The sequence below is a fragment of the Streptomyces achromogenes subsp. achromogenes genome (assembly GCF_000720835.1).
Taxonomy (GTDB): Bacteria; Actinomycetota; Actinomycetes; order Streptomycetales; family Streptomycetaceae; genus Streptomyces; species Streptomyces achromogenes.
Genome location: NZ_JODT01000001.1, coordinates 281,421 through 388,890 on the forward strand (window position 1 = coordinate 281,421; position 107,470 = coordinate 388,890).

General features: G+C 72.3%; 101 protein-coding genes, 1 pseudogene and 1 riboswitch (1 of these 103 running past the window's edge). Of the genes and pseudogenes, 31 read left to right on the forward strand and 71 right to left on the reverse strand.

Annotated elements, in window-relative coordinates; all coding sequences use genetic code 11:
- The 8 genes in view from IH25_RS0101390 to IH25_RS0101425 are tightly spaced (each overlapping or abutting the next) and all read right to left on the reverse strand, a layout consistent with a single transcriptional unit that may run on beyond the window.
- On the reverse strand, positions 1–1,505 hold the 5' portion of the coding sequence (locus tag IH25_RS0101390) for an NADH-quinone oxidoreductase subunit 5 family protein (RefSeq protein WP_030601404.1). It extends 490 nt beyond the left edge of the window; only the first 1,505 of its 1,995 coding nucleotides appear in the window; its start codon is at positions 1,503–1,505; the stop codon falls past the left edge of the window.
- Positions 1,502–1,882, reverse strand: a complete 381-nt coding sequence (gene nuoK / locus IH25_RS0101395) for an NADH-quinone oxidoreductase subunit NuoK (protein WP_030601406.1) — start codon at positions 1,880–1,882, stop codon at positions 1,502–1,504. The genes IH25_RS0101390 and nuoK (IH25_RS0101395) overlap by 4 nt, the downstream gene beginning before the upstream one ends.
- Positions 1,882–2,514 carry an NADH-quinone oxidoreductase subunit J family protein gene (locus IH25_RS0101400; RefSeq protein WP_030601409.1) on the reverse strand — a complete coding sequence of 211 codons (633 nt, stop codon included), beginning with the start codon at positions 2,512–2,514 and terminating at the stop codon, positions 1,882–1,884. The genes nuoK (IH25_RS0101395) and IH25_RS0101400 overlap by 1 nt, the downstream gene beginning before the upstream one ends.
- Positions 2,511–3,068, reverse strand: coding sequence for a NuoI/complex I 23 kDa subunit family protein (locus IH25_RS0101405; RefSeq protein ID WP_030601410.1), 558 nt, complete (start codon positions 3,066–3,068; stop codon positions 2,511–2,513). The genes IH25_RS0101400 and IH25_RS0101405 overlap by 4 nt, the downstream gene beginning before the upstream one ends.
- Positions 3,069–4,037, reverse strand: a complete 969-nt coding sequence (locus tag IH25_RS0101410) for a complex I subunit 1/NuoH family protein (RefSeq protein ID WP_030601412.1) — start codon at positions 4,035–4,037, stop codon at positions 3,069–3,071. It abuts the gene before it with no gap.
- Positions 4,034–5,548 (reverse strand): NADH-quinone oxidoreductase subunit C, encoded by a 1,515-nt coding sequence (locus IH25_RS0101415; RefSeq protein WP_030601414.1) that lies wholly within the window; start codon positions 5,546–5,548, stop codon positions 4,034–4,036. Before IH25_RS0101415 ends, IH25_RS0101410 begins: the two co-directional genes overlap by 4 nt.
- Positions 5,545–6,150, reverse strand: coding sequence for an NADH-quinone oxidoreductase subunit B (locus tag IH25_RS0101420; RefSeq protein ID WP_030601416.1), 606 nt, complete (start codon positions 6,148–6,150; stop codon positions 5,545–5,547). Before IH25_RS0101420 ends, IH25_RS0101415 begins: the two co-directional genes overlap by 4 nt.
- A complete protein-coding gene (locus IH25_RS0101425) occupies positions 6,141–6,560 on the reverse strand; it encodes an NADH-quinone oxidoreductase subunit A (RefSeq protein ID WP_030601418.1) in 420 nt (139 codons plus the stop codon). The genes IH25_RS0101420 and IH25_RS0101425 overlap by 10 nt, the downstream gene beginning before the upstream one ends.
- A 284-nt stretch (positions 6,561–6,844) precedes the next feature.
- On the opposite strand from IH25_RS0101425, the gene IH25_RS0101430 reads away from it, so the two are divergent.
- From IH25_RS0101430 to IH25_RS0101450, 5 genes are all read left to right on the forward strand, one after another.
- Entirely contained in the window at positions 6,845–8,050 is a 1,206-nt protein-coding gene (locus IH25_RS0101430) for a sensor histidine kinase (RefSeq protein WP_030601421.1), read from the forward strand.
- A gap of 183 nt (positions 8,051–8,233) precedes the next feature.
- Positions 8,234–9,559, forward strand: coding sequence for a sensor histidine kinase (locus IH25_RS0101435; RefSeq protein ID WP_030601422.1), 1,326 nt, complete (start codon positions 8,234–8,236; stop codon positions 9,557–9,559).
- A 354-nt stretch (positions 9,560–9,913) separates the two neighbouring features.
- On the forward strand, positions 9,914–10,573 hold the full coding sequence (locus tag IH25_RS0101440) for a response regulator transcription factor (protein WP_280842467.1): 660 nt from the start codon (positions 9,914–9,916) through the stop codon (positions 10,571–10,573).
- 217 nt (positions 10,574–10,790) lie between these two features.
- Positions 10,791–12,719, forward strand: a complete 1,929-nt coding sequence (locus IH25_RS0101445; protein ID WP_030601426.1) for a 2-oxoacid:acceptor oxidoreductase subunit alpha — start codon at positions 10,791–10,793, stop codon at positions 12,717–12,719.
- Entirely contained in the window at positions 12,712–13,773 is a 1,062-nt protein-coding gene (locus tag IH25_RS0101450) for a 2-oxoacid:ferredoxin oxidoreductase subunit beta (RefSeq protein ID WP_030601429.1), read from the forward strand. The genes IH25_RS0101445 and IH25_RS0101450 overlap by 8 nt, the downstream gene beginning before the upstream one ends.
- A 13-nt stretch (positions 13,774–13,786) precedes the next feature.
- Here the strand turns inward: IH25_RS0101450 and IH25_RS0101455 are convergent, their stop codons facing one another.
- Positions 13,787–14,251 carry a winged helix-turn-helix transcriptional regulator gene (locus tag IH25_RS0101455; protein ID WP_030601432.1) on the reverse strand — a complete coding sequence of 155 codons (465 nt, stop codon included), beginning with the start codon at positions 14,249–14,251 and terminating at the stop codon, positions 13,787–13,789.
- A gap of 95 nt (positions 14,252–14,346) precedes the next feature.
- On the opposite strand from IH25_RS0101455, the gene IH25_RS0101460 reads away from it, so the two are divergent.
- Together IH25_RS0101460 and rarD are read left to right on the forward strand one after the other, a co-directional pair.
- Positions 14,347–15,201: an SDR family oxidoreductase gene (locus tag IH25_RS0101460; protein WP_030601434.1), complete on the forward strand. Its 855-nt coding sequence runs from the start codon at positions 14,347–14,349 to the stop codon at positions 15,199–15,201.
- A 145-nt stretch (positions 15,202–15,346) separates the two neighbouring features.
- The gene (gene rarD, locus IH25_RS0101465; RefSeq protein ID WP_030601436.1) at positions 15,347–16,303 is read left to right on the forward strand and encodes an EamA family transporter RarD; all 957 of its coding nucleotides are present in this window, start codon (positions 15,347–15,349) and stop codon (positions 16,301–16,303) included.
- Between the two features lie 90 nt (positions 16,304–16,393).
- Here rarD and IH25_RS0101470 read toward each other — a convergent pair whose 3' ends face one another.
- Positions 16,394–17,452 (reverse strand): hypothetical protein, encoded by a 1,059-nt coding sequence (locus tag IH25_RS0101470; protein WP_030601438.1) that lies wholly within the window; start codon positions 17,450–17,452, stop codon positions 16,394–16,396.
- Between the two features lie 196 nt (positions 17,453–17,648).
- Here IH25_RS0101470 and IH25_RS0101475 point away from each other — a divergent pair, with 196 nt between their 5' ends.
- A complete protein-coding gene (locus IH25_RS0101475) occupies positions 17,649–18,245 on the forward strand; it encodes a flavodoxin family protein (RefSeq protein ID WP_030601440.1) in 597 nt (198 codons plus the stop codon).
- A 47-nt stretch (positions 18,246–18,292) separates the two neighbouring features.
- Here IH25_RS0101475 and IH25_RS0101480 read toward each other — a convergent pair whose 3' ends face one another.
- From IH25_RS0101480 to IH25_RS0101495, 4 genes are all read right to left on the reverse strand, one after another.
- Positions 18,293–19,228 (reverse strand): ABC transporter permease, encoded by a 936-nt coding sequence (locus IH25_RS0101480; protein WP_030601442.1) that lies wholly within the window; start codon positions 19,226–19,228, stop codon positions 18,293–18,295.
- Positions 19,215–20,186, reverse strand: a complete 972-nt coding sequence (locus tag IH25_RS0101485; RefSeq protein WP_030601445.1) for an ABC transporter ATP-binding protein — start codon at positions 20,184–20,186, stop codon at positions 19,215–19,217. Before IH25_RS0101485 ends, IH25_RS0101480 begins: the two co-directional genes overlap by 14 nt.
- A gap of 32 nt (positions 20,187–20,218) precedes the next feature.
- The gene (locus IH25_RS0101490) at positions 20,219–21,433 is read right to left on the reverse strand and encodes a LolA family protein (protein ID WP_030601448.1); all 1,215 of its coding nucleotides are present in this window, start codon (positions 21,431–21,433) and stop codon (positions 20,219–20,221) included.
- Between the two features lie 506 nt (positions 21,434–21,939).
- Positions 21,940–22,950 carry a polyprenyl synthetase family protein gene (locus tag IH25_RS0101495; RefSeq protein WP_030601451.1) on the reverse strand — a complete coding sequence of 337 codons (1,011 nt, stop codon included), beginning with the start codon at positions 22,948–22,950 and terminating at the stop codon, positions 21,940–21,942.
- 589 nt (positions 22,951–23,539) lie between these two features.
- A riboswitch (cyclic di-AMP (ydaO/yuaA leader) is annotated at positions 23,540–23,720 on the forward strand.
- Between the two features lie 2 nt (positions 23,721–23,722).
- Here IH25_RS0101495 and IH25_RS0101500 point away from each other — a divergent pair.
- Complete coding sequence (locus IH25_RS0101500) at positions 23,723–24,211, forward strand: transglycosylase SLT domain-containing protein (RefSeq protein WP_030601454.1); 489 nt, start codon at positions 23,723–23,725, stop codon at positions 24,209–24,211.
- Here IH25_RS0101500 and IH25_RS0101505 read toward each other — a convergent pair.
- Complete coding sequence (locus IH25_RS0101505; RefSeq protein ID WP_030601457.1) at positions 24,205–25,053, reverse strand: Cof-type HAD-IIB family hydrolase; 849 nt, start codon at positions 25,051–25,053, stop codon at positions 24,205–24,207. The genes IH25_RS0101500 and IH25_RS0101505 overlap by 7 nt on opposite strands.
- Positions 25,054–25,315: 262 nt before the next feature.
- Here IH25_RS0101505 and fahA point away from each other — a divergent pair, with 262 nt between their 5' ends.
- Both fahA and IH25_RS0101520 read left to right on the forward strand, forming a co-directional pair.
- Positions 25,316–26,533 carry a fumarylacetoacetase gene (fahA, locus tag IH25_RS0101510; RefSeq protein WP_030601460.1) on the forward strand — a complete coding sequence of 406 codons (1,218 nt, stop codon included), beginning with the start codon at positions 25,316–25,318 and terminating at the stop codon, positions 26,531–26,533.
- Positions 26,534–26,848: 315 nt separating this feature from the next.
- A complete protein-coding gene (locus tag IH25_RS0101520) occupies positions 26,849–27,787 on the forward strand; it encodes a M56 family metallopeptidase (protein ID WP_030601462.1) in 939 nt (312 codons plus the stop codon).
- A gap of 26 nt (positions 27,788–27,813) precedes the next feature.
- Here IH25_RS0101520 and recQ read toward each other — a convergent pair whose 3' ends face one another.
- On the reverse strand, positions 27,814–29,832 hold the full coding sequence (gene recQ, locus IH25_RS0101525) for a DNA helicase RecQ (protein WP_030601464.1): 2,019 nt from the start codon (positions 29,830–29,832) through the stop codon (positions 27,814–27,816).
- 211 nt (positions 29,833–30,043) lie between these two features.
- Between recQ and IH25_RS0101530 the strand changes: the two genes are divergently transcribed.
- Positions 30,044–30,646, forward strand: coding sequence for a Uma2 family endonuclease (locus IH25_RS0101530; protein WP_030601466.1), 603 nt, complete (start codon positions 30,044–30,046; stop codon positions 30,644–30,646).
- A gap of 76 nt (positions 30,647–30,722) precedes the next feature.
- On the opposite strand, the gene nuoN is transcribed toward IH25_RS0101530, so the two are convergent.
- From nuoN to IH25_RS0101600, 14 genes are read right to left on the reverse strand one after another with little or no spacing between them, the layout of a single operon-like run.
- The gene (gene nuoN / locus IH25_RS0101535; RefSeq protein ID WP_030601470.1) at positions 30,723–32,372 is read right to left on the reverse strand and encodes an NADH-quinone oxidoreductase subunit NuoN; all 1,650 of its coding nucleotides are present in this window, start codon (positions 32,370–32,372) and stop codon (positions 30,723–30,725) included.
- The gene (locus IH25_RS0101540; RefSeq protein WP_030601473.1) at positions 32,369–33,940 is read right to left on the reverse strand and encodes an NADH-quinone oxidoreductase subunit M; all 1,572 of its coding nucleotides are present in this window, start codon (positions 33,938–33,940) and stop codon (positions 32,369–32,371) included. Before IH25_RS0101540 ends, nuoN begins: the two co-directional genes overlap by 4 nt.
- Positions 33,941–33,945: 5 nt before the next feature.
- Positions 33,946–35,910 carry an NADH-quinone oxidoreductase subunit L gene (gene nuoL / locus IH25_RS0101545; RefSeq protein ID WP_030601475.1) on the reverse strand — a complete coding sequence of 655 codons (1,965 nt, stop codon included), beginning with the start codon at positions 35,908–35,910 and terminating at the stop codon, positions 33,946–33,948.
- A gap of 15 nt (positions 35,911–35,925) precedes the next feature.
- The gene (nuoK, locus tag IH25_RS0101550; protein ID WP_030601478.1) at positions 35,926–36,225 is read right to left on the reverse strand and encodes an NADH-quinone oxidoreductase subunit NuoK; all 300 of its coding nucleotides are present in this window, start codon (positions 36,223–36,225) and stop codon (positions 35,926–35,928) included.
- Positions 36,222–37,067 (reverse strand): NADH-quinone oxidoreductase subunit J, encoded by an 846-nt coding sequence (locus tag IH25_RS0101555; RefSeq protein ID WP_030601480.1) that lies wholly within the window; start codon positions 37,065–37,067, stop codon positions 36,222–36,224. Before IH25_RS0101555 ends, nuoK (IH25_RS0101550) begins: the two co-directional genes overlap by 4 nt.
- Complete coding sequence (gene nuoI, locus IH25_RS0101560) at positions 37,064–37,714, reverse strand: NADH-quinone oxidoreductase subunit NuoI (protein WP_030601481.1); 651 nt, start codon at positions 37,712–37,714, stop codon at positions 37,064–37,066. The genes IH25_RS0101555 and nuoI overlap by 4 nt, the downstream gene beginning before the upstream one ends.
- A complete protein-coding gene (gene nuoH / locus IH25_RS0101565) occupies positions 37,707–39,071 on the reverse strand; it encodes an NADH-quinone oxidoreductase subunit NuoH (protein ID WP_030601484.1) in 1,365 nt (454 codons plus the stop codon). The genes nuoI and nuoH overlap by 8 nt, the downstream gene beginning before the upstream one ends.
- Entirely contained in the window at positions 39,068–41,572 is a 2,505-nt protein-coding gene (locus IH25_RS0101570) for an NADH-quinone oxidoreductase subunit G (protein WP_030601486.1), read from the reverse strand. The genes nuoH and IH25_RS0101570 overlap by 4 nt, the downstream gene beginning before the upstream one ends.
- Entirely contained in the window at positions 41,569–42,915 is a 1,347-nt protein-coding gene (gene nuoF / locus IH25_RS0101575; protein WP_030601488.1) for an NADH-quinone oxidoreductase subunit NuoF, read from the reverse strand. Before nuoF ends, IH25_RS0101570 begins: the two co-directional genes overlap by 4 nt.
- Positions 42,915–43,697: an NADH-quinone oxidoreductase subunit NuoE gene (gene nuoE / locus IH25_RS0101580; RefSeq protein ID WP_030601491.1), complete on the reverse strand. Its 783-nt coding sequence runs from the start codon at positions 43,695–43,697 to the stop codon at positions 42,915–42,917. Before nuoE ends, nuoF begins: the two co-directional genes overlap by 1 nt.
- On the reverse strand, positions 43,694–45,019 hold the full coding sequence (locus IH25_RS0101585; protein ID WP_030601495.1) for an NADH-quinone oxidoreductase subunit D: 1,326 nt from the start codon (positions 45,017–45,019) through the stop codon (positions 43,694–43,696). The genes nuoE and IH25_RS0101585 overlap by 4 nt, the downstream gene beginning before the upstream one ends.
- Positions 45,016–45,813, reverse strand: a complete 798-nt coding sequence (locus tag IH25_RS0101590) for an NADH-quinone oxidoreductase subunit C (RefSeq protein WP_030601498.1) — start codon at positions 45,811–45,813, stop codon at positions 45,016–45,018. The genes IH25_RS0101585 and IH25_RS0101590 overlap by 4 nt, the downstream gene beginning before the upstream one ends.
- Positions 45,810–46,364, reverse strand: coding sequence for a NuoB/complex I 20 kDa subunit family protein (locus IH25_RS0101595; protein ID WP_007383964.1), 555 nt, complete (start codon positions 46,362–46,364; stop codon positions 45,810–45,812). The genes IH25_RS0101590 and IH25_RS0101595 overlap by 4 nt, the downstream gene beginning before the upstream one ends.
- 10 nt (positions 46,365–46,374) lie before the next feature.
- Positions 46,375–46,734: an NADH-quinone oxidoreductase subunit A gene (locus IH25_RS0101600; protein ID WP_003992243.1), complete on the reverse strand. Its 360-nt coding sequence runs from the start codon at positions 46,732–46,734 to the stop codon at positions 46,375–46,377.
- Positions 46,735–47,476: 742 nt separating this feature from the next.
- Here IH25_RS0101600 and IH25_RS0101605 point away from each other — a divergent pair.
- Both IH25_RS0101605 and def read left to right on the forward strand, forming a co-directional pair.
- Positions 47,477–48,334, forward strand: a complete 858-nt coding sequence (locus tag IH25_RS0101605; protein ID WP_030601501.1) for a C40 family peptidase — start codon at positions 47,477–47,479, stop codon at positions 48,332–48,334.
- A gap of 128 nt (positions 48,335–48,462) precedes the next feature.
- Complete coding sequence (def, locus tag IH25_RS0101610; RefSeq protein WP_030601503.1) at positions 48,463–49,086, forward strand: peptide deformylase; 624 nt, start codon at positions 48,463–48,465, stop codon at positions 49,084–49,086.
- A gap of 104 nt (positions 49,087–49,190) precedes the next feature.
- Here the strand turns inward: def and IH25_RS0101615 are convergent, their stop codons facing one another.
- Complete coding sequence (locus tag IH25_RS0101615) at positions 49,191–50,483, reverse strand: geranylgeranyl reductase family protein (protein WP_030601505.1); 1,293 nt, start codon at positions 50,481–50,483, stop codon at positions 49,191–49,193.
- Positions 50,484–50,712: 229 nt separating this feature from the next.
- Between IH25_RS0101615 and IH25_RS0101620 the strand changes: the two genes are divergently transcribed.
- On the forward strand, positions 50,713–51,030 hold the full coding sequence (locus tag IH25_RS0101620) for a PASTA domain-containing protein (protein WP_280842465.1): 318 nt from the start codon (positions 50,713–50,715) through the stop codon (positions 51,028–51,030).
- Here IH25_RS0101620 and IH25_RS0101625 read toward each other — a convergent pair.
- The 5 genes from IH25_RS0101625 to IH25_RS0101645 all read right to left on the reverse strand — a co-directional run bounded on the left by IH25_RS0101625 (position 51,017) and on the right by IH25_RS0101645 (position 55,335).
- Entirely contained in the window at positions 51,017–51,730 is a 714-nt protein-coding gene (locus IH25_RS0101625; RefSeq protein WP_030601511.1) for a demethylmenaquinone methyltransferase, read from the reverse strand. The genes IH25_RS0101620 and IH25_RS0101625 overlap by 14 nt on opposite strands.
- A gap of 77 nt (positions 51,731–51,807) precedes the next feature.
- Positions 51,808–52,407 (reverse strand): imidazolonepropionase-like domain-containing protein, encoded by a 600-nt coding sequence (locus IH25_RS0101630; protein ID WP_030601515.1) that lies wholly within the window; start codon positions 52,405–52,407, stop codon positions 51,808–51,810.
- A 25-nt stretch (positions 52,408–52,432) separates the two neighbouring features.
- Entirely contained in the window at positions 52,433–53,632 is a 1,200-nt protein-coding gene (gene mqnC / locus IH25_RS0101635) for a cyclic dehypoxanthinyl futalosine synthase (RefSeq protein WP_030601518.1), read from the reverse strand.
- Positions 53,633–53,713: 81 nt separating this feature from the next.
- The gene (locus IH25_RS0101640) at positions 53,714–54,463 is read right to left on the reverse strand and encodes a prepilin peptidase (RefSeq protein ID WP_030601522.1); all 750 of its coding nucleotides are present in this window, start codon (positions 54,461–54,463) and stop codon (positions 53,714–53,716) included.
- Between the two features lie 23 nt (positions 54,464–54,486).
- Positions 54,487–55,335: a menaquinone biosynthetic enzyme MqnA/MqnD family protein gene (locus IH25_RS0101645; protein ID WP_030601525.1), complete on the reverse strand. Its 849-nt coding sequence runs from the start codon at positions 55,333–55,335 to the stop codon at positions 54,487–54,489.
- A 285-nt stretch (positions 55,336–55,620) separates the two neighbouring features.
- Between IH25_RS0101645 and IH25_RS0101650 the strand changes: the two genes are divergently transcribed.
- Positions 55,621–55,824 carry a cold-shock protein gene (locus IH25_RS0101650; RefSeq protein WP_016645643.1) on the forward strand — a complete coding sequence of 68 codons (204 nt, stop codon included), beginning with the start codon at positions 55,621–55,623 and terminating at the stop codon, positions 55,822–55,824.
- Between the two features lie 129 nt (positions 55,825–55,953).
- On the opposite strand, the gene IH25_RS0101655 is transcribed toward IH25_RS0101650, so the two are convergent.
- A complete protein-coding gene (locus IH25_RS0101655) occupies positions 55,954–56,520 on the reverse strand; it encodes a helix-turn-helix domain-containing protein (RefSeq protein WP_030601527.1) in 567 nt (188 codons plus the stop codon).
- Positions 56,521–56,587: 67 nt separating this feature from the next.
- Here IH25_RS0101655 and IH25_RS0101660 point away from each other — a divergent pair, with 67 nt between their 5' ends.
- Entirely contained in the window at positions 56,588–57,304 is a 717-nt protein-coding gene (locus IH25_RS0101660; protein WP_030601531.1) for an AzlC family ABC transporter permease, read from the forward strand.
- Positions 57,301–57,615, forward strand: coding sequence for an AzlD domain-containing protein (locus tag IH25_RS0101665; protein WP_030601535.1), 315 nt, complete (start codon positions 57,301–57,303; stop codon positions 57,613–57,615). The genes IH25_RS0101660 and IH25_RS0101665 overlap by 4 nt, the downstream gene beginning before the upstream one ends.
- On the opposite strand, the gene IH25_RS0101670 is transcribed toward IH25_RS0101665, so the two are convergent.
- Positions 57,612–59,255 (reverse strand): protein kinase domain-containing protein, encoded by a 1,644-nt coding sequence (locus IH25_RS0101670; protein ID WP_030601538.1) that lies wholly within the window; start codon positions 59,253–59,255, stop codon positions 57,612–57,614. The two genes, IH25_RS0101665 and IH25_RS0101670, sit on opposite strands and share 4 nt — an antisense overlap.
- Positions 59,256–59,354: 99 nt before the next feature.
- Here IH25_RS0101670 and IH25_RS37205 point away from each other — a divergent pair.
- A pseudogene (locus IH25_RS37205) lies at positions 59,355–59,761 on the forward strand (class I SAM-dependent methyltransferase); the annotation flags it as partial.
- 202 nt (positions 59,762–59,963) lie between these two features.
- Here IH25_RS37205 and IH25_RS0101685 read toward each other — a convergent pair.
- From IH25_RS0101685 to IH25_RS0101700, 4 genes are all read right to left on the reverse strand, one after another.
- Positions 59,964–60,845: a LysR family transcriptional regulator gene (locus tag IH25_RS0101685; protein WP_030601540.1), complete on the reverse strand. Its 882-nt coding sequence runs from the start codon at positions 60,843–60,845 to the stop codon at positions 59,964–59,966.
- Positions 60,846–61,015: 170 nt separating this feature from the next.
- A complete protein-coding gene (locus IH25_RS0101690; protein ID WP_030601543.1) occupies positions 61,016–61,363 on the reverse strand; it encodes a hypothetical protein in 348 nt (115 codons plus the stop codon).
- On the reverse strand, positions 61,360–61,845 hold the full coding sequence (locus IH25_RS0101695) for a DUF6232 family protein (RefSeq protein ID WP_280842466.1): 486 nt from the start codon (positions 61,843–61,845) through the stop codon (positions 61,360–61,362). The genes IH25_RS0101690 and IH25_RS0101695 overlap by 4 nt, the downstream gene beginning before the upstream one ends.
- Positions 61,846–62,042: 197 nt before the next feature.
- Positions 62,043–63,989 carry an AMP-dependent synthetase/ligase gene (locus IH25_RS0101700; RefSeq protein WP_030601547.1) on the reverse strand — a complete coding sequence of 649 codons (1,947 nt, stop codon included), beginning with the start codon at positions 63,987–63,989 and terminating at the stop codon, positions 62,043–62,045.
- A gap of 228 nt (positions 63,990–64,217) precedes the next feature.
- Here IH25_RS0101700 and IH25_RS0101705 point away from each other — a divergent pair, with 228 nt between their 5' ends.
- Positions 64,218–65,057: a MaoC family dehydratase gene (locus IH25_RS0101705; RefSeq protein WP_030601550.1), complete on the forward strand. Its 840-nt coding sequence runs from the start codon at positions 64,218–64,220 to the stop codon at positions 65,055–65,057.
- Between the two features lie 23 nt (positions 65,058–65,080).
- Here IH25_RS0101705 and IH25_RS0101710 read toward each other — a convergent pair whose 3' ends face one another.
- The 12 genes from IH25_RS0101710 to IH25_RS0101770 all read right to left on the reverse strand — a co-directional run bounded on the left by IH25_RS0101710 (position 65,081) and on the right by IH25_RS0101770 (position 76,303).
- Positions 65,081–65,731, reverse strand: coding sequence for a TetR/AcrR family transcriptional regulator (locus IH25_RS0101710; RefSeq protein ID WP_030601553.1), 651 nt, complete (start codon positions 65,729–65,731; stop codon positions 65,081–65,083).
- 80 nt (positions 65,732–65,811) lie between these two features.
- Positions 65,812–66,120 carry a DUF4229 domain-containing protein gene (locus tag IH25_RS0101715; protein ID WP_030601556.1) on the reverse strand — a complete coding sequence of 103 codons (309 nt, stop codon included), beginning with the start codon at positions 66,118–66,120 and terminating at the stop codon, positions 65,812–65,814.
- 104 nt (positions 66,121–66,224) lie between these two features.
- On the reverse strand, positions 66,225–66,749 hold the full coding sequence (locus tag IH25_RS0101720) for a GNAT family N-acetyltransferase (RefSeq protein ID WP_030601561.1): 525 nt from the start codon (positions 66,747–66,749) through the stop codon (positions 66,225–66,227).
- Positions 66,750–66,786: 37 nt separating this feature from the next.
- A complete protein-coding gene (locus IH25_RS0101725) occupies positions 66,787–67,443 on the reverse strand; it encodes a UdgX family uracil-DNA binding protein (protein ID WP_030601565.1) in 657 nt (218 codons plus the stop codon).
- A 172-nt stretch (positions 67,444–67,615) separates the two neighbouring features.
- A complete protein-coding gene (gene mqnE, locus IH25_RS0101730) occupies positions 67,616–68,779 on the reverse strand; it encodes an aminofutalosine synthase MqnE (protein WP_030601567.1) in 1,164 nt (387 codons plus the stop codon).
- Positions 68,780–68,817: 38 nt separating this feature from the next.
- Positions 68,818–69,273 carry an Lrp/AsnC family transcriptional regulator gene (locus IH25_RS0101735; RefSeq protein ID WP_030601569.1) on the reverse strand — a complete coding sequence of 152 codons (456 nt, stop codon included), beginning with the start codon at positions 69,271–69,273 and terminating at the stop codon, positions 68,818–68,820.
- Between the two features lie 52 nt (positions 69,274–69,325).
- Positions 69,326–69,988, reverse strand: a complete 663-nt coding sequence (locus IH25_RS0101740; protein ID WP_030601572.1) for a UbiX family flavin prenyltransferase — start codon at positions 69,986–69,988, stop codon at positions 69,326–69,328.
- Between the two features lie 116 nt (positions 69,989–70,104).
- Complete coding sequence (gene mqnP / locus IH25_RS0101745) at positions 70,105–71,007, reverse strand: menaquinone biosynthesis prenyltransferase MqnP (RefSeq protein WP_030601575.1); 903 nt, start codon at positions 71,005–71,007, stop codon at positions 70,105–70,107.
- Positions 71,008–71,086: 79 nt separating this feature from the next.
- Positions 71,087–72,538: a menaquinone biosynthesis decarboxylase gene (locus IH25_RS0101755; RefSeq protein ID WP_030601578.1), complete on the reverse strand. Its 1,452-nt coding sequence runs from the start codon at positions 72,536–72,538 to the stop codon at positions 71,087–71,089.
- A 69-nt stretch (positions 72,539–72,607) separates the two neighbouring features.
- On the reverse strand, positions 72,608–73,375 hold the full coding sequence (locus IH25_RS0101760) for a hypothetical protein (protein ID WP_157846920.1): 768 nt from the start codon (positions 73,373–73,375) through the stop codon (positions 72,608–72,610).
- Positions 73,362–75,005, reverse strand: a complete 1,644-nt coding sequence (locus IH25_RS0101765) for a vWA domain-containing protein (RefSeq protein WP_030601584.1) — start codon at positions 75,003–75,005, stop codon at positions 73,362–73,364. Before IH25_RS0101765 ends, IH25_RS0101760 begins: the two co-directional genes overlap by 14 nt.
- A complete protein-coding gene (locus tag IH25_RS0101770) occupies positions 75,002–76,303 on the reverse strand; it encodes a hypothetical protein (RefSeq protein ID WP_245172653.1) in 1,302 nt (433 codons plus the stop codon). The genes IH25_RS0101765 and IH25_RS0101770 overlap by 4 nt, the downstream gene beginning before the upstream one ends.
- Positions 76,304–76,504: 201 nt before the next feature.
- Here IH25_RS0101770 and IH25_RS0101775 point away from each other — a divergent pair, with 201 nt between their 5' ends.
- Both IH25_RS0101775 and IH25_RS0101780 read left to right on the forward strand, forming a co-directional pair.
- Positions 76,505–79,330 (forward strand): AfsR/SARP family transcriptional regulator, encoded by a 2,826-nt coding sequence (locus IH25_RS0101775; RefSeq protein ID WP_030601588.1) that lies wholly within the window; start codon positions 76,505–76,507, stop codon positions 79,328–79,330.
- Positions 79,331–79,646: 316 nt separating this feature from the next.
- The gene (locus tag IH25_RS0101780; protein WP_030601590.1) at positions 79,647–81,053 is read left to right on the forward strand and encodes a condensation domain-containing protein; all 1,407 of its coding nucleotides are present in this window, start codon (positions 79,647–79,649) and stop codon (positions 81,051–81,053) included.
- 1 nt (position 81,054) lies between these two features.
- Here the strand turns inward: IH25_RS0101780 and IH25_RS0101785 are convergent, their stop codons facing one another.
- From IH25_RS0101785 to hemL, 8 genes are all read right to left on the reverse strand, one after another.
- Positions 81,055–81,483: an SRPBCC domain-containing protein gene (locus IH25_RS0101785; RefSeq protein WP_030601593.1), complete on the reverse strand. Its 429-nt coding sequence runs from the start codon at positions 81,481–81,483 to the stop codon at positions 81,055–81,057.
- Between the two features lie 108 nt (positions 81,484–81,591).
- The gene (gene ccsB / locus IH25_RS0101790) at positions 81,592–82,674 is read right to left on the reverse strand and encodes a c-type cytochrome biogenesis protein CcsB (protein ID WP_030601596.1); all 1,083 of its coding nucleotides are present in this window, start codon (positions 82,672–82,674) and stop codon (positions 81,592–81,594) included.
- The gene (gene resB, locus IH25_RS0101795; RefSeq protein WP_030601598.1) at positions 82,671–84,383 is read right to left on the reverse strand and encodes a cytochrome c biogenesis protein ResB; all 1,713 of its coding nucleotides are present in this window, start codon (positions 84,381–84,383) and stop codon (positions 82,671–82,673) included. The genes ccsB and resB overlap by 4 nt, the downstream gene beginning before the upstream one ends.
- Before the next feature lie 3 nt (positions 84,384–84,386).
- Positions 84,387–85,160 carry a cytochrome c biogenesis CcdA family protein gene (locus tag IH25_RS0101800; RefSeq protein WP_030601601.1) on the reverse strand — a complete coding sequence of 258 codons (774 nt, stop codon included), beginning with the start codon at positions 85,158–85,160 and terminating at the stop codon, positions 84,387–84,389.
- 1 nt (position 85,161) lies between these two features.
- The gene (locus IH25_RS0101805) at positions 85,162–85,752 is read right to left on the reverse strand and encodes a TlpA family protein disulfide reductase (RefSeq protein WP_030601604.1); all 591 of its coding nucleotides are present in this window, start codon (positions 85,750–85,752) and stop codon (positions 85,162–85,164) included.
- Positions 85,753–85,850: 98 nt separating this feature from the next.
- Positions 85,851–87,131 carry a polysaccharide deacetylase family protein gene (locus tag IH25_RS0101810; RefSeq protein WP_030601607.1) on the reverse strand — a complete coding sequence of 427 codons (1,281 nt, stop codon included), beginning with the start codon at positions 87,129–87,131 and terminating at the stop codon, positions 85,851–85,853.
- A gap of 165 nt (positions 87,132–87,296) precedes the next feature.
- Positions 87,297–88,028, reverse strand: a complete 732-nt coding sequence (locus tag IH25_RS0101815; protein WP_209445253.1) for a histidine phosphatase family protein — start codon at positions 88,026–88,028, stop codon at positions 87,297–87,299.
- Positions 88,025–89,353 carry a glutamate-1-semialdehyde 2,1-aminomutase gene (gene hemL / locus IH25_RS0101820; RefSeq protein ID WP_030601613.1) on the reverse strand — a complete coding sequence of 443 codons (1,329 nt, stop codon included), beginning with the start codon at positions 89,351–89,353 and terminating at the stop codon, positions 88,025–88,027. Before hemL ends, IH25_RS0101815 begins: the two co-directional genes overlap by 4 nt.
- A gap of 296 nt (positions 89,354–89,649) precedes the next feature.
- Between hemL and IH25_RS0101825 the strand changes: the two genes are divergently transcribed.
- Positions 89,650–90,270 carry a hypothetical protein gene (locus tag IH25_RS0101825; RefSeq protein WP_189756794.1) on the forward strand — a complete coding sequence of 207 codons (621 nt, stop codon included), beginning with the start codon at positions 89,650–89,652 and terminating at the stop codon, positions 90,268–90,270.
- Between the two features lie 108 nt (positions 90,271–90,378).
- On the opposite strand, the gene IH25_RS0101830 is transcribed toward IH25_RS0101825, so the two are convergent.
- On the reverse strand, positions 90,379–90,933 hold the full coding sequence (locus IH25_RS0101830) for a flavoprotein (protein ID WP_030601617.1): 555 nt from the start codon (positions 90,931–90,933) through the stop codon (positions 90,379–90,381).
- A 138-nt stretch (positions 90,934–91,071) separates the two neighbouring features.
- On the opposite strand from IH25_RS0101830, the gene IH25_RS0101835 reads away from it, so the two are divergent.
- From IH25_RS0101835 to IH25_RS0101855, 5 genes are all read left to right on the forward strand, one after another.
- Positions 91,072–91,815: an NUDIX hydrolase gene (locus IH25_RS0101835; protein ID WP_030601620.1), complete on the forward strand. Its 744-nt coding sequence runs from the start codon at positions 91,072–91,074 to the stop codon at positions 91,813–91,815.
- Entirely contained in the window at positions 91,816–92,979 is a 1,164-nt protein-coding gene (locus IH25_RS0101840; protein ID WP_030601623.1) for a 5'-methylthioadenosine/S-adenosylhomocysteine nucleosidase family protein, read from the forward strand.
- Positions 92,976–94,958, forward strand: a complete 1,983-nt coding sequence (locus IH25_RS0101845) for a hypothetical protein (protein WP_030601626.1) — start codon at positions 92,976–92,978, stop codon at positions 94,956–94,958. The genes IH25_RS0101840 and IH25_RS0101845 overlap by 4 nt, the downstream gene beginning before the upstream one ends.
- 88 nt (positions 94,959–95,046) lie before the next feature.
- Positions 95,047–95,580: a hypothetical protein gene (locus IH25_RS0101850; RefSeq protein WP_030601629.1), complete on the forward strand. Its 534-nt coding sequence runs from the start codon at positions 95,047–95,049 to the stop codon at positions 95,578–95,580.
- A gap of 31 nt (positions 95,581–95,611) precedes the next feature.
- Complete coding sequence (locus tag IH25_RS0101855) at positions 95,612–96,505, forward strand: phosphorothioated DNA-binding restriction endonuclease (protein WP_030601631.1); 894 nt, start codon at positions 95,612–95,614, stop codon at positions 96,503–96,505.
- Between the two features lie 45 nt (positions 96,506–96,550).
- On the opposite strand, the gene IH25_RS0101860 is transcribed toward IH25_RS0101855, so the two are convergent.
- Positions 96,551–97,201, reverse strand: a complete 651-nt coding sequence (locus IH25_RS0101860) for an NAD(P)-dependent oxidoreductase (protein ID WP_030601641.1) — start codon at positions 97,199–97,201, stop codon at positions 96,551–96,553.
- Positions 97,198–98,139, reverse strand: coding sequence for an EamA family transporter (locus IH25_RS0101865; protein WP_051753602.1), 942 nt, complete (start codon positions 98,137–98,139; stop codon positions 97,198–97,200). Before IH25_RS0101865 ends, IH25_RS0101860 begins: the two co-directional genes overlap by 4 nt.
- A 79-nt stretch (positions 98,140–98,218) precedes the next feature.
- Here IH25_RS0101865 and IH25_RS0101870 point away from each other — a divergent pair, with 79 nt between their 5' ends.
- Positions 98,219–99,109, forward strand: coding sequence for a LysR family transcriptional regulator (locus IH25_RS0101870; protein WP_030601646.1), 891 nt, complete (start codon positions 98,219–98,221; stop codon positions 99,107–99,109).
- A gap of 33 nt (positions 99,110–99,142) precedes the next feature.
- On the opposite strand, the gene IH25_RS0101875 is transcribed toward IH25_RS0101870, so the two are convergent.
- Positions 99,143–100,030, reverse strand: coding sequence for a helix-turn-helix transcriptional regulator (locus IH25_RS0101875; RefSeq protein WP_030601649.1), 888 nt, complete (start codon positions 100,028–100,030; stop codon positions 99,143–99,145).
- A 296-nt stretch (positions 100,031–100,326) separates the two neighbouring features.
- On the opposite strand from IH25_RS0101875, the gene IH25_RS0101880 reads away from it, so the two are divergent.
- Positions 100,327–101,745, forward strand: coding sequence for an MFS transporter (locus tag IH25_RS0101880; protein ID WP_030601653.1), 1,419 nt, complete (start codon positions 100,327–100,329; stop codon positions 101,743–101,745).
- Positions 101,746–101,875: 130 nt separating this feature from the next.
- Here IH25_RS0101880 and IH25_RS0101885 read toward each other — a convergent pair whose 3' ends face one another.
- Positions 101,876–102,706 (reverse strand): M55 family metallopeptidase, encoded by an 831-nt coding sequence (locus tag IH25_RS0101885; RefSeq protein WP_030601656.1) that lies wholly within the window; start codon positions 102,704–102,706, stop codon positions 101,876–101,878.
- An 89-nt stretch (positions 102,707–102,795) separates the two neighbouring features.
- Between IH25_RS0101885 and IH25_RS0101890 the strand changes: the two genes are divergently transcribed.
- Positions 102,796–103,083: a hypothetical protein gene (locus IH25_RS0101890; RefSeq protein WP_030601659.1), complete on the forward strand. Its 288-nt coding sequence runs from the start codon at positions 102,796–102,798 to the stop codon at positions 103,081–103,083.
- A gap of 3 nt (positions 103,084–103,086) precedes the next feature.
- Here IH25_RS0101890 and IH25_RS40420 read toward each other — a convergent pair whose 3' ends face one another.
- From IH25_RS40420 to IH25_RS0101910, 4 genes are all read right to left on the reverse strand, one after another.
- Entirely contained in the window at positions 103,087–103,806 is a 720-nt protein-coding gene (locus tag IH25_RS40420) for a hypothetical protein (RefSeq protein WP_030601662.1), read from the reverse strand.
- 129 nt (positions 103,807–103,935) lie between these two features.
- Positions 103,936–105,375 carry a sensor histidine kinase gene (locus IH25_RS0101900; RefSeq protein ID WP_030601665.1) on the reverse strand — a complete coding sequence of 480 codons (1,440 nt, stop codon included), beginning with the start codon at positions 105,373–105,375 and terminating at the stop codon, positions 103,936–103,938.
- On the reverse strand, positions 105,376–106,110 hold the full coding sequence (locus IH25_RS0101905; protein ID WP_078844080.1) for a response regulator transcription factor: 735 nt from the start codon (positions 106,108–106,110) through the stop codon (positions 105,376–105,378).
- Positions 106,111–106,789: 679 nt separating this feature from the next.
- Positions 106,790–107,368: an FMN reductase gene (locus IH25_RS0101910; RefSeq protein ID WP_030601672.1), complete on the reverse strand. Its 579-nt coding sequence runs from the start codon at positions 107,366–107,368 to the stop codon at positions 106,790–106,792.
- Positions 107,369–107,470 lie beyond the last annotated feature (102 nt).

Consider the following 107,470-nt stretch of genomic DNA (forward strand, 5'->3'; position numbering starts at 1 on the left):
AGGATGGAGGTGAGCAGGGTCGGGGTCAGATCGCGGCCGTCGAACCAGTCGGGCAGGAGGCGGTAGGCGAGCCCGCCGAGGGCGAGGGAGGGGATCGCGAGGACCCAGAGCACCACGGTCATCGTCAGTGGCTGACGGCCGTGGTCAGGTGCCTCGGTGCCCCGGCCCCGGAAGGCGAGCAGCCACAGCCGGGCGGCGTACGCGGCGGTCAGCAGGGCGGTGAGCAGGCCGGCGACCAGGACGATCCAGCCGGCCGCGCCGGGGGCGTGCCCGGTGTGGCCCTGGGTGACGTGTTCGGCGGCGCCGAGGACGGACTCCTTGGAGAAGAAGCCGCTGAACGGCGGGATCGCGGCGAGCGCGAGCAGCGCCACGGTCATCGTCCAGTAGGCGTCCGGGACGCGGTCGCGCAGGCCCCGCATGCGGGACATGGCGGCCAGCGAGTTGGTGCCGGCGGCGTGGATGACCACGCCGGCCGCGAGGAACAGCAGCGCCTTGAAGGCGCCGTGCGTAAGGAGGTGGAAGACGGCGGCACCGCGGTCGCCGACGGCGAGGGCGCCGGTCATGTAGCCGAGCTGGCCCACGGTCGAGTAGGCGAGGACGCGCTTGATGTCGTCCTGGGCGAGCGCGGCGAGGGCGGAGCCGGCCATCGTGACGGCGGCCATGACGGCGAGGACCACCATCGCGGCCCGGGAGGCCTCGAACAGCGGGAGGAGACGGGCGATGAAGTAGACACCGGCGGCGACCATCGTCGCCGCGTGGATCAGCGCGGAGACGGGCGTCGGGCCCGCCATCGCGTCCGGGAGCCAGGTGTGCAGCGGGAACTGCGCCGACTTGCCCGCGACGCCCGCGAGCAGCAGCAGCGCCACCGGCGTCGGGTGGTCGATGCCGCCGCTGGTGACGGCGCCGAGGATCCGGGTGAGCCGGAACGACCCGGCGTCGCCGGCCAGCGCGAACAGGCCGATCAGGAACGGCACGTCGCCGAGCTTGGTGACCAGGAAGGCCTTCAGGGAGGCGGCGCGGGCCTCGGGGGTCTCCCAGTAGTGGCCGACCAGGAAGTAGGAGCAGATGCCCATCACTTCCCAGCCGACCAGCAGCACGATCAGGTCGCCGGAGTAGACGACCAGGAGCATCGCGGAGGTGAACAGGGAGACGAGCGCGGCGTACGACGGGTAGCGCGGGTCGTCGCGCAGATAGCCGGTGGAGTAGATCTGCACGCAGGCCGCGACGCAGGCGACCAGCACGGCGACGAGCGCGGCGAAACCGTCGATGTGCAGGGCCAGCTCGATGGGCACGGACCCGGTGGGCGTCAGCTCGGTGTGGGCGTCCACGGCCGTGCCGCCGCCCTGGCGCGCGGCGACCAGCACGGCCAGGACCAGCGAGGCCAGCGGCGGGAGCACGGCGAGCGGACGGACGAACCCGGGGGCGGTGCGGCCGAGCAGCAGGCCGGCCGCGGCGCCCAGGAACGGCAGGAGGGGGACGAGGACGGCGAGGGTGGTCGTGGTCACGCGGTGGCCTCAGCCTTCTCGGCCGCGGGGTGGTCGCCGTCGGGGCCTTCCGCGTCGGGACCCTCGGCGGTGTCGCGGAGCTTGTCGATGTCGGAGGTGCCGCGGTTGCGGTACACCGCGAGCACGATGGCCAGGCCGATGCCGATCTCGGCGGCGGCGATGGCGATGGTGAACAGGGTCAGTGCCTGGCCGGAGTGCAGGGTCTCCCGCGCGGTCCGGCTCAGCCACACGTCGAAGGCGACCAGGTTGAGGTTGACGGCGTTGAGCATCAGCTCGACCGACATCAGGACCAGGATCGCGTTGCGGCGGGCGAGGACGCCGTACAGGCCGGTGCAGAACAGGAGGGCGGAGAGTACGGCGGGATAGGCGAGGTGCATCAGCGGGCGCCTTCCTTCCCGGGGGCCGCGGGCAGGGCGTCCGCCTTGGCCTTGCCGTCAGCCCCGGCCTTGCCGTCTCCCTCGCCCTCGGCGTCCGCCTTGGCCTTGCGGGACAGCACGATCGCGCCGACCAGTGCCGCGAGGAGGAGCACGGACAGGGCCTCGAACGGCAGCACCCAGTGCCGGAACAGGCTCGCGCCGGTGACCTCGGTGGTGCCGGCGGCCGGGCCGTCCAGGTCGATCCAGGTGGTGCGGAAGGCGTCCACGACCACCCAGACCAGGGCGACGGCGGAGGCCACCGCGACGGTCAGGGCGGCCCAGCGGTTGCCGGAGTCGGCGTCCGGGGAGCGGCCGATGGGGGCCTTGGTGAGCATCAGACCGAACAGCAGGAGGACGACGACGGAGCCGACGTAGATCAGCACCTGCACCCAGGCGATGAACTCGGCCGTGAGCAGCAGGTACTCCACGGCGAGGCCGCCGAGCGCGACCACCAGCCACAGGGCGGCGTGCACCAGCTGCCGGGTGGTCACGGTGACCAGCGCGGCGCCGAGGGTGAGCAGGCCGACGAGCAGGAAGGCGATCTCGACGCCGGCCGGGGACAGGAAGCCGTGCGGCGCCTGGGCGAGCGTCATGACGTGCCCTCCCCCGGCTGCGCCTGCGCCTGCGCGGCGGCCAGCTTCTCGGCGGTCTTGCGGGCCGCGGCGATCTCCTTGGGTTCCTCGGCACCGGGGTCCAGGGCGGGCGGGGCCGGCACGGTCCACATCCACTCGCGGAGCTTGTCCCGCTCGTGGGTGAGGTCGCGGATGTCGGTCTCGGCGTACTCGAACTCCGGGGACCAGAACAGCGCGTCGAAAGGACACACCTCGATGCAGATACCGCAGTACATGCACAGGGAGAAGTCGATCGCGAACCGGTCGAGGACGTTGCGGCTGCGCTCCCGGCCGCCGGGGGCGGCGGGCGGGACGGTCTCCTTGTGGGAGTCGATGTAGATGCACCAGTCCGGGCACTCGCGGGCGCACAGCATGCAGACCGTGCAGTTCTCCTCGAACAGCCCGATCACCCCGCGGGTGCGGGGCGGCAGCTCGGGCAGGGCGTCCGGGTACTGCTCGGTGACGTGCTTCCTCGTCATCGTGCGCAGGGTGACGGCCAGGCCCTTGGCGAGGCCGGAGCCGGGGATGGGGGCCATTTAGGAGATCACCACCTTGACGATGCCGGTGAGGGCGATCTGGGCGAGGGAGAGGGGGACGAGCAGGGTCCAGGACAGCTTCTGGAGCTGGTCCTCGCGCAGCCGCGGGTAGGTCACGCGGAGCCAGATCACGAGGAAGGCGAGGATCGCGGTCTTCAGCAGGGTCCACACCCAGCCGAGGCCGTCGGCGCCCCACGGGCCGTGCCAGCCGCCCAGGAAGAGGACGGTGGTCAGGCCGCACAGGACGACGATGCCGGCGTACTCGGCGAGCAGGAACAGGGCGAAGCGCAGACCGGTGTACTCGGTGTACGCGCCGAAGATGATCTCGGAGTCGGCGACCGGCATGTCGAACGGCGGGCGTTGCAGTTCGGCGAGTCCGGCGACGAAGAAGACGATCGCGCCGACGATCTGCCACGGCAGCCACCACCAGTGGAAGGCGTGCAGGATGCCGGGCAGGGAGACGGTGCCGGCCGCCATCGCGACGGAGGCCGCCGCCAGCAGCATCGGCAGTTCGTAGGAGAGCAGCTGGGCGGCCGTGCGCAGGCCGCCGAGCAGGGAGAACTTGTTGGCGCTGGCCCAGCCGGCCATCAGCGAGCCGAGCACGCCGACGCCCATCACCGCGAGGACGAAGAACACGCCGGCGTCGAGGACCTGGCCGACGGCGCCCTCGCCGGGGCCGATCGGGATGGCGAGCAGGACGAGGAGGTACGGCAGCAGGGCCACGGCGGGGGCGAGCTGGAAGACACGGCGGTCGGCGCCCGCCGGGACCACGTCCTCCTTCTGCGCGAACTTCACGCCGTCGGCGATCAGCTGGGCCCAGCCGTGGAATCCGCCGGCGTACATCGGGCCGAGCCGGCCCTGCATGTGGGCCATCACCTTGTGCTCGGTCTGGCCGACGATCAGCGGGAAGGTGAGGAAGACGGCGAACACGACGAGGAGCCGCAGCGCGACGTCCAGCACGTCGTTCACTGCGGGCCTCCTGTGGGGTCGGTGCCGGGGTGGGTGTCCGGGGTGTTGTCGTCGGGGGTGGCCGGGGTTCGGGGAGCGTGGGGGTGGCCGGGGTCGGCGGCAGGGCCGGGGTCGGCCGACTGGGCGTCGTCCGGTGCCGGCGGGTCGCCCTTCGGCTCCGGCTCCGGCTCCGAAACCCGCTCCGGCTCCCCGGTGCTCTCCGGCTGCCTGGTGCTCTTCGGTTCGGTCGCCTTCCGTGGCTCCGGTTCCGGGGCCGGTTCCGGCTCGTCGAAGGCCGGGCGGGCGTGGTGCCAGGGGGCGTCCGAGCTGCGCGGGGCGCGGGCGCGCTGGGAGGCCGAGCCCTCCGAGGCGCTGCGGGCGCGGCGCGCCGGGGCGGGCGCGGGGCCGGGCTCGTAGGCCACGGAGGCCTCGGCGGCCGGCCCTTCCGCCGGCCCCTGTGCCGCCGCGTCCGTGGCGTCGCCCTCGGCCGCGGCCTCCTTGCGCGGCGCCGCGTCCTCGGCCCGGGCCGCCTGCCGGCTCGCCGAACCCTCGCTGGCGCTCCGCGTCCGGCGCGGCCGTGCGGGAGCGTCCGCACCCGGTTCCGTACCCGGCCCCGGCGCAGCGGCATCCGGCTGGGCCACCTGGCTCGCCGAACCCTCGCTCGCACTCCGCGTCCGCCGCGCGGGAGCACCAGCCCCCGGCGCAGTACCCGGCGCAGCGGCATCCGGCTGGGTCGCCTGGCTCGCCGAACCCTCGCTCGCACTCCGCATCCGGCGCGGTCGCGCGGGAGCACCGGCCCCCGGCGCCGTACCCGGAGCGGCGGCGGCCTCGGCAGGGGTCGCCGTCGGCTGGGGTGCCTGGCCGGCCGGGCCTTCTGATGCCGAGCGGGTGCGGCGTACCGGGCGGTCGCCCGCCGCGCGGGTCGCCGCCGCCCTGGCCGGGCGGGCCGGGGCCGGGGGGAGCTGGCCCTTCAGGGGGCCCCATTCGTTGGGGTCGGGGACGCCCGGCGGCAGCATCTGGCGGCGCTTGGGGCCGCCGTGCTCGGACTCGCCCGGCTCCTTGGCGCCCGGCCACGCCTTGGCGACGCGGGCGGCGAGGACGAAGTCCTTGCGGAGGGGATGGCCCTCGAAGTTCTCGGGGAGGAGCAGGTGTTCCAGACCCGGGTGGCCCTCGAAGACGACGCCGAACATCTCGTGGGTCTCGCGCTCGTGCCAGCCCGCACCCGCGTAGACGCCGGTGGCGGAGGGCAGGGCGGGGGCCTCGTGCGGGACCGTCGTACGGACGAGCAGACGGCGGACCGGGTGCAGGGCGACGACGTGCGCGGCGACCCGGAAGCCCGTGCCCGGTTCGTCGACCGCGCTCAGCCAGTCGAAGTAGGTGCAGCCCAGGGTCGTACGGGCCGTCTCCAGGGCGGTGAGCCAGGCGGACGGCGGTACGTCCACGGTCAGGAGGTCGTACGACTCCTCCGCCGTGGCGTCCGGGCCGAAGAGTTCCTCGGCGGGGGCGGGCAGCCAGCCGGCGGCGGTGCTCATCGCGGGCCCTCCTCACCGGCCGGCGCCGGGGGCCGCACCAGGCCGCTCTGCAGGGCCGCGGCGGACGGCCGGCCGGCGGGCCCGTCGCCGTAGCGCTCCCCGAGCGACTCGCGGGCGATCTTCTCCTGGAGCTTGAGGATGCCCTGGAGCAGCGCCTCGGGGCGGGGCGGGCAGCCGGGGACGTAGACGTCCACCGGGATGATCTGGTCGACGCCCTTGGTGACGGAGTAGGAGTCCCAGTAGGGGCCGCCGCAGTTGGAGCACGCGCCGAAGGAGATGACGTACTTCGGCTCGGGCATCTGCTCGTACAGGCGCTTGACGGCCGGGGCCATCTTGTCCGTCACGGTGCCGGAGACCACCATCAGGTCGGCCTGGCGGGGGCCCGGCGCGAACGGGATGACGCCGAGCCGGATGAAGTCGTGCCGGGCCATCGACGCGGCGATGAACTCGATCGCGCAGCAGGCGAGGCCGAAGTTGAACACCCAGAGCGAGTAGCGGCGGCCCCAGTTCAGGACCACCTTCATCGGCTCGGGCGCCAGCCGCGCCAGCGCTCCCAGCCGCTTGGGCTCGGGCAGGAGGACGGGGTCCGGGTTCACGTCCATGCCAGGACGCCCTTCTTGTATGCGTACAGCAGGCCCACGGCGAGGAAGCCGAGGAAGACGAACATCTCCACCAGGGTCGCCGCGCCGTAGCCGGGGGCGGCGAAGACCGTCGCCCAGGGGAACAGGAAGATCGAGTCGACCGCGAAGATCACGTAGAGGAAGGCGTAGACGTAGTAGCGGACCTGGGTGTGGGCCCAGCCCTCGCCGACGGGGTCGACGCCGCACTCGTAGGTCAGCAGTTTCTCCGGGGTCGGCACGACCGGGCGCAGCAGCCGGCCGGCGCCGAAGGCGACCGCGACGAACAGCACGCCGACGAGGGCGAGCAGCCCGACCACCGAGTAGGACCGGAAGTAGCCGGCCGCGACGACGTGCCCCGCGGCGACCGCCGAGTCCCCCAACGTCTCCCGCACCGTCCGTCCCTCGCTCCCTGACCTCGTGACCGTGGTGAATTAGTGCACTGGGTGATGCCTCGTGGTTCGAGGATCTGTACGCACGCGAGTCTAGGCCCTGATAAAGACCGGGTAAGCGGCCTGTCACGCCGTGAGACGGTCCGGGCGGCCCCGGGACGGCCCGGGGACGGTCCGGGAACGGCCCGGGGACGGTACGGGCCGCCCGGGGGTGGGGTTTTCCCCCGGCGGCGCAGGGCGGCCTACCGCATGGCGGGAACGGTGCCCGGCACGGCAGGCTGACCAGCATGACCGCTCCCCGCCCCGCCGCCGCGAACGGCGGCACCGACGCAGACGACGGAAGCGCCGGCCCGCACCGGCTGCCTCCGCCCCGGCCGGCCTACGACGCGCACACCTGGAAGGAGATCGCGCACCTGCTGCTGAACCTGCCGGTGGCGGTGATCGGTTTCACGTACGCGTTCACCGTGCTGGTGGCCGGCGGCGTCCTCACCCTCACCGTGATCGGGCTTCCGCTGCTCGCGGTGAGCCTGCTGGTCTCCCGGCAGCTGGGCAAGATGGAGCGGGCCCGGGCCCGCAAGCTGCTCGGGGTGCGGGTGGAGGAGCCGTCGCCGCTGCCGCTCGGCAGGAGCGGGGGGCCGGTGCAGTGGGTGTGGATGGCGCTGAAGGACCCGGTGGGCTGGCGCACCCTGCTGTACGACGTGATCCGGCTGCCGTGGGGCATCCTCACCTTCGTCACCACGCTGACCTCGCTGTTCGTGCTGTGGCCGGTGCTGCCGTATCTGGCGCGGCTGATGGCGAACCTGGACCGGGCGATGGTGCGCGGGCTGCTGTCGCCCTCGGACGAGCTGGAGCGCCGGATCGCCGAGCTGGAGTCAGACCGCGGGATCGTGGTGGACACGGCGGCGGCGGACCTGCGCCGGATCGAGCGGGATCTGCACGACGGCGCCCAGGCGCGGCTGGTCAACCTGGCCATGGGGCTGGGCCTGGCCAAGGAGAAGCTGCTGGAGGACCCGGACGCGGCGGCGGCGATGGTGGACGAGGCGCACGGCGAGGTGAAGCTGGCCCTCCAGGAGCTGCGCGACCTGGCCCGGGGCATCCACCCGGCGGTCCTCACCGACCGCGGTCTGGACGCGGCGCTGTCGGCGGTCGCCTCGCGCTGCACGGTGCCGGTGAAGGTGAGCGTGGACCTGCCGGCCCGGCCGGCGGCGGCCATCGAGGGCATCGCCTACTTCACCGTCTCCGAGCTGCTGCAGAACATCAGCAAGCACAGCGGGGCCCGGACCGCCTCCGTCGACGCCTGGCGGGCGGACGACCGGCTGCTGCTCCAGGTACGGGACGACGGCCGGGGCGGTGCCCGGCTCGACGGGGGCAGCGGCATGCGGGGCCTGGCGGAGCGGCTGGGCGCGGTGGACGGCCTGTTCGTGGTCGACTCCCCGCCCGGCGGCCCGACGGTGATCACGGCGGAGCTGCCCTGGCGCGACCGGCAGGAGTAGCCGCGCGCGGGGCCGGGTTCGTGGCAGCGGCATCCGCTTCGGGCCGGCCGCGGGCGCGGGGCAGGGGTGGGGAAAACCCCCGGCTGAAGAGGCCGACGGTCTCCATGTCCCGCAAGCACGCGGCGGACCACCCTGGACGTACGGCTGAACCGCCGTGTGGACGAGGAGAACGGGACGACACCGATGGCGACGGAGTACGGACACGGGTACGCCTACCGGAGTGAACGGCCGCACCGGCTGCCGGCCGGGCTGCGGGCGCCGTTCGAGGCCCGCGGCTGGCGGCGGTTCGGGTATGTGCTGCTGAGCCTGCCGGTGGCGATCGTGCTGTTCTGCTGGACGGTGACGATGGTCTCCCTCGGCGCGGGCCTGCTGGTGACCTTCCTCGGCATCCCGGTGCTGGCGGCGGCGCTGGCCGGCTGCCGGGGCTTCGGGGCGCTGGAGCGGGCGCGGGCGCGCGCGCTGCTGGGGCTGCGGGTGGCCGACCCGGAGCCGCTGCGTCCGGCCAAGCCGGGCCCGGTGGCCTGGACGGGGGCGGTGCTGAAGAGCGGCTCCTCCTGGCGGCAGGCGCTGTACACGCTGCTGCTGTTCCCGTGGGCGGTGTTCTCGTTCTCGGTGGTGGTGACCTTCTGGAGCATCGGCTGGTCGCTGCTGACCTACCCGCTGTGGTTCTGGGTGTTCCCGGTGTACGCCGGCCAGGGCGGTCTCCAGCTGTACGGGGACAGCCACCACAGCGTCTACCTGGACAACCCCTTCGAGATCGGGCTGGCCGCGCTGGTGGGGCTGGTGCTCACGCTGGCCGGGCCGTGGCTGGTGCGGGCCCTGACGAGCGTGGACGGGCTGCTGGTGCGCGGGCTGCTCGGGCCGTCGCCGCTGTCGGCGCGGGTGGTGGAGCTGGAGTCGGACCGGGGGGTCGTGGTCGACACGGCCGCCGCCGATCTGCGCCGCATCGAGCGCGCCCTGCACGACGGCGCCCAGGCGCGGCTGGCCGGGCTGGCCATGGACCTCGGGCTGGCGAAGGAGAAGCTGCGGGACGACCCGCGGGCGGCGGCGCGGCTGGTGGAGGAGGCGCACGGCGAGGTGAAGACGGCCCTCCAGGAACTGCGCGACCTGGCCCGGGGCATCCACCCGGCGGTGCTCACCGACCGCGGTCTGGACGCGGCCCTGTCGGCGGTCGCCTCCCGCTGCGCGGTGCCGGTACGGGTGGAGGTGGACCTGCCCGCCCGGCCGGCCCCGGCCATCGAGGGCATCGCCTACTTCACCGTCTCCGAGCTGCTGCGCAACGTCGGCGAGCACAGCGGGGCCCGGACCGCCTCGGTCGACGTGTGGCGGTCGGAGGACCGGCTGCTGCTCCAGGTGAGTGACGACGGCCGGGGCGGTGCCGATCCCGCCCGGGGCTCCGGGCTGGCCGGTCTCGCGGCCCGGCTGGACGCGGTGGACGGCGTCCTCGTGGTGGACTCTCCGCCCGGCGGCCCCACCCGGGTGACGGCGGAACTGCCCTGGCGCGGCTGAGACGGACCGCCCGGCCCGCGCCTTCCTCCGGCCCCGCACCTTCCACGGCCCCGCGCGAAGACCGGGCCGTGCGCCCCGGCCCTTCCTTCCCCGGCCACCGCGCCTTCCCCGGCCCCGCGCCTTCCCCCGGCCCCGCGCCTTCCCCCGGCGCAGTGGCCGGGAACGCGCCCGTCCCCGGATCTTTCCCCGAGCGACACCGGCGATCGGCGGGCCCGATCCCCGATCTTTCCCCTGGTACGGCGGCGCGGCGGCCCGATCCCTGGAATGCTGGTCTTCCGTAGGACGGCGGGCGGCCGGGGCGGGCGCCGCCGTGACGGATCACGCTGGGGGGACCGGAAGATCGTGGAGGACAGGGTGCGGGTGGTCATCGCCGAGGACTCGGTGCTGCTGAGAGAGGGCCTGACCCGGCTGCTGACCGACCGCGGGCACGACGTCGTGGCCGGCGTCGGCGACGCGGACGCACTGGTGAAGACCATCGCCGACCTGGACGGCCGGGGCGAGCTGCCCGACGTGGTCGTGGCGGACGTACGGATGCCGCCGACGCACACCGACGAGGGCGTCCGGGCGGCCGTGACGCTGCGCCGGGTCCATCCGGGGCTCGGGGTGCTGGTGCTGTCGCAGTACGTGGAGGAGCGGTACGCCACCGAGCTGCTGGCCGGTTCCAGCCGGGGCGTGGGCTATCTGCTCAAGGACCGGGTCGCGGACGTGCGGGAGTTCGTCGACGCGGTGGTGCGGGTGGCCGAGGGCGGCACGGCGCTGGACCCGGAGGTGGTCGCGCAGTTGCTGGGCCGCAGCCGCAAGCAGGACGTACTGGCCGGGCTGACCCCCCGGGAGCGGGAGGTGCTCGGGCTGATGGCGGAGGGCCGGACCAACTCGGCGATCGCCCGGCAGCTGGTGGTCAGCGACGGCGCGGTGGAGAAGCACGTCAGCAACATCTTCCTGAAGCTCGGCCTGGCCCCGAGCGACGGCGACCACCGGCGGGTGCTGGCCGTGCTCACCTATCTGAACTCCTGAGCGGCCGCGGGAGAACCTCCGAGACGCGCGGAAGCGCTTTGAGCGGCGCTTCAGCGATGCGGGTCATGATGTGAAGCCAGCGCGACAGGCCCTCTCGAAATGTCATCCAATCCGCGGATGGCCTCGGGAAGGCGACCCTGACCGACGTAGGGTTGATCCTGGGATGGTCCGTGGGACGACCGGCCCCGGACAGCCGCCTCGAAGGAGGTCCAGTTCAGTGACCAGCCAGGTCAGCAGCCCAGCGGAGCAGGCCGACGGAACCGTCGTGGGAGAGCAGCGCAAACCGGGCGACGCGAAGGACGTACGGCGCCTGGACCGGGTGATCATCCGGTTCGCGGGGGACTCGGGTGACGGCATGCAGCTCACCGGTGACCGGTTCACCTCGGAGACCGCTTCCTTCGGCAACGACCTCTCCACGCTCCCCAACTTCCCCGCGGAGATCCGTGCCCCCGCCGGCACGCTGCCCGGGGTCTCGTCCTTCCAGCTGCACTTCGCCGACCACGACATCCTCACCCCCGGGGACGCGCCGAACGTCCTGGTGGCGATGAACCCGGCCGCCCTGAAGGCCAACGTCGGCGATCTGCCGCGCGGCGCCGAGATCATCGTCAACACCGACGAGTTCACCAAGCGCGCCCTGCAGAAGGTCGGCTACGACAGCGATCCGCTGCACGACGGCTCGCTCGACGGCTACAGCCTCCACCCGGTGCCGCTGACCACGCTGACCGTGGAGGCGCTGAAGGAGTTCGACCTCTCCCGCAAGGAGGCCGAGCGCAGCAAGAACATGTTCGCGCTGGGTCTGCTGTCGTGGATGTACCACCGGCCGACCGAGGGCACCGAGAGGTTCCTGAAGTCGAAGTTCGCGAAGAAGCCCGAGATCATGGCGGCGAACATCGCGGCGTTCCGGGCGGGCTGGAACTTCGGTGAGACCACGGAGGACTTCGCGGTCTCCTACGAGGTCGCGCCGGCCGCCAAGGCCTTCCCGGTGGGCACCTACCGCAACATCTCCGGCAACCTCGCCCTGGCCTACGGCCTGATCGCCGCCTCCCGCCAGGCGGACCTGCCGCTGTTCCTGGGCTCGTACCCGATCACCCCGGCCTCGGACATCCTGCACGAGCTGTCGAAGCACAAGAACTTCGGGGTGCGCACCTTCCAGGCCGAGGACGAGATCGCGGGCATCGGCGCGGCGCTGGGCGCGGCCTTCGGCGGTTCCCTGGCGGTGACGACGACCTCCGGCCCCGGTGTCGCCCTCAAGAGCGAGACGATCGGCCTGGCGGTCTCCCTGGAGCTGCCGCTGCTCGTGGTGGACATCCAGCGCGGCGGCCCCTCCACGGGTCTGCCGACCAAGACGGAGCAGGCCGACCTGCTCCAGGCGATGTACGGGCGCAACGGCGAGGCGCCGGTGCCGGTGGTCGCCCCGCGCACGCCGGCGGACTGTTTCGACGCGGCCCTGGAGGCGGCGCGGATCGCGCTGACGTACCGCACGCCGGTGATGCTGCTGTCGGACGGCTACCTGGCCAACGGATCCGAGCCGTGGCGCATCCCGGAGCTGGAGGAGCTGCCCGACCTCAAGGTCCCGTTCGCGCAGGACCCGAACCACACGCTGGCCGACGGCACCGAGGTGTTCTGGCCGTACAAGCGGGACCCGCAGACCCTGGCCCGGCCGTGGGCGGTCCCGGGCACCCCGGGTCTGGAGCACCGCATCGGCGGCATCGAGAAGCAGGACGGCACGGGCAACATCTCCTACGACCCGGCCAACCACGACTTCATGGTCCGCACCCGGCAGGCCAAGATCGACGGCATCGACGTCCCGGACGTCGAGGTCGACGACCCGCACGGCGCGAAGACCCTCGTCCTGGGCTGGGGCTCCACCTACGGCCCGATCACGGCGGCGGTACGGCGGCTGCGGGCGGCCGGCGAGTCGATCGCCCAGGCCCACCTGCGCCACCTCAACCCCTTCCCGCGCAACCTCGGCACGGTCCTCAAGGGCTACGACAAGGTGGTGATCCCCGAGATGAACCTCGGACAGCTCGCGACCCTGGTCCGGGCCAGGTACCTGGTCGACGCCCACTCCTACAACCAGGTCAACGGCATGCCGTTCAAGGCGGAACAGCTCGCCGCGGCACTGAAGGAGGCCATCGATGACTGACGTCACCAACGGGCTGCTCCAGCTGGTCCCCAAGGCCGAGGCCAAGCAGTCGATGAAGGACTTCAAGTCGGACCAGGAGGTGCGCTGGTGCCCCGGCTGCGGTGACTACGCCATCCTCGCGGCCGTGCAGGGCTTCATGCCGGAACTGGGGCTGGCGAGGGAGAACATCGTCTTCGTCTCCGGCATCGGCTGCTCCTCCCGCTTCCCGTACTACATGAACACCTACGGGATGCACTCGATCCACGGCCGCGCCCCCGCCATCGCCACCGGCCTGGCCACCTCGCGCCGCGACCTGAGCGTCTGGGTCGTCACCGGTGACGGCGACGCCCTGTCCATCGGCGGCAACCACCTCATCCACGCCCTGCGCCGCAACGTCAACCTGAAGATCCTGCTGTTCAACAACCGGATCTATGGCCTGACCAAGGGCCAGTACTCCCCCACCTCCGAGATCGGCAAGATCACCAAGTCGACGCCGATGGGTTCGCTCGACGCCCCGTTCAACCCGGTGTCGCTCGCGCTCGGCGCGGAGGCGTCCTTCGTCGCCCGCACCATCGACTCCGACCGCAAGCACCTGACGGAGGTGCTGCGCGCCGCCGCCGCCCACCCGGGCACGGCGCTCATCGAGATCTACCAGAACTGCAACATCTTCAACGACGGCGCCTTCGACGCCCTGAAGGACAAGCAGCGGTCCGAGGAGGCGCTGATCCGGCTGGAGCACGGGCAGCCGATCCGGTTCGGCACCGACGGCGCCCGAGGCGTCGTACGGGACCGGGCCACCGGCGACTTGAAGGTGGTCACCGTGACGGCGGAGAACGAGGCGGACATCCTGGTCCACGACGCCCACGCCGCGTCCCCGACCACCGCGTTCGCCCTGTCCCGCCTCGCCGACCCGGACACCCTGCACCACACCCCCATCGGGGTGTTCCGCTCGGTCGACCGGCCGGTCTACGACACCCTGATGACCGAGCAGCTCGACACCGCCGTGGAGCAGCGCGGCAAGGGCGATCTGGCCGCCCTGCTGGCGGGCGGGGACACCTGGACGGTCGTCGGCTGACCTTCCCGTCGACTCACGAGGCCCGGGACCGGACGACGTCCCGGGTCTCGTCGTATGTCCGGCCGGCCTCGCGGGCCTCGTCCGCCCGGCGGGCGTCCCGGGCCTCGTCGTACGCCCGGCGGGCCGCCTCGACCCGGTCCATGCGGTCGTGGGTCCACGCCGCGAGGGCCCGCACCTGCTCCGCCGCCTCGCGGCCGAGGCCGGTGAGCGAGTAGTCGACGCGGGGCGGGATGACCGGCTTGGCGTCCCGGTGCACCAGCCCGTCGCGCTCCAGGGTCTGCAGGGTCTGGGTGAGCATCTTCTCGCTGACGGTCCGGCCGCCCGAGGCGCCGACCGCCCGGCGCAGCTCGCTGAACCGGTACGACCGCTCCAGCAGCTCGATCAGGACGAGGACGCCCCAGCGGCTGGTGACGTGCTCCAGGACCAGGCGGTGGGGGCACAGCGCCTCCGCGTCCGCCCCGCTCTTGCTTACCGTCATGCCAGTACCTTACTTCAAAGTGGGTACTTTCTCATCCACAGCGCCACCTCTAGGGTGGGTGACATCAGGACATCGCACCCAAGGAGTCGAGAACCATGAGCATCGTCGTCACCGGAGCCACCGGGCACCTCGGCCGTCATGTCGTGGCGCAGTTGCTGGAGAAGGTCCCGGCGGAGCGGATCACCGCCGTCGTCCGGGACGCCGCGAAGGGCGCCGACCTCGCCGCGCGGGGCGTGCGGCTGGCCGTCGCCGACTACAACGCGCCCGAGACCCTGGACGGCCTGTTCGCGGCCGGCGACAAGGTCCTGCTGATCTCCGGCAGCGAGGTCGACAAGGACCGGGTGGCGCAGCACACGGCCGTCATCGACGCGGCGAAGGCGGCCGGCGTCGCGCTGCTCGCCTACACCAGCGCCCCGGGCACCCTGACGGCCGCGCTGGCGGACGACCACCGGGCGACCGAGCAGGTGCTGCGCGCCTCCGGCCTGCCCTACACCCTGCTGCGCAACGGCTGGTACCACGAGAACTACACCGAGCACCTGGCGCCGGCGCTGGAGCACGGTGCGGTCGTGCAGGCCGCCGGCGACGGCCGGGTCTCCTCGGCGGCCCGCGCCGACTACGCCGCCGCGGCGGTCGCGGTGCTGACCGGCGAGGGCCACGAGAACGCCACGTACGAGCTGGGCGGCGACGAGGCGTGGAGCTTCGCCGAGTACGCGGCCGAGCTGAGCCGGCAGACCGGCCGGGAGATCGCCTACCGGCAGGTCTCGGTGGCGGACCTCACCGGCATCCTGACCGGCGCCGGGCTGCCCGCGCCGCTGGCCGGGATCCTCGCCGGGGTGGACGCCTCGATCGCCGAGGGCGAGCTGGTCGTCCCCTCCGGCGACCTGTCCCGGCTGATCGGCCGCCCCACCACCCCGCTGGCCGAGGCCGTCACGGCCGCGCTGAAGAACTGACCCGGCCTAAGGAGTAGCCCTTCCGCCCCGCCCTCCCCTGTCATGACCGTATGACGAAACGAACATGACACCGGAGGGCGTCCGGCGCTACCTTCGTGCTCGCGCGTCCGCGCCGGGCGCGCGAGGGAGAGGGAGGGAGGGGCCGGTGGCCGGGAAATCCGAGGGTGAGCACCGCATAGGCCTGCTGAACGGTTTCGCCGCCTACGGGATGTGGGGCCTGGTGCCCCTGTTCTGGCCCCTGCTGAAACCGGCCGGGGCCGTGGAGATCCTCGCCCACCGCATGGTGTGGTCCCTGGCGTTCGTCGCCGTCGCGCTGCTCTTCGTGCGCCGCTGGGCCTGGGCCGGACAACTGCTGCGCCAGCCCCGGCGGCTCGGCCTGGTCGCCGTGGCCGCCGCCGTGATCACCGTCAACTGGGGCGTGTACATCTGGGCGGTCAACGCGGGCCACGTCGTGGAGGCCTCGCTGGGCTACTTCATCAACCCGCTGGTCACCATCGCGATGGGCGTGCTGATCCTCAAGGAGCGGCTGCGGCCCGCGCAGTGGGCGGCGGTCGCGGTCGGCCTCGCCGCCGTCGTCGTGCTCACCGTCGGCTACGGCCGCCCGCCGTGGATCTCCCTCTGCCTCGCCTTCTCCTTCGCCACCTACGGGCTGGTGAAGAAGAAGGTCGACCTCGGCGGGGTGGAGTCGCTGGCCGCCGAGACCGCGATCCAGTTCCTGCCGGCGCTGGGCTATCTGATCTGGCTGGCCGCGCGGGGCGACGCCACGTTCGCGGCCCAGGGCGCCGGACACTCCCTGCTGCTCGCCTCCACCGGACTGGTCACCGCCGTGCCGCTGGTCTGCTTCGGCGCGGCGGCGATCCGCGTGCCCCTGTCCACGCTGGGCCTGTTGCAGTACCTGGCCCCGGTCTTCCAGTTCGTGCTCGGCATCGTCTACTTCCACGAGGCCATGCCGGCCGAGCGGTGGGCCGGGTTCGCGCTGGTCTGGCTGGCGCTGGTGCTGCTCACGGTCGACGCGCTGCGCTTCTCCCGCCGCCCGCGCCGGCTCCCCGAACCGGCACCCCGCACCGCCGGGACACCGTCGTCGGCACCCGCGGACGCCTGACGGGGGCCGGGGCAGTAGGGGTACTACGGGTAGTAGGGGTACTACGGGTAGTAGGAGTACTACGGGTACTACGGGCAGCCGCCGGGCGCGTCAGGTCTGTGCCGCCTTGGCCGCGCGGTCGGTCAGGCGGATCATGCGGGCGCGGGCGGCCTCCAGCGGGCGGGGATCGTCCGCGGCGGGGCCCGGCTCGGCGGCGAGCTCCGTCCACAGGCCGATCAGCTCACGGCCCAGCCGCAGGCCCTCCTCCGGGTCGCGCACCGCGCGCCAGGCGGTCGCCGCGCTCTGCAGGTTGCCGTAGGCGGCCTCCCCGTCCCGGGCCTGCCGGCGCAGCCCGGCCAGTTCCAGTGACAGCCGGCAGGCGCGCACGGGGTCGTCGCCCAGGTAGGCGATGTAGGCGGACAGCTCGCGCACGTGCAGCACCTCGGCGTGGTGCGGGCCGAACACGGCGGAGGCCTCCGCGAGCGTCCGCTCGGCCAGTTCCGCCGCCGCGTCGACACGGCCCGCGCGCACGGCCTCGTTGATCCGGCCCAGCGGCTCGGCGAGCAGCTCCGCGCCCTCGGCCGTCTCGGTCAGCGGCCCGTCCCCGAGCACCTCCTCGGCGACCGCGTCGAAGCCGCGGGCCGGGGTCTGCGCGGGGGCGGGCTCCTCGAAGGGCAGGCCCAAGCCCAGGGCCGCACCCGTACCCGCACCCGAGGCCGTACCCGGCCCCGTACCCGGCCCCGCGCCCGCGTCCCGCGGGCCGGCGGTCACGGGGCGCGCGTCCATCACCGGCGGGGGGCCGAACCGGTCGGCCGGCGCCTGCGGAGGGCTCGGCGTGGTGTGCGCCGGGGCGGCCGTGCCCGGTGTCCGGGGCGCGGTCAGCCGGACGGGTTCGCCGGTCACCCGGCTGGAGCCGTCGGCCGAGACCTCCAGGGGGACCACACAGCCCGCGAGGTCGTCGTGGACCGTGGCGTGTATGGGCGCCCCGACGCTGATGGCCAGGCTCTGCAGGCGGTTCAGGACGGCCTGCTGGATCTCCTCGCCGGGCGCCGCGACGACCGGCACCCCGTCCACCGAGGCGCTCTCCGGGCCGTACACCCGGACGGGCACCGCCGCCGGGTACCCCACGGTCCGCGGCGCCCGCTTCTTCTCGAAGCTGAGTCCAGCCATCGGTGTCCCTCCACTCCCCCGGCGTCGCGATCCGGTCCTACGCATCCTGACCACCAGTGTGTCGGCTGCCCACGGCTGCCGGGTCACCGCGACGTCACAGCCTCGCACCAGCGACTCTGGCGCCAATTGGTTGCGTGTGCATAAGATGCGTGTGCACCTTATTCGTTGGTACGACCTGACGCACCTGGGAGACCTCATGAGCCGCCGCTTTCTCTTCGTCCTGGGCAGCGCCCGCGCCGAGGGCAACACCGAGCTGCTGGCCCGCCGCGCCGCCGAGCAGCTCCCCGACGAGGTCGAACAGCGCTGGATCGACCTCTCCGAGCAGCCGCTGCCCGACTTCGAGGACCTGCGGCACGACAGCGACCACGTACGGCCGCCGTCCGACACCCCGCTCGGGCTGCTGCTGGACGCCACGCTCGCGGCCACGGACATCGTGATCGCCTCGCCGGTGTACTGGTACTCGGTCTCCGCCCAGACCAAGCGCTTCCTGGACCACTGGTCCGGCTGGCTGCGCATCCCGGGCCTCGACTTCAAGGCGAGGATGGCCGGCCGCACCCTCTGGGGCGTCGCCGCGCTCGCGGACGAGGAGCTGTCCGTGGCCGACCCGTACGCGGGCACCCTGCGCAACTCCGCCGCGTACCTGGAGATGCGGTTCGGCGGCGTACTGCTGGGCAGCGGCAGCAAGCCCGGCGACGTCCTGAACGACACCGGGGCGCTGACCCGCGCCAAGACCTTCTTCGCCGAGGAAGCGCCCCTCGCGCGCTTCCCGCACGAGACCGCCCACGCCGCCTGAGGCACCGGCCGCCCGTCCCCTAGGCGGTGATGTCCTTCGCCGTGCCCCTAGGCGGTGATGTCCTTCGCCGTGAACCGCGCCCAGGCCGCCGAGCCGAACACGGCCGCGTACAGCGCCTGGAGGCCGAGGTCGCGCAGCAGGTCGTCCCAGTAGACGGGGTCGCGCATCAGGTCCGCGAACGACAGCCAGTAGTGCGAGAAGAGGTACGGCTGCACCGCGTGCAGCTGGGGTATCTGGTCCACGATCTGCACCGTGATGAGCAGGCCGACCGTGGTCGCCATCGCCGCGATGCCGCTGTTGGTGAGGGTCGACACGAACAGGCCGAGGGCCGCCACCCCCACCAGGGAGGCCGCGACGACCAGGGCGATCAGCAGCGCGCGGGCCAGCCCCTCGCCGAGGCCGATCCGGGTGCCGGAGATCGTCGTCAGCTCGCCGAACGGGAACAGCAGCGCCCCCACGGCCAGCGCGGAGACCGCGACGACCAGGGTGGCCAGCAGGCAGAAGGCCAGCACGGTCGCGTACTTGGTGAACAGCAGCCGGGCGCGGCCGGCCGGGGCCACCAGCAGATAGCGCAGGGTGCCCGCGCCCGCCTCCCCGGCGATCGCGTCACCGGCCACGACACCGACCGCCATCGGCAGGAAGAACGGCAGGGTCGCGGCCAGCGCGGTGAACACCAGGAACAGTCCGTTGTTGGTGATCTGCGCGATGAAGGCCGGGCCCTCGCCGCCCCCGCCGCCCACCTGACCGCCGCCCCGGGTCTCGATCCGCACCGCGACCCCCACCAGCACCGGCACCGCGGCCAGCACCCCGAGCAGGGCGAGCGTGCGCCATCGCCGGACGGTGGTGACCAGCTCGCTGCGCAGCAGCCCGAGGGCCCACAGCGGGTTCGGCCGGCGCACGGCGGCGGCCGAGGTCGTGGTCGTCGTCGTGGTCACGGTCGTGGTCGTGGTCGTGGTCGTGGTCGAGTGGTCAGCCCGCGACATCGAAGCCCTCCCCGGTCAGCGCCACGAACGCGTCCTCCAGCGAGGCGCGTTCCACGGTCAGGCCCCGGACCCGGACCCCGGCGGTGACCAGCGCCGCGGTCACCTCGGCGAGGTCCCGGCCGGGCGGTTCGCCGGTGACCCGGTCGCCGTCGGCGGTCACGTCCCCGACGCCCAGTTCCTTCAGCACCCGGGTCGCCTCGGCCGGGTCCGGGGTGGTCACGACCAGCCGGCCGCGCGCCCCGGCCGCCAGGTCGGCCACCTCGCCCTGGACGACGAGCCGGCCCTGCGCCATGACCGCCGCGTGGGTGCACACCTGCTCGATCTCGTCCAGCAGGTGGGAGGAGAGGAAGACGGTCGTACCGTCGGCGGCCAGCTCCCTGACCAGGGTGCGGATCTCGCGCATGCCCTGCGGGTCGAGGCCGTTGGTGGGCTCGTCCAGCACGAGCAGCCGGCGCGGCTGGAGCAGCGCGGCGGCCAGGCCCAGGCGCTGTTTCATACCGAGCGAGTACGCCTTCGCCTTCTTGCCGGCGGCCGCCGTCAGGCCGACCCGGTCCAGCGCGGCGGCCACGCGCGCGTGCCGGGTGCGCGGGTCGGCGGTGGGATCGGCGGAGTCGTAGCGCACCAGGTTGTCCCGGCCGGAGAGGAAGCCGTACAGAGCGGGGCCCTCGATGAGGGCCCCGACCTGCGGGAGGACCGTGCGGGCCGCCCGCGGCATGGGGCGGCCGAGCAGCCGGACCGTGCCCGCGGTCGGTTCGATCAGGCCCATCAGCATCCGGATGGTGGTGGTCTTGCCGGAGCCGTTCGGGCCGAGGAAGCCGAAGACGCTGCCCGCCGGGACGGTCAGGTCGAGACCGTCCACGGCGAGCTGTCCGCCGCGGTAGCGCTTGGTGAGCCCGCGCGTGTCGATCACGCTCGCCGGACCGCCGTCCGGTAGGCCGCCGCGCCCGCGTTCGTCCATCGGCTTCCCCTCGTTCCCTCGGTCCCCTGGGGTCACTTCCCCGCGTCGGCCGCCTTCACCAGGGTCTCCTTCGTCACCAGGCCGGCGTACACCTTGCCGTCGTCGGTGATCAGGGCGTTGACCAGGCGGGTGGAGAAGACCGTGCCCTTGCCGAACTTCCCGGAGACCGGGTCGCCGAGCGAGCCGAGGAAGCCGCCGAGGTCGCCGCCCTGGGAACCGGTGGGCAGGCCGCCCTTGGCGCCGGTGTCGACGGTGGCGACGGACGTCCAGCCCTTGCCGAGGACGTCCAGCCCGCCGAGGCCCCCGGCGAGGTCCTCGCCGTGCTTCGGCGCCGGGGTCCTGGCCGCCGTGTCCTTCTCCTCGGTGACCTTCGCGCCCTTCGGCGGGGTGAAGTCGAAGGTGGAGGCGGCCGGCCGGGCGAACGAGACCTGGGTGAAGCCGGCGTCGACCACGGCGGCCCCGCCGCTCCTCGGGGTGAGGGTGAACTTCAGCGGCATCCAGGTCTTCGCGTCCACGGCGATGCTGATCGCGCCGACCGTGGTGCCGGACTGCCGGGGCCGGATCAGCAGCTTGTAGGCGTCGCGGCCGGCCACCTGCGCGGTGCCGTCCACGGTGACGGACGTGGTGTCGTCCACCGCCTTCAGTGCCTCGTCGGCGAAGTCCTTGGGCGTGGCCGGCGGCTCGGCCCGGCGCTCCGCGCCGGTTCCGGCCGCGGTGGAGTGGTAGACCTCGTTGCTCTTGCTGTCGTAGCCCCAGACGTCCTTGCCGTCGTGGATCAGGCTGTACTCGGCGCCGCGCTCCAGCAGCGACACCTTCTGCCGGTCCGGGCCGTCGGCGGCGACCCGCAGGGTGTGCATGCCGGACGCCAGCTCGGTGAGCCTGGACCGCGGGTCGGCGGAGGAGCCGTCACCGGAGCCGCCGTGGTCCGCGCCGGAGAGCAGGCCGTCCTCCAGACCGCCGAGGTCCGGCAGGCCGAGGTCGGTGGTGATCTTCACGGTGCCGGACAGCCGCTGCACGTCCGACTTGGCCATCTTCTCGACGAGCTGCTGCGCGGTGATCTTCGGCAGGTCGGGGTCGCCGGAGTCGGCGAGCGCCGGGACGAGCCCGATCGTGGCCGCCGCCACCCCCACCACCGCGACGGGAACGGCGTACCGGGCGGCCCTGCGCCGGCCGGAGCCCGGGGCCCCGTCCCGCGCGGCCTCCTCGTGCGCGGCGCCCACTGCGTCGTCGGATTCGTACGGTGCCATGTGTGCCTTACCTCCGTCGTCGGCGGCGGCTGTTCTCACGCTGGTCAACCCTGAGCCGCCATTCTCACCTGAATCGGTGAGGAGTGGTGATGCGTGCGCTTTCCATATGACCAAATCCGCCGTGCGGAAGCGTCAGCCCTCGGAGGCAACTGCGCCTACGCCTGCGGTATGACACGCGACGGCCGTGTCACCCCGCGACCCGTAGGGGTCGTAAGGGAGGCCGCACCCATGTGAGGGACACCGGATCCGGCACGGGCAGGACACCGGGGGCCGGCCACGGCAGGGGACACCAGGGTCCGGCGGGGCCACGCGGGGGCCGCCCGGAGTCTTACGGTCGTACGGTCATGCCGTCGTACGGTCGGGCCGTCGTACGGGCGCACGGTCGGGCCGTCGTACGGTCATGCCGTCATGCCGTCGTCCCCGTCGTACGCCGGTCGAGCCGGGAAGGGTCGTACGCCGGTCAGGCCGGGAAGGCACGGCGGCCGGCCCGAGTGGCCCGGGCCGGGTCAGCCGGCGCGGTGGACCACCGCGTCGCACAGTTCGATCAGCGCGGCCTTGGCGTCGCACTCCGGCAGCGGGGCCAGCGCGGCCCGTGCCTCCTCCGCGTACCGGACCGTGTCCCGGCGGGCCTGCTCCAGCGCGGGGTGGGCGCGCAGCGCGGCCAGCGCCCGGGCGTGCCGGGTGTCGTCGCTGAGGTCGGAGTCCAGCAGTTCGCACAGCGCGATGTCCTCGGCCAGCCCGAGCCGGGCGGCCCGCTCGCGCAGCCGGAGCACCGGCAGCGTCGGGATGCCCTCGCGCAGGTCGGTGCCCGGGGTCTTGCCGGACTCGTGGGAGTCGGAGGCGATGTCCAGGACGTCGTCCGCCAGCTGGAAGGCGACGCCGAGCCGTTCGCCGTACTGGGTGAGCACGTCCACGACCCGCTCGCCGGCGCCGGACATCATCGCGCCGAACCGGCAGGACACCGCCACCAGGGAGCCGGTCTTGCCGGCCAGTACGTCCAGGTAGTGCTCGACGGGGTCGCGGCCGTCCGAGGGGCCCGCGGTCTCCAGGATCTGCCCGGTGACCAGCCGTTCGAACGCCAGGGCCTGCACCCGGACCGCCTCCGGACCGAGGTCGGCGAGGATCTGGGAGGCGCGGGCGAAGAGGAAGTCGCCGGTGAGGACCGCGACCGAGTTGCCCCAGCGGGTGTTGGCGCTGTCCACCCCGCGCCGTACGGCCGCCTCGTCCATGACGTCGTCGTGGTACAGCGTGGCCAGGTGGGTGAGCTCCACGACCACGGCCGACGGCACGACGCCCGGCGCGTACGGGTCGCCGAACTGGGCGGCGAGCATCACGAGCAGTGGCCGGAATCGTTTCCCGCCGGCCCGCACGAGGTGCTGCGCGGCCTCGGTGATGAACGGGACCTCGCTCTTGGTGGCATCGAGCAAGCCTTCCTCGACAGCCGCCAATCCGGCCTGGACATCGGCTTCGAGAGCCTGGTCCCGCACGCTCAGCCCGAACGGCCCGACGACGGTCACGAGGGGTCTCCTGTCTGCTGGTGTCTGCTGGCGATTACACGGTTTGTCGATAGGTCGCTGCCATCACTCAAGTCAGCGTATCCGGTCCTGTTTCGATCACCGCCAGCGCCCACCGGTCCAGCCTGGGTGGTATCGGATCATGACCGGCATGGTTTTGATCACACAGTAATAAAGGGACATATATCGACTTAACAGTAATCCGGATGCCGTGTCGCGACCTCTCCGCACCTTCCTCGTCCACACCCTTTCCCCGCCGGCCCCTACGACAACGACGCGCACCTCACCCCGGGTTCCACCACCACTCGGACTTCAGACCTGAATCCCCTTAATCCCCCATGTCTGATTTGAAGTATTTTGCTATTTCGTGAATTGGGTCACCCACCCCTCCCGGCCGCGCCGTCCGCCGCTCCCGCCGCCACCCTTGCGCCGTCGGCGAGTTGAGGACGGGCAACCGCAAAGGATCAAGCACCCCATACGGCGTTGATCAAGGTCAAATGGTGCGTTGTATGAATCCGGTACTTGTTCCCGACATGTGCTCTCGCATACGTTCCGGGCCGTCGGGCGGACGCCGAATCCTGCCGCCGCCCGCATAACCCATTCACGAACTCATTCGTACGGCAGGAGCGGGGGACCCAGGTAAGTCGCCGCGCCGGACGGCATCCGCCGCGCCGGAACGGCTTGGGGTGAAGCCGTGCCTCCTCCCGGGCACGGCCGGGCACCTCCCCGCCCGAACCCGACAGCTCACCTCGCAGGCGCCGGAGAGGAATTCTCGATGCCCGCTGCCGCTCAGCACCGCCGTACCCGGAACACCCGCCTCGCCCGCGCCCTCGCCACCGCCTGCACCGGCGCCGCCGTCCTCGCCCTGCCGCTCATCGGCGCGACCGCCGCGTCCGCCGCCACCACCGCGGCCCCGGCGGTGGGCACCACCCCCGCCGGATACCCGGACAACCTCGACGGCTGGATCCGCGAGTCGCTCGCGATCATGGCCGAGAAGAAGATCCCGGGCACCTACAACGGCATCTACCGCAACATCATCCGCGAGTCCTCCGGCAATCCGGCGGCCATCAACCTCTGGGACTCCAACGCGGCCAAGGGCATCCCGTCCAAGGGCCTGCTCCAGGTCATCGACCCCACCTTCACCACGTACCACGTCGCCGGGACGTCCTTCGACATCTACGACCCGGTCGCGAACATCACCGCCGCCTGCAACTACGCGGCGCACCGCTACGGGTCGATCGACAACGTCTTCAGCGCCTACTGACCGGCCCGGCCGCCCGCCCCTTCCCACGGTCTGGCGGCCGGGAACAGTCTTTCGAGGACGACGGCGACGCCGTCGTCCTCGTTCGACACCGTGACCTCGTCGGCCACCGCCTTCAGCTCGGGGTGCGCGCCGGCCATGGCGACACCGCGCGCCGCCCAGCGGAACATCGGGATGTCGTTGGGCATGTCACCGAAGGCGAGGGCCCGGTCGGGACCGATCCCCAGCCGCTCGGCGGCCAGCGCCAGACCGGTCGCCTTCGTCACCCCGCTCGGCTGGAGCTCCACGGTGCCCGGCCCCGACATGGTGACGGTCGCCAGCGAGCCCACCGCCGAGCGCGCCACGGCCGCCAGCTCGTCGTCGGACAGCTCGGCGTGCCGCAGCAGCACCTTGCTGATGGGCTCGGCCCACAGCTCGGCGCGCCGGCCGACCCGCACCGCGGGCAGCGTCGGGTGCGGCATCCGGTAGCCCGGCTCGATGAGCGTGAGCCCGTCCTCGCCGTCCTGGTCGACCGCCGCGAACACCTGCCCCACCTCCGCCTCGACCTTGCCGAGCGCGGTCTCCGCCAGCTCCCGGTCCAGCCGGACCGACCACAGCAGCCGGCCGGCCCGGGCGTCGTAGACCTGCGCTCCCTGCCCGCACACCGCCAGCCCGGTGCCGCCGAGGCGCGCGAGCAGGGGCCGTACCCGCGGCGCCGGGCGGCCGGTGACCACCAGATGCCGGGCCCCGGCCCGTGCCACCCGCGCGAGCGCGGCGAGCGACCGGTCGGAGACGGTGTCGTCGCCGCGCAGCAGCGTTCCGTCCAGGTCAGTGGCGATGAGGGCATATGCCGGGGTGGATGCCATGCCCAGAGAATACGGACCCCGGGCCCCGCCGGCTCATCCCCCGTTCCCCGCTCCCTCCCCGCCGACCGCCCCCAACTCCCGCCCGGGGAAGGCTCCGTGACGAACGCCCGCCGAGCGGTTACGGGCCCGCGCGAGCACCCTTTCGAGCAACCCCCGAGGCACAAAGACCACTGCCCATGACATGCGTGTCGGCCGTAACGTGTGGCCCGACCACATGGAACGCTTCGCCATGCATGGCACGGATGAGAGTGAGGCAGCACCCATGCCCCCCTTCGACGTCCCCGAGGGCGACCCCTTCGGCCCGCACAACCTCCCCTACGGCGTGTTCTCGCCCCTCGGCAGCACGGAGCGGAGGATCGGCGTCCGGCTCGGGAACCACGTCCTCGACGCGGGCGCCGCGGCGGCGGCGGTCGGCTCGCCCCACCAGGCGCTGCTCGCCGCCCCCACCCTCAACCCGCTGCTGGCCGCCGGCCGCGCCACCTGGTCGGAGATTCGGCGCGCCGTCACCTCCTGGGTCACCGACCCGGCGCACCGCCCGACCGTCGAGCCGCTGTTCCACCCCCTGTCCGAGGTGACCTTGCACCTGCCCTTCGACGTGGCGGACTACGTCGACTTCTACGCCTCCGAACACCACGCCCGCAACGTCGGTCAGATCTTCCGCCCGGACGCCGAGGACAGCCTCACCCCCAACTGGAAGCACCTGCCGATCGGTTACCACGGCCGCGCCGGCACGGTCGTCGTCTCCGGCACGGACGTCGTACGGCCCGCCGGGCAGCGCAAGGGCCCCGCCGACCCCGCGCCCGTCTTCGGCCCGTCGGTCCGGCTGGACATCGAGGCCGAGGTCGGCTTCGTCGTGGGCGTGCCGTCGCGGCAGGGCCGCCCGGTGGCGCTCGGCGACTTCCGCGAGCACGTCTTCGGGCTGTGCCTGCTCAACGACTGGTCCGCGCGGGACATCCAGGCCTGGGAGTACGTCCCGCTCGGCCCGTTCCTCGGCAAGTCCTTCGCGACGTCGGTCTCGGCGTGGATCACCCCGCTGGAGGCACTGGAGCACGCGCGCGTGGCGCCCCCCGAGCGCACCCACCCGCTGCTGCCCTACCTGGACGACACGGCCTCCGGTGTGGAACCCGGCGGCTACGACCTCCGTATCTCCGTCGCGGTCAACGGCCACGTGGTCTCCGAGCCGCCGTTCTCCACCATGTACTGGACCGCCGCCCAGCAGCTCGCCCACATGACGGTGAACGGCGCCTCGCTGCGCACCGGCGACCTGTACGGCTCGGGCACGGTGAGCGGCCCGGCCGAGGACCAGCGCGGCTCGCTGCTGGAGCTGACCTGGAACGGCCGCGACCCCCTCGAACTCCCCGACGGCAAGCGAGCCTTCCTGCTGGACGGGGACGTGGTGACCCTGTCGGCCTGGGCCCCCGGCCCGGACGGCCGCCGGGTCGGGCTGGGCGAGGTCACGGGCCGCGTCGTGGCGGACTGAGCCACGGCACAGCGGACTGGGCCACGGCAGGCCGGACTGGGCCATGGCAGGGCGGCCGGTCCGCCGAGTCCGCGCGCCGCGGCAACCAAGGCCGGGCGGGCGGACCGGGACCCTGTTCTGGCCCGGCCGAACTCGCCTCCCCCACCTGGGTTTTCGCCGCCTTCCCCGGTCGGATCGCCGCCGGCACCTGACTCACACCGCCCTTCTTCGCCATACTGACAGGGACACGCATCCGCACCCCGCGCGGCCGTGCGATGCGTGCCCCGCACCATCCCGCACCCGCACACCTTTCCGACCAGGAACCGGAGCCCCGGCATGACCGTCTGCCTGCTCCTGCTGAGCGCCGTCGCCCTGACGGCCGCCGTACCGGCGCCGCGCGCGCTGACCCGGGCGGCCTGGCCCGAACGGGAACCCGTGGTCGCGCTGTGGGTGTGGCAGTGTCTGGTCGCCACCGTACTGCTGTGCTGCCTGACCGCACTGGTCCTGGGCGCGGCGGCCGTCTTCCACACCGTCCGCGACCATGTGTTCGCCCCCGCGCCGCCCGCCGTCACCGCCGCCTACGACCTGTCCGCCACCCCGGTATGGGCCACCACCCTCACCCTGCTGCTGGCCTGCGGGGCCGCCTGGACGACGGCGATGCTGGCCCGGGAACTGTTCGAGGCCCGCCGCAGCCGGGGCCAGGCCCGGGCGCAGCTGCGTGAACGCGCCCCCGAGCTGCCGCCGGGACTGCGGGCGCCGCGCGGGCCGATGCTGGTGCTGGAGGACGAGTACCCGGACGCCTGGTGGATGCCGGGGCACCCGCCGCAGCTGGTCGTCACCACGGGGGCGCTGCACCGCCTCACCGACCTCCAGCTCGACGCCGTCCTCACCCACGAGCGCGGGCACGCCCGCGCCCACCACGACTGGCTGCTGCACCTGTCCGCCGCGCTCGCCACGGGCTTCCCGCGCGTACCGCTCTTCGCCCACTTCTGCGACCAGACGCACCGCCTGGTCGAGCTGGCCGCCGATGACGCGGCCTCCCGGCGCTGCGGGCACCTCACCACGGCGCTCGCCCTGATCGAGCTGAACCAGCACCGGGGCGTGCTCTCCTGCGCCTCCAGCCGCCGGCTGCTGGGCGAGCGCGTGGACCGGCTGCTGGAGCCGCCGCCGCGGCTGCTGCGCCGGCACCGGGCGCTGACCACGACGGTGGCCGCGCTGGTGCCGTTGCTGCCGCTGCTGATCACCTTCGCACCCGGGCTGACGGCACTGTCCTGACGGTCCCGGCGGGCCGCACCGGCTCGCTAGGTCCAGTCCGGCTCCGGCTCCGGCTCGTCGGACCACTCATGCCAGTCCGCGTCGTCCGGTGCGTCCGTGGCGGCGGCCGGTGCGACGGTGGCGGCGGCCGGTGCGGCGCCGTCCAGGGACGCCAGCACCTGGAGCACGCCCTCGCCGTACGTCGCCAGCTTCTTCTCACCGACGCCGTTCACCGTGCCCAGCTCCCGCACCGAGCCGGGCCACCGGGTCACGATCTCCCGGAGGGTGGCGTCGTGGAAGATCACGTACGCCGGGACGCCCTGTTCCCGGGCCTGCTCGGCGCGCCAGGCGCGCAGGGCCTCGAAGGCGGGGAGCAGTGCCTCGGGCAGCTCGGCCGCGACGGCCTTGGCCTTGCCGGCGCCGGACGCACCGGAGCCGCCGGCGGACCGGGTCCGGGAGGCGGCCGGCTTCTTCGGCTCCTTGCGCAGCGGCACCTCCCGCTCGCGGCGCAGCACCGCGCCGCTCGCCTCGGTGAGCACCAGCGTGCCGTACTCCCCCTCGACCGCGAGAAGCCCCTGGGCCAGCAGCTGCCGGATGACACCCCGCCACTCGCCCTCGGTGAGGTCCTGGCCGATGCCGAAGACGGACAGCTGGTCGTGGTCGAACTGGATCACCTTGCCGGTGCGCTTGCCGAGCAGGATGTCCACGATCTGCACCGCGCCGAACTTCTGCCCGCGCTCCCGCTGCAACCGCACCACCGTGGACAGCACCTTCTGCGCGGCGACCGTGCCGTCCCACGTCTCCGGCGGGGTGAGGCAGGTGTCGCAGTTGCCGCAGGCTTCCGCGGCGGCGTCCTGGCCGAAGTAGGCGAGCAGCTGGCCGCGGCGGCACCGGGCGGTCTCGCACAGCGCGAGCATGGCGTCGAGGTGGGCGGCGGCCCGGCGGCGGAACACCTCGTCGCCCTCGCCGGACTGGATCAGCTTGCGCTGCTGTATGACGTCGTTCAGGCCGTACGCCATCCATGCCGTGGACGGCAGGCCGTCGCGGCCCGCGCGGCCGGTCTCCTGGTAGTAGCCCTCGATCGACTTGGGCAGGTCCAGGTGGGCGACGAAGCGCACGTCCGGCTTGTCGATGCCCATGCCGAAGGCGATGGTCGCGACCACGACCAGGCCGTCCTCGCGCAGGAACCGGGACTGGTGCGCCGCGCGCACGGAGGCGTCCAGGCCCGCGTGGTACGGCACCGCCTGGATGCCGTTCGCGGTCAGGAACTCCGCCGTGCGCTCGACCGAGTTCCGCGACAGGCAGTAGACGATGCCGGCGTCACCCGGGTGCTCCTCGCGCAGGAAGGCGAGGAGCTGCTTCTTGGGGTCGGCCTTGGGCACGATCCGGTACTGGATGTTGGGCCGGTCGAAGCTGGCGACGAAGTGGCGGGCCGTCGGCAGGTTCAGCCGCTGGGTGATCTCCTCGTGCGTGGCGCGGGTCGCCGTGGCGGTGAGCGCGATCCGCGGGACGTCCGGCCAGCGCTCGCCGAGCAGGGACAGGGAGAGATAGTCGGGGCGGAAGTCGTGGCCCCACTGGGACACGCAGTGCGCCTCGTCGATCGCGAAGACGGAGATCTTGCCGCGCGAGAGGAGGTCCAGCGTGGCGTCCAGGCGGAGCCGCTCCGGTGCCAGATAGAGCAGGTCCAGTTCGCCCGCCAGGAACTCGGCCTCGACCATGCGCCGCTCGTCGAAGTCCTGGGTGGAGTTCATGAAGCCGGCCCGGACACCGAGGGCGCGCAGGGCGTCCACCTGGTCCTGCATCAGCGCGATCAGCGGGGAGACCACCACGCCCGTACCCGGTCTGACCAGGGCCGGAATCTGGTAGCACAGCGACTTTCCGGCGCCGGTCGGCATGAGCACGACGGCGTCGCCGCCCGCCACCACATGCTCGACGATCGCCTGCTGCTCGCCCCGGAAGGCATCGAATCCGAAGACCCGGTGCAGCGTGGCCAACGCCTCGCTGTCGACCGCGCCCGGCCCCTCGGTCACCTGTGGCATCTCGCTGACTCCGCCCATCACGCCCATCGTCCTGTCCCCCGTCGCTCCCCCGTGTGCCGTCCCTCGACCGCTCCCTCAACGATAGGGGCCCACACCGACAGCCTCGGAGTTATCCACAGGTCGACCGATGTATCTCACGTCAAGCACGCGAGTGTCGTTCACACGTTCGCGGGGGACCTGCCCGTTTCCCGCCGATAGTCTGAATGCACCGGCGAGACTCCGTCCCATGGGAGCACTGATGAGCGTCGCACCGAAGGCGTCCGCGTCCAGCTGGCCGATCCCGCCGAAGGGCGGCTGGACCGCCGACGACCTGGACCGCCTCCCCAATCTTCCTCCGCACACGGAATTGATCGACGGGAGCCTGGTCTTCGTGAGTCCGCAGACCGCCTTTCACGAGCGAGTCGTCGACTTCTTCAAGTGGCAGCTGCAGTGTCTGGCACCCTCCGATCTGGAGGTGTTCCGCGAGTTCACCATCGACATCGACCGGCAGAACCGGCCTGAGCCGGATGTCATCGTGCTGCGAGCGGACGCGTGGACGACATCTGATCAGACCCGTTTCCCCGCAGATGCCATCGTGCTGGCCATCGAGGTCGTCTCCGAGGATTCCGTTTCCCGCGACCGTGAAACCAAGCCGTTGAAGTACGCCCGGGCAGGGATTCCCCACTACTGGAGGGTTGAGGGCGAAAACGGTCGCGCCGCCGTGCATGTCTTCGAGCTGGAGCCTGCCACTGGCGCATACACCAGCGTAGGGATCTTCCGCGAGGAGATGAAGGTGGATGTCCCGTTCCCGATCGCCCTGGACCTCACCATGATCAAGGCGCGGCCCGCGAAGGACCGATAACAGGCCGCAAACGACAACACCGCTGCCCGGCACCCCGCCGAAGGGATGCCGGGCAGCGGCATATGTGACGTGGACGTCAGCGCACGAACATCCCCGCCTGGCCCGCCAGGTCCAGGAAGTACTGGGGGGCGATGCCGAGGACCAGGGTGGTGGCGACGCCCAGGCCGATGGCCAGCATGGTCAGCGGGGACGGGACGGCCACGGTCGGGCCCTCCGGCTTCGGTTCGCTGAAGAACATCAGGACGATCACCCGGATGTAGAAGAACGCGGCGATCGCCGAGGAGATCACGCCCACGATGACCAGCGGGACCGCGCCGCCGTCCGCCGCCGCCTTGAACACGGCGAACTTCCCCGCGAACCCGGAGGTCAGCGGGATGCCGGCGAAGGCCAGCAGGAACACCGCGAACACGGCCGCCACCAGCGGCGAGCGCCGGCCGAGGCCCGCCCACTTGGACAGGTGGGTCGCCTCGCCGCCCGCGTCCCGCACCAGCGTGACCACGGCGAACGCGCCGATCGTCACGAAGGAGTAGCCCGCCAGATAGAAGAGGACCGACGACACGCCGTCCTTCGACGTGGCGATGACACCCGCGAGGATGAATCCGGAGTGCGCGATGGACGAGTACGCCAGCAGCCGCTTGATGTCGGTCTGGGTGATGGCGACGATCGCACCGCCCAGCATGGTGACGATCGCCACCGCCCACATCACCGGCCGCCAGTCCCAGCGCAGGCCGGGCAGCACGACGTAGAGCAGGCGCAGCAGCGCGCCGAAGGCGGCCACCTTCGTCGCCGCCGCCATGAACCCGGTCACGGGGGTGGGCGCGCCCTGGTAGACGTCGGGGGTCCACATGTGGAACGGCACCGCGCCCACCTTGAACAGCAGGCCCATGACCAGCAGGGCGCCGCCGATCAGCAGCAGCGCGTCGTTGCCCATGGTGTTCGCGAGCGCGGGGTCGACGTCGGTGACGGTGCCGTCGACGACCTGGGCGATGCGGGCGTACGACACCGAGCCCGCGTAGCCGTACAGCAGCGCGATGCCGAACAGGGTGAACGCCGAGGCGAACGCGCCCAGCAGGAAGTACTTGACCGCGGCCTCCTGCGACACCAGCCGCTTGCGCCGGGCCAGCGCGCACAGCAGGTACAGCGGCAGGGAGAGGACCTCCAGGGCCACGAACAGGGTCAGCAGGTCGTTGGCCGCCGGAAAGATCAGCATGCCGCCGATCGCGAAGAGGAGCAGCGGGAAGACCTCGGTGGTGGTGAAGCCCGCCCGCACGGCGGCCTTCTCGCTGTCGCTGCCGGGCACCGACGCGGCCTGCGCGGCGAAGGAGTCGACCCGGTTGCCGTGCGCCGCCGGGTCCAGGCGCCGTTCCGCGAAGGTGAACAGGCCGACCAGGCCGGCCAGCAGGATGGTGCCCTGGAGGAAGAGGGCCGGACCGTCGACCGCGATCGCGCCCATGGCCGCGATGTGCGCCTTCGTCGTGCCGAACCCGTCGGCCGCGAGCGCGACGACCGCCGCGAACGCGGCGCACAGGGCGACGACGGACACGAACACCTGCGCGTAGTAGCGGGACCTGCGCGGCACGAACGCCTCGATCAGCACCCCCACCAGCGCCGCGCCGACGACGATCAGCGTCGGTGACAATTGTCCGTACTCGATTTTCGGCGCGTCGATCTTCGTGATCGGTTCGGCCGCGGTTGTCCACAGGCTGTGGACGGCTGTTGCGCTCACTTGGCCGCCTCCACCTCGGGCCGGGGGTCCTTCTCGTGTACGTCGGACAGGGTCTGTTTGACCGCCGGGTCGATGATGTTCGTGACCGGCTTCGGGTAGACGCCCAGGAAGATCAGCAGCACGATCAGCGGGGCCACGACCAGCACCTCACGCACGCGCAGATCGGGCATCGCCGAGACCTCCGGCTTCACCGGGCCGGTCATCGTCCGCTGGTAGAGCACGAGGGTGTACAGCGCGGCGAGGACGATGCCGAAGGTGGCGATGATCCCGATCACCGGGTAGCGCGTGAATGTGCCGACCAGCACCAGGAATTCGCTCACGAACGGGGCGAGGCCGGGCAGCGACAGCGTGGCGAGGCCGCCGATCAGGAAGGTGCCGGCGAGCACCGGGGCGACCTTCTGCACGCCCCCGTAGTCGGCGATGAGCCGCGAGCCGCGCCGGGAGATGAGGAAACCGGCGACGAGCATCAGCGCGGCCGTGGAGATGCCGTGGTTGACCATGTAGAGCGTGGCGCCGGACTGGCCCTGGCTGGTCATCGCGAAGACGCCCATGATGATGAAGCCGAAGTGCGAGATCGACGCGTACGCCACCAGGCGTTTGATGTCCCGCTGGCCGACGGCGAGCAGCGCGCCGTAGATGATGCTGATCAGGGCGAGGACGAGGACGACCGGCGTCGCCCACTTGCTGGCCTCCGGGAACAGCTGGAGGCAGAAGCGGAGCATCGCGAACGTGCCCACCTTGTCGACCACCGCGGTGATGAGGACGGCGACGGGCGCGGTGGCCTCCTGCATGGCGTTGGGCAGCCAGGTGTGCAGCGGCCACAGCGGCGCCTTCACCGCGAAGGCGAAGAAGAAGCCGAGGAACAGCCAGCGTTCGGTGTTCGTCGCCATGTGCAGCGTGCCGTTGGCTCGGGCGTCGGCGATCTCGGTGAGCGAGAAGTTCCCGGCGGCCACGTAGAGCCCGATCACCGCGGCCAGCATGATCAGACCGCCGGCCAGGTTGTACAGGAGGAACTTCACCGCCGCGTACGAGCGCTGGGTGGCGGCCGTCTCCTCGCCGTGCGCGTGCGCGCGGTCCCCGAAGCCGCCGATGAGGAAGTACATCGGGATCAGCATGGCTTCGAAGAAGATGTAGAAGAGGAAGACGTCGGTGGCCTCGAAGGAGATGACCACCATCGCCTCCACCGCCAGGATCAGCGCGAAGAAGCCCTGGGTGGGCCGCCAGCGGCGGCTGCCGGTCTCCAGCGGGTCGGCGTCGTGCCAGCCGGCGAGGATGATGAACGGGATCAGCAGGGCGGTCAGCGCGATCAGCGCCACCGCGATGCCGTCGACGCCCAGTTCGTACCTGACCCCGAAGTCCTCGATCCAGGCGTGGTTCTCGGTGAGCTGGTAGCGCTCGCCGTCCGGGTCGAAGCGGACCAGGACGGTGACGGCCAGGGCGAGCGTGGCGAGCGAGACGAGCAGCGCCAGCCACTTGGCGGCGGTGCGCTGGGCGGCCGGTACGGCGGCCGTGGCGACGGCCCCGAGGGCCGGGAGCGCCGCCGTCGCTGTCAGCAGAGGAAAGGACATCGGTATCAGACCGCCCTCATCAGCAGGGTCGCGGCGACCAGGAGTGCCGCGCCGCCGAACATCGAGACCGCGTAGGAGCGGGCGAAGCCGTTCTGGAACCGGCGCAGCCGTCCGGACAGGCCGCCGAAACCGGCCGCCGTGCCGTTGACGACGCCGTCTACCAGGGAGTGGTCGAGGTAGACCAGGGAGCGCGTCAGGTGCTCGCCGCCGCGCACCAGGACCACGTGGTTGAAGTCGTCCTGGAGCAGGTCGCGGCGGGCCGCGCGGGTGAGCAGCGAGCCGCGCGGGGCGAGCGCCGGGACGGGTTTGCCGCCGTACTGGGCCCAGGCGAGGGCGACTCCGACGACCAGGCACACCATCGTCGCCCCGGTGATCACCCCGGCACTGAGCGGCGAGTCGCCGTGGTCGTGCCCGGTGACCGGCTCCAGCCAGTTCAGGAAGCGGTCGCCGATGCTGAAGAAGGCACCGCCGAAGACCGAGCCGACGGCGAGGACGATCATCGGGATCGTCATGACCTTCGGGGACTCGTGCGGGTGCGGTACGGCGTGCTCGCCCCCGGCCTCGGCGGCCGGCTCCACACTGGGCTCGGCCGGGGACGGGGCCGGGGCGTTACGCCACCGTTCCTCTCCGAAGAACGTCATCAGCATCACGCGCGTCATGTAGAAGGCGGTGATGGCCGCGCCCAGCAGGGCCGCGCCGCCGAGGATCCAGCCCTCGGTGCCGCCCTTGGCGAACGCCGCCTCGATGATCTTGTCCTTGGAGAAGAAGCCGGACAGGCCCGGGAACCCGATGATGGCGAGGTAGCCGAGGCCGAAGGTGACGAAGGTGACCGGCATGTACTTGCGCAGGCCGCCGTAGCGGCGCATGTCCACCTCGTCGTTCATGCCGTGCATCACCGAACCGGCGCCGAGGAACAGCCCGGCCTTGAAGAAGCCGTGCGTCACCAGGTGCATGATCGCGAAGACGTAGCCGATGGGGCCGAGACCGGCGGCGAGGACCATGTAGCCGATCTGCGACATGGTCGAGCCGGCCAGCGCCTTCTTGATGTCGTCCTTGGCGCAACCGACGATCGCACCGAACAGGAGCGTGACCGCGCCGACGACGGTGACGGCCAGCTGGGCGTCGGGCGCCGCGTTGAAGATCGCGCCGGAGCGGACGATCAGATAGACGCCCGCGGTCACCATGGTCGCCGCGTGGATGAGGGCGGAGACCGGGGTCGGGCCCTCCATGGCGTCCCCGAGCCAGGACTGCAGCGGCACCTGGGCGGACTTGCCGCAGGCCGCGAGCAGCAGCATCAGGGCGATCGCGGTGAGCTTGCCCTCGGAGGCGCCGCCGACCAGACCCGGCTCCTCGTGCGTGCCGAGGAGCGGGCCGAAGGCGAAGCCGCCGAAGGTGGTGAACATCAGCATGATCGCGATCGACAGGCCCATGTCGCCGACGCGGTTGACCAGGAAGGCCTTCTTCGCGGCCGTGGCGGCGCTGGGCTTGTGCTGCCAGAAGCCGATCAGCAGGAACGAGGCGAGGCCGACGCCCTCCCAGCCGACGTACAGCAGCAGGTAGTTGTCGGCGAGGACGAGCAGCAGCATCGCCGCGAGGAACAGGTTCAGGTAGCCGAAGAAGCGGCGGCGGCGCTCGTCGTGCGCCATGTACCCGACCGAGTACAGGTGGATCAGCGAGCCGACGCCCGTGATGAGCAGGACGAACGTCATCGACAGCTGGTCCAGCCGGAAGGTGACGTCCGCCTGGAAGCCGGCCACCGGGATCCAGCTGAACAGGTGCTGGGTCAGGGTGCGGTGTCCGGCGCCCTTGCCGAGCAGATCGGCGAAGAGGACGAGCCCGAGGGCGAAGGAGACGAACGACAGCAGGACGCCGATCCAGTGGCCGCCGCGGTCCAGGCGCCGGCCACCGACCAGGAGGACGGCCGCTCCGAGCAGGGGCGCCGCGATGAGCGGCGCGATCAGGTTCTCCACGATTCTTCCGACCCCTTACAGCTTCATCAGGCTGGCGTCGTCGACCGAGGCCGAGTGGCGGGTACGGAACAGCGACACGATGATCGCGAGGCCCACCACGACCTCCGCGGCGGCGACGACCATCGTGAAGAAGGCGATGATCTGGCCGTCGAGGTTGCCGTGCATCCGGGAGAAGGTGACGAACGCGAGGTTGCAGGCGTTCAGCATCAGCTCGACGCACATGAAGACCACGATGGCGTTGCGCCGGACGAGGACGCCGGTCGCGCCGATCGTGAACAGCAGGGCGGCGAGGTAGAGGTAGTTGACCGGGTTCACTTCGACGCCTCCTCGGGCCGCTTGAACGTCTCCGGTTCGATCGCCCGGCGCTCCAGGCGCTCCTCCGCGCGCTGCTCCAGCGCCCGCAGGTCGTTCAGCGCCTCGGTGGACACGTCCCGGATCTGGCCGCGGGCGCGCAGCGTCTTGTTGACGGTCAGCTCGGACGGGGTGCCGTCGGGCAGCAGGCCCGCGATGTCGACCGCGTTGTGCCGGGCGTAGACGCCGGGGGCGGGCAGCGGCGGGATGTACGTGCCCTCGCGGATGCGCTGCTCGGACAGCTCGCGCTGGGTCTTGGCGCGCTCGGTGCGCTCCCGGTGGGTGAGCACCATGGCGCCGACGGCCGCGGTAATGAGCAGCGCGCCGGTGATCTCGAAGGCGAAGACGTACTTGGTGAAGATCAGCGACGCCAGCCCCTCGACGTTGCCGTTGGCGTTGGCCTGGCCGGTGCCGTTGAACTCCTTCAGGGAGGCGTTGCCGATGCCGGCGAGCAGCAGGACGCCGAAGCCGATCCCGCACAGCAGGGCCAGCCAGCGCTGGCCCTTGATGGTCTCCTTCAGGGAGTCCGCGGCCGTGACGCCGACGAGCATCACCACGAACAGGAACAGCATCATGATCGCGCCGGTGTAGACGACGATCTGCACGATGCCGAGGAAGTAGGCGCCGTTGGCGAGGTAGAACACCGCCAGGACGATCATCGTGCCGGCGAGGCAGAGCGCGCTGTGCACAGCCTTCCTCATGAAGACGGTGCACAGGGCGCCGATCACCGCGACGGTGCCGAGGACCCAGAACTGGAAGGCCTCACCGGTGGAGGTGGTGTAGGCGGCCAGGTGCTGCGCGCTCATCGGCCGATCACCTCCTGCGAGGCCGGCTCGTCCTCGCCGAAGGTGGCGGCGGCCTCCTGCGGACCCTCGCCCTTGGAGACGGCGGTCTGCCGTTCGGTGCCGGGCGCGGCGTGGGTGACCAGGCCGCGGTAGTAGTCCTGTTCGTCCGTCCCCGGGAAGATGGCGTGCGGGGTGTCGACCATGCCCTCTTCGAGACCGGCGAGCAGCTGCTCCTTGGTGTAGATGAGGTTGGCGCGGCTGGAGTCGGCCAGTTCGAACTCGTTGGTCATCGTCAGCGCGCGCGTGGGGCACGCCTCGATGCACAGGCCGCACAGGATGCAGCGGGCGTAGTTGATCTGGTAGACGCGGCCGTAGCGCTCGCCCGGCGAGTAGCGTTCCTCGTCGGTGTTGTCGGCGCCCTCCACGTAGATGGCGTCGGCGGGGCAGGCCCAGGCGCACAGCTCGCAGCCGACGCACTTCTCCAGGCCGTCCGGATGGCGGTTGAGCTGGTGCCGTCCGTGGAACCGCGGAGCCGTGGTCTTCTTCTGCTCCGGGTACTGCTCGGTCAGCCGCTTCTTGAACATGGCCTTGAAGGTCACGCCGAAGCCGGCCACGGGATTCTGGAAGCCGGGCTTGATCTGCCCGGACTCCTGAGGCTCCTCAGCCATCGGACGCCTCCTTTCCATCCGAAGTTCCGTCACTGACAGTGTCCGCCCCACCACTGACAATCAGCTCCCGCTCCCGGCGCGGGCGGCGCCTGGGCACCGGCGGCAACTGCTGTCCGGGCAGCGGCGGTACGGGGAATCCGCCCGCCATGGGATCGAAGACCGGCTCCTGGGCGGCGGGCGGCCCGGCGGTCCTGTTCTTCTCGCGGAACATGTCGGCGACGAAGGAGACGAGCAGCAGGGCGAGGACCCCGCCGCCGACGTAGAGGGCGATGTCGGCGAAGTCGTAGTTCTCGTTGCGCAGCGCGCGGACGGTCGCGACGAGCATCAGCCAGGTCACCGAGACCGGGATGAGGACCTTCCAGCCGAGCTTCATCAGCTGGTCGTAGCGCACGCGCGGGAGGGTGCCGCGCAGCCAGATGAAGAAGAACAGCAGCAGCTGGACCTTGACGACGAACCAGAGCAGCGGCCACCAGCCGTGGTTGGCGCCCTCCCAGAAGGTGCTGATCGGCCAGGGGGTGCGCCAGCCGCCGAGGAAGAGGGTGGCGGAGACGGCCGAGACCGTCACCATGTTGACGTACTCGGCGAGCATGAACATCGCGAACTTGATCGACGAGTACTCGGTGTTGAAGCCGCCGACCAGGTCGCCCTCGGACTCCGGCATGTCGAAGGGGGCGCGGTTGGTCTCGCCGACCATCGTGACGATGTACAGGATGAAGGAGACCGGCAGCAGCAGGATGTACCAGCGGTCGGCCTGCGCCTCCACGATCCTGGACGTCGACATCGACCCCGAGTAGAGGAACACGGAGGCGAACGCGGCGCCCATGGCGATCTCGTAGGAGATCATCTGGGCGCAGGAGCGCAGGCCGCCCAGCAGCGGATAGGTGGATCCGGAGCTCCAGCCCGCCAGCACGATGCCGTAGATGCCGACGGAGGCGACCGCGAGGATGTAGAGCATCGCGATCGGCAGGTCGGTGAGCTGCATCGTGGTGCGGTGGCCGAAGATCGAGATCTCGTTGCCGGCCGGGCCGAAGGGGATCACCGCGATCGCCATGAAGGCGGGGATGGCCGCGACGACCGGTGCGAGGACGTAGACCACCTTGTCCGCGCGTTTGACGACGAGGTCCTCCTTGAGCATCAGCTTGATGCCGTCGGCGAGCGACTGGAGCATGCCCCAGGGGCCGTGCCGGTTGGGGCCGATGCGCAGCTGCATCCAGGCGACGACCTTGCGCTCCCAGACGATGGAGAACAGCACGGTCACCATCAGGAAGGCGAAGCAGAAGACGGCCTTGACGACGACCAGCCACCAGGGGTCGCGGCCGAACATCGAGAGGTCTTCCGCGGCGAGGTACGCGCTCATGCCTCCACCTCCTTGGGGGCCGTCTCGGCGGTGGCCGCCGGGCCGATGCGGACGAGGGAGCCGGGCCGCGCCCCGGTGTCGGAGGCGACGCCGCCGCCGGTGGAGTTCAGCGGGAGCCAGACCACCCGGTCGGGCATCTCGGTGACCCGGAGGGGCAGTTCGGCCGTGCCGGCGGGTCCGGTGACGGCCAGGGTGCCGCCGTCCTCGACGCCCGCCTCGGCGGCCGTGGCCGCGGACAGGCGGGCGAGCGCGGCGTGCCGGGTTCCGGCGAGCGCCTCGTCGCCCTCCTGGAGGACGCCCTGGTCGAGCAGGAGCCGGTGCCCGGCCAGTACGGCCTCGCCGGCCGCCGGGCGGGGCAGGGCGCCCGCGGACTCCCTCGGCGCCAGGGCGCGGGGGCCGTCCCAGAGGCCGAGCCGGTCGATCTCCGCGCGCGTGGTGCGCAGGTCCGGCAGGCCCAGGTGGGTGTCCATGGCGTCGGCGAGCATGTGCAGCACGCGGGTGTCGGCCGGGGCGAGCCGGCGGGTCATCTGGTCGGGCTTGAGCGCGGCCCCGAAGGAGCGCACCCGGCCTTCCCAGTTGAGGAAGGAGCCGGCCTTCTCGGCGACCGCGGCGACCGGCAGGACGACGTCGGCGTGCGCGGTGACCTCGCTGAGCCGCAGCTCCAGCGACACCAGGAAGCCGACGTTCGCCAGCGCCTCGCGCGCGCGTGCCGGGTCGGGCAGGTCGGCGACCTCCACGCCGGCGACCAGCAGCGCGGACAGTTCACCGGCCGCGGCGGCCGTCAGGATCTGCTGGGTGTCGCGGCCGTACCCTGCGGGGAGTTCGGCGAGCCCCCAGACGGCGGCGACCTCCTCCCGCGCGCGCGGTTCGGTCGCGGGCCGGCCGCCCGGCAACAGCGAGGGCAGCGCGCCCGCCTCCACGGCGCCGCGCTCACCGGCCCGGCGGGGGATCCACACCAGCTCGGCGCCGGTCGCGGCGGCGGTGCGCACGGCGGCGGTGAGGCCGCCCGGGACCGCGGCCAGCCGCTCCCCCACGACGATGACGGCGCCGTCGGCGCGCAGGGCCTCGGCGGCGCGCGTGCCGGGCTCCTCCAGGCCGACGCCGCTCGCGAGGGCGTCCAGCCACTCCGTCTCGGTGCCGGGGGCGGCCGGCAGCAGCGTGCCGCCGGACTTCTCCAGGCCCCGGGTGGCGTGCGTGGCCAGCGCGAACACCCGCTGCTTGTGCTTGCGCCAGGCCTTGCGCAGCCGCAGGAAGACGCCGGGCGCCTCCTCCTCCGACTCGAAGCCGACCAGCAGCACGGCGGGCGCCTTCTCCAGGGAGGTGTACGTGACGCCCGTACCGTCCAGGTCCCGGCCGCGGCCGGCGACCCGGGAGGCGAGGAAGTCGGCCTCCTCGCCGCTGTGCACGCGCGCGCGGAAGTCGATGTCGTTGGTGTCGAGCGCGACCCGGGCGAACTTGCTGTAGGCGTAGGCGTCCTCGACGGTCAGCCGGCCGCCGATGAGGACACCGGCCCGGGAGCGCGCGGCGGACAGGCCCTCGGCCGCCGCCTGGAGCGCCTCGGGCCAGGAGGCGGGCTCCAGCACGCCCTCGGCGTTCCGGACCAGCGGGGTCTCCAGGCGGTCGCGCTGCTGGGCGTAGCGGAACGCGAAGCGTCCCTTGTCGCAGATCCACTCCTCGTTGACCTCGGGGTCGTTGGCGGCGAGCCGCCGCATGACCTTGCCGCGCCGGTGGTCGGTGCGGGTGGCGCAACCGCCGGCGCAGTGCTCGCACACCGACGGCGAGGAGACCAGGTCGAAGGGGCGGGAGCGGAAGCGGTAGGCGGCCGAGGTGAGCGCGCCGACCGGGCAGATCTGGATGGTGTTGCCGGAGAAGTACGACTCGAAGGGGTCGCCCTCGCCGGTGCCGACCTGCTGGAGCGCGCCCCGCTCGATCAGCTCGATCATGGGGTCGCCCGCGATCTGGTTGGAGAAGCGGGTACAGCGGGCGCACAGCACGCACCGCTCGCGGTCGAGCAGCACCTGCGTGGAGATCGCGACGGGCTTCTCGTAGGTCCGCTTGCGGCCCTCGAAGCGGGACTCGGCGTTGCCGTGCGAGACCGCCTGGTTCTGCAGCGGGCACTCGCCGCCCTTGTCGCAGACCGGGCAGTCCAGCGGGTGGTTGATGAGCAGCAGCTCCATCACCCCGTGCTGGGCCTTCTCGGCGACCGGGGAGGTGAGGTGGGTCTTGACGACCATGCCGTCGGTGCAGGTGATCGTGCAGGACGCCATCGGCTTGCGCTGGCCCTCGACCTCCACGATGCACTGGCGGCAGGCGCCGGCCGGGTCCAGGAGGGGATGGTCGCAGAACCGGGGGATCTCGATGCCGAGCTGCTCGGCGGCACGGATGACCAGGGTGCCCTTGGGCACGCTGATCTCGATGCCGTCGATGGTCAGCGTGACGAGGTCTTCCGGCGGGACCGCCGCCTCGCCCCCGCCGGCGGGGGCGCTCGTGGTCACGGTCATGCGTTCACCTCCGGGCGGTCCGCCCAGGCCGTGGACTTGGCCGGGTCGAAGGGGCAGCCCCGGCCCGTGATGTGCTGTTCGTACTCCTCGCGGAAGTACTTCAGCGAGGAGAAGATCGGGGACGCGGCGCCGTCGCCGAGGGCGCAGAAGGACTTGCCGTTGATGTTGTCGGCGATGTCGGCGAGCTTGTCGAGGTCGGACATGGTGCCCTTGCCGGCCTCGATGTCCCGCAGCAGCTGCACCAGCCAGTACGTCCCTTCCCGGCAGGGGGTGCACTTGCCGCAGGACTCGTGGGCGTAGAACTCGGTCCAGCGGGTGACGGCCCGCACCACGCAGGTCGTCTCGTCGAAGCACTGCAGGGCCTTGGTGCCGAGCATGGAGCCGGCGGCGCCGACGCCCTCGTAGTCGAGGGGGACGTCGAGGTGTTCGTCGGTGAACATCGGCGTGGAGGAGCCGCCCGGCGTCCAGAACTTCAGCCGGTGGCCGGGGCGCATGCCGCCGCTCATGTCGAGCAGCTGGCGCAGGGTGATGCCGAGCGGGGCCTCGTACTGTCCGGGGCCGGCGACGTGGCCGCTGAGCGAGTAGAGCGTGAAGCCCGGGGACTTCTCGCTGCCCATCGACCTGAACCATTCCTTGCCGTTTTTCAGGATGGCGGGAACCGACGCGATCGACTCGACGTTGTTCACCACGGTGGGACAGGCGTAGAGGCCTTCCACGGCGGGGAAGGGGGGACGCAGCCGCGGTTGACCACGGCGGCCTTCGAGCGAGTCGAGCAGCGCGGTCTCCTCACCGCAGATGTACGCGCCGGCGCCGGCGTGCACGGTGAGCTTCACGTCGAGCCCGCTGCCCAGGATGTTCTCGCCGAGGTAGCCCGCCGCGTAGGCCTCGCGCACGGCCTCGTGCAGCCGCCGCAGTACGGGGACGACCTCCCCGCGCAGATAGATGAAGGCGTGCGACGACCTGATGGCGTAGCACGCGATCACGATGCCCTCGATGAGGCTGTGCGGGTTCGCGAAGAGGAGCGGGATGTCCTTGCACGTCCCGGGCTCCGACTCGTCGGCGTTGACAACGAGATAGTGCGGTTTTCCATCGCCCTGGGGAATGAACTGCCACTTCATCCCGGTCGGGAACCCCGCGCCGCCGCGGCCGCGCAGCCCGGATTCCTTGACGTACGCGATCAGGTCGTCCGGTGACATGGCGAGGGCCTTGCGGAGCCCCTCGTACCCCTCGTGCCTCCGGTAGACGTCCAGCGTCCAGGACCGGTCCTCGTCCCAGAAGGCCGACAGCACGGGTGCGAGCAGCTTCTCGGGGCTCGGGTCCTTGACCTCGGATACCACGGTCATCACTCCCCCTCCTCTTCGGCCTGGCCCGCCGACGGGGCGTCCGGGGACTGCTGGACCCGCGGATGGACCACGCGCGCGGACGCGTCCTCTCCCTTGGCCAGGCGGAGGCCCGCCAGCGAGGCGGGGCCCGCGCTGCCGCCCTCCTCGACGGCCCCGGGCCGCTCGTCGGGGAAGCCGGCCAGGATCCGCGCGGTCTCCTTGAAGGTGCACAGGCGCGCCCCGCGCGTGGGCTGTACGGCGCGCCCGGCGCGCAGGTCGTCCACCAGGCGCTTGGCGCTCGCGGGGGTCTGGTTGTCGAAGAACTCCCAGTTGACCATCACGACCGGCGCGAAGTCGCAGGCCGCGTTGCACTCGATGTGCTCCAGGGTGACCTTCCCGTCGTCGGTGGTCTCGCCGTTGCCGACGCCCAGGTGCTCCTGGAGGGTCTCGAAGATGGCGTCGCCGCCCATGACCGCGCACAGCGTGTTGGTGCACACGCCGACCTGGTAGTCACCGGAGGGCCGGCGCCGGTACATGGTGTAGAAGGTGGCGACCGCGGTGACCTCGGCCGTGGTCAGGCCGAGCATGTCCGCGCAGAACCGCATCCCGGTGCGGGTGACGTGGCCCTCCTCGGACTGCACGAGGTGGAGCAGCGGCAGCAGGGCGGACCGGGAGTCGGGGTAGCGCGCGATCACGTCGCGGGCGTCCGCCTCCAGCCGGGCCCGGACGTCGTCCGGGTAGGCCGGTGCGGGCAGTTCGGGCATGCCCAGGCTGATGCCCCGCTCCGAAGAAGAGGTGGTCACCGGTCGACGCCTCCCATCACGGGGTCGATGGACGCGACGGCGACGATGACGTCGGCGACCTGGCCGCCCTCGCACATCGCCGCCATGGCCTGAAGGTTGGTGAAGGACGGGTCGCGGAAGTGGACCCGGTAGGGGCGGGTGCCGCCGTCGGAGACGGCGTGCACCCCGAGCTCGCCCTTGGGCGACTCCACGGCCGCGTACGCCTGCCCCGGCGGGACCCGGAAGCCCTCGGTGACCAGCTTGAAGTGGTGGATCAGGGCCTCCATGGAGGTGCCCATGATCTTCTTGATGTGGTCGAGGGAGTTGCCGAGTCCGTCCGGTCCGAGGGCGAGCTGGGCGGGCCAGGCGATCTTCTTGTCCGCGACCATGACCGGGCCGGGCTGGAGCCGGTCCAGGCACTGCTCGACGATCCTGAGCGACTGGCGCATCTCCTCCAGGCGGATGAGGAAGCGGCCGTAGGCGTCGCAGGAGTCGGCGGTCGGGACGTCGAAGTCGTAGTTCTCGTAGCCGCAGTACGGCTGGGTCTTGCGCAGGTCGTGCGGGAGGCCGGTGGAGCGCAGGATCGGGCCGGTGGCGCCGAGGGCCATGCAGCCGGCCAGGTCGAGGTAGCCGATGTCCTGCATACGGGCCTTGAAGATGGGGTTCCCGGTGGCGAGCTTGTCGTACTCCGGGAGGTTCCGCTGCATCTTCTTCACGAACTCGCGGATCTGGTCCACCGCGCCGGGCGGCAGGTCCTGGGCGAGTCCGCCGGGCCGGATGTACGCGTGGTTCATGCGCAGGCCCGTGATGAGCTCGTAGAGGTCGAGAATCATTTCACGATCACGGAAGCCGTAGATCATGATCGTGGTGGCGCCGAGCTCCATGCCGCCGGTGGCGATGCACACCAGGTGGGAGGACATCCGGTTCAGCTCCATCAGGAGCACTCGGATGATCTCGGCGCGCTCGGTGATCTGGTCCTCGATGCCGAGGAGTTTCTCGACGGCGAGACAGTAGGCGGTCTCGTTGAAGAAGGACGTCAGGTAGTCCATGCGCGTCACGAAGGTGGTGCCCTGCGTCCACGTGCGGTATTCGAGGTTCTTCTCGATGCCGGTGTGGAGGTAGCCGATGCCGCAGCGGGCCTCGGTGACCGTCTCGCCCTCGATCTCCAGGATGAGGCGGAGCACTCCGTGGGTGGACGGGTGCTGGGGGCCCATGTTGACGACGATGCGTTCGTCGTCGGCGCGGGCCGCGGACTGGACGACCTCGTCCCAGTCGCCACCGGTGACCGTGTAGACGGTGCCCTCGGTGGTTTCCCGGGCGGCTGCTGACTGGGTGCTGCTCACGAGTACGACCTCCGCTGGTCCGGAGCCGGGATCTGGGCGCCCTTGTACTCGACGGGGATGCCGCCGAGGGGGTAGTCCTTGCGCTGCGGGTGGCCCTGCCAGTCGTCCGGCATCATGATCCGCGTCAGGGCCGGGTGACCGTCGAAGACGATCCCGAAGAAGTCGTAGGTCTCGCGCTCGTGCCAGTCGTTGGTCGGGTAGACGGAGACCAGGGACGGGATGCGCGGGTCGCTGTCGGGGGCGCTGACTTCGAGGCGGATCAGCCGGTTGTGGGTGATCGAGCGCAGGTGGTAGACGGCGTGCAGCTCGCGGCCCTTGTCGTTCGGGTAGTGGACGCCGCTGACGCCGGTGCACAGCTCGAAGCGCAGGGCCGGGTCGTCGCGCAGGACGCGGGCGACGCGGACCAGGTGCTCGCGTTCGATGTGGAAGGTCAGCTCGTCGCGGTCGACGACCGTCTTCTCGATCGCGTTCCCGGGCAGCAGTCCCTGTTCCTCCAGAGCGCCTTCGAGCTCGTCGGCGACCTCGTCGAACCAGCCGCCGTAGGGGCGGGTCGCCGGTCCCGGGAGCCGGACCGAGCGGACCAGGCCGCCGTAGCCGGAGGTGTCGCCGCCGTTGTCGGCGCCGAACATGCCGCGCTGGACGCGGATCTCCTCGCCGCCCTGGCCGCGCATCCCGGGGAGGTTGGCCGCGGCGAGGTCCTTCTCGGGGTTCACCCCGTTCGCGGAACCGTTCGCGGACCCGTTGGCGTTCGCGGACCCGTTCGCGCCCTGGGTGCCGTTCTTCGCGTCGCTCACCGCAGCAGCCCCTTCATCTCGATCGTGGGCAGGGCCTTCAGCGCCGCTTCCTCCGCCTCCCGGGCCGCTTCCTCGGCGTTCACGCCGAGCTTGGACGACTGGATCTTCTGGTGGAGCTTGAGGATCGCGTCCATGAGCATCTCGGGCCGGGGCGGACAGCCGGGGAGGTAGATGTCGACCGGGACGATGTGGTCGACGCCCTGGACGATCGCGTAGTTGTTGAACATGCCGCCCGAGGAGGCGCAGACGCCCATGGAGATCACCCACTTGGGGTTGGGCATCTGGTCGTAGACCTGCCGCAGGACGGGCGCCATCTTCTGGCTGACCCGGCCGGCGACGATCATCAGGTCGGCCTGGCGCGGCGAGCCGCGGAAGACCTCCATGCCGAAGCGGGCGAGGTCGTAGCGGCCGGCGCCGGTGGTCATCATCTCGATGGCGCAGCAGGCGAGGCCGAAGGTGGCCGGGAAGACGGACGCCTTGCGCACCCAGCCCGCGGCCTGCTCGACGGTGGTGAGCAGGAAGCCGCTCGGCAGCTTTTCTTCGAGTCCCATGTAAGGCCCCTCAGTCCCATTCCAGGCCGCCGCGCCGCCATACGTACGCGTACGCGACGAAGACGGTGAGCACGAAGAGCAGCATCTCCACGAGCCCGAAAATCCCCAGGGCGTCGAAGGTGACGGCCCAGGGGTAGAGGAAGACGATCTCGATGTCGAAGACGATGAAGAGCATCGCCGTCAGGTAGTACTTGATGGGGAAGCGCCCGCCGCCGGCCGGCGTGGGGGTCGGCTCGATGCCGCACTCGTAGGCTTCGAGTTTGGCGCGGTTGTACCGCTTCGGACCGATCAGCGTGGCCATGACCACGGAGAAGATCGCAAAGCCTGCCCCGAGGGCTCCCAGTACGAGGATGGGCGCATACGCGTTCACCGCTCCTCGCTCCTCTCAGTCGGCACTGACTGCTGGCGGATCACTGGGCTCACATCGCCTCACCGGTCCCACGAACCCCGCTCGTCCCGGGCGAAGATCGAGAACATGTGAAGCAGGTCACAAGCCCGATTGCCTCGCATCTTATGCCTGTCACTCTGTGATCTGCGACACGGGGTATTGCACAAGCTTTGTGATCTCCACCACCTGACGAAGGATCATGAAGTCGGATGATGGGTGATCTACATACCGGAAGCGTTCAGTTGATCACCAGAAGTGACATTCTTACTTATCAGCGCAGGCGAGAAGGGTCGTCTCCATATCAAGAGAGTTCACCTGCATGCAAATTGGTGCCTGGCGCAGACATCTGGTAGTGCGATCCGTTCACACCCCGGAGCGGACCCCGGGGCGGGCGTGAACGCGGGTCCCGGTGCGTGCGCGCGTTCACGAGGTCCGCACGCGCCGGACGCCGGAGTTCCACCGGCCGTTCCGTGACCTCCGTCACGTCCGTGAGAGGGCGATGAGAACCAGGCTTGGCCAACGACCCCAACCAGTGGTAAGCGCGGGGCAATTCGGACGTAATGATCAAAGACCGTGATCAAGGGCTTGATCACGACGGTCCGCAATGTCCGTTACGGCGTCAATAAAGGGCGACACGCCCGGGTTTCCAGGTATCGATTGAGCAACTGTGGCGCACGACACGTTTCTTGAAGATATGAAGGAGCCCCTGGTACCGGTTGTTCCCATGTCCCACACCGCTCACATACGCAGCCACCGGAAGCCCCGCCGCAGCGCGTCGACCCTCGCCGTGCGGGCCGGAGTTGCCGGTGGCGTCCTCAGCACCCTGGCAGTCGCCGGGGCGTCCGGGTCGGCGAACGCGGCCGAGCCGGTGACGCAGACCCTCGAACTGCCCACCCTGACGGCCGACCTGGCCGCTCAGGCGGCCCAGTCCGCGGACGCGACCGAGCAGGCCGCCGCGAACTACCAGCTGCAGGCGGAGCGCGACGCGGCCGCCGCCAAGGCCGCGAAGAAGGCCGAGGCGGACCTCGCCGAGGCCAAGAAGAAGGCGGCCGAGGCCAAGAAGAAGGCCGAGGAGGAAGCCCGCAAGGAGGCCGCCGCCCGCGCGTCGCGCACCGCGGCGCGGACCACGCTCTCCACCACCTCGGCCGACACCGGCACCACCACCCTCGGCGGCGGCACCGGCACGGAAGCCGGCACCGGCACCGACACCGGCTCGTCCACGGCCACCGGTTCGGCCGCGGCCGTCGTCAGCTTCGTCCGGGCGCAGGTCGGCAAGGCGTATGTCTCCGGCGCCACCGGCCCGTCCGCCTACGACTGCTCGGGCCTGGTGCAGACGGCCTTCAAGCAGATCGGCGTCAGCCTGCCGCGCGTGTCGCAGGACCAGTCGACCGCCGGCACCCAGGTCTCGCTGAGCAACCTCCAGCCGGGCGACATCCTGTACTGGGGCGGCGCGGGCAGCGCCTACCACGTCGGCGTGTACGTCGGCGACGGCATGTTCGTGGGCGCGCAGAACCCCTCCACCGGCGTGGTGGAGCGCCCGCTGTCCTACGACCCGCCCACCGGCGCCGTACGGGTGCTCTGAGCGCACTCCGCGCCTCTCCTCGCGCACACAGGGCCGCTGCCCCCGGGCAGCGGCCCTCGCGCGTTCCCTGCCATGCTCTGCTCGGGCCGCCGTCCGGTGGTCCGCGTCCGAGCGAAGGAGTCCACGCGATGCCACGCGTGTTCGTACAGGGAAATCCCGCCGACTACTACCCGCGCTACGCCCCCGAGGCCGGGCGGGGCGCGGTGCGGCGCATCACCGAGGCCGGCGAGGAGGTGCTGCACAAGCCGTGCCGGGACGTCACGGAGTTCGGGCCCGACCTCGCCGCGCTGATCGACGACATGTTCCGCACGATGTACGTCGCCGAGGGTGCGGGACTGGCGGCAAATCAGGTCGGCGTCGGACTGCGGCTGTTCGTGTACGACTGCCCGGACGACGACGGTGTCCGGCATGTCGGACACATCGTCAATCCGGTGCTCGAAACGCCCACGGGTGAGCGACGGCTGCTGGACGAGGGCGAGGGCTGCCTGTCGGTGCCCGGCGCCGTGATGGCCGTACCGCGCCCGGACCGGGCCGTCGTGCGCGGGCAGGACCGGGACGGCCGGCCGGTCGTCGTCGAGGGCACCGGGTACTTCGCCCGCTGCCTCGCCCACGAGACCGACCACACCAACGGCCACCTCTACCTGGACCGGCTGTCCAAGCGGGAACGGAAGGACGCCCTGCGGCAGATGACGGAGCGCCGGGACGAGGTGTACGCCCGCCGGGCCGCCAAGGAGGCCGCCTTCGGCGCGTGACCCCCGCCGGCCCGCGGCGGCGCCGGATGCCCCTCGGGTGGGGTCCGGCGCCGTCCGGTCCCGGTGGCCGTCCGGTCTCGGTGGCCGTCCGGCCCCGGCGGCCGTCAGGCCTTCGGGGTCACCCTGGTCAGGCCGTTGATGATGCGGTCCATCGCGTCGCCGCCCGTGGGGTCGGTGAGGTTGGCGAGGAGCTTGAGGGTGAACTTCATCAGCATCGGGTGGGTCAGACCGCGCTGGGCGGCGATCTGCATGACCTTCGGGTTGCCGATGAGCTTCACGAAGGCGCGGCCGAGGGTGTAGTAGCCGCCGTAGGTGTCCTTGAGGACGCGCGGGTAGCGCTGGAGGGCGGTCTCGCGCTGGGCCGGGGTGGCGCGGGCGTGGGCCTGCACGATGACGTCGGCGGCGATCTGGCCGGATTCCATGGCGTAGGCGATGCCCTCGCCGTTGAAGGGGTTCACCAGGCCGCCGGCGTCGCCGACGAGCAGCAGGCCGCGCGTGTAGTGCGGCTGGCGGTTGAAGGCCATAGGGAGGGCGGCGCCGCGGATCGGGCCGGTCATGTTCTCGGGCGTGTAGCCCCAGTCCTCCGGCATGGAGGCGCACCACGCCTTGAGGACCTCCCGCCAGTCCAGCTCCTTGAAGGAGTCGGAGGTGTTCAGCACGCCGAGGCCCACGTTCGAGGTGCCGTCGCCCATGCCGAAGATCCAGCCGTAGCCGGGCAGCAGCCGGTCCTGGGGGCCGCGGCGGTCCCACAGCTCCAGCCAGGACTCCAGGTAGTCGTCCTCGTGGCGGGGGCTCTCGAAGTAGGTCCGGACCGCGACGCCCATCGGACGGTCCTCACGGCGGTGCAGGCCCATGGCCAGGGACAGCCGGGTGGAGTTGCCGTCGGCGGCGACGACCAGCGGCGCGCGGAAGGAGACCTCGCGCTTGTCCTCGCCGAGCTTGGCGGTGACGCCGGTGATGCGGCCGGTGCGGTCGTCCACGATCGGGCCGCTCACGTTGCAGCGCTCGTACAGCCGCGCCCCCGCCTTCTGGGCGTTGCGGGCGAGCTGCTCGTCGAAGTCGTCGCGCTTGCGGACCAGGCCGTAGTCCGGGAAGGAGGCGAGGTCCGGCCAGTCGAGCTGGAGGCGGACGCCGCCGCCGATGATGCGCAGCCCCTTGTTGCGCAGCCAGCCGGCCTCCTCGGAGATGTCGATCCCCATGGCGACGAGCTGCTTGACCGCGCGCGGGGTGAGGCCGTCGCCGCACACCTTCTCGCGCGGGAACTCGGTCTTCTCCAGCAGCAGGACATCGAGCCCGGCCTTGGCGAGGTGGTACGCGGTCGTGGAGCCGGCCGGCCCCGCGCCCACGACGATCACGTCGGCGGTGTTCTCGGAGAGCGGCTCGGTCACGACGGTCACGGCGGGATCTCCCCAAGGTCGAATGGTGTGTGCCGGCCGGCACGGGACATAGGCAGTCTATTCAGCGCAGTTGGCCGCCCGACCGAAGGGCCACCCCCCGATGCCGGTCACTCTCCGTGTCCATTTGTCACGGAAAGACACCGGCGCCTTCCGGGCGGGACGGGCCGGAGTTACCCTGCCACTACCACTGGGGGTGACATCTGTGCACATACCACCCAAGACACCCGAAGTGCGCGTCCCGCGTCTGGTCGGTCTGATGGCCGTGGACGCGCGCGAGACCGCCCGGGCGCGGGGCCTGTCCCTGAACGCGCCGGACCGCCCGGACTTCCACCTCGCCGTCGTGGACTACGTCGTACGCCAGCATCCGCGGCCCGGGACCGAGGTGCCGCGGGACTCGACGGTGTACGTGTGGTTCGACTTCGCGGAGGGCGAGGGCGGCGGGGGCGTGCGCGAGCCGCGCGTGCCGGGACCGCCGCGCGGGGGGCCGCGACGGGAACTGGACCCGCCGCACGACCCGTACGAGGTGGCCGGGATCAGCGCTCCGTGAGGCCCGGGTCCTCCTTGAAGCCCCGGTGCAGTGCCACGACGCCGCCGGTGAGGTCGCGCCAGGCGACCTTCGACCAGCCCGCCTTGCGCAGGCGCTCGGCGAGGCCAGGCTGGTCGGGCCAGGCCCGGATGGACTCGGCGAGGTAGACGTACGCGTCCGGGTTCGAGGAGACCGCGCGGGCGACCGGCGGCAGCGCGCGCATCAGGTACTCGGTGTAGACGGTGCGGAACGGCGCCCAGGTCGGGTGGGAGAACTCGCAGATCACCACGCGCCCGCCGGGCCGGGTGACGCGGTACATCTCGCGCAGGGCCGCGTCGGTGTCCTGGACGTTGCGCAGCCCGAAGGAGATCGTCACCGCGTCGAAGGTGTCGTCCTTGAACGGCAGCCTCGTCGCGTCGCCCGCGGTGAACGGCAGCCAGGTGTGCTTCTTCTTGCCGACCCGGAGCATGCCCAGGGAGAAGTCGCAGGGGACGACGTAGGCGCCGGTCCGGGTGAAGGGGAGGGAGGAGGTGGCCGTGCCGGCGGCGAGGTCCAGGACCTTCTGCGCGGGGCGGGCGTCGACGGCCTTCGCCACCTCCCTGCGCCAGCGGCGGTCCTGGCCGAGTGACAGCACGTCGTTCGTCAGGTCGTACCGTTCCGCCACGTCGTCGAACATCGAGGCGACTTCGTGCGGCTGCTTGTTCAGGGAAGCGCGGGTCACCCGCCCATTGTTGCAGCCGGGTCCGGCGGTCGGGAGGCAGGGCGCGACCGGCGCCGGACGCTCAGCGCGGCGCGCGCTCAGCGGCGGCGGAAGACCAGCCGGCCCGCGAGGACCGTCGCCACGCACGTCGCGGCTCCCCGTTCGGCCAGTTCCGTCTCGTCCTCGACGTCGAAGACGGCGAAGTGGGCGGCGGAGCCCGGCCGCCGGGGCGGGGCCGCCTCGGGGCGGTGGGCGAAGGGGTCCAGGGAGGGCGCGCCGGCGACGGGGGCCGGGCGGGGTACGACGGCGATGCCGGTGCGGCGTACGGCGTCCTGGACCGCGCGGACGCGCAGCGGCTCGCAGGCCACGGCGACCGTGCCGTACGCCAGCATCCGCTGGACCCCGCGCCGGGCGCTCGCGCCCCAGCGGGCGTCGTCCATGGGGAGCGCGGCGAGCGCGGCGCCGGTCAGCGGGTCGGTGCCGAGGGCGTCGGCCTCCCGCGGGTCCGGGTGGTACGCCCGCTCCAGCAGCTCGTTGCCGTGCGGGTTGACGTACCCGGGCGTGAGGATGCCCGGCCAGCGGCGCACGCGCGCGTGCGGGTGCGCGGCGGCCAGTTCCTCCAGGGACCCGACGGCCTCGATCCGTTCGCCCCGGACGAGGTGGGCGCGGCCCCTGGAGTCCGTGTGCAGCGTCAGCACGGCGGTCCTGGTTCTCCCGGCTCGGCTAGTTCGACGCGAGCAGCTTCAGCTCGGGGTGGGCGGTGCCGCCCTCGATGGCCGTGGAGGAGATGTGGGAGACCACCCGGTCGTCCACGGGGTCGTTCGCCGGGTCGTCGTGCACGACGAGGTGCTCGTAGGTGGTCGCGCGCTGCGCCGGGACGCGGCCCGCCTTGCGGATCAGGTCGATGATCTCCAGGCGGTTGGAGCGGTGCCTGGCGCCGGCCGAGGAGACGACGTTCTCCTCCAGCATGATCGAGCCGAGGTCGTCCGCGCCGTAGTGCAGGGACAGCTGGCCGATCTCCTTGCCCGTGGTGAGCCAGGAGCCCTGGATGTGCCGGACGTTGTCCAGGAAGAGGCGGGCGATGGCGATCATCCGCAGGTACTCGAACAGGGTCGCCTGGGTGCGGCCCTTCAGGTGGTTGTTCTCGGGCTGGTAGGTGTACGGGATGAAGGCGCGGAAGCCGCCCGTGCGGTCCTGTACGTCCCGGATCATCCGCAGGTGCTCGATGCGCTCGGCGTTGGTCTCGCCGGTGCCCATGAGCATGGTCGAGGTGGACTCCACGCCCAGCCGGTGCGCGGTCTCCATGATCTCCAGCCAGCGCTCGCCGCTCTCCTTCAGCGGGGCGATGGCCTTGCGCGGGCGCTCCGGCAGCAGCTCGGCACCGGCGCCGGCGAAGGAGTCCAGGCCCGCCTGGTGGATCCGGGTGATGGCCTCCTCGACCGAGACGCCGCTGATCCGGGCCATGTGCTCGACCTCGGACGCGCCGAGGGAGTGGATCACCAGCTGCGGGAAGGCCTCCTTGATGGCCTTGAAGTGCTTCTCGTAGTACTCGACGCCGTAGTCCGGGTGGTGGCCGCCCTGGAACATGATCTGGGTGCCGCCGAGTTCGACGGTCTCCGCGCAGCGGCGCAGGATGTCGTCGAGGTCGCGGGTCCAGCCCTTCCCGGTGTCCTTGGGAGCCGCGTAGAAGGCGCAGAACTTGCACGCCGTGACACACACGTTCGTGTAGTTGATGTTGCGCTCGATGATGTACGTGGCGATGTGCTCGGTGCCCGCGTACATGCGGCGGCGCACGGCGTCGGCGGCGGAGCCGAGGGCGTGCAGAGGGGCGTCACGGTAGAGGGCGAGCGCTTCCTCGGGGGTGATGCGTCCGCCCGCCGCGGCGCGGTCGAGGACGGACTGGAGGTCGGCCTTCTCGGTCACCGGCGTCCCTTTCGCAAGGTTTCGTAAGGGGTTGTGGACGGACGTACGCCAGACTACGCCAGGCGGTTCCGGGGGCCGACGTCAGGCCGCGAAGGCCCCGGTCAGCAGCCCGGCGAGGGTGCCGGCGAGCAGGAACGGGCCGAACGGCACGCCGGTCTTGCGCCCGGCGCGCCGGGCGAGGACCAGGGCGCCGCCGTAGAGGGCGCCGAGCAGGTACGCGGCGAAGGTGCCGAGCAGCACGGTGGGCCAGCCGTACCAGCCGAGTACGGCGCCCGTCCCGGCGGCCAGTTTCACGTCGCCGAAGCCCATGCCGTCCGGGTTGACGAGGTGCAGCGCGAAGTGACCGGCGGCGAGGGCGAGGGCCGCGCAGAGGGCGGTGGGCCAGTGGCCGGTGTGCTCGGGGAGCAGGGCGGTGACACCCAGCAGGGCGAGGGCGGCTGCGGCGAGCGGCAGGGTGAGCGCGTCGGGCAGCCGGCGCACCCGCAGGTCCACGGCGGCCAGCAGCACGCCCACGGGCGCGAGCAGCAGCCAGACCCCGAGCTCGGGCCGGGTCCCGGTGGCGGCGGCGAGGGCGGCGCAGACGAGCGCGGTGACGGTGGCGAGGACGGCGGCCGAGGCGGTTCCCCTACGGGACCCCGCACCGGAGTCCCTACGGCACCCCCCGCAGCCCGCACCGCCCAGCCAGCCCCGGACCGGGTGGTCGCCGGCCGGGCAGCGGGCGCGCCAGGGCTCGCCGGGCGGGACGGAGAAGCGGTACGCGGCCCGGGGCAGCAGCAGCCCCGTCAGCGCGCCCCACACCCCGGCCGCGAGCACCAATAACCCCGTGGTCACCCCGTCCACGCGCTCTCCCCCTCCTACCGCTGGAGCAGTTCCACCCGTACGTCGGCCGGGAAGCCGGTCGTCGGCCCCACCCGGCGGGCGAACTCGGCGACCGCCTCCAGCTGGGGGGCGCCGAAGCTGAAGTCCAGGGTGGTGAAGTACCGCTCCAGGGTGGCCTCGTCGAACGCCTCCCAGCGGGCGGCCTGTTCGGCGACCTTGGCGACCTCCTCCAGGGAGAGGTTGCGGGAGGCGAGGAAGGCCTCGTGGACCCGGTGGGTGATGTCCCGCTCGCGCTCGGCGTAGTCCCGGCGGGCCGCCCAGACCGCGAAGACGAACGGCAGCCCGGTCCACTCCTTCCAGAGCGCGCCGAGGTCGTGCACCTGGAGGCCGTAGCGGGGTCCGTCCACGAGGTTGGCGCGCAGGGCCGCGTCGCCGATGAGGACGGCGGCCTCGGCCTCCTGCATCATCAGGCTGAGGTCGGGCGGGCAGGTGTAGTAGTCGGGCCGCACCCCGTACCGCTCGGCGAGCAGGAGCTGGGCGAGCCGGACCGAGGTGCGGGAGGTCGAGCCGAGGGCGACCCGGGCGCCGTCCAGCCGGTCGAGCGGCACCTGGGAGACGATCACGCAGGACATCACCGGCCCGTCGCAGCCGACGGCGATGTCCGGGAAGGCGACGAGGTCGTCGGCGTTGCGCAGGAATTCGACGAGGGTGACGGGGCCGATGTCCAGCTCGCCGCGCACCAGCCGCTCGCTGAGCTTCTCCGGGGTGTCCTTGGTCAGCTCGAAGTCGAGAAGCGTGCCGGTTCTCGCGAGCCCCCAGTACAGGGGCAGGCAGTTCAGGAACTGGATGTGGCCGACACGCGGCCGGGTGCGAGAATTGTCCACATCGCGAGACTAGCCCCCGTACGGTACGGCTCTTGGACCAACCCGGACCCGAACGGCCCAACGAGCGTTCAAACATCCGGGTGAAGTGATCTTTACCTCTATTGCTTCCCGGCGCCCGCGTGCTAGGCTCGCCGCAAGTTGCAGTTTGGTTTCCCTTGCAGTACAGAGCCTGCGGAGCATGTGACCGCGGGCTCTCGTCGTTTTCAGAAGTATGCAGTGGTGCGGCACCGTTTCACACTTGCAGGTTCTGGAGCAGGGCAACCCTTTTGAGCCCAAGGAGGGCTTATGGCTACCGGAACCGTTAAGTGGTTCAACGCCGAAAAGGGCTTTGGCTTCATCGCCCAGGAGGGCGGCGGCCCCGACGTCTTCGTTCACTACTCCGCGATCAACGCCAGCGGCTTCCGCTCCCTCGAGGAGAACCAGGCGGTGACCTTCGACGTCACGCAGGGCCCGAAGGGCCCGCAGGCGGAGAACGTCACCCCCGCCTGATTCCTGCCTGATCGCAGAACCTGAGAGCAGTACCCAAGGAGCCCCACGCCATCCGGCGACGGGGCTCCTGCCTTTTCCGGTTCATTTCCCGTTCACAAACCACACCGGACCCAGAGGGGCCGCGGCGTCTCACATGTGCTGCATGACGAGTACGAGCTTCGCCCCGGCCGCGAGTGCCTCGTACGAGTGAGGCACATCCGCCCGGTATGACATGTAGTCCCCCGGCCCCAGTTCCACGGTCTCCCCGAGCGGCCCCGCTTTCACCGCGCCCTCACTGACCACCAGGTGTTCCACGCTCCCCGGAATATGGGGCTCCGATTCCCGTACGGCCCCCGGCTCCAGCCACACGGAATACAGGTCACGGCGGGCGCCCGGCGGGCAGGCGGAGAGCAGGGAGGCCAGGTAACCGGTCTGCTCGGAGCGGACCGCGGGCCCCTGTCCGGCCCGGACCACCCGCACCTGCCACGCCGGCGGCTCGACCAGCGCGCTGAAGGGCACGCCGAGCGCCACCGCGAGCGCCCAGACGGTCTCCAGGCTCGGGTTCCCGCTCGCCGCCTCCAGCTGGGACAGCGTCGACTTGGCGACGCCGGCCCGCCTGGCCAGCTCGGACAGGGACAGCCCGGCACGGCTCCGCTCCCGCTTCAGGGCGGCGGCGATCCATTCCAGGGGGAGTCGGACGGGGGTGGTCTCGGACATGTCGTTCACTCCATCACACGAACGTGTGTCTTGACGGACTATGTGCTCAGCGTTCATCGTAGAAAACATGCGTTCGGCACAGCGAACGGGTCCAGCGGGGCCCACCGACAGCGCCGACGACCGTGCCCTCGTCCGGGACAGCGCGCTCGTCTGGCTGGCCGGCGGCATCGTGGGCGTGTCGTTCGGCGCCGTGGCCGTCGGCGGCGGACTGCCGCTGTGGGTGCCGGTGCTGATGTCCGTGGTGGTGTACGCGGGGGCGGCCCAGTTCAGCGCGATCGGTGTGCTGTTCGCCGGGGGCGGCCCGGCCGCCGCCGTGACCGCCGGGCTGCTGCTCAACACCCGGACGGCCGCCTTCAGCCTGGCCGTGGCCGAGATCATCGGTACCGGCCGCGTGAGCCGGTTCCTCGGCGCCCACCTGGTCACGGACGAGACGGTGGCCTTCGCCCTCGCCGAGCCGGACCCGGCCCGCCGGCGCCGGGCCTTCTGGGTCGTCGGACTCGGCCTGTACGCGGTGTGGAACCTGGGCGTCCTGGCCGGCGCGCTCGCCGGCGGCGCCCTCGGCGACACGGACCGCTACGGCCTGGACGCCGCCTTCCCCGCCGTCCTGGCCGCCCTGGTGCTGCCCTCCCTGCGCACGGACGCGACGGTACGGCGCTGTGCCCTGCTCGGCGCCGGGCTCGCCCTCGCGGTCACGCCCGCCGTCCCGGCCGGGGTGCCGGTGCTGCTCGCGCTGGCCGGGCTGTTCGCGCACAGACACCGCGTGGCCTCCGGAGCCGCCCTATGAACGCGACCGTCACCGTGACCCTCGCCCTGGCCGTCGGCACGTACGCCTTCCGGCTGGTCGGCCCGGCCCTGCACGGCCGGGTCACCGTGCCGCCGCGGGTGCAGGAGCTGGCGTCGGCGGGCGCGGTGGTGATACTGGTCGCCCTGCTGGCCACGGGCACGCTGACCGACTCCGGGCGGTTCTCGGGCTGGGCCCGCCCGGCCGGGGTCCTGGTCGGCGCGGCGCTGGCCTGGCGCCGGGCCCCGTTCGCCGCGGTGGTGCTGGCCGCCGCCGCGACGACGGCGCTGCTGCGGCTGGCGGGGACCGGTTAGGCCGCCTCCCGCCAGACGGTCAGATCCCCTTCCAGGAAGGCGGCCTCCGGCAACGCGGTCGACTTGATCCTGAGGACGAACAACGCGACGTCCCCCGAGGGGTGCCGGAGGCAGAACTCGCTGCCGGCCGCCGCCCCGGTCAGTGTCCAGCGGTGCTTCGTGGCGTCCTTGAGGATGAGCCGGCACTGCTCGAGGGTGGTGCCGTGGGCGCCGTACATCTGGACGATGGTGCTGTCACCGGCGTCCAGTTCACACCCGATCGTCCGGCAGCCGAGGCGGAGGGCGCCCTTGTCGTCCTTCCCCTTGCCGTCCGGATGCTCGATGCTCAGCGGCGTCGTCGCGTTGAGGTAGCTCCCGGCGTGGTCCTCCGCGACCGGCCGCGCGGGCGACGCCGAGGGGGACCGCGCCGCCCCGGACACGTCTCCCGTAGCCGCGGAACCCGCCGAACCGGAACCGGAGTCGGAGCCGGACGCGGACGCCGGCGACCGCGCGCCCCCGGAACCGGGAGAGCCGGACGCCGTGGCCCCGGCCGCCGCCTTCCGCGTGCCCCACCTGTCCTTCAGGTCCACGCCCGACCAGGCCAGGACGCCCACCAGCAGCGCGCCGACCGCCACCACGGTCGCCGAGACCAGCGCGGCGCGCCGCCTGCTGGTCCGCCGCTCCTCGGCCGTCGGCCGGAGCCACCCGGGCGGCGGGTAGCCGACCAGCGGCTGCGGGGCGACGGCGGTGGGCTCGGGCACCGGCGCCGGGACCGCGACCTCCGGTCCGGCGATCTCCCGCCACACGGCCGGTCCGCCGCCCGCGTCGGCCTCCGCGCCCAGCCGCCGCCGGCACCACTCCACGATCTCCGCCGGGGTGGCGCGCTCCGCCGGGTCGGCGGCCAGGCACCGGGCAAGCAGCGGGCGCAGCGGTTCGGGCAGCAGGGACAGGTCGGGTTGGGAGTGCACGATGCGGTACAGCACGTTCACGCCGGGCCCCTCGCCGTACAGCGGCCGGCCGAGCGCGGCGAACGCGGCCGTCTGCCCGAGCGCGAACACGTCCGTCGCCGCCGTCACCTCACCCCCGGTCGCCTGCTCGGGCGCCATGAACGCGGGCGTGCCGATGGTGCTGCCGGTCGCCGTGTACGACGTGCCGTCGGCGGCCAGGGCGATGCCGAAGTCGATCACCCGGGGCCCGTCGGCGGCGAGCAGTACGTTCGACGGCTTCAGGTCCCGGTGCACGACGTCCTCGGCGTGGATCGCCTGCAACGCCTCGGCGACCCCCGCCATCAGCCACAGCACCGCCGCCACCGGCAGCGGACCGCGCCGGGCCACCGCGTCGGCCAGCGACGGCCCCGGCACGTACACGGTGGCCAGCCAGGGCGGGGTGCCGTCCGGGTCCGCGTCGATCAGCTCGGCGGTGTACGCGCCGCGCACCCGCCGGGCCGCCGTGACCTCCCGCCGGAACCGCCGCCGGAAGTCCGGGTCGTCCGCCAGTTCGGGCCGTACGACCTTCAGCGCGACGGGGCGTCCGCCCCGGGTGTGCGACAGGTACACCCGGCCCATGCCGCCCGCGCCGAGCCGGGCCGCCGGCCGGTATCCGGCCACCGCCGCCGGGTCGTCGGCCTGGAGCGGCCCGAAGACCTCCGTCGTCTGGTCCATCGGCCCGTACCCCCCACGTCATGTTCCGGCCAACGGCCATCAGAGTACGTGCGTTGGTGGTGCCGGGGTGACGGGTGCGGCCCGCTAGGGTCCCTCCCCATGACCGACACCCGCGCCTTCTACGACACCATCGCCGAGGACTACGCCGTCCACTTCCGCGACCAGCTCGCGCACCGGCCGCTGGAGCGGGCGCTGCTCGCCGCGTATGCCGAGCAGGGTCCCGGGGAGATCACCGCGCACCTCGACGGGCTCGGTCTGTCCGTGTTCGGCCTCGATCTGTCCGAGTCGATGATCACGGTCGCCCGCCGCAGGTACCCCGCGCTGCGGTTCGAGCGGGGCTCGATGCGGGAGCTGTCCCTGGCCCACTGGACTTCCACCGGCGCCGCCCCGAGCAGATGGCCGGGCTGCTGAGAGGCGCCGGTTTCGCCGTGCGGTCGAGCACGGTGCGGGAGCGGGTGGCGGAGCACGGGGAGTCGGCCCCGCAGGCGTTCCTGCTCGCCCGGAAGGACGGCTGGGCGGGTCAGTCCGTGGACACGGACACCTTGCGCATCGAGGTGAGCGACGCCCGCGGGGAGCGCGCGCTCCGGTTCCTGGACGGGCGGCCGGAGGACGAGTGCGGGCGGGGGCTGGTCATCGTGCAGGTGCTCGCCCGGCTGTGGGGCGTCGCGGAGCGGGACGTCGGCAAGACCGTGTGGGCCGAACTGTCGCTCAGCGCACGGCGGCGACCGTGTCCGCGAAGGCGCGGGCCGGCGGGCTGAGCGCGTCCCAGCGGCGTACGGCCCAGCCGACGGGGAGGGGGCGCAGGCCGGGCAGGGGGATCAGCCGGAGGGGGCCGTCGCCGGGGACGGGCAGGCCGGGGACGGCGGGGACGACCGCCCTGCCGACGCCGAGTTCCGCGAGGAGCAGGGCGGTGTCCCAGTCGGCCACGCTCGGCTCGTAGACGAACCGGACTCCCCGTTCCGCGCAGGCCGCTTCGAGGTGGGCGGCGGACGTGGAGTTCGGCGGGAGGCGGATGAGGCGGGTGCCGGTCAGTTCGGCGGGGTCGAGATGGGGGCGGTCCGCCAGGGGGTCGTCGGCCGGTACGGCGAGGAGCCAGGGCAGTTCCACCACGGTCCGCTGCTCGATGCCCCGGACCGGGGGGCCGATGGTGATCCACGCCAGGTCGAGGGTGCCGTCGGCGAGGGCATCGAAGCTGCCCCGGCCCGAACTGACCGTGCGGAACTCCAGGTTGACCTTGGGGTGGCTGCGCCGGAAGGTGACGACCGCCTCGGACATGAAGTGCCGTACGGTCGTCGCGCCCGTGGCGACGCGGACGTGGCCGCTGTGGCCGTCGAGGAGGTCGCGGAGCTGTCGTACGGCCAGGTCGAGGCCGTTGATGCCCTCGGCCGCCGCCGTCTCCAGTATCCGGCCGGCCTGGGTCGGGACGACCCCGCGCGGGCGGCGCTCCAGCAGGGCGACGCCGGTCTCCCGCTCCAGCCGCTTCACGTGCTGGCTGACGGCGGACTGGGTGCAGCCGAGGTCCCGGGCGACCGAACTGAGGCTGCCCGCGCGGCACACGGCCACGAACACACGGAGGTCGTCCAGAGTCATGGGACCCAAGGTAATGCTTGGGGATCGGAAGAAAACCCCAGGATTGACTGGGTGTTGGGGTCGTACGAGGATCGTGTGCGGGCCGCGACCGACCCAGGCGGCAACCCGCTCCCCGTCCCGCCGAGTCCGGACGACGTGGGAGGTGCGGGGAGCGGGTGCCGACCGCTCGGTCAGCCCTGGCCCAGCAGGGCGAGCAGGCGCCCCACCGCGTTCACGACGGGCTCGCCGACCGTGCCGACGGCGGCGGCGATCTGGGCGATGGACGCCAGGACCAGGCCGCGCTCGCGCAGCGCCGCGCGGTCGGGGGTCAGCGCGGGCAGGGCCTCCTCCACGGTCCGGTCCTGCTCCGGGGTGAGGTGGCGGCGCAGTTCCGCGAGGCCGCGGGTCAGTTCCGTGACGGCGGCGCGGAGTTCGGGATCTCCGGCCGGACCGCCGACCGTGCCGTAGTTGAAGCCGACGTTGCCCTGGCCGCCGTTGATGTTGGCGACCTGCCCGTAGTAGTTCGTCGTGTCGCTCACAGCTTGAACCCCGTGTTCCCGTGGCCGCCGTTGAGGTTGGCGACCGGCCCGTAGTTGTTGGTGTTGTACTGGTGGACGACCGCGGTGAACTCGGCCTCCGGGTGGTCGATGGCGTACGCGATCCGGTCCGCGATCTGCCGCAGTTCCTCCAGGCTCGGCAGGGTCACCACCAGCGCCGTGCCGCTGGCCACCTGGACGGACAGCACCGGCTTGGGCGGCGCGAACAGGTCCTTGACGGGGACGATCAGCGCCGCGACGCACAGGACGACCAGGAGCGCGGGGTTGTCGGCGTCCCCGCCGCCCCCGTTGTCCATGGCGTTGAGCGCGACGTAGGCCAGGTAGACCAGGAGGGCGCCGAACAGCCACTTCAGGCAGCGGATGAGCGCGGCGAGCCGGCTGGGCCGGTACAGGTAGGCGTCGACCATCGTGATGTTGTGCAGCGGGAAGGCCGCCGACCCCGCCCAGAGCATGCGGCGGCTCACCCGGAGAACGAGGGCCTCACCCGTCCGTCCGGAGGGCGGCGCGGAGGGCGGAGGCGGTGGCGCGGACGGCGGGGTGGGCGGTGGCCCGGGCGGGCGTCCGGGCGGTGGCGCGCCGATGCCGTTCGTGTCGTTCATGTACTCCCCCGATGTCTCTGCGTTCCGGCAGGGTACGGCCTGTTCCAGGCGCTCGTACAGCGCTATTCCGCGCGCCCGTACAGGCTTTCCACCTGCGCCGCGAAGTCCTCCAGGACGCGGTCCCGGCGCAGTTTCATCGACGGGGTCAGATGGCCGGCCGCCTCGGTGAAGTCGGTCGGCAGGACGGCGAAGCGGCGGATGGACTCGGGGCGGGAGACCAGCTTGTTCGCCTCGTCCACCGCGCGCTGGAGGACGGCCGTCAGCTCCTCGTCACCGACCAGGAGTTCCGGCGGGACCGGGTGCTTGCCGAGCATCTGGCGCCAGTGGGTGATGCCGTCGGCATCGAGGGTGATGAGCGCGCCGACATAGGGGCGGCCGTCGCCCACCAGCATGACCTGGGAGATCAGCGGGTGCTGGCGCAGCCAGTTCTCCAGCGGGGCCGGGGCCACCGACTTGCCGCCCGCCGTGATCAGCAACTCCTTCTTGCGGCCGGTGATGGTCAGGTACCCCTCGTCGTCCAGCGTGCCGAGGTCGCCGGTCGGCAGCCAGCCGTCGCGGGTCGCGGGGACCACCCCGCCCGCCTGGGCGTCCCAGTAGCCGCGCAGCACGTGGTCGCCTGCGACGAGGATCTCGCCGTCCGCCGCGATCCGCACCCGGGTCCCGGGCAGCGGCCAGCCCACCGTGCCCAGCCGGGGCTTGAGCGGCGGGGTGACCGTGGACGCGCCGGTGGTCTCGGTCAGTCCGTAGCCCTCGAAGATCTCGATGCCCGCGCCCGCGTAGAACGCGGCGAGGCGCCGGCCGAGCGGGGAGCCGCCGCAGATCGCGTACCGGACGCGGCCGCCCATGGCGGTGCGGATGCGGCGGTAGACCAGCGGGTCGTAGAAGGCGCGCTGGGTCTTCAGGGCGCGGCTCGGGCCGGTGCCGGTGCCGGTCTGGCGGGCCTCCAGCGCCTCGCCGTAGCGCCGGGCCACGGCCGCCGCCCGGTCGAACACCGCCGTCCGGCCGCCCGCCTCCGCACTGGCCCGCGCGGAGTTGTACACCTTCTCCAGCATGTAGGGGATCGTCAGCAGCGCGGTGGGCCGGAAGGCGGCGAGGTCCGGCAGCAGGTCGTCCGGGGCGAGGCTCGGCGCGTGGCCGAGGCGGACCCGGGCGCGGACGCAGGCGATGGCCACCATCCGGCCGAAGACGTGGGACAGGGGCAGGAAGAGCAGTACCGACGGACCGTGGTCGTGCGCCTTGAACACCGGATGGAGGAGTTCGATGGCGTTGTCCACCTCGGCGAAGAAGTTGCCGTGCGTCAGGGCGCAGCCCTTGGGGCGGCCGGTGGTCCCGGAGGTGTAGATCAGGGTGGCGAGCGTGTCGGGGACGAGCATGCCCCGGCGTACGGCCACCTCCCCGTCGGGCACCGCCACGCCCGCGTCGGCGAGCCGGGCCACGTGGTCCTTCTCCATCACCCACACATGGCGCACGTCGGGCAGGCGCGGGAGTTCGGGGCCGATCGCGGCGGCCTGGGCCGCGGTCTCCGTGATCAGGGCGACCGCGCCGGAGTCCTGCAGGATCCAGCGGGTCTGGTAGACGGACGAGGTCGGGTACACCGGCACGGTGACCAGCCCGGCCGCCCACGCGGCGAAGTCCAGCAGGGTCCACTCGTAGGTCGTACGGGCCATGATGGCGATCCGTTCGCCGGGCATCAGGCCCTCGGCGATCAGGCCCTTCGCCACCGCCTGCACCTCGGCGGCGAACCGCGCGGCCGTGAGGTCCGTCCAGCGGCCGCCGGACACCTTGCGGCCGATCACGACCGCGTCGGGGGCCGCCTCCGCGTTGTCGTACGGCAGGTCGGCGAGGGATCCGTGGGTGACCGGGGGCGCGAACGGCGGCACCGACACCTCCCGCACCGCGCCGTCCAGCCGCCGTACGTCGGGCTGGACGAGGACCGGCAGGCCGTCGTAGTCGACGGCGGAGACGGGAGCTCCGGAGGAGGCGGGGGCGTTCGGGTACGACGTGGACACGGGCGGCTCCTCCTGCGTGCGTGCACCGGCGGCGGGCCCCGGTGCGGGCGGGGTTACCGCTGGTCAGGCCAGGTGATCGTACGGCTCCGCTGTGAGGGGGTTGTGCGGGTTCCGGGAGGGTACGGGGCCGGGGATGTGCAGCCTCGGGGGGTTTCCGCCCACCCCGCTTACCTCCGGTAACGTTACTTCAGAGTAGGCAATCCGGAGAGACCGCTGGGGCGTGACCCGATGCACACCGTGACCCTCGCCGCGCCGCCCGCGCTCGGCCCCCTGCTGGCCCGGGGCGCCCTGCGCTCCCCCTTCAAGCACCCGGCCCCCGGCGCGCCCGCCCCCCGCACCCGGCTGGTGCTGCCCGGCGTACGCGTCGACCTCGCGCGCCTGGCCGCCTACGAACGCGTCTGCGGCTTCCCCACCGGCGAGTCCGCCCTCCCCCTCACCTACCCGCACGTCCTCGGCTTCCCGCTGGCCATGCGGCTGATGAGCGGCCGGGACTTCCCGCTGCCGCTGCTGGGGCTGGTGCACACGTCCGTGGAGATCGAGCGGAGTGCCGCGCTGCCGGCCGACGACGAGTACGAACTCTCCGTGTGGGTGGAGGAGCTGGCGGCGCGCCCACGCGGGACCGAGGCGGTGGTGGCGACGGCCGTACGGTCGCGGGGCGAGGTGGTGTGGTCCTCCCGCAGCGGCTACCTGGCCCGAACCGGCGGGGGGACGGAACGCCGTGGTCCGGCGGCCGACGGGGAGCGGCTGCCCGCCCTCGCCGAGTGGCGGCTCGGCGCGGATGTGGGGCGGCGGTACGGGGCCGTGTCCGGCGACCGCAACCCCATCCACCTGCACCCGTTCACCGCCCGGCTCTTCGGCTTCCCCCGGCCCATCGCCCACGGCATGTGGACCCTCGCCCGCTGCCTCGCCGCGCACGGCACCCCGGCCGCGGCCGTCGTACGGGCCCGGTTCCGCGCGCCGGTGCCGCTGCCCGGGACGGTGGCCTACGGGGCGGACGGCGCGGGGCGGTTCGAACTGCGGGGCGAGAGCGGGAGGCTGTGCCTGGAGGGGACGGTCAGGGGGAAGTGAGGGTGCGGGGAGCCGGTCGCGCGCTAATCCCGCTCCGGCGGCGGGGTCCAGACCTTGCCCCCCATGAGGTTGCCCAGCCCCGACCAGGCGAAGTTCATCAGGGTGGACGCGGCCTGGTGGGCCGTCACCTCCGGGGTGCTGTTGGCCCACGCGGCGAGCGACTCCGCCGCGCCGACCAGCGCCTCGGCGAGCCCGGCCACCTCGCGCTCCGGCAGGCCGGGATCCCGGTGCGCCTCCCGCGCCGCCACCGCCACCAGCCGCGTCACGAACGCGACGATCTCCGCGCGCATCGCCGCCGCCTCGGACACGAACGGCTCGCCGTGCCTGCGGGCCTGGAGATACAGCACCGACCAGCCGTCCGGATGCTCGGCGGTGTGCGCGAAGAACGCCCGCAGGCCCTCCCACAACTGCTGCTCGACGGGCAGGTCCTGGCGGACCCCGGCGCGCACGGCCGCCGTCAGCGCGGCGGCCTCGCGGCGGATGCAGGCGGTGAAGAGGTCTTCCTTCGAGTTCAGGTACAGATAGACCAACGGCTTGGACACGCCCGCGAGTTCGGCTATCTCGTCCATCGACGCGGCCCTGTACCCGCGCTGCCCGAAGATCCGCACGGCGGCGTCGAGCATCTGCCGCTCGCGCACCGCCCGCGGCATCCGCTTGGTCTTCACGGCACCCATGGGGCAAGACTAGTTCGGCCGGGTGCCGTACCCGGCCGGGCAGGCGTCGGCCGGGAGCGGCTCGCCGGCTCGGGCACGCGCTAGCTGGACGCGGTGGCGCCGCCCTGCGTCCGCGCGACGTCGTCGGCGAAGTCCTCCTGGGTGCGGTTGGCCTCCAGGTTGGCCTTCATCCGGTCGACCTTGTTCACGATCCGCACCGAGGCCCGGTCCCGCTCCTTGCGCAGCACCACCCAGCTGATCGGCGCCGACAGGATCAGGGAGAGCAGCAGCACCCACAGGAGGTTGGAGTCACCGAAGCCGCGCGGGAAGATGCCCGAGTAGACGGCTCCCCAGACGATCACGAGGCAGCCCGCGAAGATACCGAGGCGCATCAGCGTGTAGCGGAGCATCTCAATCCACTCGTCCGATTCCAAATAGGGTCATCGCCCAGTGAAGCACGACCCGGTGGCGATCATGCAGGGGGGTCGTACAAGGGGGTGGCGCGGGCGCCGGCTCAGCGCAGCGGCAGCAGCATGACGATCTCGTCGCGGTCGTCGCCGGGCGCGACCCGGATGGCGTCCGGGACCCGGCCGACCTCCTTGTAGCCGCAGGAGGCGTAGAACCGCTCCAGGCCGTGCCCGCCCCGGCAGGTCAGCCGGATCGCCTCGGCGTCCCCGAGGCCACGGGCCGCCTCCTCGGCGGCGGCCAGCAGGTCACGGCCGTAGCCCCGGCCCTGGTGGCGGGGGTGCACCATCACCGTGTACAGCCACAGCCAGTGCGTCATCAGCCGGTGGGTGTTGCGGGTGAGGAACGCGGTCGCGGCCACCCGGCCGTCCTCGTCGTGGCCGACGAGCAGCCGGGTGCGGCCCTCGGCCATCGCCGCGAAGTGGCGCACCAGCTCGGGCCGTATCTCGTCGGGGGTCACCGGGGGGACGAAGCCGACGGAACCGCCCGCGTTCGAGACGTCCGTCCACAGGCCGAGGATGCCGTCGCGGAGGGCGGGGGTGACGGCGGGGTCGAGAGTGAAGGTAAGAGGCACACGGGGAGTGTATCTATTACCTACCGCCGGGTTCCGGTCACCCGAGGGCCCGGACCGCCACCTCCAGGTCGGCCACCAGGCCCTCGTACGCGGCCCTGCGGTCGTCGTCCCGCGCCCGCAGCACGGAGGAGGGGTGCACGGTGGGTACGAGGCGTTCGGGGCGGCCGTGGATCTCCCGCTCCAGCACCGTGCCGCGCACCTCGCCCACCCGGAACGACGAGCCCAGCAGGGCCTTGCCCGCCGTGGCGCCCAGGACCACGATCAGCTCCGGCTCCACCAGCGCGAGTTCCGCCGCGAGCCAGGGGCCGCAGGCCGTCATCTCCCGCAGGCTCGGAGCCTTGTGGATACGGCGCTTGCGGGGTTCGGCCCGAGTGAACTTGAAGTGCTTCACCGCGTTCGTCACATACGCCTCGGCGGGGTCGATACCGGCCTCTTCGAGCGCCCGGTCGAGCAGCTTGCCCGCCGGGCCGACGAACGGTTTCCCCTGGCGGTCCTCCTGGTCGCCCGGCTGCTCCCCCACGAGCATCAGCCGGGCGTCGGTGCTTCCGGCGCCGAAGATCGTCTGGGTGGCGGCGCGGTGGAGGGGGCAACCGCGGCAGCCGGCCGCTGCGCGGCGCAGGGCGGTGAGATCGGCGCCCTGGGGAACGAAGGGGGCCGCGGTGTACTGGTCCTCGGGTGCCTTCGTGGTGGGCATGCCGGGCGGGTACCCCTCGTTTCGGCGGAGAAGCGAGGGGGTGTTCAGGCCGTCGCCCGGCTGCGGGCGCGTCGTGGCTGGTCGCGCCCGCGCGGCGGAGCCGCATATGCCACACGGCCCCGCGCCCCTCAGGTGGGGGCGTCGGGGCCTCGCTTCAGGAGTGAGCGGATCGTCACACCCGCATCGGCTGGGGCTCGTCGCGGCGGGACGGGTTCGGGCCCTCGTACTCGCGGATGATCTCGTAGCGGGTGTTGCGTTCCACGGGGCGGAAGCCGGCGTCGCGGATCAGCTCCAGGAGGTCTTCCCGGGTCAGCTTGTTCGGCGTGCCGTAGTTGTCCGCGTCGTGGGTGATCTTGTACTCGACGACCGAGCCGTCCATGTCGTCCGCGCCGTGCTGAAGGGCCAGCTGGGCGGTCTGCACACCGTGCATCACCCAGAAGACCTTCACGTGCGGCACGTTGTCGAAGAGCAGACGGGACACGGCGAAGGTCTTCAGCGCCTCCGCGCCCGTCGCCATCGTGGTGCGCGCCTGGAGCGTGTTGCGTACCTTGCCGTCCTTCAGGTCCACGAAGTCGTGCTGGTAGCGCAGCGGGATGAAGACCTGGAAGCCGTTCGTCTCGTCCTGGAGCTCACGCAGCCGCAGCACGTGGTCGACCCGGTGCCGCGGCTCCTCGATGTGGCCGTACAGCATGGTGCACGGGGTCTTCAGCCCCTTCTCGTGCGCCAGCCGGTGGATCCGGGACCAGTCCTCCCAGTGGGTGCGGTGGTCCACGATGTGCTGCCGGACCTCCCAGTCGAAGATCTCCGCGCCGCCACCGGTCAGCGACTCCAGGCCCGCGTCGATCAGCTCGTCCAGGATCTCCGAGGCGGACAGCCCGCTGATCGTCTCGAAGTGGTGGATCTCGGTCGCCGTGAACGCCTTCAGCGAGACGTTCGGCAGCGCCTTCTTCAGCTCCCGCAGCGACCGCGGGTAGTACCGCCACGGCAGGTTCGGGTGCAGACCGTTGACGATGTGCAGCTCGGTGAGGTTCTCCGACTCCATCGCCTTGGCGAGCTTGACGGCCTCCTCGATGCGCATCGTGTACGCGTCCTTCTCGCCCGGCTTGCGCTGGAACGAGCAGTAGGCACAGGACGCGGTGCACACGTTCGTCATGTTGAGGTGACGGTTGACGTTGAAGTGGACCACGTCACCGTTCTTGCGGGTCCGCACCTCGTGGGCGAGGCCACCGAGCCAGGCCAGGTCGTCCGACTCGTACAGCGCGATGCCGTCCTCGCGGGTCAGCCGCTCCCCGGAACGGACCTTCTCCTCCAGCTCGCGCTTGAGACCGACGTCCATGGCAACACCTTTCTACGACAGCCCGACCAACGGTATCCCTACACCTCTTCGGGCAGCTCCCCGACCCGGTTCTCCCACTTCGTGGACAGCACGATCGTGGTACGGGTCCGGGAGACGCCCTTGGTGCCGCTGAGCCGGCGGATGGTCCGCTCCAGCCCGTCCACGTCCGACGCCCGCACCTTGAGCATGTACGAGTCGTCGCCCGCGATGAACCAGCAGTCCTCGATCTCCGGCAGGTCGCGCAGCCGCTGCGCCACGTCCTCGTGGTCGGCAGCGTCGGACAGGGAGATGCCGATCAGGGCGGTGACACCGAGGCCGAGCGAGGCCGCGTTCACCGTGGCCCGGTAGCCGGTGATGACCCCGGCCGCCTCCAGCCGGTTGATGCGGTCGGTGACGCTGGGGCCCGACAGGCCGACCAGGCGCCCCAGCTCCGCGTACGAGGCCCGGCCGTTCTCCCTCAGGGCCTGGATGAGCTGCCTGTCCACCGCGTCCATGCGATCGAAGCCTTCCGGTGAAAGTTCCTGAAGTGATGAGAGGTACGTACTGCTAATCGCCCCGGGGGCCGTCCGCCGGACCGCCGCCCAGTTCTCCCCGCCAGCGCCGGTACAGGCCGTGCTCGACTCCCGCCGCGTCCAGCACCCGCCCGGCCACGAAGTCCACCAGGTCCTGGATGTGGGTGGCGCCCGCGTAGAAGGCGGGCGAGGCCGGGACGACCGAGGCGCCGGCGTCGTCCAGGGTGACGAGGTGGCGCAGCGTCTGGCCGTTCAGCGGGGCTTCCCGTACGGCCACCACCAGCGGGCGGCGCTCCTTCAGCGTGACGCTCGCCGCGCGCTGGAGGAGGTCCTTGGACAGGCCGAGCGCCACACCGGCCACGCAGGCGGTGGAGGCGGGCACGATGAGCATGCCGCGGGCCGGGTACGAGCCGGAGGACGGCCCGGCCGCGAGGTCGCCCGCTCTCCAGTGGCGGACGCCGCTGACGTCCACGTCGAAGGTGCCGGGCTTGCCGTCGGCGCCGCGGGCCAGCCATTCCGCGAGGTCGTCCTGCCAGTGGGCGTCCCGGAAGGGCAGGCCCGTCTCGTCCAGCAGCGTCAGCCGCGAGGCCCGGCTGACCACCAGGTCCACCGCTTCCCCGGCCGCCAGCAGCGCCCGCAGCACGGCCGCCGCGTACGGCGTCCCGGAAGCTCCGGACACCCCCACGATCCAAGGCACGCGCTGCGTTTCTCCTGCGTTCACACCCTTGAGCGTACCGGCGCGCGCACAGGGGCTCAGGACCGGTGGGGTTTCCGGCCACCCGGTCGAGGAGCCCCCGCGGGACGGGGAACGAGTCAGACGGTGAGCCCTCGTACCAGCAGGTCCAGCAGGGCGCACACGAAGAGCGCGATCCCGATGAAGCCGTTGACCGAGAAGAACGCCCTGTTCAGGCGGGTCAGGTCGTGCGGGCGGACGATCCGGTGCTCGTAGACGAAGGCCGCCGCGACGATCACCAGGCCGAGCCAGAAGAACGCGCCGGCGTCGGTGGCGAGGGCGTACCAGACGAACAGGGCCGTGGTGACCGTGTGGCACGCGCGGGCGCCCCAGATCGCGGCCGGGATGCCGAAGCGGGCCGGGACCGACTTCACGCCGATCTCGCGGTCCGTCTCCACGTCCTGGCAGGCGTAGATCAGGTCGAACCCGCCGATCCAGACGCCGACGGCCAGGCCGAGGATCACCGCCGTCCAGGACCACTCCCCGCTGATCGCCAGCCAGCCGCCGACCGGGCCCATCGCCTGGGCGAGGCCGAGGATGGCCTGCGGGAAGTTGGTGAACCGCTTGCCGTAGGGGTAGACCACCATCGGCACCACCGCCACCGGCGCCAGCGCCAGGCACAGCGGGTTGAGCAGGGCCGCCGCACCCAGGAAGACCGCCAGGGCGACCAGGGCGCCGGTCCAGGCGTGCCGTACCGACATCGCGCCCGTCACCAGTTCCCGGTGCGCGGTGCGCGGGTTGCGGGCGTCGATCTCGCGGTCGATGATCCGGTTGACCGCCATGGCGAACGTGCGCAGGCCCACCATGCAGACGGTGACCAGGAGCAGCCGGCCCCAGTGGATGTTCTCGTCCCACTCGTACATCGCCGTCAGGGAGGCGATGTAGGCGAAGGGGAGCGCGAAGACCGAGTGCTCGATCATCACCAGGCGGAGGAACGCCCTGGTCCGGCCCGGCTGGGCGAGGGCGGCGGAGGCTGACGTCACAGTCCGTACTCCGGATCATCCCCGCGGCGGCGGGGAGACCCCGTCTCCGCGCTGCCCCGCACCATCATGTCGGTGCCTTTCACAGTCCGTACTCCTTCCAGCGCCGGGTGACTCGTTCGGCCGTATCCGGGTCCGACAGGACCATCTCCGGCCACCCGCCGTCGCGGGTGTAGCCCTCCTCCGGCCACTTCCGCGTGGCGTCGATGCCCGCCTTGCCGCCCCAGAACTGCTGGTAGGAGGCGTGGTCGAGGTGGTCGACGGGGCCTTCCACGACCGTGAGGTCACGGGCGTAGTCGGTGTTGCCGAGGGCCCGCCAGGCGACCTCGTGCAGATCATGGACGTCACAGTCGGCGTCCACGACCACGATCAGTTTGGTGAGGGACATCATGTGCGCCCCCCAGACGGCGTGCATCACCTTCTGCGCGTGCTTGGGGTACTTCTTGTCGATCGAGACGATCGCGCAGTTGTGGAAGCCGCCGGCCTCGGGCAGGTGGTAGTCCACGATGTCCGGGACGATGATCTTCAGCAGGGGCAGGAAGAAGCGTTCCGTCGCCCGGCCGAGGGGGCCGTCCTCCGTCGGGGGGCGGCCGACGACGATCGACTGGAGCAGGGGGCGCCGGCGCATGGTCACGCAGTCGATCTTGAGGGCCGGGAACGGCTCCTGCGGGGTGTAGAAGCCGGTGTGGTCGCCGAAGGGTCCCTCGGGCAGCATCTCGCCGGGCTCCAGCCAGCCCTCCAGGACCACCTCGGCGTGCGCGGGCACCTGGAGCGGGACCGTCTTGCAGTCGGTCATCTCGATCCGCTTGCCGGCGAGGAAGCCGGCGAAGAGGTACTCGTCGATGTCGCCGGGGAGGGGGGCCGTGGAGGCGTAGGTCACGGCGGGCGGGCAGCCGAAGGCGATGGCCACCGGGAGGCGCTCGCCCCGGCGCGCGGCCACCTGGTAGTGGTTCCGGCTGTCCTTGTGGATCTGCCAGTGCATGCCGATGGTGCGCTTGTCGTGGCGCTGGAGGCGGTACAGGCCCAGGTTGCGGACGCCGGTCTCGGGGTCCTTGGTGTGGGTCAGGCCGAGGTTGAAGAAGGAGCCGCCGTCCTCGGGCCAGGTGAACAGCGCGGGGAGCCGCTCCAGGTCCACGTCGTCACCGCGCAGGACGACCTCCTGCACCGGCGCCTCCTTGACCTTGCGCGGCGGGACGTGCGCCATGGCGCCGAGCTTCCCGAAGGCCTCGCGCACGCCGACGAAGCCGTGCGGCAGCTCGGGCCGCAGCAGGCCGCCGATCTTGTCGGAGATCTCGTCGTACGACTTCAGGCCCAGCGCCTTCAGCAGCCGGCGGTCGGTGCCGTACACGTTCATGGCGAGGGGCAGGTCGGAGCCGCGCACGTTCTCGAAGAGCAGCGCCGGGCCGCCGGACTTCTGCACCCGGTCGACGATCTCCCCGACCTCCAGGTACGGGTCGACCTCGGCCTTGATGCGCTTGAGGTCGCCCTCGCGCTCCAGCGCCCGGAGCAGGGAGCGAAGATCGTCGTAAGCCATGTGCCCCAGTATCGCCGACGTACCGCTTTGTCCCGGTGCCCACCCCCCGTCTTCCGGCGCGGGCCCAGGTCAGCGGAAGACGGCGACCGGGTACTGGAGGACGACCTCCCGGGCGTCGGGGTCCCAGCTGGTCACCTTGCCCAGGCAGTGCGCCTGGAACTGGCCCTCGGGCAGTTCCTTGTCCGGGGTGAGCAGGCCGTCGCCGCGCAGCACGACCCTGAGGTGCGCGGTGGGGCCGCCGTCGGCGTAGGGGGCCCGCATCAGCAGGGTCTCGCCCCGGCTGTCGCCCGCCTCGAACCGGCCGGTGACCATGACGAACTCGCCTATCTCGCTGAGCGGCACCGCCGTGGCCGCCCCGGTGCGGGCCAGCTCGCCGAGGAGGGCGCGGTTGGGGACGACGGTCCCGGAGTCGGGCCGCAGCCGGACCTCCACCAGGGCGTCGCCCCGGCGCAGCACGGACAGCAGCAGGCCGATCACGGAGATGGGCTCGCTGTTCTCCACGTACTTGGCGACCACTTCGGTGGTGGAGCCGCCGGTCACCTTCAGCAGCAGGGAGACCAGCGGGATGACGGCGAGGCAGCCGGCGTTGCGGATGCGCCGTTCCTCGACCTCCTTGCGCAGGGCCGCCTTGTAGTTGCCCATCTTGAACAGGCCCATGACCGCGTCGTTGTCGAGGTACAGGGGCAGGTAGGCGGGGTCGGCGGCGGTCTTGCCGAGCCGGGCCAGTCCGCGCCGCAGCGCCCGCCCGGCCAGCGCGAGCAGGCCGGCGACGGCCAGCAGCCACCAGGTCATCGGGCCCCACCAGGCGCTCCACCAGGTGCCGTCAAGAACAGCCACGGATCTCCTTGAACGCGGTGGACAGGGAAGACTGTGAAGACGGGGAAGACTGTGAAGACGGGGAAGGCGAGCGGGCGTCGGTCAGGCGTCCGCCGGTCAGTTCGGCGGCCCGGCGCAGCTCCGCCGCGTCGGCGTCGCCGAAGCGGACGGGGTAGGTGCGCACGGCGCGGACGTCGGCGGGGCGGGAGCGGTAGCGGGCGGTGAAGGCCGCCCGGTCGATGCCCGCGTTGTTCTCGCCGTCCGTCATGAGCACGATGGACACCAGCCGGCCGGGGTCGGCGCGCAGGGCGCGTTCGGCGGTGCGGTAGCCGTGGTCCAGGGCGGACCAGACGGCGGTGGAGCCGTCGTAGCCGTCTGCGGCGACGAAGCCGGCCAGCGCCCTCAGGTCGGCGGGGCCGCGCACGGTGACCGTGCGCTCGGCCAGCGGGCGGCCGCCGAAGCGTACGACGGTCAGCCGCTCGCCTTGGTGGAAGCGGACGAACTTGGCGCGGGCGGAGCCGTCGGCGCCGCTGAGCGCGGCGAACGCGGCGCGCAGGGCGCGGGTGCGGGCGCCGCGCATGGAGGTGGAGAAGTCCAGCAGGAAGATCACCTGGTCGGCGCCCCGGCGGGCCGGGTCGCCGTAGTCGGCGAGGAGGCGGTCGAGGACGGCCGGGTCGTCGGGGTAGTAGAGGGCGTTGTCCAGGGGGGCGGTCAGCCGGGCGTCGCGGGGCACGTCGGTGCTGACCGGGCGGCGCAGGGTGCGGCGCATGATCTCGCGCTGGTGGCCGGGGGCGGTGAGCCAGTCCACCACCCGGTCGTAGGCGTCGCGGCGGCCGGGGTCGAGCAGGAGCAGCGGGTAGTCCGACAGGACCATGCCGTCGGCGGGGTGGACGATCGTCAGGGGTGCGCGGAGCCGGCCGGAGGCGTTCAGGGCGAGCAGCTCGGACTCGTAGGTGATCAGGGCGTTGGTGCGGCCGGGGCGGGTGGCGAAGGCGTCCAGCAGGGCGCGGGAGCCGGCGGCGGTGAGGGTCTGGCCGGAGCGGAAGCCGCGCAGCCGGTCGCAGCTGACGTCGGCGGGGCGCAGGGCGCGGCCGGTGCCGGCGGCGGCGGTGGCGACACCGACCAGGGCGGCGAGGCCGCTGTTGCTGCGCCGGGGGTCGGCCATGCCGAACCGTACGGTGCCGGTGGCGGCGGCGTCGGCGATGTCGGCCCAGGACAGGCGTTCGCCGGGGACCTTGGCGGCCAGGGCGCGGGCCGCGTCGGGGGTGAGGCCGACGACGACCGGGGAGCGCATGATGGAGGCGCTCTGCACTCCGGTGGCGGGGGTGGCCCCGGCGGGGGCGCGCTTGGCCCGCAGGCGCAGGTAGCGGTCGGAGGAGAGCCAGGCCAGGTCGTAGGAGTGGCGGCCGGTGAGCAGGGTGTCGGAGGCGTCGTTGGTGGCGCGGTAGTCCATGTCCAGGCGGACGCCGGTGTCCTTGCGGAGCCGGTCGAGCAGTGGCTTCATGTCGGTGAGTTCGTCGCTGGCCAGGACGCGCAGGGTGGTCCGGGAGCCGCCGTCGCCGGAGCAGGAGGCGAGCCCGCCGAGTCCCACGGCCAGCACCAGGCACAGGCAGAGCACTCCGAGCGGCAGGGTGCGGGGGGCGGGCGTCATGAGGTCTCCCCGGGGGATGCGGCGGGGGCGGCCGGGGGGCAGTCACCGACGGTTTCGATCATGCGTTCGAGCAGGTCGAGGCGGGGCAGTACGGCCTTGGTGTCGTCGTCGGAGAGCACGGGGGCCTGGATGCCGCGTTCGGTCAGGAAGCGGGTCAGGGCGTCGCTGGTGGCCGCTCCTCCCTGGGCGTCGCGGACCCTGAAGCCCAGTTCCATCGCGCGCCGTTGCAGCGCCGGGTCCCTGGTGATCAGCTCGCCGAGCGCGTCGCCGCGCGGGGTGAGCGCGATGAGCTGGGGTTCGGTGACGAAGCGGGCCGAGGGGTAGAGCAGGACCCGCTCGGTGTCGACGTGTCCGGTGGCGGACCGGGCGGCGATCTGGTGGGCGAGGAACTGGTGCTCGTAGATCACGGCGATCGGGGAGATGCTCTTACCCTCGGCGGAGACGTAGGTCTCGTTCTTCTCCGAGGACGGCATGCCCTGGTCGTTGAGGAGGAGCCGGATGCGTTCGGCGAAGCGGGTGGCCTCCGCCTGGGTCTGCGGGATGTCCTGGTGGTTCCAGACGTAGGAGACCAGGCCGAGGTAGGTGCCGGCGGAGTTGGCCTGGCAGATGTCGGAGGTCTGGGCGAGGACCTTGTTGCCGTTGTGGATGCCGTGCCGGCCGATGCCGACGGGCCGGCCCCGCCGGTCGGTGCCGAGGTCGTCCCAGCGGCGCCCGGCGGCGGACGCGCCGAGGAACTTCCGCATGTCCAGGGAGTAGTACATCGGCTTCGCCCCGGCCGGCACGCCCGGCAGCGGGGTGGCGATCCCGGCCTCCCGGAGGGTCTCGGCGTACTCCCGGTAGGTGCCGAGCACGATCGGGCTGACGAACGGGCGGTACGTCGTCGCCGGGTGGCCCTCGGCCGCGCGGCGGGAGGTGATCAGGTCGGCGGCGGGCTGCCCGGAGGGGAAGACGATGTCGTAGCCGTCGTAGCGCTGGGTGGCGATGCCCCGGGAGCCCATGCGGGTCAGGCGCACGCGGTAGCCGTGCCGCACGAGCAGCCGCCGGACCTCGGGGTCCTCGAAGAAGTCGGCCTTGGAGGCCATCTTGGCCTCGATGGTGACGATCCGTTGGAACGGCAGCGCCGCGTGGCCCTGGACGAGGACGACGATCGCGCACAGCGCGGTGACGGCGGCGACGGCGCGCGGCAGCACCTTGCGCGCCGGGGAGCGGCGCGCGGGCGCGACCGCCGGGGCGCCGACCTTCAGGCGGGGCTCGCGGCTCTGCCGGGGTCTGTCGCTGTCGGATCCGTGAGTGGCCACCCGGTTCTCCTGCGTCGGCGGGGGCAGGATCGTGCACGGACGGGACGACGGCGGATGGAACGCCCAATCAACAAGCCCTGTAGGCGAAGTGAACGTACGTCAGACAGTTGTGGAGGCCGTCGTTCACACTACCGGCAAGCCGTCGGACGGATGGCGGGCGCGGGGGCCGTGTGCCTACCGTGGGGCAGGGGGAGGAACGCGATGGCGGTGGAGTTCGGCCTGCTGGGTGTGATCGAGGTGCGGCTGGGGGGCCGCACGGTGGACGTGGGGCACATGCGGCAGCGGTGCGTGCTGGCCGCGCTGCTGGTGGACGTGGGCCGGGCGGTCCCGGTGGACACGCTCGTCGACCGGGTGTGGGGCGACCGGCCGCCGCAGCGCACCAAGGACACGCTGTACGGCTATCTGTCCCGGTTACGCCAGGCGCTGCGTCCGGCCCCGGAGGTGACCGTCGCCCGGCGCCCCGGCGGCTACGTCCTGGACGCCGATCCGCTCTCGGTGGACCTGCACCTGTTCCGTGACCTCGTCACGCGGGCCCGCGCGGCCGACGGCCCCGAGGCGGTGGCGCTGATGCGGCGGGCCCTCGGGCTGTGGCGCGGGGAGCCGTTCGCCACCGTGGACGTCCCGTGGTTCGACGACCAGCGCCGGGTGCTGCTGCGCGAGCGGCTCGCGGCCGAGCTGGACCACATCGACCTGCGGCTGGGCGCCGGGGACCACGGCGGCCTGCCGGCCGAGCTGGCCGTGAAGGCCCGTGAACACCCGCTGGACGAACGGCTGGCCGGTCAGCTGATGCTCGCCCTGTACCGGGCCGGCCGCCCTTCCGAAGCCCTCGCCCACTACCAGGAGCTGCGGCACCGGCTGGCCGAGGAGCTGGGCGCCGACCCGGGCCCGCGGCTGCTCGCCCTGCACCAACGCATCCTCGCCAACGACCCCGCGCTGCTCCCGCCCGATCCGGCCCCGCCCGCCGGCGCCCCCGCGCCGTCCCCGCCCGAGGCCGCCCCGCCCGCCGAGGTCCGCTCCACCACGCCCCGGCAACTGCTCGCCCCGCCCCCGTACTTCGTGGGCCGCGACGCCGAACTCGCCGTCCTGGACAAGGCGCTGGCCGCCCAGAGCGGGCCGCGCGCCACCCTGCCGGTGACGGTGGTCTGCGGCATCGGCGGGGTCGGCAAGACCTCCCTCGCGCTGCACTGGGCGCACCGCGCGCAGCACCGGTTCCCCGACGGGCAGCTCTTCGTCGACCTGCACGGCTTCACCCCGTCGGGGGAGCCGGCCGATCCCGGGGTGGTGATCCGCGGCTTCCTCGACGCGCTCGGCGTCGAGCCCGGGCGGGTCCCGGCGGCCTTCGACGCGCAGGCCGCGCTGTACCGCAGTCTGCTGGCCGGCCGGCGGGTGCTCGTCGTCCTGGACAACGCCCGGGACTCCGCGCAGGTCCTGCCGCTGCTGCCGGGCACCCCCGGCTGCGCGGTGCTGATCACCAGCCGGGACCAGCTCACCGGGCTGACGGCCGCGCACCAGGTCACCCATCTGACCGTGGGCGCCTTCGACCCGGCCACGGCACACGAGCTGCTGGCCGGCCGGCTGGGCGCCGAACGCGTCGCCGCGGAGCCCCGGGCCGCCGCCGAACTGGTGGGCCAGTGCGCCGGGCTGCCGCTCGCCCTGAGCGTGCTCGCCGGACGCGTCACCACCAACCCGGTCGCCACCCTGACCGCCCTGACCGAGGAGCTGCGCGAGAGCAGCCGGCTGGACGCGCTGAGCACCGGCGAGGACGCCACCGACGTACGGGCCGTGCTCGCCGCCTCCTACCGGGCGCTCGACGCCGGCACCGCCCGGGTCTTCCGGCAGCTCGTGCAGGGGCCCGGCCCCGACATCGGCGTGGCCGCGGCCGGCAGCCTCACCGGGCTCGGTCCGGCAGGGGCCCACCAGGCGCTGCACCGGCTGCGCACCCGCCACCTGCTCCAGGAGCACGCCCCCGGCCGGTTCGCCGGCCACGACCTGCTGCGCGCCTACGCCCTGGAGGTCGCCGCCGGCGACGACGCGGAGGCGCGGGCCGCCCGGCTGCGGGTCCTGGACCACTATCTGCGCACCGCCTGGGCGGCGGACCGGCTGCTGCTGCCGCACCGGGACCCCGTCCGGCTGCCGCCGATGGCCGACGGGGTGCGGCCCGAGGAGATCCCCACCCACGACCGGGCCATGGCGTGGTTCGGCCGGGAGCGGCCGGCGCTGATCGCCGCCGTCCACCTGGCCGCGCGGCACGGCCACGACATCCACGCCTGGCAGCTGGCCTGGGCCCTGACCACCTTCCTGACCCGGCGCGGCCGGTGGAGCGACGTGGCCGCCGTGCACGCCACGGCGCTGCGGGCCGCGACCCGGCTCGGTGACACGGCCGCGGTCAACGAGTCGTACCGGGTGCTGGCCCTGGAACGCATCGAGGCGGGCGACCCCGCCGCGGCCCGGGAGCGGCTGGACCGGGCGCTGTCCCTGGCCGTAAGCAGCGGCCACACCCTGTCCGAGGCGCACACCCATCTGACCCTGGGCTGGCTGTACGAGCACACGGGCGACCGTGCGGCGGCGCTGCGCCACGACGAGCTGGCCGTCGGGCTGTTCACCCGGCTCGGCCACCGCGCCGGGCTGGCCCGCGCGCTGAACGCGGTGGCGTGGGACCACGTGCAGACCGGCGGGCACCGGCAGGCCGTGGCCCGCTGCCAGCAGGCCCTGGCCCTCCAGGAGGAACTGGGCGACCGGCGCGGCCAGTCCGACACCCTGGACACCCTCGGCTACGCCTACCAGCAGCTCGGCGAGCACACCCAGGCCCTCCTGTGCCACGAGCGCTGCCTGGAACTGCACCGCGCCCTGGGCCACCGCTTCAACGAGGCGGAGGCCCTGGTCCACCTGGGCGAGGCGCACCAGGCCCTGGGCGACCGGGAGGCCGCCCGCCGCTGCTACGAACAGGCCCTCGACGTCTTCCGGGACATGGAGGTCAACCCGGCCCGCGTGGCCCAGACCCGCGCCCTGCTCGACGCCCTCGGCTGAAGACCCCGGTACGGGGAGGTGTCCCTCCCCGTACCGCCCCCCGTGGGCCACGCACCGGCCGATGGCCGGGACCACGTCACCCACCTTGGCCGGCCGTCCTACGACGAACCTTGCGGGAAACCTTGAACCGGCAGGTCAGAGGGGGAAAGACGGGCCGGCGGCCGGGGCCGGGCGGTCACCGACCGTTAATCACTTCCGCGTTCGGCCCGCCACCCGTTCCGTTGAAATGGGCCGAACGGGCATGTCCCGGCCGCGTCCCACGGCATTGCCTTGGAGGGGGCCCGCATCCAGGGGCCCCTTCTTCGATGGGAGACGCGTGCGAATCACTGACATCCAGCGCTGCGAGGTACGGCCGGGACGGCTCGTCGAGTGGACGCTGAGCCCGGCGACCGTCGCGGCGGCGGCGGCACTCCCCGAGGACTCCCGGCCGCCCGCCTACATCCAGGAGTCGCACATCAGGACGGCCCGGTCGCTCAGGGAGGACGGGCTGTTCGTGCCGACCTGGGTCGGCGCCGCCTTCGACCTGCCCGGCCCGGTCGACCTGGACGCGCTGGAGCGGGCCCTGCACACCTGGACCGTGCGGCACGAGACGCTGCGCAGCGGCTTCCGCTGGGCCGGTGACGAACTGCGCCGGTTCACCCTGGACGCGGCCGACGTGTCCCTGTGCCGTCAGGAGGCGGGCCGCTTCCCCGACGCCGACGGTCTCGTCCGGCACCTCCAGGACCGCTTCGACACGGTCGCGGACGCGCTGCGCTGGCCGAACCTCCTCTACGCGGCGGTCGTCCGGGACGACGGCGCGAGTGTGTACCTGGCCTTCGACCACAGCAACGTCGACGCCTACTCGGTGCAGCGGATGCCCGCCGAGATCCACGAGCTGTACACGGCGGGCACCGGCCCGGCCGCGTCCGGCGCCGGTCCGACGGCCGCCAGTTACGTCGACTTCTGCGAGATCGAGCGGTCGCACGCCGACGGCGTCGACGGCCGGCACGCGATCGTGGAGCGCTGGCGGGAGTTCATCCGCCGCTGCGACGGCACCCTGCCGGGCTTCCCGGTCGACCTCGGTCTCGCGCCGGGTGATCCGCTGCCCCGGCAGCGGATGCTGGCCGAGCCGCTGGCCGGCCCGGACACGGCCGCCGCGTTCGAGGCGTACTGCCGGCCCTACGGCGGCAGCATGACCGGGCTGCTGGCCGCGACCGGGCTGATCGTGCACGAACTGGGCGGGCAGCCGGTGTACCGGACCGTGGTGCCCTTCCACACCCGGGCCGCGTCCCGCTGGAGCGAGTCGGTGGGCTGGTACGTGGGCGGCGCCCCCATCGAGGTGCCCGTCGGCCGCACCCGCGGCTTCCCGGAGGCCCTGCGGGCGGTACGGGCGGAGCTGAAGGCCAACCGGGCGCTGGCCCGGATGCCGCTGGCCCGGGTGCTGCGGCTGCTCGGCGCCGACTTCCGGCCGGTCTCCCCCGACCTGTACTCGATCGTGTCCTACGTCGACACCCGCGGCCTGCCGGGCGCGGGGCGGTGGGCCGAGCAGAAGGCGTACGGGCTGCTGCGGGTGTCCTACGGCGACCAGGTGTGCGTGTGGGTCAACCGGCTGCCCGAGGGGCTGTGGCTGGCGAGCCGGTACCCGGACACGGACGTCGCGGCGAAGAACATGCGGCTGTACGTGGAGCGGCTGCGGGACCGGATCGCCTCGGTGGCCGACGGCAGCCTGTCCGCGGTGTCGTAGCTCACCAAGGGTCCGTACCGGGCGCGGACCGGTCCGGCCCCAGGAGTTCGATCAACCGTTCGAATCGGTCCCGCCAGCGCTGTTCCGTCTCCTCCTCGCCCTGGAACTCGTGGGTGAAGCGGAGCGCGCTGCCGTCCTCCCCCTCCCGTTCCAGGTGGAACCGGATCCGGCCGCCGCCCCCGACCGTGTACTCCGCCATCCGGTCCACGTCCCACGCGGTGACGTGCCCGCTGCCCAGCCCGCCCAGGGTGACCGCGCCGCCGAGCCGGGGTTCGAGCACCTCGGCGGGGGTCCACCAGGCGGCGAGCCCCTCGGGCGTGGACACCGCGGGCCAGACCTCCTCCATGCGCCGCGGGAGCCGCACGACGAAGTGCAGGATGTGCGTGTTCCCGTGGGTCTGGCTGGAACCCTGTGCGATGGAACCGCTCATGACTCCAGCGTGCCCCCGGCCCCGGGTTCCCGCACGCCTGTCCGGCAACGGCGAAGGCCGGCCCCCGTGACCCGCGCCACGGAGACCGGCCTCGTGCCGGCGGAAGGCTCACACGCCCGCGTAGGAGTGCTTGCCGGAGACGAAGATGTTGACGCCGTAGTAGTTGAACAGCCAGCAGCCGAACGCGATCAGCGCCAGGTAGGCGGCCTTGCGGCCCTTCCAGCCGGCCGTGGCCCGCGCGTGCAGGTAGCAGGCGTAGGCGATCCAGGTGATGAAGGACCAGGTCTCCTTCGGGTCCCAGTTCCAGTACCGGCCCCAGGCGTCGCCCGCCCAGATCGCGCCCGCGATGATCGTGAACGTCCACAGCGGGAAGACGGCCGCGTTGATCCGGTAGGCGAACTTGTCCAGGGACGCGGAGGCGGGCAGCCGCTCCAGGACCGAGCGGGCGAAGGCGCCGGGCTTGCCGCCGGCCTGGAGCTTGTTCTCGTACGAGTCCTTGAACAGGTACAGGATCGTGGCGACCGCGCCGACGTAGAACACCGCGCCGCAGAAGATCGCGGTGGAGACGTGGATGTACAGCCAGTACGAGTGCAGGGCCGGGACCAGCTGGTCGCTGGCCGTGTACAGCACGGTGACCGCGAGACCCAGGTCGAGCAGGACCGTGGTGATGAGGAACAGCCCGAGCCAGCGCACGTTCTTCTTCAGCGCCAGCAGCGCCAGGTACACGCCGACGGCCACCGTGGAGAAGGTGATGTTGAACTCGTACATGTTGCCCCACGGCGCCCGCTCCACGGACGCCGCGCGGGCGATGACACCGGACAGCTCCACCAGGAAGGCGAGCACGGTGAGCGAGATGGCGATCCGGCCGTACAGGTCGCCCTGCTCGTCGCCGCCGTGCGCGCCGGGGCCGTCCGGCACGTCCCGCGCGCCGGAGGCCGAGCGGACGACGACCTTGGGCCGCTCCAGCACGGCGGTGCCGCCGCCCTTGCGGGCCACGACGGCGGGACCGGCCGCCGTGCGCGCGCCGTCGGCGGTGAGCGCGGCGGCCGTCCGGGCGACCTTGCTGCGGCTGCCGAACAGCCACTCGGCGATGTAGGCGAAGAAGGCCAGGGTGTAGACGGCCATCGACGAGTAGATCAGCGTGTTGCTGACGCTCGCGAGATGTTCGTTGGTCGCGGCGGCGAGAGTCACTTCTCAGCCCCTTCGGCAGGTACGACGTGGCGGTCTGGTGTGGGTGCGGGGTGTGCGTCGTCGGGTTCCGGTGCGCCCGGCGCCCGTTCGTAGAGGTGTCCGGCGAGCTCGCCCAGTTCCTCGGGCACCTTCGCCGACTCGCTGCGGCCGAGCCCGGCCATCTCGACCACCGTGACGCCGTCGTCGCCGCGCACCGCACGCACCCACACGCGGCGGCGCTGGATGAACAGGGACCCGGCCAGACCGAGGATCGCGGCGAGGGCGCCGCCGAGCGCCCAGCCGCCGCCCGGCTCCTGCACGATCTCGAAGCCCGCCCATTCCTTGACGTCCTTCTCGAAGGTGACGGTACCGGCGCCGTTCGGCAGCTTCATGGACTCGCCGGGCTTGAGGTTGACCCTCAGCTGCGCGCCCTTGGCGTCCTTGAAGTCCTTCATGTGGGTCTTGTCGAGCTGGTACACGCTCTGCGGCAGGCCCGAGTCGACGCCCAGGTCACCGTGGTACGGCTCCAGGTTCAGCACCGGGTTCAGCAGCGCGGGGAAGGCCGAGGCGATCTCCATGCCGGCCCCGCCGTAGGTCGGCAGGAAGAAGGCCTTGATGCCGAGCTGCTCCTTCTTGCCCTTCGCGTCGCGGTAGCCGTCCATGACCTTGACGACACCCTGGGAGGTGACGTTGCCGTCGAGCGGCAGCAGCGGCACGGCGTCGCGGTAGACCACCTTGCCCGTGCCGTCCCGGACGGTGATCACGGGCGCGTAGCCGTGGCTGACCAGGTAGACCTTGGAGCCGTCGATCTCCAGCGGCTCGTTGACCTTGACGGTGGTCGTGGTCTGCCTGCCGTAGGCGCCCTTGCTGTAGCGGATCTTCGCCTGGAAGGTGCGCGGGGTCCCCCGGTTGGGGCCGGTCAGCTCGTAGGTCCCCTTGAAGTCCTCCAGGTCGAAGCTGAACGGGACCAGGTCGTCCGGCTCGAAGAGGCTGCCGGACTTGAAGTCGTCGTACATCGGCAGCGCGTTGGAGAAGCCGTCGCCCTCCACCATCAGCTTGGTGCCGTCCGACTTGAACAGCTGGCCGGAGGCGAAGGCGATCAGCAGCACGATCAGGGCGATGTGGAAGACCAGGTTGCCCAGCTCGCGCAGATAGCCCTTCTCGGCGGCGACGGCGTCACCGGCGGTGTGGGCGCGGAAACGGCGCTTCTTCAGCAGGCCGAGCGCGGCGGCGCGGACCTGCTCGGGGTCCGCGGTGGTGGTCCAGGTGGTGTAGGCGGGCAGCCGGTCCAGGCGCCTCGGGGCGCCCGGCGGCCGGCCGCGCAGCTGGCCGACGAACTGCCAGGTGCGGGGGATGATGCAGCCGATGAGGGAGACGAACAGCAGGATGTAGATCGCGGAGAACCACACCGAGCTGTAGACGTGGAACAGGCCGAGCTTGTCGTAGACCGGCGCCAGCGTCCGGTGCGCGGCGCGGAAGTCCTCGACCTTGGTGGCGTCCGCGCCGGTCTGCGGGATGAGCGATCCGGGGATCGCGCCGAGCGAGAGCAGCAGGAGCAGCAGCAGCGCGACCCGCATGGAGGTCAGCTGCCGCCAGAACCAGCGGGTCCAGCCGATGACACCGAGGCCCGGGAGGCTCACCGCCTCCTCCTGCGGGGCGGTGGACAGCCGGGAGCCGGCCGCGCCCAGCTCGTCCCGGTCCCGGCCGGTGCCGGTGTCGGTCTTGCTCATCGGTCAGATCCCCACATCGAAGCCGTTGGTCCAGGTCTGCATCTGCTGCACCAGCTCGGCCCAGGCGCCGGTCAGCAGCAGCACACCGGTCACGATCATCATCGAGCCGCCGATGCGCGTCACCCAGACATAGTGACGCTTGACCCAGGCGAAGGCGCCGAGCGCCTTGCGGAAGGCGATCGCGGTGATGACGAACGGCAGGCCGAGGCCGAGGCAGTAGACCACCATCAGCAGCGATCCCCGCGCGGCGCTCGACTCGTGCAGGGAGAGGAAGTTCACCGAGGACAGCGTCGGGCCCATGCAGGGCGTCCAGCCGACCCCGAAGAGCGCGCCGAGCACCGGCGCCCCGGCCAGGCCGCCGGCCGGCCGCTTGTGGAAGCGGAAGTCGCGCATGGCGAACCAGGGCGTCAGGCCCATGAAGAACACGCCCATGACGATCATGAGCGCGCCGAGCACCTTGGACAGGGTGTCCTGGTAGCCGAGCAGGTTGGCGCCGAAGTAGCCGAACAGGGCCCCGCTGGAGACGAACACGGCGCTGAAGCCGAGGACGAACAGGGAGGCGCCGGCCACCATCCGGCCCCGTCTGGCCTCGGCCAGGTCGGCGCCCGCGACGCCGGTGACATAGGAGAGGTAGCCGGGGACCAGCGGCAGTACACAGGGCGAGAAGAACGACACGAGACCGGCGAACAGGGCGATCGGCAGGGCGACCAGCAGGGCGCCGTGCAGGACCGTCTGGTTCCGGCCGGTCTCCGCGGCCAGCGTCAGCAGTGCGCTCACGTCACTTCTCCGCGAGGACCGGCTTGATCATGTCCACCAGGCCGGTGTCGTCGAGCGCCTCCAGGGCTCGCGCGGCGACCTTGCCGTGCCGGTCGATGACGAGCGTGGAGGGGACGATCTGCGGGTTGAGCGTGCCCTTCTCGAAGCGCAGCAGCAGCTTGCCCGTGGGGTCGTACAGGCTCGGGTACGCGACCCCGTGCTCCTTCTCGAAGTTCACGGCCGGGGTGGTGCTGGTGTCGCGGGTGTTGATGCCGACGAACTGCACGCCCTTGCCGGCGTAGTCCTCGGAGACCTTGGCGAAGTACTTCGCCTCGTTGCGGCACGGCCCGCACCACGAGCCCCAGACGTTGATGACGACGACCTTGCCCTTGTAGTCGGCGACGTCCAGGGTCTTGCCGTCGATGGTCTTGCCGGACAGGTCCGGAGCCGTGGCGCGCTTGCCGGCCGCGACGGTCTCGATGCCGTTGTTGCCGGTGACGAAGTGGGTGTCGCCACCGCCACCGGAGATACCGCCCTTGCCACACGCGGACAGGGCCAGGGCCGCTGCGGCGGCCGCGGCGGTGAGCAGGACGGCGCGGCTACGGGTACTCATGTGAAAAGTTTCGCATGACCGTTCCGGGGATTTCGCGCGCCCCCCTGCCGGGCGGAAAACCCCACTTCAGGGCGTATTTACACGGGACATTCCGGACATCAGGCCGCGTTGGACGCGGCACCCTTGGTCCCCCGCAGGAACTCCTTCCAGCCGCCGGCGGGCCGCTGCCCGACGCCCAGCGTGCGCAGCTTGGCGAGCACCTCGGGCTTCTGCACGTCGATCCAGTCCACGAACTGCCGGAAGGAGACCAGGCGCACGTCGGCCCCCTTCTCCTTCTCGCGCGCGATGTGCTTGAAGGCCTCCTCGACGGAGTCCATGTAGATGCCGCCGTTCCACTGCTCGAAGTGGTTGCCGATGAAGAACGGCGCCCGGTTCGTCTCGTACGCCCGCCGGAATCCCTGGATGTACGCCTGGGCGGACTGCTTGCGCCAGCCCGGGTAGTTGTGCGCGGGCGCCTTGGTCGAGTTGACCGACTGGTTGGCGAGCATGTTGTAGTCCATGGACAGCACCTCGAACCCACGTCCGGGGAAAGGTATCTGCTGAAGGGGAAGGTCCCACAGGCCCTGGCGCTTGACCGGCCACACCTGACGACCGCCCGGCGAGGAGGCGTCGTAGCGCCAGCCCAGCTCACGGGCGGTGGGCAGCAGGTTGTCCTGACCGAGCAGACAGGGCGTACGGCCGCCGGTCAGCTCCTTGTCGTAGTCGAACGGCAGCGACGGCAGATCGGTCCAGCCGGTGTTGGTGCGCCACTCCTTCACGAACGCCTTGGCCTGCCGGATCTCGCTGGCCCACTGCTGCGGGGTCCAGTGCGCGACCGTGCCGCCGCCCGCGCAGAAGTGCCCGTTGAAGTGGGTGCCGATCTCGTGCCCCTCCAGCCAGGCCCGGCGCACGTTGGTGAGGGTGGCCTTGACGTGCTCGTCCGTGAGGTAGCCGATGTCGGAGGCGCCGCGCGGGTTGTTCGGGGGCTCGTACATCCGCTTCTTCGACTCGGGCAGCAGATACAGCCCCGAGAGGAAGAAGGTCATGGACGCGCCGTGCTCCTTGGCGAGGTCCAGGAAGCGCGGGAAGAGGCCGTTGCCGACCTCGCCGGCGCCGTCCCAGGAGAAGACCACGAACTGCGGCGGGGTCTGCCCCGGCTCCAGCGGCTCGGGCTTGGCCGGCTGGTGCGGCTGGCTGCCGGTGAAGGAGGTGGAGCCGTCGCCGATGGGCCGCGCCGGGCGCCCCTCCCCCCTGCTCCCCTGGGTCCGGGAACCGCCCGGCCGCCCGGCGTCGTCCGAGGACGTGGAGCCGCCGCACCCGGCGAGCGACACGGCGGCGGCCGCGCCCGCGCCGAGGCCGAGTGCTCCCCGCCGGGAAAGGGTCCGGGAGATGGTGCGCATGGAAATCCCCGATCATCACTGCCTGCTGGGTCACCCAGTCAGAGGACAGGAAGATCGGGGAGGTTCCGCTACTTCTTCTGCTTTTCACATTAATGTGCGCAACAGTGCGCTAAGCCACGCCAAACGGACGCACAGTGACCACCGGCGCCCGCCCGGCCGGCTCCCTCAGGCGCCGAAGGCCTTCCCCTGAGCCGTCCCCTTGCCCTTCTGCGGCTTGGCACCGGCCCGCAGGTGGACCGGGACGAGATCGATGGCGGGCTCGCTGTACCCCACGGACACGATCTTGTCGCCCTGGTAGGTGAACGACGTCAGGGAGGCGAGCGTGCACTGCCGCTTGCGCGGGTCGTGCCACAGCCGCCGCCGCTCGACGTACGACCGCACGATCCAGATCGGCAGCTGGTGGCTGACCAGCACCGCCTCGTGCCCGCGTGCCTGGTCCCGGGCGGCGTCCAGCGCGCCCATCATCCGCACGACCTGGTCGATGTACGGCTCGCCCCAGGACGGCCGGAACGGGTTGACCAGATGCTTCCAGTTCTCCGGGCGCTGGAGCGCGCCGTCGCCGACGCCGAAGGTCTTGCCCTGGAAGACGTTGTCGGCCTCGATCAGCCGCCCGTCGGTGGCCAGGTCCAGCCCGTGCGCCTTGGCGATCGGGGTGGCGGTCTCCTGCGCCCGCTCCAGCGGCGAGGCGCAGACGTAGGTCACGTCCCGGGAGGCGAGGTGCTCGGCGACCCGCTCGGCCATCTTCCGGCCCAGCTCGGAGAGGTGATAGCCGGGCAGCCGGCCGTACAGGATCCCTTCCGGGTTCTCCACCTCGCCGTGCCGCATGAGGTGGACGACGGTGATGTCCTTGGCGCCGTTTCCGGCAGTGCCCGCCATGTTGGTCTCGGGGGAGCTCATTCCGCCGTGGCCTCCGCAGCCGCCCGGGCCGCCGCCGGAAGGGCGTCGGCGATCTTCTGCACGGCCCGCTCGTCGTGGGCCGTGGACACGAACCAGGACTCGAAGGACGACGGCGGCAGGTAGACGCCGTTCGCCAGCATCGAGTGGAAGAAAGCGGTGAAGCGGTACGACTCCTGCCGCTTGGCGTCCTCGTAGTCCCGTACCCGCCGGTCCGTGAAGAACACCGAGAACATGTTGGAGGCGGTCTGCACCCGGTGCGCGACGCCCTCCTTGGTCAGCGCCTCGCTCACCAGCGTCCGGATCTGCTCGGAGACGGCGTCGACCTTGGCGTACGCGGCGTCGTCGAGCAGCCGCAGCTGGGCGAGACCGGCGGCGGTGGCGACCGGGTTGCCGGAGAGCGTGCCGGCCTGGTAGACGGGACCGGCGGGCGCCAGGTGGGCCATCACATCGGCCCGCCCGCCGAACGCGGCGGCCGGGAACCCGCCGCCCATGACCTTGCCGAAGGTCATCAGGTCGGGCTTGACGCCCTCCACGCCGTACCAGCCGGCGCGGCTGGTGCGGAAGCCGGTCATGACCTCGTCGGAGATGAACAGGGCGCCGTTCTTGCCGCAGGCGTCCTTCAGGCCCTGGTTGAACCCGGGGTCCGGCGGCACCACGCCCATGTTGCCCGGCGAGGCCTCCGTGATCACACAGGCGATCTCGCCCGGGTGCCGGTGGAAGGCCTCCTGGACGGCCTCCAGGTCGTTGTACGGCAGCACGATCGTGTCACCGGCCTGGGCCCCGGTGACACCGGGCGTGTCGGGCAGCGCGAACGTGGCCACGCCGCTGCCCGCGGCGGCGAGCAGCGAGTCGACGTGCCCGTGGTAGCAGCCGGCGAACTTGATCACCTTCGAGCGCCGGGTGAAGCCGCGCGCGAGCCGGATCGCCGACATGGTGGCCTCGGTGCCGCTGCTGACCAGCCGCACCTGCTCCACGGGCTCGACCCGGGCGACGATCTCCTCGGCCAGCTCCACCTCGCCCTGGCCGGGCGTGCCGAAGGACGTACCGCGGGCGACGGCCTGCTGTACGGCGGCGATGACCTCGGGGTGCGAGTGCCCGAGGATCATCGGCCCCCAGGAGCAGACCAGGTCGACGTACTCGCGCCCGTCGGCGTCGGTGAGGTAGGGGCCCTGGCCCGACACCATGAAGCGGGGCGTGCCGCCGACCGCGCGGAAGGCGCGCACCGGGGAGTTCACTCCGCCCGGCGTCACGGCGGAGGCGCGGTCGAAGAGCGCCTGCGAGACGGGCGCGTCGTAGGGATAGGGCGTTTCGCTCGTGGCACTCATGACGTGCGGCTTCTCCGGCTTCTCGGCTCCTGTTGCGGGGTGACCTCCTCAGGGTAGGCCGCGCCCCGGCGAGGCCGCCCTCGCCCTCGGGATCGAAGCGCCGCCATCCCTCGTCTGCGAGACTGAGAGCTGATACACACGGCTCGTACGCACGTAATGATCAGAGCCGGGACTCTTCCGCGCGGATCGCCGTTCCACCGTACGTTTCGGCCGGCGGCCTCGGGGGAGGTCACTGACACGATGATCGGGTTGCGCGGCGGGGGCCACGCGTCCTAGAAAAGCAGTCGGGTGGAGATATGCATCGCGGTGGCGGACTGGGCGAGGGGACTGATGACCTGGGTCCTCGACGTGCCCGGCGGGGAAGGCACCGGCGCGACGCGGAGGAAACGACCGAGACACGTCGGACACAGGGTGGACCGGGTGAGCCCGAGCGGTACGACCGGCAGCCCCTCCGCGCGGGGAGCAGGAGCGGTGGTCGGGTGGGGGTGACGTACAAGTACTTCGGCGCGCCGGACGGAGCGACCGCGGCCCGCGTCCCGATCTCGATGCGCCCCGAGGAACTCGGCGGCGACGAGCTGGGCATGAACGGCATGTTCACGAAGATCAAGCCGGAGACGATGGCCGCGATGGTCCTGACCGGCATCCAGGGCGTCCCCCTGCACAAGGTGCCGCCCCTCGAACTCGTCGTCCTGCACCCCGACTACGCCGTGGTCAAACTCCCCATGACGGTCGTCGACCCGCTGCGCGGCGTCGGCGAGGAGGCGGTGGGCGCGGCGGCCTTCATCTGGTCCACGGTCCCGGACCGCGGCGGCCCCCGGGACGCGTTCAACGTGTACCAGCTGCTGCACGAGTGGCAGGACTTCTCGGTACGGCTGCACGAGGCAGGGCATCAGCCTTATTGCCTGGTGTGGCCGTGAGCCGGTGATTCACGCGGGGTGGGCGGGGTTTTCGGACCCCGCCCCGTCGTGCCGGTAAGGGTCTTCAAGGGCCCATGGGTCGCGCCGGCTGCCGGGTGACGGACGGCGTCACCGCCCCCTGCCGGCCAGAGGCCCCAGCAACTCCAGCGCTTCCTCCCAGCGGAAGCGTTCCGCCGCGCCGCCCGCCTTCGGCCGGTGCGGCTCGCCCGAGCCGATCAGGACGCCCATCCCTCGCAGCCGGTCCAGGCTCTGCCGGTAGGCGGGGTGGGCGGCCTGGGCGGAGTTCAGGTACGGCAGCGCCACCGTCGGGATGCCCATGCCGTACGCCTCGCACAGGATGCCCAGGGCGAGGGTGTCGGAGATCCCGGCGGCCCACTTGTTGATCGTGTTGAAGGTGGCGGGAGCCACGGCGATCGCGTCCGCCGGGGGCAGCGGGCGCGGATCTCCCGGTGAACGCCAGGCGGAGCGGATCGGATAGCCGGTCTGCGCCTCGATCGCCCTGGCGTCGATGAAACTGAGCCCCTGCGGTGTGGCGACGACGCCGACGTCCCAGTCCGCCTCCTGGGCGGCCGTGATCAGCTTGCCGACGCCCCCGGCGACACCACTCGCGCACACGACGACGTACAGGAAGGGCTTCTTGTCCGGGGCGGTGGGTTCGGTCATGCGGGGACTCCCAATCGGCGGCTGAAGCGGTGCGGTTCCGGCAGGGTACGTCGGCGGTCGCGGGCGGCAACCCCGGACGAGCGGCCTCCACAACCCCCTTCTTGTTAAAGTGACAGGAACTGAAGTACCGTACGGGGCATGGAAGATGACGACTGGTCACCCCCATCTGTGCTGCTGACGGTCGATCTCGTGATCCTGACGTTGCGTGAGGGGCGGTTGTGCGTCCTGCTCGTGGAGCGAGGCGAAGATCCTTTCCGGGGCATGCAGGCTCTGCCCGGCGGATTCCTCAATCACGCCGGTGAGGAGATCCTCGACGCCGCCCACCGTGAGCTGAGCGAGGAAACCGCTCTGACCGCCGGGTGGGTGCACCTTGAACAGCTGGCCGTCTACGGGGACGTGGGCCGTGATCCACGGGGGCGCGTCGTGTCGGTGGCCCACTTGGCGATCGCGCCGGGACTCCCCGAACCGGTCGCGGGAACGGATGCCATGGACGCCGACTGGGTTCCCGCGGAAGCCGTCCTGTCCGGCGAGGTGAAATTGGCCTTCGATCACTACCGGATCGTGACGGACGGAATCGAGCGCGCGCGTAAAAAGCTCGAATCCACGGCGCTGGCCACGGCGTTCTGCGGAGAACTCTTCACCATAGCCGAGTTGCAACAGGTGTACGAGGCGGTGTGGGGCACCGAACTCGACACTCGCAATTTCTACCGGAAAGTCCAGGCCGTGGACGGATTCATCGTCCCCGCCGGCTCCGGCCGCAGGAGTACGGGAGGACGGCCCGCGCGGCTGTACCGGGCCGGGCCGAAGACGGTGTTGATCCCGCCGCTGATCCGGCCCGTGCCGCCCACAGCGGAAGAAAGCACGGCAGAGGAAGGAGCATAGATGACGAAAGACCTGGTGGTGATTCTCACCGCCCTCAATCTCGAATACCAGGCGGTGCGCCGCAAACTGGCCGGCGCACAGGTGCACCGGCACGAGCGTGGGACGCTGTTCGAGGTGGGAACCGTGCAGGGCACTTCGTGCCGTGTCGCGCTCGGTCTGACGAACAAGGGAAATCATTCCGCCGCGGTGATCGCCGAGCGCGCGATCCAGGAGTTCTCGCCGGTGGCCGTGCTGTTCGTCGGCGTCGCCGGTGCCCTGTGGGACACCGCCAGGCTGGGTGACGTGGTGATGGCGACCCACGTGTACGCCTACCACGGCGGGACCAGCGAGGACGACGGACTCAAGAGCCGCCCGCGGGTGTGGGAGACGGCGCACGGGATCAGCCAGCTCGGCTTGTATCTGGCCCGCATGAACGACTGGGCCGAGGACTCGCCCGGTCAGGGGCGCGCACCGCAGGTGCGCTTCGGTGCGATCGCGGCCGGCGAGATCGTACAGAACTCGACGATCTCCGCCGAGGCACGGTGGATCCGGCAGCACTACAACGACGCGCTGGCCATCGAGATGGAGGCCGCCGGTGTGGCGCAGGCCGGTCATCTCAGCGGGGCACCGGTGGCCATCGTCCGGGGCATCAGCGACCGGGCGGACGGCACGAAGACCAGCGCGAAAGACCGCAACTGGCAGCCACGAGCCGCGGCGAACGCGGCGGCGTTCGCCACCCGGCTGGCCGTCGAACTGGTGGGGGAACAGGAGCAGATCGCGATGTCCCAGGCAGACAAGGCCCGTGCGGCCGACAAGCTGGAAAAGCACGTCGCCAACACCGCCTACAACAGCACCGTCGGCATCATGGCCGGCACCGTCGAACAGAGCAGCGTCCACCTCGACGCGAGCCCGAAGGCGACCGGCCCGACGGACCTGGTCGCGGAACTGGACGGTTTCGGTGAGCACCTGAACCGTCACCGGGCCGAGGGCGCCCTGGACGACGACACCCACCGGGAAGCACTGGCCGAGCTGGGCGTTGCCCGCCGGGCGGCAGCGGAGAAGACTCCCGAGTCGGCCAAGCGGACGACCATGGCGCTCAAGAGGTTACGTGGCCTGATCGGGGACTCTCCCGAGCTGACGGCCAGGCTGGCCCCGCTGGTCGTCGCGGCGGGGAGCCTGTCATGAACGACGACAGCGGCATCACGCACAACTCGGCGTACGACTCCACCATCGGAATGCAGGCCGGGGTCGTGCACAACGCCAACATCTCCATCGGCCATCAGGACGCGACGCCCGAGGAGAAGTACAAGCTCGGCGTGCGGTTCCTCGAGGACGGGGTCCCCAGCCGTGCTCGCGACCTGATCGGTCAGGCGATCGCCCAGAAGTACGACAACGCGGAGGTCCGCTTCCACTGGGTGCTGGCGATGCTCAGTACGCGCGCCTATCACGACCTCGGCACCGAGGAACGCCAGCAGTTGCAGCGCGCCTCCGAGGCCGTACGCGACTATGCCGAGGGAGAGTGGAAGGACGCTCTCCGTGTCGCTTTCGACCTGCTGGCGATGCGCGGCACCCCGGACGGCGAGACGGAACGCGTGCTGGAGCGGCTGCGAACCCTGTCTCCCGGCATACGAGACAAGATCGTCCACCATTTCGACCTGGTGCTCACCGGGGGGCTGAAGGACGGCCTGTGGGCCGAGCGCCGCATGTGGGCCGAGGCGGAGCGTCTGGACAACCAGCGGGTGCAAAGGGTCTGGGCCTATTTCGAACCCGACCCGATCGGACCACGGGCCCTGCCGCCCCGTCCGAGCACCGCCGCCGCCGCCCGGGCGGCTCTCCCCGTCCGAGCCGGCCTGTTCGCCGCCGTCACGGCGGTATTCGCGGTCCTGGCCCTGGTCGCGGATCCGGCTTCGGCGGCCGTCGAGTTACTGGTGGCGCTGGCCGCGGGCCTGACCGCGGCTCACTTCGGCCGCCGGTGGTGGTACCAGGAACATCATCTGAAGATCAAGAGTCGTTGGCTCCAGATCCCGAACCCGCGCGACCCCGCCGCCACCGGGGACGGGTTCACCAACCGCGTCCGCCATTCTTTCGACCACTACTTCACCGTCCGCGTGCCGTACGGACTCACCCCGCAGGAATGGCTCGGTCACACCACCGACATCCGCGACAGCCTCGCCGCCGAGATCGCGGTCCTCTACCGCGAAAGCCGGATCCCCGTGGACCGCGTCAACTGGCTGATCCGCTATCTCGCCGAGGATGCCCGGGACCGGTACGGCAAAGGCACTCTGTTCGATCAGCGCCGCCTGCACCAGACGTCCGCGGGGGCCAAGGGCCTGTGCGTGGCCGCCCTGGCCGTTCTCGGCTTCATGACGCTGAGCCTGCTCGGAACGGTTGCCTCGGGCGGCGGCGGATCACAGCTGGTACTGGCCGTCCTGGCCGTGGCCGGCGCGGTCTGGTCCGGACGCGCGGCCGCGTCCTCGTGGCTGGAGGCCGGGGGCGAGGAGCGCCGGCTGGCCGAGGAGACCCGGGAATACCAGGAGCAGCTCGCCGCGCGGCAGGCGGCCTACCAGAAGTGGAAGTCGCAGCTGGACGCCACGCGCCCCAGTGAGCTGGAAATGGAGACCTGGCTGACCTGCGACAAGACCCTGTTCATCGACGAGGCGCTCCGTCACTACCAGCTCACCTGGCAGGATCTGATCACCCACACCATCCTGCTGACCCCCGCGCGCCCCTACAGGCGAGGACGCGTGAAGGGTGGTCCCTGGCGCTACTCGCGCTACGCCTTCCGGCTTTTCCTGGTCACACAGGACGGCGTGCGCGAAGTCGGTGCGGAATTCGATTTCACCAACGCGCGGCGCGGGAACCGGCAGCGGAGCAACTACCGGTTCGACGCGTTGTCCTCCGTGCAGGTCACGGAACACAGCGAGACCGGCTACGACCTGGAGCTCTACCTCACCAACGGGCCGGCCAGGAACATTCGCGTCAAGGACGCCGACGCCGATCAGCTCGTACCGGGCGAGAACGCCCAGGAAATCACCGACATCAACCTTGATGCGGCTGGTTTCGTCCACACCTTCCATCTCCTGGAAGGAATCGCGGCGGACGGAAAGGGTTGGATCGACCGGATCAACCCCAAGAACCTCCCCTTCTTCCATGCCGCCGGCTGATCCTCCCGGACACGGAGCGGGCGGGGTCCGGTGCGCCGGTTCCCCGCCCGCTCCTCACCCCAGTCGGAACCCGAGATCGGGAAGGGCCGTGACCGCCACGGAAGACGTCACCGAGAGCAGACTGCTGCTGACCGAGTACGACCGTCTCAAGGAGGAGCAGAAAACCCGGATAGGTTTCCGTGACAACCTGCTCTACTTCACGCTCGCCGCGGTCACCGCGGTCGTGGCGATCACCGTGGAGAGCGGTCAGGCGCAAGTGCTGCTCGCCGTCCCCGTGGTCTGCGTGGTCCTGGGCTGGACCTACCTGGTCAACGACGAGAAGATCTCGGCGGTCGGCTGCTACATCCGCGACCGGCTGGGACCGCGGCTGGCCGAGCTCAGCGGAGCTCACGGCGCGGTGTTCGGCTGGGAGACCTACCACCGCGACGACGCGACCCGAACGACGCGCAAGCGACTGCAGCTTGGGGTGGACCTCTTCACGTACGTGGCCGTGCCGGTGATCTGCGTGACGGCCTTCTGGTGCTCCTCCACCGTCCGGCCGCTGCTGTTGATCGTCTCGCTGGCACAGATACCCGCCCTGGCCGTTCTCGGCTGGCAGTTCCTGCGCTACGCGGAGCGCTAGCACCGCCTCGTTCCCCCCTACGATCACCGTCATGGACTGGCTGGAGCGCATAGCGACCCTGCGGCAGTGGGCCAGGAACGGAGCGCGGGCCCCGCACAAGCCGTTGCTGCTGCTGTACGCCCTCGCGCGGTTCCAGAAGGACGCCGACGGGGGTCTGCGGTACACCGCCGTGGAGCACGACCTGCAGAACCTGCTCACCGAGTACGGCCCGCCCAACAGGACGACGCCCGCCTACCCCTTCCACCACCTGGTCAGTGACGGGGTGTGGGAGGTGCGCACCGACCGGGGAACCGGCAGTCCCGGGACGGCGCGGCGGGAGTTGCGGGAGACGGGCGCGACCGGGCGGCTCGCGCCGGAGTTGAGGGCGGCGTTGCGGCGGGAGCCGGACCTGCTCGGCAGGATCGCGCGGCTGCTGCTCGACCTGCACTTCCCGCCCTCCCTGCACGGTGAACTGTGCGAGGCCGTCGGACTGGAACTGGAGCCCGCCGAGGTCGAGCGGCTCGTGCCGGCGCGCAGGCAGCGGGACCCGCGGATGCGCGAACTGGTGCTGACCGCCTACGAGTACCAGTGCGCCTTCTGCGGCTACGACGGCAGGATCGGTGCGGTACCCGTCGGGCTGGAGGCCGCCCATGTGCGCTGGTGGGCGTTCGGCGGCCCCGACGACATCGACAACGGACTGTGCCTGTGCTCGCTGCACCACAAGCTCTTCGACAAGGGTGTCCTGGGAGTCGACGGCGATCACCGCATCCTGGTGTCGCAGCGCTTCGTCGGGCGCAGCCCCGCCGCCCGGGAGCACGTCATAGCCCTCGCCGGCCGGCTCCTCACCGGTCCCCAGCCCGGTGTCCGCCCGGTCGCCGCCGCGCACCGCGACTGGCACACCCGGCAGGTCTTCCACGGCGAACCGCGTCCCGCAGCGGCGGCCTGACCACCCCGCCCGGGGTCCGAGCGGGTCCGGCACCCGGTCACTCCGTCAGGCGTACACGACCGTGAAGTGCCGCTCTCCGCGCGGCTGTTCGAGTTCGTCCACGGCTGCCGCCGCGAGGTCCTCCGCGCTGATCCAGGAGCGGCCGTCGGCGGCGGTGAGCAGGGTGTCCGTGCCACGGCGGTAGCGGCCGGTGCGGGCGCCGGGTTCGAGGAGGGCCGGGGGGCTGAGGTAGGTCCAGTCGGGGTGGGCGTGGGCCAGGCAGGCGTTCAGCTGGGCCACTCCGGCCGCGGCGACCGGGCGTATCTCCTCGGGGACGTAGGCCGGGTTGTCGGCCAGGAGGAGGTCCGGGTCGCCGGGAGTGCGCAGGGCGCCGGCGCCGCCGATCACCAGGACGCGGACACCGAGGCCGGCGGCGGTGTCCAGGACGGTCCGGGTCGCGCCGAGCAGGAAGTCCTCGTCCACCGGGTACGTCCGCAGGGTCAGTACCACCGCGTGCGCGCCGGAGTCCGTGAGCGCCCGGCGTACGGCGTCCGGGTCCGTCGCGTCCAGCGGAACGGGGGTCACGGCCGGGTGCCCGCTCGCCGGCTTGCGGGCGAGGGCCCGTACCCGGTGCCCGCGTGCGGCGGCCTCGGCGGTGATCCGGCTGCCGACCATTCCGGTGGCGCCGAGGACCGCGATCGTCAGGGGGGTGGTCATCGGGGGGTGCTCCTTCTGCGGTGGGGTGGATTGAGTTGCGCGGCGAGCAGTGCCGCCAGGGACAGGGCGAACCCACAGGTCTGGGCCAGGCTCAGGGATTCGCCCCGCGCCACGCCGATGGCCGTGGCGACCAGGGGGGACAGCAGGACCAGGGGCGCGGTGGCGCCCACGGGGAGGGTGGCTATGCCGCGGAACCACAGCGTGTACGCGATCAATCCGCCCATGCTGCCCAGCCACAGGTAGCCGCCCGCCGCGCCGGCGTCGATCCGCTGCGGCACGCCTTCGAAGGCCAGGGTCGGCGGGAGCAGCAGCAGGCCGCCGACCGTGAGCTGCCAGCCGGCCAGGGCCAGCGGACCGACGCCCGCCGGACGGCCCCAGCGCCTGGTCAGGACGACCCCGCCCGCCATGGTCGCCGTATGGCCGAGGCCGGCCAGCAGGCCCACGGCGTCCAGCCGGGCCCCCGGTCCGAGGACCACGAGTCCGACACCGGCCACGCCGAGCACGCCCCAGGCCAGCCGCCAGGACGTCGGCCGGTCGCGCAGGACGAGGACGGCCAGGGCGGCGACCAGCAGCGGCTGGGCCGCGCCGAGGGTGGCGGCGACCCCGCCGGGGAGCCGTTCGGCCGCCACGAACAGCAGGGGCATCCCGCCGATGTTGAGCATGCCGAGGACGACGGCCTTCCACCACCACTCCCTGCGCGGCAGCACCCGGGTGAGCGCCAGGCCGGCCAGCCCGGCGGGCAGGGCGCGCATGAGGCCGGCGAACATCGGGTGTCCGGCCGGGAGGAGTTCGGTGGTGACGACGTAGGTGGTGCCCCAGGCGGCGGGGGCGAGGGCGGTCAGCAGGACGGTGGCCGGCCGGTGACTGGCCGGCGGCACGGTGGCCGGCCGGTGGATGCCCGGCGGCGCGGTGGCCGGCCGGTGGGCGGACGAGGACATGTAAGGAGTCTCGGCCGCTCCCCCGCCATGCGTCCAAGACATGGTTGCCATCGCAGCCATGTACGGAAACCATGGATGGGTGGACCTCCAGCAGATGCGGTACGCCGTCGCCGTCGCCGAGACCCGTAACTTCACCCGTGCCGCCGAGCGGTGTTACGTGACGCAGTCCTCGCTCAGCCACCGGATCGCGGGCCTGGAGCGGGAGTTGGGGGTACGGCTGTTCGCCCGCTCCAGCCGCCGGGTCGAACTCACCGACGCGGGCGAGGCGTTCGTGGCCCGGGCGCGCGAGGCGCTGGCCGCCGCCGACCGCGCGGTGGCCGACGCCGCCGCCGCGACCGGCGTGGTGCGCGGCCGGCTCGCCGTCGGCGTGATCGTGACCACCGCCGCCGTGGACGTGCCGGAGCTGTTGCAGCGCTACCGCGCCCGGCACCCGGAGGTCCGGGTGCTGCTGCGGTCCGGTCGCAGTGACGAACTGGCGGCGGCGATCCGCCGCGGCGAGCTGGACATCGCCTTCCTCGGGCTGCCGGAGGGCGAGCGGCCCACGGGCGTGGAGTGCGTGGCGCTCGACCACGACGAGCATGTGCTGGTGGTGGCGGCCGGGCACCGGCTGGCCGGGGCGGAACGGGTGACGCTGGCGGACATCGCCGGGGAGACGTTCGTGGACTTCGTGGCCGGGACGCCCGCCCGGGCCCAGTCGGACCAGGCGTTCGCCGCGGCGGGCCTGGTCCGCGAGGTCGCCTACGAGGCGGGGGTGGTGGAACTGATCACCGGGCTGATCGGGCGTGGGCTCGGCGTGGCGCTGCTGCCCTCGGCGTTCGTCCGGCCGCTGGCCGCCGCCGACCCCGGGCTGGCGCTGGTCCCGGTGGCCGACGGGCCGCACCGGGTGGAGTACCTGGCCTGGAGCCGCTTCCCGCCGAGCCCGGCGACCCGGGCCATGCTCGACGTCCTCGGGGCGGGGCCGCGGACCTGACGCACCACACGCCTCGGGGCGGCACCGGACGGTTCAGCGCGCGTCCAGCGCGGGCAGGTCCTCCCGCGCGGCCGGTACCGCCGTGGCCGCCAGCAGGCGCAGGGCCGCGTCGGACGGGGAGCCGGGCTCGGCGGTGTAGGTGATCATGCGCTGGTCCGCGGTCCCCGGCAGGCACAGGTTCTCGAAGCCCAGCTCCAGGGTGCCGACCGCCGGATGGCGCAGGGACTTGGTGCCGGAGACGCAGGTGCGGACCGGATGCCGGGCCCACAGCGCGGTGAACTCCTCGCTCTGTATGGACAGTCGCCCGATCAGCTCGGCCAGCGCGCGGTCGTCGGGGTGCCGGCCGGCGACCAGGCGCAGGGAGGCGACCGCGAGGTGGGCCTCCTCCTTCCAGTCGGTGTACCTCGCCCGGTACTCCTCGTCCAGGAACAGCATCCGCACCACGTTGGGCCGGGCACCGGGAGTCTCCGGGGCCTGCCACGGCAGGTGCGCGGCGAGCAGGGCGTGCCCGAGCCGGTTCCAGGCCAGCACGTCGCCCCGCCGGTCCAGCAGGAGCGCGGGTACGTCCGTCATGGCGGCGAGCAGCCGGCGGGCCGAGGCGGAGGCGTGCTCGGCGCGGGGCGCGGCCGGGCGGCGCGGGGCGGCGGGCCGGGCCAGGTCCTTCAGGTGGGCGGTCTCGTCCTCGGTGAGCCGCAGGGTCCGGGCGATCGCCTCCAGCACCGAGTCGGACACCCCGGCCGCGCGGCCCTGTTCGAGACGGGTGTAGTGGGTGATGCTGACGCCCGCGAGCAGGGCCAGCTCCTCGCGGCGCAGCCCGGCGACCCGGCGGCGGGCCGGCGCGGTCGCGATCCCGACGTCCTCCGGCCGCAGCGCGGCACGGCGTGACTTCAGGAACTCTCCGAGCTCGGACGACGCGTCCATGGCTGCCTCCGGGGTGTGCGGCGTACTCCAGCGACGGGTACGGCGGGTGCGGCGAGTACGGGGGTACGGCGGGTCGTCGTCCATCCTGCCCGCCCGGCGGCGCGAACGGGACGCCCGAGGGTGGTCACGCGATGACCACCCTCGCGGTGACCGGTCCCACGGCGGTGCTGGCTGGCCCGGCCGCGGCGGACGAGTCTTCTGCACGGCGGCTCCGATGCACGGCGACTCCCACGTCACACCGGCGAGTCCGCCGTACGCCCCACCGCCCGACCCCCGCCGTACAGAAGGGACCCGTCATGTCCGTCACAGCGACACGGCCGGCCGACGCCGCGCCCGCCGTGCTGACCCCGCGGCTGCGCCTGGTGCTGGTGCTGCTGCTCGCGGCCCAGTTCATGCTGGCCGTGGACTTCTCCATCCTGAACGTGGCCCTGCCGGTGATCGGCGCGGGCCTAGGCTTCTCCCTCGACCGTCTCCAGTGGATCGGCACCGCGTTCGCCCTGTGCGCGGCCGGGTTCACCCTGCTGTTCGGGCGGGTCGCCGATCTCTTCGGCCGCCGTCGGCTGTTCCTCGGCGGGCTCGTCGTCCTCGGTGCCGCCTCGCTGGCCGGCGGACTGGCGCAGAGCCCGGAGGTACTGCTCACGGCCCGGGTGTTCCAGGGGCTGGCCACCGCGGCGGTCACCCCGGCCGGGCTGTCCCTGCTGACGACGTCCTTCCCGGAGGGCCCGCTGCGGGAGAAGGCGCTCGGGCTCAACGGGGCGCTGATGTCGGCCGGTTTCACCACGGGCGCGATCCTCGGCGGACTGCTGACCGACCTGCTGTCGTGGCGCTGGGCGTTCTTCATCAACGTGCCCGTGGCCCTCGCCGTGCTCCTCGTCGCGCCCGCCGTCATCGCCGAGTCCCGGCCCGCCGAGCGGCCGAAGCTGGACATACCGGGTGCCGTCACGGTCACCCTCGGCCTGCTCGCGGTCATCCTCGGGCTGACCCAGGCCGGCGAGCACGGCTGGGGCGCGCCGGCCACGCTGCTGCCGCTCGCGGCCGGGGCGGTGCTGCTCGGGGTGTTCGCGGCCGTGGAGCGCCGGGTGTCCGCGCCGCTGGTGCCGCCCCGGGTGCTGGGCCGCCGGTCGGTGGCGTGGGGCAACCTCGCCGGGCTGATCGCGTTCCTCACCGAGACGTCCCTGGTGTTCCTGCTGACCCTCTACCTCCAGGAGGTGCTGGGCTTCTCCCCGCTGGCGGCCGGGCTGTCGTTCGGCGTGCTGGGCGCGGGGACGGTCGTCGGCGGCGCGCTCGCCCCGCGGCTGATCGGCCGGTTCGGCGCGACCCGGACGCTGCTGGCCGGCGGGCTGACGCAGGCGGTGTTCACGGCGGCCCTGCTCGGGCTCGGCGCCGGGCACGCCTCGCTGTGGCTGCTGCTGGCGGCGACCTTCGCGGGCGGGGTGGGCAACATGCTGGTCATCGTCGGGTTCATGGTGACCGCCACGTCCGGTCTCGCCGACGGCGAACAGGGGCTGGCCACCGGGCTCGCGACGATGACCCAGCAGATCGGCATCACCATGGGCACGCCGGTGATGAGCGCCGTCGCCACCGCCGCCATGACCGGTACGGGCACCCTGGCCGTCCTCGGCGGCCTGAAGACCGCGATCGCGCTGAACGCGGCCCTCGCCCTCGCCGGCACCGTCGGCAGCGCGGTGTTCCTGCGGAAGGCCCACCGCCGGTGACGGGCGGGCCGGCCCGGAAGCGGCAGGCCCACCGGCGCCCCCCACCACCCGTGCCACGCCCGGCCCACCGGGCGAACGGCGCGGGTGGTGCCGTCCTTCCGTCAGCAGTGCGACGGCCGGCCGGTCCCCGTCAGCAGTACGGCGGCTGGTTGGTGAGCGAGGCCGCCACCCGCATCCACACCCCGAACTGCCGGTACAGCGCGGGCAGCTGGCCGGTCGCCCGGACCGTCCGGGAGTCGTCGGCCGTCACGCCGGGGATGCCGAGCAGGGTCCGGGCGACCGAGGCGGACTGCCAGCGGACGGCGAGGGTGGCCTCGGCGGCGGACCGGGCGGGACGGCGCGGGGCCGGGGTCAGCGCGGCGGCCACCGTCTCCTCGATCGCCTTGCGCGCCTCCGCGTCGGGCCGCAGCTCGGCCGCGAACCGGTCACGCGCGTACTTCACCGGGACGGTGGCGACCGAGGCGTCCCACTCCGTCATCTCCGCGCACGCCGTGTCGTCCCCCGTGAGGGCCACGACCGGCACGCCGAGGGCCGCCGCCGTGGCCTGGGCGAGCCCGATCTCGCCGACCGGGCGGCCGTCCAGCCACATGTCCTCGATCTCGTGGCCCATGAAGCTGTGGCTGAGCACGCCCGGCGCTCCGGCCCGGGAGTGGTAGCCGACGCACAGCACGGCGTCGTACTCCCCGGTCAGCCCCTCCAGCATGCCGAGTTGCTTGGGCCTGCCGCGCACCAGGCGGGCCGCCGGGTGCAGGGCCTCGGGGAGGAGGTTGCGCATCGGGCCGTGGGCGTCGTTGACCAGGATGTGGGCGGCACTGGCGGCCAGCGCGCCCCGGACGGCGGCGTTCACGTCCTCGGCCATCCTGGCGCGGCCCCGCTCGTAGTCCCGGCCGCCCGGCTGGACGTCGTCCGCGTCGACGAGCCCGGTGACGCCCTCCATGTCCGCGCTGATGTAGATCCGCACGGCGTCGACCCTAGCCGACCTTACGTAATGTAGGTTCCCAACCGCCCACAACCACGGGGCCGTTCACACGCCTGTTCAACGGGGGACGCATGCAGGACACGACCGAGACGGAGCCCGGCCCGGAGGTCTGTGCGCACAGTCTCGCGCCGACGGTGGCCGTGCTGGTCGTCAGCCTGGCCATCGCCGCCGTCGGCGTGTACGAGCTGTGCGGCTTCGGGCTGCACAGCCTGGACCGGCGCCCGCACCTGTTCAGCGACGGCCTCGCGACCGGCGGGGTGATCGCCGCCGCGGTCGCCGCCGGAGCCGCGGTGGGCAACCTGGCCTGGCTGCTGACGGCGGCCCGGCGGCGCGAGGGGAACGCGGGCGACGGTGCCTGACGCTCACCGGCCGCCCGGTCCGAGCACGGGCGGTGTCACGGCCTCGGCGGCGGTGTCCGGGTCGTAGGTGTCGAGGTCGTACGTGTCGCTGTCGCCGTGCGTCCAGGCGGGGTCGTAGGCACAGGGCACGCCCGCGCCGCCCGTGAAGTACCGCTGCTCCGGGTCCCAGGTGAAGGTCATCCACTCGGCCCGGTGGTCGCGCTGGACGTACAGCGACCAGTCCTTGCCCGTCCCGCCCTCGGTGTACGACGTGACCCGCCAGCCCTCGTCCGCCAGCCGCCGGTGCAGCCGCCGCAGACCGGGGACGGCCTGGTCGGCGGGGACATCGTCCAGCGCCCACTCGTGGTACAGCCGGTAGGCGCCGTCGACGGTCTTGTCCTCCATGCCGAGCAGCCCGCCGTCGTGGCAGTACTCCGCGCCGAACACGTTCTCCGCGCGGCTGCCGGTCCCCCCGGTGCCCGGCGGCAGGGCGCGGGGGAAGCCCAGGACGTCGTACGCCTCCCGGGAGTACCCGAAGGCGCGGTCCGCCCGCTCCTGGGGCGCGACCCGGGGCAGGTCCGTCCCGGCCCCGGCGTTCCAGGCGAGCACGACGACCAGGGCGAGGACGAGGGCGACGACCAGCCCACCGCAGCCCAGGCAGCCGAAGCCCAGCCCCCGCAGGGTGCCTTTGCCGGTATCGGTGCTGGTGGGGGTGGTGGCGGCCGGTGTGATCTCGTCGGGCATACGGCGACGCTACGGCGGCCCGGACGCCCCGGGGATGGGCACGGCTACCCGCTCCGGGTAGGTAGCCGTACTCAACCGCCACCCCGGCCGGGAAACGTACTCAGCCGCCACCCCGGCCAGGGGCCGTGCTCAGCCGCCGCCCCCGCCCTCCCCCACCGGCCCGCCGCCCACCGTGAAGCCGATGACCGAGCCGCCGCCCTCGCGCCGGTAGGCGAACGGGGCCCCGCCATGGGCCAGGGCGACCTCGCGGACGATGGACAGGCCGAGCCCCGAGCCGGGCAGCGAGCGGGCGTCGGCGGCGCGGTAGAAGCGGTCGAAGATGCGCACGAGGTCGCCGTCGGCGATCCCGGGCCCCCGGTCCAGCACCTCCACCCGCACCGTGCCCGGCCGGGCCGGCCCCGTGACGCTCACCTCGATCGGCGCGGTGCCCTCCCGGTCGAACTTGGCGGCGTTCTCGACCAGGTTGGAGATGGCCCGCTGGAGCATCCCGGACCGCCCGTAGGCCGTCGTCTCACCGCTCGCGCGCAGCACGACCTCCCGCCCGGTGCGGCGCCGGGCCAGCCCGGCCACGTCCTCGGCGAGGTCGGCGAGGTCCACCCGCTGGGGCGGCTCGGCGTCGGACTGCCCGGCGGCGAGGTCGACCAGCTCGTTGACCAGGTCGGTCAGTTCCCGGGCCTCCTGGGTGAGGTCGGCGACCAGCTCCTCGCGGGACGCGGGCGGCAGTTCGTCGATGCGCCGCAGCAGCGAGATGTTGGTGCGCAGGGAGGTGAGCGGGGTGCGCAGCTCGTGCCCGGCGTCCTGCACCAGCCGGCGCTGGTCCTCCTCCGACTGCGCGAGCCGCCCCAGCATCCGGTCGAAGGCCCGGCCCAGCCGGCCGACCTCGTCCAGACCGGTCACCGGCACCTGGATGCCCAGCCGCCGGGTGCGGGCCACGTCCTCGGCGGCGGAGGTCAGCACCACCAGCCGGCGGGTGATGCGCCGGGCCAGCCACCAGCCGAACAGCCCGGCCGCCACCACGACCGCCGCCATCAGGATCAGCGTCCGCTGCTGGAGGGCCCGCAGCAGGTCCTCGGTGTCGCTGAACTCCTGCGCGACCTGCACCGCGCCCCGCCCGTCGCCGAGCGAGACGGTGGCGATGCGGAACAGGTCCGCGTCCACCCGTACGTCCTTGTGCTCGACGACCTTCCCGGCCGGCCGGGCGACGGCCACCGCCCGGTCCCGGGCGGTGACGGGCAGCACCGGAGAGCCGTCGTCCACGATCTGCCCCCACGCGCCGAGCACCTGGACGTCGGTGCGGGCGGGGCGGACCAGGTCGTGCCCGGGACGGGAGGAGGAGAAGTCCTCGGGGCCCATCGGCTGCTGCCGGACCTCGTCCCGGACGTCCTGCACGACCTGGGTGAACACCGACTGCTGGTCGACCCGGACGAGCCGCGCGGCGGAGTTGTACGACAGGATGCCGACGAGGACCGTGACGGCGGCGGTGACGGCGGCGAAGGACACCGCGAAGGTGGTGCGCAGGGAGACCAGCCGGGGCCGGGGCCGCTCCGGCAGCCGCCGGCGCGGGCGCATCTAGTCCTCCCGCAGCACGTAGCCCACGCCCCGCACGGTGTGGATCAGCTGCGGGGCGCCGGGCTCGTCCAGCTTGCGGCGCAGATAGCCGACGTAGACGGCGAGGTTCTTGGAGCCGGGGCCGAAGTCGTAGCCCCAGATCCGGTCGTAGATGGTGGAGTGGTCCAGGACGATGCCCGCGTTGCGCACCAGCAGCTCCAGCAGCTCGAACTCGGTGCGGGTCAGTTCCAGTGCGCGCCGGCCGCGCCAGGCCCGGCGGGCCTGGAGGTCCATGCGCAGTCCGGCGGCCTCCAGGTGCCGGCCCGCGCCCTGCGCCGCCTCCCGTGCCGGGCCCTCCGCGGGGCCGGGGGTGGCGGCGGCCGGGGCGGGGCTGGTGCGGCGCAGCAGCGCCCGCAGCCGCGCGAAGACCTCCTCCACGTCGAACGGCTTGACCACGTAGTCGTCGGCGCCGGCGTCCAGGCCCGCGATGCGGTCGGCGGTCTCCACCAGGGCGGTGAGCATCAGGATCGGGGTGCGGTCGCCCTCGGCGCGCAGCACGCGGCACACCTGGAGGCCGTCGATGCCGGGCATCATCACGTCGAGGACGAGCACGTCCGGCGGGTTGGTGTGGGCCTGCGCCAGCGCTTCCACCCCGTCGGCGACGGCCGTGACCGCGTACCCCTCCAGCGTCAGGGCACGCTCCAGGGCATGGCGGATGGCACGGTCGTCTTCGGCGAGCAGCACAGTCTGGGGCACGCCCCCAGTCTGCCAAGGCCACCGGCGGCCCGGCCGGGGACGATGGCGCCCGAGCACGCTTTTTACCGCCCTCTCACCTGCCATCGCCCTCCCATCGAGCCCACCGCCCGCCCACCGAGCCGCCAGCCGCTCGCCGAGATCCGCCGACCGCCCACCGAGGCCCGGCGGCCCTCACCGCCCCGGGGAACCCGAACGGACCCGCGCGGACCGAACGGACCCGCGCGGACCGAACGGACCCGCGCGGACCGAACGGGCCATCCGGACCGAACAGACCGGCCGCCCACACCGACGGGCCACGCAATCCGCCACCCGGGCCGGTCGCCCGCCCCGGCGGGTCACGCAATCCGCCACCCGCCCGGCCCACAGGCCGCCCGTCCCGAGCCGCCCCTCCCGGCCAACGCGTACCTCCCCGCCACCCGACCGCCACGGGCCACCGCCCGTCCTGCGGGGCGCCCGTCCCGGCCGACGCGTACCTCCCCGCCGGCCGGACCGGCCCGTGGGCCACCCGCCCCGCCCACAGGCCACCCGGACCCTCACCCGCCCGGCCCACGGGCCCCGTACCGAGCCGCCCGCGCACCTCCCCGCCGCCCGTCCCGGCCGACGCCTACCTCCCCGCCACCCGGACCGGCCGACGCGTGCCTCCCGCCGGCCGGGACGGGCGACGGCGGCCCGTGGTCCGTCACCGCCCCAGCGCCGCCAGCCGCTCGGCGAACGGCACCACGCCGTCGTCCCTCCCGCGCCGGTCCGCGGTCCCCGGCATCAGCGCGGCCAGCTCCCCCGCCGCCCGCTCGATCCGCTCGGCCAGCCCCTCGGCGCCCCAGTCCTCGGAGGCGGCGTACACCCCGGTGGGTACGACCACGGCCCGCAGGTGGGCGAACAGCGGACGCAGGGCGTGCTCCAGCACCAGCGAGTGCCGTGCCGAGCCCCCGGTGGCCGCGATCAGCACCGGCTTGCCCGCCGGCGCGTCCCGGTCCAGCACGTCGAAGAACGACTTGAACAGCCCGCTGTACGACGCGCTGAACACCGGCGTGACCACGATCAGCCCGTCGGCCTCCGCCACCGCGTCCTGCGCGGCGGCGAGAGCCTTGCCCGGGAACCCGTTGGTGAAGGCGTGCGCGATCTCGACGGCGAGGTCGCGCAGCTCGACCACCCGGACGTCCACCGGCGTGTGCCCGTGGACGGCGGCGGCGAGGCGGTCGGCGAGCAGCCGGGTGGAGGACGGGACGCCCAGTCCGGCCGAGATGACGACGAGTTTCATACTGTGGCCTCCTTGCGGGCGGCGGCGGTCAGCGACCGGTGGGTGGGGGCGTCGGGCACGTCCGCGGGGCGTCCCTTGGCGAACTCCTCGCGCAGGACGGGC

What these genes read in the sequence shown, in the direction of transcription:
- IH25_RS0101570 (WP_030601486.1), bottom strand. Translation starts at nt 41,572, where the DNA reads ATGACCGTGACCACGAGCGCCCCCGCCGGCGGGGGCGAGGCGGCGGTC.
- IH25_RS0101485 (WP_030601445.1), bottom strand. Translation starts at nt 20,186, where the DNA reads ATGGACGAACGCGGGCGCGGCGGCCTACCGGACGGCGGTCCGGCGAGC.
- recQ (WP_030601464.1), bottom strand. Translation starts at nt 29,832, where the DNA reads ATGGGCGTGATGGGCGGAGTCAGCGAGATGCCACAGGTGACCGAGGGG.
- IH25_RS0101900 (WP_030601665.1), bottom strand. Translation starts at nt 105,375, where the DNA reads ATGCGCCCGCGCCGGCGGCTGCCGGAGCGGCCCCGGCCCCGGCTGGTC.
- IH25_RS0101775 (WP_030601588.1), top strand. Translation starts at nt 76,505, where the DNA reads ATGGCGGTGGAGTTCGGCCTGCTGGGTGTGATCGAGGTGCGGCTGGGG.
- IH25_RS0101845 (WP_030601626.1), top strand. Translation starts at nt 92,976, where the DNA reads ATGAACGACGACAGCGGCATCACGCACAACTCGGCGTACGACTCCACC.
- IH25_RS0101815 (WP_209445253.1), bottom strand. Translation starts at nt 88,028, where the DNA reads ATGAGCTCCCCCGAGACCAACATGGCGGGCACTGCCGGAAACGGCGCC.
- IH25_RS0101890 (WP_030601659.1), top strand. Translation starts at nt 102,796, where the DNA reads ATGCAGGACACGACCGAGACGGAGCCCGGCCCGGAGGTCTGTGCGCAC.
- IH25_RS0101865 (WP_051753602.1), bottom strand. Translation starts at nt 98,139, where the DNA reads ATGTCCTCGTCCGCCCACCGGCCGGCCACCGCGCCGCCGGGCATCCAC.
- IH25_RS0101540 (WP_030601473.1), bottom strand. Translation starts at nt 33,940, where the DNA reads ATGTCCTTTCCTCTGCTGACAGCGACGGCGGCGCTCCCGGCCCTCGGG.
- nuoH (WP_030601484.1), bottom strand. Translation starts at nt 39,071, where the DNA reads ATGAGCGCGTACCTCGCCGCGGAAGACCTCTCGATGTTCGGCCGCGAC.
- IH25_RS0101765 (WP_030601584.1), bottom strand. Translation starts at nt 75,005, where the DNA reads ATGACGCCCGCCCCCCGCACCCTGCCGCTCGGAGTGCTCTGCCTGTGC.
- IH25_RS0101505 (WP_030601457.1), bottom strand. Translation starts at nt 25,053, where the DNA reads ATGGCATCCACCCCGGCATATGCCCTCATCGCCACTGACCTGGACGGA.
- IH25_RS0101435 (WP_030601422.1), top strand. Translation starts at nt 8,234, where the DNA reads ATGGCGACGGAGTACGGACACGGGTACGCCTACCGGAGTGAACGGCCG.
- IH25_RS0101490 (WP_030601448.1), bottom strand. Translation starts at nt 21,433, where the DNA reads ATGGCACCGTACGAATCCGACGACGCAGTGGGCGCCGCGCACGAGGAG.
- IH25_RS0101835 (WP_030601620.1), top strand. Translation starts at nt 91,072, where the DNA reads ATGGAAGATGACGACTGGTCACCCCCATCTGTGCTGCTGACGGTCGAT.
- IH25_RS0101875 (WP_030601649.1), bottom strand. Translation starts at nt 100,030, where the DNA reads ATGGACGCGTCGTCCGAGCTCGGAGAGTTCCTGAAGTCACGCCGTGCC.
- IH25_RS0101655 (WP_030601527.1), bottom strand. Translation starts at nt 56,520, where the DNA reads ATGTCCGAGACCACCCCCGTCCGACTCCCCCTGGAATGGATCGCCGCC.
- IH25_RS40420 (WP_030601662.1), bottom strand. Translation starts at nt 103,806, where the DNA reads ATGCCCGACGAGATCACACCGGCCGCCACCACCCCCACCAGCACCGAT.
- IH25_RS0101685 (WP_030601540.1), bottom strand. Translation starts at nt 60,845, where the DNA reads ATGACTCTGGACGACCTCCGTGTGTTCGTGGCCGTGTGCCGCGCGGGC.
- IH25_RS0101910 (WP_030601672.1), bottom strand. Translation starts at nt 107,368, where the DNA reads ATGAAACTCGTCGTCATCTCGGCCGGACTGGGCGTCCCGTCCTCCACC.
- hemL (WP_030601613.1), bottom strand. Translation starts at nt 89,353, where the DNA reads ATGAGTGCCACGAGCGAAACGCCCTATCCCTACGACGCGCCCGTCTCG.
- IH25_RS0101705 (WP_030601550.1), top strand. Translation starts at nt 64,218, where the DNA reads ATGCACACCGTGACCCTCGCCGCGCCGCCCGCGCTCGGCCCCCTGCTG.
- IH25_RS0101880 (WP_030601653.1), top strand. Translation starts at nt 100,327, where the DNA reads ATGTCCGTCACAGCGACACGGCCGGCCGACGCCGCGCCCGCCGTGCTG.
- IH25_RS0101460 (WP_030601434.1), top strand. Translation starts at nt 14,347, where the DNA reads ATGAGCATCGTCGTCACCGGAGCCACCGGGCACCTCGGCCGTCATGTC.
- IH25_RS0101830 (WP_030601617.1), bottom strand. Translation starts at nt 90,933, where the DNA reads ATGACCGAACCCACCGCCCCGGACAAGAAGCCCTTCCTGTACGTCGTC.
- IH25_RS0101725 (WP_030601565.1), bottom strand. Translation starts at nt 67,443, where the DNA reads ATGCCCACCACGAAGGCACCCGAGGACCAGTACACCGCGGCCCCCTTC.
- nuoI (WP_030601481.1), bottom strand. Translation starts at nt 37,714, where the DNA reads ATGGCTGAGGAGCCTCAGGAGTCCGGGCAGATCAAGCCCGGCTTCCAG.
- IH25_RS0101415 (WP_030601414.1), bottom strand. Translation starts at nt 5,548, where the DNA reads ATGAGCACCGCCGCCGGCTGGCTGCCCGCCCCCGCCGAGGAACTCTTC.
- nuoF (WP_030601488.1), bottom strand. Translation starts at nt 42,915, where the DNA reads ATGACCGTGGTATCCGAGGTCAAGGACCCGAGCCCCGAGAAGCTGCTC.
- IH25_RS0101785 (WP_030601593.1), bottom strand. Translation starts at nt 81,483, where the DNA reads ATGAGCGGTTCCATCGCACAGGGTTCCAGCCAGACCCACGGGAACACG.
- IH25_RS0101660 (WP_030601531.1), top strand. Translation starts at nt 56,588, where the DNA reads ATGCGTTCGGCACAGCGAACGGGTCCAGCGGGGCCCACCGACAGCGCC.
- IH25_RS0101810 (WP_030601607.1), bottom strand. Translation starts at nt 87,131, where the DNA reads ATGCGCACCATCTCCCGGACCCTTTCCCGGCGGGGAGCACTCGGCCTC.
- IH25_RS0101470 (WP_030601438.1), bottom strand. Translation starts at nt 17,452, where the DNA reads ATGGCTGGACTCAGCTTCGAGAAGAAGCGGGCGCCGCGGACCGTGGGG.
- IH25_RS0101520 (WP_030601462.1), top strand. Translation starts at nt 26,849, where the DNA reads ATGACCGTCTGCCTGCTCCTGCTGAGCGCCGTCGCCCTGACGGCCGCC.
- mqnE (WP_030601567.1), bottom strand. Translation starts at nt 68,779, where the DNA reads ATGGACGTCGGTCTCAAGCGCGAGCTGGAGGAGAAGGTCCGTTCCGGG.
- IH25_RS0101405 (WP_030601410.1), bottom strand. Translation starts at nt 3,068, where the DNA reads ATGGCCCCCATCCCCGGCTCCGGCCTCGCCAAGGGCCTGGCCGTCACC.
- IH25_RS0101420 (WP_030601416.1), bottom strand. Translation starts at nt 6,150, where the DNA reads ATGGACGTGAACCCGGACCCCGTCCTCCTGCCCGAGCCCAAGCGGCTG.
- IH25_RS0101805 (WP_030601604.1), bottom strand. Translation starts at nt 85,752, where the DNA reads ATGAGTACCCGTAGCCGCGCCGTCCTGCTCACCGCCGCGGCCGCCGCA.
- resB (WP_030601598.1), bottom strand. Translation starts at nt 84,383, where the DNA reads ATGAGCAAGACCGACACCGGCACCGGCCGGGACCGGGACGAGCTGGGC.
- IH25_RS0101455 (WP_030601432.1), bottom strand. Translation starts at nt 14,251, where the DNA reads ATGACGGTAAGCAAGAGCGGGGCGGACGCGGAGGCGCTGTGCCCCCAC.
- IH25_RS0101430 (WP_030601421.1), top strand. Translation starts at nt 6,845, where the DNA reads ATGACCGCTCCCCGCCCCGCCGCCGCGAACGGCGGCACCGACGCAGAC.
- IH25_RS0101500 (WP_030601454.1), top strand. Translation starts at nt 23,723, where the DNA reads ATGCCCGCTGCCGCTCAGCACCGCCGTACCCGGAACACCCGCCTCGCC.
- IH25_RS0101735 (WP_030601569.1), bottom strand. Translation starts at nt 69,273, where the DNA reads ATGGACGCGGTGGACAGGCAGCTCATCCAGGCCCTGAGGGAGAACGGC.
- IH25_RS0101450 (WP_030601429.1), top strand. Translation starts at nt 12,712, where the DNA reads ATGACTGACGTCACCAACGGGCTGCTCCAGCTGGTCCCCAAGGCCGAG.
- IH25_RS0101840 (WP_030601623.1), top strand. Translation starts at nt 91,816, where the DNA reads ATGACGAAAGACCTGGTGGTGATTCTCACCGCCCTCAATCTCGAATAC.
- def (WP_030601503.1), top strand. Translation starts at nt 48,463, where the DNA reads ATGCCACGCGTGTTCGTACAGGGAAATCCCGCCGACTACTACCCGCGC.
- IH25_RS0101475 (WP_030601440.1), top strand. Translation starts at nt 17,649, where the DNA reads ATGAGCCGCCGCTTTCTCTTCGTCCTGGGCAGCGCCCGCGCCGAGGGC.
- IH25_RS0101755 (WP_030601578.1), bottom strand. Translation starts at nt 72,538, where the DNA reads ATGGCTTACGACGATCTTCGCTCCCTGCTCCGGGCGCTGGAGCGCGAG.
- IH25_RS0101715 (WP_030601556.1), bottom strand. Translation starts at nt 66,120, where the DNA reads ATGCTCCGCTACACGCTGATGCGCCTCGGTATCTTCGCGGGCTGCCTC.
- IH25_RS0101825 (WP_189756794.1), top strand. Translation starts at nt 89,650, where the DNA reads ATGCATCGCGGTGGCGGACTGGGCGAGGGGACTGATGACCTGGGTCCT.
- IH25_RS0101555 (WP_030601480.1), bottom strand. Translation starts at nt 37,067, where the DNA reads ATGAGCGCGCAGCACCTGGCCGCCTACACCACCTCCACCGGTGAGGCC.
- fahA (WP_030601460.1), top strand. Translation starts at nt 25,316, where the DNA reads ATGCCCCCCTTCGACGTCCCCGAGGGCGACCCCTTCGGCCCGCACAAC.
- IH25_RS0101710 (WP_030601553.1), bottom strand. Translation starts at nt 65,731, where the DNA reads ATGGGTGCCGTGAAGACCAAGCGGATGCCGCGGGCGGTGCGCGAGCGG.
- IH25_RS0101855 (WP_030601631.1), top strand. Translation starts at nt 95,612, where the DNA reads ATGGACTGGCTGGAGCGCATAGCGACCCTGCGGCAGTGGGCCAGGAAC.
- IH25_RS0101400 (WP_030601409.1), bottom strand. Translation starts at nt 2,514, where the DNA reads ATGACGCTCGCCCAGGCGCCGCACGGCTTCCTGTCCCCGGCCGGCGTC.
- IH25_RS0101670 (WP_030601538.1), bottom strand. Translation starts at nt 59,255, where the DNA reads ATGGACCAGACGACGGAGGTCTTCGGGCCGCTCCAGGCCGACGACCCG.
- IH25_RS0101860 (WP_030601641.1), bottom strand. Translation starts at nt 97,201, where the DNA reads ATGACCACCCCCCTGACGATCGCGGTCCTCGGCGCCACCGGAATGGTC.
- IH25_RS0101650 (WP_016645643.1), top strand. Translation starts at nt 55,621, where the DNA reads ATGGCTACCGGAACCGTTAAGTGGTTCAACGCCGAAAAGGGCTTTGGC.
- IH25_RS0101480 (WP_030601442.1), bottom strand. Translation starts at nt 19,228, where the DNA reads ATGTCGCGGGCTGACCACTCGACCACGACCACGACCACGACCACGACC.
- IH25_RS0101605 (WP_030601501.1), top strand. Translation starts at nt 47,477, where the DNA reads ATGTCCCACACCGCTCACATACGCAGCCACCGGAAGCCCCGCCGCAGC.
- IH25_RS0101530 (WP_030601466.1), top strand. Translation starts at nt 30,044, where the DNA reads ATGAGCGTCGCACCGAAGGCGTCCGCGTCCAGCTGGCCGATCCCGCCG.
- nuoK (WP_030601406.1), bottom strand. Translation starts at nt 1,882, where the DNA reads ATGCACCTCGCCTATCCCGCCGTACTCTCCGCCCTCCTGTTCTGCACC.
- IH25_RS0101595 (WP_007383964.1), bottom strand. Translation starts at nt 46,364, where the DNA reads ATGGGACTCGAAGAAAAGCTGCCGAGCGGCTTCCTGCTCACCACCGTC.
- IH25_RS0101665 (WP_030601535.1), top strand. Translation starts at nt 57,301, where the DNA reads ATGAACGCGACCGTCACCGTGACCCTCGCCCTGGCCGTCGGCACGTAC.